The sequence below is a fragment of the Pseudomonas sp. PKS genome, from assembly GCF_051913525.1.
Classification (GTDB): Bacteria; Pseudomonadota; Gammaproteobacteria; order Pseudomonadales; family Pseudomonadaceae; genus Aquipseudomonas; species Aquipseudomonas guariconensis_D.
Genome location: NZ_JBEGDO010000014.1, coordinates 1 through 112,801, shown reverse-complemented (window position 1 = coordinate 112,801; position 112,801 = coordinate 1). Strand labels below are relative to the sequence as shown.

Below are 112,801 nucleotides of genomic sequence, written 5' to 3'. Positions count from 1 at the left end.
AGATCAGCTCAGGTTTGGGCAGGCGGCCCATGAGTTTGCTGGCCAGTGGGAATTTCTCCGACACCGGGGTGTACTGGAGTTTGCGCAGGTGCTTGATCAAGTTGAGGGTATGGGCATCGACCGTATAGATGTGGAACAGGTCGTGCTGCATCTGCCCGACGATCAGGCCGAACTCCGGCAGGTAGCGGCCAAGAATGCCGTAGCGGTTCATGCGGCGCAGGTTGCGATGGATGCCGATTTCGCACTTGAACAGCTCGATGAACAGGCTGGTGTTGCGGATATCGTTGCGGAACTTGTCATTGATCAGGTGACGGTGTTCGCGCAACTGGCGCACGGTGTCGGCGCGCACGCCCTTGATCTCCGGGTGCTGGGCCATCAGCACGAAGATCTCCAGCATGGCGAACGGCGTGCGTTTGAACACGTTCGGGTTGACCGCTTCGATGTAGCCATCGTGCAGGCGGAAGCGTGCATTGAGCGGCTGGGTGGTGCCGCTGTCCTCGTCAGCGAGGATGACTTCCTCGAAGTGCTGGATGATGAGGTCGCACAGCTGGCTGATGCTCATCACCACCCGGTAATACTGCTGCATGAACTGCTCGATGGCCCGCTTGGGGTTCTCGTCGCTGTAACCGAGCAGTGCGGCGATGCTGCGCTGATGGTCGAACAGCAGGCGGTCCTCGGCACGCCCTGCAAGCATGTGCAGGGCATAGCGCACGCGCCACAGGAACGCCTGGGAAGACGCCAGCAGTTCGTTCTCGCTTTCCAGCAGGAAGTCTTCGCCGGCCAGGGCATGGAGGTTCAGGGTGCCGTACTGGCGGCGGGCCACCCAGAGGACGGTCTGGATGTCGCGCAGGCCGCCCGGAGAGCCTTTGACGTTGGGCTCGAGGTTGTATTCAGTGTCGTTGTACTTGTGGTGGCGGGCCTTGAGTTCGGCGCGCTTGGCCAGGAAGAACTCCTTGCTCGGCCACATGTGCTCGGTGCTGGTCACATCCAGCATGCGCTGGCGCAGGGCTTCGGGGCCGGCGATGGTGCGGCTTTCCATCAGGTTGGTGATGACCGTCAGGTCGGCGCGGGCCTGTTCGGCGCATTCATCGACCGTGCGCACGCTCTGGCCGACTTCCAGGCCGATGTCCCAGAGCAGTGTCAGGAAGCGCTCGATGGCGTCGCGGTACTGCTCATGCTCGGCGCTGTCGAGCAGGATCAGCAGGTCGATGTCCGACCAGGGGTGCAGCTCGCCACGGCCGTAGCCGCCGACGGCCACCAGGGCGATGCCTGCCTGGTCGCGCCAGTCGAACTGGTTCCAGGCCTGTTGCAGGATGTTGTCGACGAACCAGGCGCGTGCCTCGATGAGAGGGCGGATCTCGCAGCCTTCCCGAAAGCGCCGGTCGAGCACCGTGCTCGCCTGTCGGATGGCCTTCTTGAAGGCAGCGATGGGGCTAGCCTTGAGGGCCAGTTCCGCCTGGAACTGGCCGCGGTCGAACAGCTCGGGATCCAGCTGGGGCATCGAGTCGCGTTCCTGTGTGATTGGCCCCGGGTCAGGCCGAGGTGCGCGGGAGGGTATCGTCCTTGCGCAGGGTGAAGATTTCGTAGCCGGTAGCGGTCACCAGGATGGTGTGTTCCCACTGTGCCGAAAGCTTGCGGTCCTTGGTGATGGCGGTCCAGCCGTCGCCCAGCACCTTGGTGTCGGCCTTGCCCTGGTTGATCATCGGCTCGATGGTGAAGGTCATGCCTTCCTTGAGTTCCATGCCGGTGCCAGCGCGGCCGTAGTGCAGCACCTGCGGCTCTTCATGGAACACCTTGCCGATGCCATGACCGCAGAACTCGCGGACCACGGAAAAGCCATTCTTCTCGGCGTGTTTCTGGATGACCTCGCCGATATCGCCCAGGCGGCAACCCGGCTTGACCAGTTCGATGGCCTTGTACATGCACTCCTGGGTCACCTTGGACAGGCGCTCGGCCCACGGGGCGACGGTGCCGACATGGAACATGCGGCTGGTATCGCCGTGGTAGCCATCCTTGATCACGGTGATGTCGATGTTGATGGTGTCACCTTCCTTGAGCGGCTTCTCGTTAGGGATGCCGTGGCAAACCACATGGTTGATCGAGGTGCAGATCGACTTGGGGAAGCCTTTGTAGTTGAGCGGCGCCGGAATGGCCTGCTGGACGTTGACGATGTAGTCGTGGCAGATGCGGTCCAATTCTTCGGTGGTGACACCGGGCTTGACGTGTTCCTCGATCATCTCGAGGACTTCGGCGGCCAGGCGGCCGGCGATGCGCATCTTCTCGATGTCTTCTGCGGTCTTGATGGTGACGGTCATTACAGGCTCTCTACGGCGCCACGAGGGCGCGAACAAACGGGAAAGGCCATATTCTATCAGAGGGTGGCTTCAAACCCAGCATTGAGCGGCAAGCAGTCTGCAGGCGATCCGCTTTTGCTTGCAGCTTGTCGCTTCGAACTGTTCTGACTGGGTTCCGTTCGCTCGCGGTCTGTGGTATAAAATGCGCCGCTTTCGGGGGAGGTCCTCCGGAAGCTCAAACCCACACACGTGTCGACACGATGACCTGGGTGCTCCGAGTCCGATGGGCTCGTGGGTTGGTCATTGGGATACGTGGAGGCCCAACCCGACTTATCAAGGAACTATCATGTCCCAAGTCAACATGCGCGATATGCTGAAGGCCGGTGTGCACTTCGGCCACCAGACCCGTTACTGGAACCCGAAAATGGGCAAGTTCATTTTCGGCGCGCGTAACAAGATCCACATCATCAACCTGGAAAAAACCCTGCCGATGTTCAACGACGCTCTGTCGTTCGTAGAGCGCCTGGCCCAGGGCAAGAACAAGATCCTGTTCGTCGGTACCAAGCGTTCCGCTGGCAAGATCGTCGCCGAGCAAGCTGCTCGTTGCGGTTCGCCATACGTTGACCACCGCTGGTTGGGCGGCATGCTGACCAACTACAAGACCATCCGTGCTTCGATCAAGCGTCTGCGCGACCTGGAAACCCAGGCCGAAGATGGCACTTTCGCCAAGCTGACCAAGAAAGAAGCCCTGATGCGCTCCCGCGACCTGGAAAAACTGGATCGCAGCCTGGGCGGCATCAAGGACATGGGCGGTCTGCCTGACGCACTGTTCGTCATCGACGTTGATCACGAGCGCATCGCGATCACCGAAGCCAACAAGCTGGGCATCCCGGTTATCGGCGTTGTCGATACCAACAGCAGCCCTGAAGGTGTTGATTACATCATCCCAGGTAACGATGACGCCATCCGCGCCATCGAGCTGTACATGACTTCGATGGCTGACGCCGTCATCCGCGGCCGCAACAACGTTGCTGGCGGCACCGAAGTCTACGCTGAAGAAGCGGCGGCACCAGCTGCCGAGTAATTGACGCCTGCGTCTACTTGGCACGCAAAAAGGGGGCTTGGCCCCCTTTTTGCCACCTGAAATCCTCCTGTCAGCATCACGTCGCATCCTGTAGTGCGCTGACATCAAGACAGTGGATTTCCAGAATTGAACGCCCGTGATGAGCGGGTGGAATGGTTGAAAAACTTTCCAAGAGGATTTTGAAATGGCAGCAATTACTGCAGCGCTGGTAAAAGAACTGCGTGAGCGTACTGGCGAAGGCATGATGGATTGCAAGAAGGCCCTGGAAAAGGCTGGCGGCGACATCGAGAAAGCCATTGATGACATGCGCGCATCGGGCGCCATCAAGGCTGCCAAGAAGGCTGGTAACGTTGCCGCTGAAGGCGCTATCGCCGTCAAGACCGACGGTAAATCCGCCGTCCTGCTGGAAGTGAACTCGCAGACCGACTTCCTGGCCCTGCAAGACGACTTCAAGGCCTTCGTTGCCGAAAGCATCGAAGAAGCCTTCGCCCAGAAACTGACCGACGCCGCTCCGCTGATCGCCTCGCGCGAAGCCGCTCGTGAAGCCCTGGTCGCCAAGTGCGGCGAGAACGTCAACATCCGTCGCCTGGCGCGCGTTGAAGGTGACGTTGTCGGTGCCTACCTGCACGGCAACAAGATCGGTGCCGCTGTCGTCCTGAAAGGCGGCGACGTTGAGCTGGCCAAGAACATCGCCATGCACGTTGCAGCTTCGAACCCAGAGTTCCTGCTGCCGTCGGAAGTCTCGGCCGAAGCCATCGAGCGCGAGAAGGGCGTCTTCCTGCAGCTGAACGCTGACAAGATTGCTGGCAAGCCAGAAAACATCGTCGAGAACATGATCAAAGGTCGTATCTCGAAGTTCCTGGCCGAAGCCTCCCTGGTCGAGCAGGCGTTCGTCATGAACCCGGAAGTCAAAGTCGGTGACCTGGCCAAGAAAGCCGGTGCTGAAATCGTTTCCTTCACCTACTTCAAGGTCGGCGAAGGCATCGAGAAGCCTGTCGACAACTTCGCTGAAGAAGTTGCCGCCCAGGTAGCTGCCGCCAAGCAGTAAGACGGACTCGTCTGTCGCCCCAAAGAGGCTGCCCGCTCACGCGCGCAGCCTCTTTGTCAAACCGGAGCCGGGTTTATCCGGCCAGGCTCCGCTGGCGCTGAAGCAGTGCCACGCTACAGTTAGCAGGCTGTTACCCAGCCCGCGCAGAATTTACTTAAGACGCCGCAGGAGAGACTCGCAATGGCCCAGCAGGTGAGTGGTCGCCAACCTCGCTATAAACGCATTTTGCTCAAACTTAGCGGCGAGGCCCTGATGGGCTCGGAAGAGTTCGGGATCGACCCGAAAGTACTTGATCGCATGGCCTTGGAAGTCGGTCAGCTGGTCGGCATCGGTGTCCAGGTCGGTCTGGTGATCGGTGGGGGCAACCTGTTCCGCGGCGCAGCGCTCAGCGCAGCCGGCATGGACCGCGTCACCGGCGACCACATGGGGATGCTGGCGACCGTGATGAACGCCCTGGCCATGCGCGACGCGCTGGAGCGCTCGAACATCCCGGCCTTGGTCATGTCCGCCATTTCCATGGTTGGCGTCACCGATCATTACGACCGTCGCAAAGCTATTCGTCACCTCAACTCCGGGGATGTGGTAATTTTCTCCGCCGGTACCGGCAACCCGTTCTTCACCACCGACTCCGCAGCCTGCCTGCGCGCCATCGAAATCGATGCTGACGTGGTGCTGAAGGCGACCAAGGTCGACGGTGTCTACACTGCCGATCCATTCAAGGACCCGCACGCCGAGAAGTTCGATCACCTGACCTACGATGAGGTCCTGGATCGCAAGCTCGGTGTCATGGATCTGACCGCAATCTGCCTGTGCCGCGACCACAAGATGCCATTGCGGGTATTCAACATGAACAAGCCTGGCGCCCTGCTGAACATCGTGGTGGGTGGCGCTGAAGGTACTCTGATCGAGGAAGGCGAAGCATGATCAACGACATCAAGAAAGACGCTCAGGAGCGCATGGGCAAGTCCATCGAGGCCCTGGGCCGCAACCTGGCGGCGATCCGCACCGGTCGCGCCCACCCGAGCATCCTGGACAGCGTCAAGGTGCCGGCCTGGGGTAGCGAGATGCCGCTGAACCAGGTAGCTGCTATCACCGTCGAGGACGCCCGTACCCTGAAGATCGTGGCCCACGACAAGAACCTCAGCGCCGCCATCGAGAAGGCCATCCTGACCTCCGACCTGGGCCTGAACCCGTCGAGCGCCGGCACCACCATTCGTGTGCCGATGCCAGCCCTGACCGAGGAAACCCGTAAGGGTTACACCAAACAGGCCCGTGGCGTTGCCGAAGATGCCAAGGTTTCGGTGCGCAACGTGCGTCGCGATGCCCTGGCCGACCTCAAGAAGCTGGCCAAGGACAAGGAAATCAGCGAAGACGAAGAGCGTCGCGCCGCCGACGAGCTGCAGAAGCTGACCGACAAGTTCATCGCTGAAGTCGACAAGGCTCTGGAGATCAAGGAGAAGGACCTGATGGCCGTTTGAGGCCAGGGGTTTCTCTCATGGAAAAGACCAAGTCAGCGGCATCGCCTTCGGTGCCGCGTCACGTCGCGATCATCATGGATGGCAACAATCGCTGGGCGAAGCGACGCCTGCTGCCCGGCGTCGCCGGGCACAAGGCTGGCGTGGATGCCGTGCGTGCGGTGATCGAAGTCTGTGCTGAGGCCGGGGTCGAGGTGCTGACCTTGTTCGCTTTCTCCAGTGAGAACTGGCAGCGTCCGGCCGATGAAGTCGGTGCGCTGATGGAGCTGTTCTTCACGGCGCTGCGCCGTGAAGCCAAGCGCCTTAACGAGAACAAGATCAGTTTGCGGATCATTGGCGATCGTTCGCGCTTCCATCCTGAGTTGCAGGCTGCGATGCGCGAAGCCGAGGCCCTGACCGCCGGCAATGACCGCTTCATCCTGCAGGTTGCCGCCAACTACGGCGGGCAGTGGGATATCGCCCAGGCTGCACAGCGCCTGGCGCGTGAAGTCCAGGCAGGCCACCTGCGCCCCGAGGACATCACGCCCGATCTGCTGCAGACGTGCCTGGCCACCGGTGACCTGCCGCTACCCGACCTGTGCATCCGCACCGGGGGCGAGCATCGCATCAGCAACTTCCTGCTGTGGCAGCTGGCTTATGCCGAGCTGTACTTCTCCGACCTGTACTGGCCGGACTTCAAACACGAGGCCATGCGCAACGCCCTGGCCGATTTCGCTTCGCGCCAGCGCCGCTTCGGTAAGACCAGCGAGCAGGTCGAGGCTGGAGCTCGTGCTTAATGCTTAAACAACGCATCATTACCGCGCTGATCCTGTTGCCGATCGCGCTGGGTGGTTTCTTCCTGCTCAACGGTGGGGAGTTCGCCTTGTTCATCGGCCTGGTGGTGACCATTGGTGCCTGGGAGTGGGCGCGGCTGGCAGGGCTGGTGGCCCAACCGCTGCGCCTGGCTTATGCCGCTGTGGTGGCTGGGGCGTTGATGCTGCTCTATCTGATGCCGGATCTCGCACCCTGGGTCTTGGGTGCGTCGGTGATCTGGTGGGCGCTGGCCACCTGGTTGGTCCTTACTTATCCGCGTACCAGCGACCTGTGGGCCAGTGCCGCCTGCCGCCTGCTGATCGGGCTGCTTGTGTTACTGCCAGCCTGGCAGGGGTTGGTGCTGCTCAAGCACTGGCAGCTGGGCAACTGGCTGATCCTGGCAGTGATGGTTCTGGTCTGGGCGGCCGATATCGGTGCCTATTTCGCCGGGCGTGCCTTCGGCAAGCGTAAGCTGGCGCCGCAGGTCAGTCCGGGCAAGAGCTGGGAAGGTGTCTATGGCGGCATGGCCGTCAGCCTGCTGATCGCTCTCGGCGTGGGCCTGGCCCGTGACTGGAGCTTCGGGCAGGTGCTGCTGGGTCTGCTGGGTGCTGTGGTCGTGGTGATGTCTTCGGTGATCGGTGACTTGACCGAGAGCATGTTCAAGCGCCGCGAAGGCATCAAGGACAGCAGCAACCTGCTGCCGGGGCATGGGGGCGTGCTTGATCGCATCGATAGCCTGACCGCGGCGATCCCCATGTTCGCCGTGCTGCTGTGGGCGGCCGAATGGGGTGTCATGTGAGCCGTCCGCAACGTATCACTGTGCTGGGAGCCACCGGATCCATCGGTCTCAGCACTCTGGACGTCATCGCGCGCCATCCGCAGCGCTACGAGGTATTCGCCCTGAGCGGGTACTCCCGTCTCGATGAGTTGCTTGCCCTGTGTGTGCGGCATCGCTCGGCCTATGCAGTGGTGCCGAGCGCCGATGCCGCTGCGCGTCTGCGTGAAGGCCTGACGGCTGCTGGTTGTCCCACCGAGGTGTTGGAAGGGGAGGCGGGTCTTTGCCAGGTCGCCTGTGCATCCGAAGTGGATGCCGTGATGGCGGCCATCGTCGGTGCTGCGGGCCTGCGCCCCACCCTGGCTGCCGTCGAGGCGGGCAAGAAGGTGTTGCTGGCCAACAAGGAAGCGCTGGTGATGTCCGGTGCGCTGTTCATGGATGCGGTGCGGCGCAGCGGCGCCGTGCTGTTGCCAATCGACAGCGAGCACAATGCGATCTTTCAGTGCCTGCCGACCGACCATGCCCGGGGCCTGGCCCAGGTGGGCGTGCGTCGTATCCTACTGACCGCCTCGGGTGGGCCGTTCCGCGAGACGCCCGTCGCCGCGCTGGAGGATGTCACCCCCGAGCAGGCTTGCGCCCATCCCAACTGGTCCATGGGGCGCAAGATTTCGGTCGACTCGGCGAGCATGATGAACAAAGGGCTGGAACTCATCGAGGCCTGCTGGTTGTTCGATGCGGCGCCGGCCAAAGTGGAAGTAGTGGTGCATCCACAAAGCGTCATCCACTCCTTGGTGGATTACGTCGACGGCTCGGTGCTTGCCCAGTTGGGCAATCCGGACATGCGTACGCCGATCGCCAATGCCCTGGCTTGGCCTGAGCGTATCGATTCCGGTGTCGCGCCGCTGGATCTGTTCTCGATCGCCCGTCTGGATTTCCAGGCCCCTGACGAACAACGCTTCCCCTGCCTGCGCCTGGCACGTCAGGCTGCCGAGGCTGGCAACAGTGCGCCTGCCGTGCTCAATGCCGCCAATGAAGTGGCTGTGGAGGCATTTCTCCAGCGGCGTATCCGCTTCCCCGAGATCGCGGGTATGATCGAACAGGTGCTTGACCAGGAACCGGTGGTGGCGCTGCCGACGCTGGATGCGGTGTTTGCCGCCGACCAGCGGGCCCGGGAGCTTTCCCGGGAGTGGTTGAGGCGTCGCGGTTACTGATGCTGGTGGCCTGCATGCTCAAGTCTTGCAGGCCGCGAGTTCCAGGGATGGGCTGAACGTCATTCGGAGATGGTTATGACAGCGCTCTACATGATAATCGGCACCCTGGTCGCCCTGGGTGTATTGGTCACGTTCCATGAGTTCGGCCATTTCTGGGTTGCCCGGCGCTGCGGCGTCAAGGTGCTGCGGTTCTCCGTAGGCTTCGGTACGCCGCTGGTGCGCTGGCACGACCGCCATGGTACCGAATTCGTGGTGGCGGCAATTCCCCTGGGTGGTTACGTCAAGATGCTCGACGAGCGTGAGGGCGAAGTGCCCCCTGCGCTGCTCGGTCAATCCTTCAACCGCAAGCCGGTTGGCCAGCGCATCGCTATCGTCGCGGCGGGCCCCATTGCCAACTTCCTCCTGGCGATTCTGTTCTTCTGGGTCGTGGCCCTGCTCGGAACCCAGCAGGTTCGCCCGGTCATCGGTTCGGTGGAGTCGGGCAGCCTGGCGGCTTCCGCCGGGCTGATCGCGGGCCAGGAAGTGGTCTCGATCGACGGCAAACCGACCAACGGCTGGTCCGCCGTCAATCTGCAACTGGTGCGCCGCCTTGGCGAGAGCGGCACCTTGCGGGTCGGTGTGCGCGATGAGGGCGCAACCCTCGAGCGTCAGCATGAAGTCAATCTCGATCACTGGCTCAAGGGTGTCGACGAGCCTGATCCGATCCAGTCTCTTGGCCTGCGCCCCTGGCGTCCAGCCATCCCTCCCGTGCTCGCCGAGATCGATCCCAAGGGGCCGGCGGCTGCGGCCGGGCTCAAGACCGGCGACACATTGCTTGCGTTGGACGGCGTTGTCCTTAAGGACTGGCAGCAAGTTGTGGACAGCGTTCGCGCACGTCCCGAGGCCAAGGTGCGCTTGCGCGTAGAGCGTGACGGCGCACAGCTGGAGGTCCCGGTAATCCTTGCACGCCGCGGTGAAGGGCAGGCCTCTGGGGGGTACCTTGGCGCGGGGGTCAAGGGGGTCGAATGGCCTGCCGAAATGCTTCGTGAAATCAGCTACGGGCCGCTGGAGGCGGTGGGCGAGAGCCTTTCCCGAACCTGGAGCATGAGCGTCCTGACCCTTGAATCGCTGAAGAAAATGCTGTTCGGGGAGCTCTCGGTAAAAAACTTGAGCGGACCGATAACCATTGCTAAAGTGGCGGGCGCTTCAGCCCAGTCGGGCATGGGGGATTTCCTGAATTTCCTGGCCTACCTGAGCATAAGCCTGGGGGTTCTTAACCTGCTGCCCATTCCAGTACTGGATGGGGGGCATTTGCTGTTTTACCTGATCGAGCTGGCGCGCGGTCGTCCGCTCTCGGATCGGGTGCAAGGTTGGGGGGTCCAGATCGGTATCAGTTTGGTCATTGGGGTGATGTTGCTCGCCCTGATCAACGATCTGGGTCGACTATAAAAAGCTTCGCTCAATTGCGAACGAACCTGCCGCCTTATCGCGGCGGGTTGTTTATTGCCAGTTGGAATAAAAGGACTTCATGAAACGTCTGCTGCTAACTGCGGTCCTCTCCGCACTGATGATCGCTGAAGTTCACGCCGAGTCCTTCACCATCTCCGATATTCGCGTCAATGGTCTGCAGCGGGTCTCCGCGGGCAGCGTGTTCGGTGCCTTGCCCTTGAACGTGGGTGATCAGGCCGATGATCGCCGTCTGGTCGAGTCTACGCGCTCCCTATTCAAGACCGGCTTCTTCCAGGACATCCAGCTGAGCCGCGACGGCAATGTCCTGATCATCAATGTGGTCGAGCGCCCATCGGTTTCGAGCATCGAGATCGAAGGCAACAAGGCGATCAGCACCGAAGACCTGATGAAGGGCCTGAAGCAGTCCGGCCTGGCCGAAGGCGAAATCTTCCAGCGCGCCACCCTCGAAGGCGTGCGTAACGAACTGCAGCGCCAGTATGTGGCCCAGGGCCGCTACTCGGCCGAAGTCGACGCTGAAGTGGTACCGCAACCACGCAACCGTGTCGGCCTGAAGATCAAGATCAACGAAGGCACCGTCGCTGCCATCCAGCACATCAACATCGTTGGCAACAACGTCTTCGATGACGAGGAACTGAGCCAGCTGTTCGAGCTCAAGACCACCAACTGGCTGTCCTTCTTCAAGAACGACGACAAGTATGCCCGCGAGAAACTCTCCGGTGACCTGGAGCGTCTGCGCTCCTACTACCTGGACCGCGGCTACATCAACATGGACATCGCCTCCACCCAGGTGTCCATCACGCCGGACAAGAAGCACGTCTACATCACCGTCAACATCAACGAAGGCGAGAAGTACACCGTCCGCGACGTGAAGCTCTCCGGTGACCTCAAAGTGCCGGAAGACCAGGTCAAGTCGCTGCTACTGGTGCAGCCAGGCCAGGTGTTCTCGCGCAAGGTGATGACCACGACCTCCGACCTGATTACTCGTCGCCTGGGTAACGAAGGCTACACCTTCGCCAACGTCAACGGCGTGCCACAGCCGCACGACGAAGACCATACCGTCGACATCATGTTCGTGGTCGATCCGGGCAAGCGTGCCTACGTCAACCGTATCAACTACCGCGGCAACACCAAGACCGAAGACGAAGTGCTGCGCCGCGAAATGCGCCAGATGGAAGGCGGCTGGGCGTCGACCTATCTGATCGACCAGTCCAAGACCCGCCTGGAGCGCCTGGGCTTCTTCAAGGAAGTCAACGTCGAAACGCCTCCGGTGCCGGGCACCGATGACCAGGTCGACGTGAACTACAGCGTTGAAGAGCAGGCTTCCGGCTCGATCACTGCAAGCGTCGGTTTTGCTCAGAGTGCAGGCCTGATCCTGGGTGGTTCGATCAGCCAGAGCAACTTCCTGGGTACGGGTAACAAGGTTTCTGTCGGTCTGACCCGTTCGGAATACCAGACTCGCTACAACTTCGGCTTCGTTGACCCCTACTGGACTGCTGACGGTGTCAGCCTGGGGTACAACGCCTTCTACCGCAGCACCAACTACGACGACCTTGATGTCGACGTGGCCAGCTATGCGGTAGACAGCCTGGGTGCTGGCGTCAACGTTGGCTATCCGATCAGCGAAACCTCGCGCCTGACCTTCGGCCTGAACGTACAGCAGGACAAGATCAAGACCGGCAAGTACACCGTCGACGAGATTTTCGACTTCCTGGAGAAGGAAGGTGATGACAGCTTCCTGAACTTCAAGGCTTCGGCGGGCTGGTCGGAGTCGACCCTTAACAAAGGTGTTCTGGCGACCCGTGGCCACTCCCAAAGCCTGAGCGCTGAAGTGACCACGCCTGGCAGCGACCTGTCGTTCTTCAAGATCGACTACCGTGGGCAGTTGTTCAAGCCAATCACTAACGAGTACACCCTGCGCCTGCACACCGAATTGGGCTATGGTGATGGTTTCGGTTCCACTGACGGGCTGCCGTTCTACGAGAACTACTTCGCGGGTGGTTTCAACTCGGTGCGTGGTTTCAAGGACAGCAGCCTGGGTCCACGTAGTACGCCGAGCAAGGGTACCAAGCCAGGTACTATCGCAGACCCGGACCAGGATCCGCTGCCGTTCGGTGGTAACGTCCTTGTCCAGGGCGGGGCCGAGTTGCTGTTCCCGCTACCGTTTGTCAAAGACCAGCGCTCCCTGCGCACCTCCGTGTTCTGGGACGTGGGTAACGTGTTCGACACCAATTGCGGCAACAAACCTGATTGCGAAAAGGTCGGTTTCTCGGGCATGGCAAGTTCTGTTGGCCTGGGTGTCACCTGGATCACTGCGCTGGGTCCGCTGAGCTTCAGCCTGGCGATGCCGGTGAAGAAGCCGGACGACGCCGATACCCAGGTGTTCCAATTCTCTCTGGGCCAGACCTTCTAAGGTCGGCCCTTGCTTAACGACAACGGTTTATCCAGGAGTGCATCGTGCGTAAGTTGACCCAACTGGCCGTGATGGCCGCGGCGCTGGTCGCCACCCCGGCTTTCGCCGAAATGAAGGTCGCCGTGCTGAACTATCAGATGGCGCTGCTCGAATCCGACGCGGCCAAGAAGTACGCCGTCGATGCCGAGAAGAAGTTCGGTCCGCAACTGACCAAGCTCAAGAACCTGGAAAGCAGTGCCAAAGGCATCCAGGACCGCCTGATCAAGGGCGGCGACAAGATGCAGCAGCAGGAGCGCGAGCGTCTGGAACTCGAGTTCAAGCAAAAGGCCCGCGACTTCCAGTTCCAGTCCAAGGAGCTGAACGAAGCCAAGGCCGTTGCAGACCGTGACATGCTCAAGCAGCTCAAGCCCAAGCTGGATGGCGCTGTTGAGGAAGTGATCAAGAAAGGCGGCTACGACCTGGTGCTCGAGCGCGGCGCGGTGATCGATGTCAAGCCGCAGTACGACATCACCCGCCAAGTCATCGAGCGCATGAACCAAGCCCGTTGATATGACCGTGACCATGACGCTCGGCCAATTGGCCGAGGCCCTCGGGGCGCAGCTCAAAGGCCCCGAGACGCTGCAGATCACCGGGCTGGCCACCTTGCAGGAGGCCACCGCCGGGCAACTGAGCTTTCTTGCCAACAAGCAGTACCGCAAGTACCTGGACGATTCTCAGGCAGGTGCGGTGTTGCTCAAGGCCGAGGACGCCGAAGGCTTCGCCGGTAACGCACTGATCGTGGCGGACCCATACCTTGCATATGCCCGCATTTCGCACCTGTTCGATCCAAAGCCCAAGGCTGTGGTGGGAATTCATCCCAGCGCCGTGGTGCATGAGGACGCACAGGTCGATGCCAGCGCCAGCATCGGCCCGTTCGCGGTGATCGAAAGCGGCGCGCGGATCGGCGCCAACGTGACGGTCGGCGCCCATTGCTTCATTGGTGCACGTTGCGTGATCGGTGAAGGTGGTTGGCTCGCTCCGCGTGTCACGCTGTATCACGACGTGACCATCGGCAAGCGGGTGGTGATCCAGTCCGGCGCCGTGATCGGTGGGGAAGGCTTTGGCTTTGCCAACGAGAAAGGCGTCTGGCAGAAAATCGCCCAGATCGGCGGTGTGACGCTGGGTGACGACGTCGAGATCGGCGTGAACACCGCCGTAGACCGTGGCGCACTGTCGGACACTCGTATCGGCAATGGCGTCAAGCTCGACAACCAGATCCAGATCGCCCACAACGTGCAGGTCGGTGACCACACGGCAATGGCGGCCTGTGTCGGGATCTCCGGCAGCACGCGCATCGGCAAGCATTGCATGATCGCCGGTGGCGTCGGCATGGTGGGTCACATCGATGTCTGCGACAACGTATTCGTTTCCGGTATGACCATGGTCACTCGTTCGATCACCGAGCCGGGCGGCTATTCTTCCGGCACGGCCATGCAACCTCTGGCCGAATGGCGCAAGAGCGCCGCGCGGATCCGCCAGTTGGATGAAATGTCCAAGCGTCTCCAGCAGTTGGAAAAACGTGTCGATACCGTGACCTCAGGTGGCCAGCCGGCATCAGAAGGCTGATACCATTCCCTGAGCAAGAGTGAACAGACGCTAGCTGGCTCCTCTTTGGATTGCAAAAGGAGCGTGTGGTCAGCACCTGCGCTCCCTATTCTTATTACAGGCTTCCCCCCGAAATGATGGACATCAACGAGATTCGCGAATACCTGCCTCACCGTTACCCGTTCCTGCTGGTGGACCGGGTGACGGATCTGGATTTCGAGGCCCAGAGCATTCGTGCCTACAAGAATGTCAGCATCAACGAGCCGTTCTTCAATGGCCATTTCCCGGCGCATCCGATCATGCCGGGCGTGCTGATCATCGAGGCGATGGCCCAGGCGGCCGGGATTCTCGGATTCAAGATGCTCGATGCCAAACCGGCGGATGGCACTCTTTACTACTTCGTCGGCTCCGACAAGCTGCGCTTCCGCCAGCCGGTGCTGCCAGGCGACCAGCTGGTGCTGGAAGCCAAGTTCCTCAGCCGCAAGAGCATGATCTGGAAGTTCGAGTGCCGCGCCCTGGTTGACGGCAAGCCGGTCTGCTCGGCAGAGATCACTTGCGCGGAACGCTCCCTATGAGTTCGATTGATCCTCGGGCGATCATCGATCCGTCGGCCAAGATTGCCGACGGTGTCGAGGTAGGCCCCTGGTCGATCGTAGGCCCAGGCGTGGAGATTGGCGAGGGCACCGTCATCGGTCCTCACGTGGTGCTCAAAGGGCCGACCCGCATCGGCAAGCACAACCGAATCTTCCAGTTCTCTTCCATCGGCGAGGACACGCCTGACCTCAAGTACAAGGGCGAACCCACGCGTCTGGTGATCGGGGACCACAATGTGATCCGCGAAGGCGTGACCATTCACCGGGGCACCATCCAGGACCGCTCGGAAACCACGCTGGGCGACCACAACCTGATCATGGCCTATGCCCATATCGGGCATGACAGCGTCATCGGCAACCACTGCATCCTGGTCAACAACACTGCGTTGGCCGGCCATGTGCACGTGGGGGACTGGGCGATCCTGTCCGGCTATACCCTGGTCCACCAGTACTGCCATATCGGTGCCCACGCCTTCTCTGGCATGGGGACGGCCATCGGCAAGGACGTGCCAGCCTTCGTCACGGTGTTCGGCAGCCCTGCCGAGGCCCGCAGTATGAACTTCGAAGGCATGCGCCGTCGGGGGTTCAGTGACGAGGTCATCCACGCCCTGCGTCGCGCCTACAAGATCGTCTATCGCCACGGCCTGACTGTGGAAGATGCGATCAACGAGCTGGGCGAGCTTGCTTCCCAGTTCCCCGAGGTCGAACTGTTCCGTCAGTCGATTCTCAGTTCCGCCCGCGGCATCACCCGCTGACATGGCCCAGCTTTGCGTGGCGCTGGTCGCGGGTGAGGCCAGCGGCGATATTCTTGGCTCCGGTCTGATGCGCGCGCTCAAGGCGCGCCATCCCGATGTGCGTTTCATTGGCGTCGGCGGCCCCTTGATGGAGGCCGAGGGCCTGGTGTCCTACTTCCCCATGGAACGCCTGGCGGTCATGGGCTTGGTCGAAGTGCTCGGGCGCCTGCGGGAGCTGCTCAAGCGACGCAAGGAACTGATCAGCACCCTCATCGCCGAAAAGCCCGACGTGTTCATCGGTATCGATGCGCCGGATTTCACCCTCAATATCGAACTGAAGCTGCGTCAGGCCGGGATCAAGACCGTGCATTACGTCAGCCCCTCGGTCTGGGCCTGGCGGCAGAAGCGTGTGCTCAAGATCCGCGAAGGCTGCGACTTGATGCTCACCTTGTTCCCCTTCGAAGCGAAATTCTACGAAGAGAAGGGGGTCCCGGTGCGCTTCGTCGGCCATCCGCTGGCAGACACGATCCCTCTCGAAGCCGACCGTCAGGCTGCCCGTGAAGCCATAGGCGCGGGCGAGGGGCCATTGGTGGCCTTGATGCCGGGCAGTCGAGGTGGTGAAGTCGGCCGGCTGGGCGAATTGTTCCTCGATACAGCCCAGCGCCTGTGTGAGCTGGTGCCAGGCGTGCGTTTCGTCTCGCCCTGCGCCAACCCGGCCCGACGCGCTCAGCTCGAACAGATGCTGCAAGGTCGCGACCTGCCGGTGACCCTGCTCGACGGTCGCTCGCACCAGGCTCTGGCAGCCTGCGACGCAGTGCTCATCGCCTCAGGCACCGCGACCCTAGAGGCGCTGCTGTACAAGCGGCCCATGGTGGTCGCCTATCGTCTTGCGCCGCTGACCTACTGGATTCTCAAGCGGATGGTGAAGAGCCCCTACGTGTCGCTGCCCAACTTGCTGGCCCAGCGCCTGCTGGTGCCGGAGCTGCTGCAGGACGCCGCTACCAGCGAAGCCTTGGCCCAGACCGTGGCGCCGCTGATCAGCAACGGCGCGCAGCAGACCGAAAGTTTCGACCAGATCCACCGCACCCTGCGCCGCGACGCCTCCAACCAGGCGGCCGAGGCGGTGCTGGCCTTGCTGGGAGACCGATAGGATGCAAATGGGGTTGGATTTCAACCTGGTCGAGGAACTCGTCGCCGGTGTCGATGAAGTTGGCCGCGGCCCGCTGTGCGGGGCTGTGGTCACCGCCGCAGTGATTCTCGACCCGCAGCGGCCGATTCTTGGCCTCAATGACTCGAAGAAGCTCACCGAGGCCAAGCGTGAAGCGCTGTTCGACGAGATCTGCGAAAAAGCCTTGAGCTTCTGCATTGCCCGGGCGGAGGTCGAGGAAATCGACCGGCTGAATATTCTTCAGGCCACTATGTTGGCCATGCAGCGTGCGGTCGAGGGGCTGAGCATCACGCCCAAGCTCGCCCTGATCGACGGCAACCGCTGCCCCAAGCTTGCGGTGCCAGCGGCGCCAGTTGTTCAAGGGGACGCCAAGGTGCCGGCCATCGCGGCCGCCTCGATCCTGGCCAAGGTCACCCGTGATCGGGAGATGAGCGCGTTCGAGCTGATCTATCCGGGCTACGGGATCGGCGGGCACAAGGGGTATCCGACGCCTGTACACCTTGAGGCGTTGGCGCGTCTGGGGCCGACGCCGATACATCGGCGCTCTTTCGCGCCGGTGCGCGCGGCGTGGGAGGCCCGTGAGGGCATCACCGACTCTTTGATCTGAACCATTGGGGCCGCTTTGCGGCCCTTCGCGGATAAACCCGCTCCCACAGGTGTCGCGCCGCGTTCGAGGGCTGTGACGTTGTGAGGGGGGATTTGTCCGTGAAGGGGCGTATAGCGGCCCCAAAACTTTCATGGCTTTTACGCTACAATCCCGCTCTTGTTGTCTGGCACTGCTATAGGATTTTCCATGTCGGTTTCCTTCGTTCACCTTCGCGTGCACTCCGAATTTTCGCTGGTCGACGGCCTGGTGCGGATCAAGCCGCTGGCCAAGGCGCTGGCCGGAATGAACATGCCGGCGGTGGCGATTACCGACCAGAGCAACATGTGCTCCTTGGTGAAGTTCTACAAGACCGCCATGGGCGCCGGCATCAAGCCGATCTGCGGTGCCGACCTGTGGCTGGCTGGCAGCGACCCGGAAGCGCCGCTCTCGCGTATCTGCTTCCTGGCCATGAACCCCAAGGGCTATCGCAACCTCACGGAATTGATCTCCCGCGGCTGGACCGAAGGCCAGCGCAACGGCCTGGTGGTCATCCAGCGCGAGTGGATCGCCCCGGCCAGCGAGGGGTTGATCGCCTTGTCCGCTGGCAAGGAAGGCGACATCGGCATGGCACTGATGGCGGGACGCCAGGACGAGGCCCAGGCGCTGCTTGGCGATTGGATAGGCATGTTCCCCGACCGTTTCTACGTCGAGGTGCAGCGAACCAATCGCAGCGGTGACGAAGAGTACGTGCATGCCGCCGTGGCGCTGGCCGACCAGTTCGGGGTGCCCTTGGTGGCGACCAACGATGTGCGTTTCATCAAGCAGTCCGATTTCGACGCCCACGAGACCCGCGTCTGCATCGGCGAGGGCTGGACCCTCGACGATCCGCGCCGGCCCCGCGCCTACAGCGACCAGCAGTATCTCAAGTCCGCGGAGGAAATGGCCGAGCTGTTCAGTGACCTGCCGGACGCCATCGCCAATACCGTGGAAATCGCCAAGCGCTGCAACATCACCGTGCAGTTGGGCAAGTACTTCCTCCCCGATTTCCCGACGCCCAACGGCATGGGTATCGACGACTACCTGCGTCACGTCTCCCACGAAGGCCTGGAAGAGCGCCTGGCGGTGCTCTGGCCCAAGGAGACCACGCCCAATTACGAAGAGAAACGCCAGGTCTACCTGGACCGCCTGAAGTTCGAGCTGGATATCATCATCCAGATGGGCTTCCCCGGTTACTTCCTGATCGTTATGGACTTCATCAAGTGGGCCAAGAACAACGGCGTACCGGTGGGGCCTGGCCGGGGGTCGGGTGCGGGCTCGCTGGTGGCCTATGTGCTGAAGATCACCGACCTCGACCCGCTGGCCTATGACCTGCTGTTCGAGCGCTTCCTCAACCCGGAACGTATTTCCATGCCCGACTTTGACGTCGACTTCTGCATGGATGGTCGCGACCGGGTGATCGACTACGTGGCCGAAGCCTATGGGCGTAATGCGGTCAGTCAGATCATCACCTTCGGCACCATGGCCGCCAAGGCGGTGGTGCGCGACGTGGCGCGGGTCCAGGGCAAGTCCTATGGTCTGGCCGACCGTCTGTCGAAGATGATCCCGTTCGAAGTGGGCATGACCCTGGAGAAGGCCTACGAGCAGGAAGAGATCCTGCGTGACTTCCTCAAGAGCGACGAGGATGCTCGCGAGATCTGGGACATGGCCCTGAAGCTCGAAGGCGTTACCCGAGGCACCGGCAAGCACGCCGGGGGCGTGGTGATCGCGCCGACCAAGCTCACTGACTTCTCACCGATCGCCTGTGATGAAGAGGGTGGCGGCCTGGTGACCCAGTTCGACAAGGATGACGTCGAGGCTGCGGGCCTGGTGAAGTTCGACTTCCTCGGCCTGCGTACCCTGACCATCATCAAGTGGGCGATGGAGACGATCAACCGCGAGCAGGCCAAGAAGAACCTGCCCGACGTCAACATCGACTTCATCCCGCTGGACGACAAGAAAACCTACGAGCTTTTGCAAAAGGCCGAGACCACGGCCGTGTTCCAGCTCGAATCGCGCGGCATGAAGGAGCTGATCAAGAAGCTCAAGCCCGACTGCCTGGAAGACCTCATCGCACTCGTGGCGCTGTTCCGCCCTGGTCCGCTGCAATCGGGCATGGTGGATGACTTCATCAACCGTAAGCACGGCCGCGCCGAGCTGGCCTACCCGCACCCGGACTACCAGTACGAAGGCCTGAAGCCAGTACTGGCGCCGACCTACGGCATCATCCTGTACCAGGAACAGGTGATGCAGATCGCCCAGGTCATGGCCGGCTATACCCTTGGCGGCGCCGACATGCTGCGTCGCGCCATGGGTAAGAAAAAACCCGAGGAAATGGCCAAGCAGCGCGGCGGCTTCATCGAAGGTTGCGCCAACAACGGCATCGATGCAGACCTGGCGGGCAACATTTTCGACCTGGTGGAAAAGTTCGCAGGTTACGGTTTCAACAAGTCCCACTCTGCTGCCTATGGCCTGGTGTCCTATCAGACAGCCTGGCTCAAGACCCACTACCCGGCGCCGTTCATGGCCGCGGTCCTGTCGGCGGATATGCACAACACCGACAAGGTCGTGGTGCTGATCGAAGAAGTGCGCAGCATGAAGCTGCGCCTGGACGCGCCGGATGTGAACAACTCCGACTTCAAGTTCACGGTCAACGACGATGGCCGCATCGTCTATGGGCTGGGGGCGATCAAGGGCGTCGGCGAGGGCCCGGTCGAGGCCATCGTCGAGGCGCGTGCCGAGGGCGGGCCGTTCAAGGACCTGTTCGACTTCTGCGAGCGCGTCGATCTCAAGCGTATCAACAAGCGAACGCTCGATGCGCTGATCCGCAGTGGCGCGCTTGATCGCCTGGGCCCGTACTTCCATGACGAGATCAAAGCCTACCAAGCCAACATCGATCGCAACCGCGCGGTGCTGCTGTCGGCCCTGGAGGAAGCGATCAAGGCTGCCGAGCAGATCGCCCGTACTGCCGACAGCGGTCACGTGGATCTGTTCGGCGGCCTGTTCGTCGAAGAAGACTCCGACGTCTACGCCAACCACCGCAAGGTGCGCGAGCTGACCCTCAAGGAGCGCCTGCGGGGCGAGAAGGACACCCTGGGCCTGTACCTGACCGGCCACCCTATCGACGAGTACGAGACCGAGATCCGCCGCTTCGCACGCCAGCGCATCATCGATCTCAAACCGTCCCGCGACACCCAGACCGTGGCTGGAATGATCATTGCGCTGCGGGTAATGAAGAACAAGAAGGGCGACAAGATGGGCTTCGTCACCCTCGACGACCGCTCCGGGCGTATCGAGGCTTCTTTGTTTGCCGATGCGTTCATGGCGGCTCAGGCTCTTCTGCAGACTGATGCGATGGTGGTGGTGGAAGGAGAGGTCAGCCATGACGACTTTTCCGGTGGCCTGCGCCTGCGGGTCAAGCAGGTGATGACCATGGAGGATGCCCGCACCAAGTTGGCCGAAAGTCTGCGCCTCAAGGTGGCCCACGAGGCCCTCAAGGGCGACCGACTGGCCTGGCTGGGCGAGTTGATTACCCGTCACCGCGGCGGCTGCCCGATCACCCTGGAGTACACCGGCAGCGATGCGCGGGCGATGCTGCAGTTTGGCGACGAGTGGTCGATCGACCCTGCCGACGGCCTGATTCAAGCGCTGCGTGACCAGTTCGGACGTGAGAACGTCTTCCTGCAATACCGCTGAACCGACGAATTTTAATCTCGACCTGAATGCGCCTGATCCCTTAAGGTAGGGCGCCAAACGGATCAACCGGCCGGCCGCCTGGCCGTAGACCCAAGACGGATGCCTATGAACCCGAATTTCCTCGATTTCGAACAGCCGATTGCCGACCTGCAAGCCAAGATCGAAGGGCTGCGCCTGGTGGGCAACGACAATTCGCTGAACATCAGCGATGAAATTGCCCGTCTGCAAGACAAGAGCAATACCCTGACCGAAAGCATCTTCGGCAACCTGACCAGCTGGCAGATCGCCCGTCTGGCCCGTCATCCTCGTCGCCCCTATACCCTGGACTACATCGACCACATCTTTACCGAGTTCGAAGAGCTGCACGGCGACCGCCACTTCGCTGACGATGCTGCGATCGTCGGCGGTACCGCGCGCCTGGACGGCAAGCCGGTGATGGTCATCGGTCACCAGAAGGGCCGTGAAGTGCGTGAGAAGGTGCGCCGCAACTTCGGCATGCCGCGTCCGGAAGGCTACCGCAAGGCCTGCCGCCTGATGGAAATGGCCGAGCGCTTCAAGATGCCGATCCTGACCTTCATCGATACCCCGGGTGCCTACCCTGGAATCGACGCCGAAGAGCGCAACCAGAGCGAGGCCATCGCCTGGAACCTGCGGGTGATGGCACGCCTGAAGACCCCGATCATCGCCACCGTCATCGGTGAGGGCGGTTCCGGTGGTGCACTGGCCATCGGCGTCTGCGACCAGCTGAACATGCTGCAGTACTCCACCTACTCGGTGATCTCGCCGGAAGGCTGCGCCTCGATCCTGTGGAAGACCGCCGACAAGGCTGCCGATGCTGCCGAGGCAATGGGCATCACCGCCGAGCGCCTGAAGAGCCTGAACATCGTCGACAAGGTCATCAGCGAGCCTCTGGGCGGCGCCCACCGTGACCCTGCGAAGATGTCCGAAAGCATCCGTGCCGATCTGGTCGAGCAGTTGGAGATGCTGGGCAAGTTCGACCACGATGCGCTGCTGGCCCGTCGTTACGACCGCCTGATGAGCTACGGCGTCTGACCCATTCGGGGCTGCGTCGTGCTCATTCGCGGGTAAACCCGCTCTTACAACGACGGCATTGCTCTCAATGGCAGTGCTGTACCTGTGGGAGCGGGTTTACCCGCGAAAGGGGCGCGACGCACCTGCGATGATCCTCTGCAATGTGAGGTCCTGATGATCAACCTCACCGTTCAACTTTCCCCCTGGCTCAACGCCCCCGCCTGGTACGTCGCCTTCTCCGGCGGCCTTGACTCCACCGTCCTCCTGCATCTGCTGGCCGATTACGCCCGTCGTCATCACGCCCCGCCACTGCGCGTCGTCCATATCCATCATGGCCTGCAAGCCGCTGCTGATGATTGGCCGCAACATTGCCAGTCGATCTGTGATGGGCTGGGTCTCGAGCTCCAGGTAATCCATGTTCAGGTCGCGCCTGGCGCCAGCCTGGAACAGGCGGCCCGGGACGCCCGCTACGCGGCATTTGCCCAGGTGCTCGGGGTCGGGGAGGTGCTGTTCACAGGCCAGCACCGCGAGGACCAGGCCGAGACATTGCTCTTTCGTCTGTTGCGCGGTGCCGGACTGCGCGGGCTGGCGGCCATGCCGTCGGTACGCCCCCTTGGGCAGGGCTGGCTGGCCCGGCCCCTGCTGGCGGTCGGGCGGGCGCAGTTGCTCGCACAGGCCAATGCACAGGGGCTTTGCTGGATCGAGGATCCATCCAACACCAATACCACCTATGCCCGAAACTACCTGCGCGGCGAGGTATTCCCTGTGTTGAATCAGCGTTGGCCTCAGGTTGCGAGCAATCTTGCGCGCAGTGCTGGGCACTTGGGCGAGGCGCTGGGCTTGCTGGACGAGTTGGCGGCAGATGATCTGGCGGGTGCCGCACCAGGGGCGCCGTTTGCCTGGCTTGGGCTGGACTCTCTCGACCTGGCCACGCTTGAGGCGTTATCGCCGGCGCGTCAGCGAAATGCCCTGCAGTATTGGTTGAGCCGTCGGACCCGGTTACCCGACGCCCGCCATTGGGCCGGCTGGGACAGCCTGCGTGACGCAGTCGTCGATGCCCAGCCGGTATGGCGACTGGGCGATGGTGAGCTGCAGCGCAGTCATGGGCGCATCTGGTGGTTGAGTGGTCAATGGCTGGTACCGGTCGAAGGTGTGCTGAACTGGGCGGACCCAGGCGAACCTTTGACGCTGCCCGGTAATGGTTGCGTATTCGTGCAGGGTGATTGTCCGCCAGGTGGGGTGCAGGTGCGCTATCGTCAGGGCGGCGAAATGCTTGATGTGCCAGGACGGGGCCGTCGTGACCTCAAGCGCCTGCTGAACGAGCTGCAAGTCCCGCATTTCGTGCGTTCGCGTTTGCCACTGCTGTGGCAGGGTGAGCGCCTGCTGGCGGTGGCCAACCTGCCGCTGGCAGGGCAGGGTGGTATTCAGTTGCACTGGCGTCCGCCGACGAGCGTGCAAGGTTTGAGCTGAAGGGTACATTCGGGTAGACTACCCTCCCTTCTTGATACAGCTTCTGTGGGTTTCTCGAAAACACAGCAGTTGCCGATTACCAAGCAGTTTTTTGCTGGGCTGATTCTTAAAATGACGAGCGAGCTCCATGCCGGGGATATCCCTGGTTTGTACAGACGCGGCAGTTGTTCGAGATGCACTGTGATTGACGCAGGTGATCGGGGGCTTCGGCCTTCCTTCGCTTTCTCCGGCGGCGCTGACCGCTTTAACGCAGACTTCTAGGGTTTTTCATGACGCGCTACATATTCGTCACGGGCGGTGTTGTTTCTTCATTGGGGAAAGGCATTGCCTCGGCTTCCTTGGCGGCCATCCTGGAGGCGCGGGGGCTCAAGGTCACCATGCTCAAGCTGGATCCGTACATCAACGTCGACCCCGGCACCATGAGCCCGTTCCAGCATGGTGAAGTGTTCGTCACCCACGATGGCGCCGAGACCGACCTCGACCTGGGCCACTACGAGCGGTTCATCCGCACCACCATGACCCAGAACAACAACTTCACCACCGGCCGTATCTACGAGCATGTGCTGCGCAAGGAGCGCCGTGGTGACTACCTGGGCGCGACCATTCAGGTCATCCCGCACATCACCGACGAGATCAAGCGTCGCATCATCAAGGGCGCCGGCGATGCCGACGTGGCCCTGGTCGAGATCGGCGGCACCGTCGGCGACATCGAGTCGCAGCCGTTCCTCGAGGCGATCCGCCAACTGCGCGTCGAAGTGGGCTCCAAGCGCGCCATGCTGATGCACCTGACCCTGGTCCCGTACATCGCCACTGCCGGCGAGACCAAGACCAAGCCGACCCAGCATTCGGTCAAGGAGCTGCGCTCCATTGGCCTGCAGCCGGACGTGCTCATCTGCCGTTCCGACCACCCGGTCGACGCTTCGTCGCGCCGCAAGATCGCCCTGTTCACCAACGTCGAAGAGCGAGCGGTGATCTCCCTGCAGGACGTCGATACCATCTACAAGATCCCAGGTGTATTGCATGCCCAGGGCCTGGACGACTTCGTCGTCGAGCGCTTCGGCCTGCAGTGCAACAGCGCCGATCTGTCCGAGTGGGACCAGGTAGTCGACGCCAAGCTCAACCCTGAGCATGAAGTCACCATCGCCATGGTCGGCAAGTACATGGAGCTGCTGGATGCGTACAAGTCGCTGATCGAGGCCATGAGCCACGCGGGCATCAAGAACCGCACCAAGGTCAACCTGCGCTACATCGACTCCGAGGACATCGAGAACCAGGGCACCAGCCTGCTCGAAGGCGCCGATGCCATTCTCGTCCCGGGCGGTTTCGGCCTGCGTGGCGTGGAAGGCAAGATCACCGCTGTCCAGTACGCGCGCGAAAACAAGGTGCCGTACCTGGGCATCTGCCTGGGCATGCAGGTCGCGGTCATCGAGTTCGCACGTAACGTGATGGGCTGGAAAGACGCCAACTCCACCGAGTTCGACCGCAACAGCGGCCACCCGGTCGTCGGCCTGATCACCGAATGGGCCGATGCCACCGGCGCGGTCGAGACCCGTTCCGAAGCTTCCGACCTGGGCGGCACCATGCGCCTGGGTGCTCAGGACTGCCAACTGGCGGCCGGCTCCAAGGTCCATGACTGCTATGGCAAGGATGTGATCACCGAGCGTCACCGTCATCGCTACGAAGTGAACAACAACCTGCTGCCACAGCTGGTCGAGGCAGGCCTGGTGGTTTCCGGTCGTTCCGAAGACGGTGCGCTGGTTGAAGTGGTCGAGTCCAAGGACCACCCATGGTTCGTCGCCTGCCAGTTCCACCCCGAGTTCACCTCGACCCCGCGTGATGGCCACCCGCTGTTCAGTGGTTTCGTCAAGGCGGCCCTGGCCCAGAAGAACAAGGCCTGATCCATGACCCAGAAGATCATTCGCGTCGGTAGCATCGAGATCGCCAACGACAAGCCGTTCGTCCTGTTCGGCGGCATGAACGTCCTGGAGTCCCGTGACCTGGCCCTGAAGGTCTGCGAAGCGTACGTGCGGGTCACCGAAAAGCTCGGTATCCCGTACGTGTTCAAGGCCAGCTTCGACAAGGCCAACCGTTCGTCGATCAACTCCTACCGTGGTCCTGGCATGGAGGAAGGGCTGAAGATCTTCGAAGAGATCAAGCAGACCTTCAAGGTGCCAGTGATCACCGACGTGCACGAGCCTTACCAGGCCGAGCCCGTCGCCAAGGTGTGCGACATCATCCAACTGCCAGCCTTCCTGTCGCGCCAGACCGACCTGGTCGTGGCGATGGCCAAGACCGGCGCTGTGATCAATATCAAGAAGGCCCAGTTCCTCGCGCCCCAGGAAATGAAGCACATCCTGACCAAGTGCGAAGAAGCCGGTAACGACCAGTTGATCCTCTGCGAGCGTGGTTCGAGCTTCGGCTACAACAACCTCGTCGTGGACATGCTCGGCTTCGGCATCATGAAGCAGTTCGAGTACCCGGTGTTCTTCGATGTGACCCATGCCCTGCAGATGCCTGGCGGTCGCTCCGATTCCGCCGGTGGTCGTCGCGCCCAGGTCACCGACCTGGCCAAGGCCGGCATGAGCCAAGGCCTGGCCGGGCTGTTCCTGGAAGCCCACCCGGACCCGGACAACGCCAAGTGCGATGGTCCTTGCGCCCTGCGCCTGGACAAGCTGGAGCCGTTCCTGGCCCAGCTCAAGCAACTGGACGACCTGGTGAAAAGTTTTCCGACGGTAGAGACCGCGTAAAGCTCATTTCTCCGGTAAAGTACCGCCCTCACCCCTGACCGAACGGTCAGGGGTCGCCTTCGCCAGGCCTGCCCGTTCTCGAACTGCCTGGCGAACGCCCAGATTTCCTTAGCTGCGTTGTTTTCGTCAATTCTGGAGTGCTTACAACAATGGCAAAAATCGTCGACATCAAAGGTCGTGAAGTTCTCGATTCGCGTGGCAACCCCACCGTGGAAGCCGATGTTCTGCTCGACAACGGCATCATCGGCAGCGCCTGCGCGCCGTCCGGTGCTTCCACCGGCTCGCGTGAAGCGCTGGAGCTGCGTGATGGCGACAAGAGCCGTTACCTGGGCAAGGGCGTGCTGAAGGCTGTTGCCAACATCAACGGCCCGATCCGCGACCTGCTGCTGGGCAAGGACCCGGCCGACCAGAAGGCCCTGGACCGCGCCATGATCGAACTGGACGGTACCGAGAACAAGGCCAAGCTGGGCGCCAACGCCATCCTGGCCGTCTCCCTGGCTGCCGCCAAGGCTGCTGCCCAGGATCAGGACCTGCCGCTGTACGCACACATCGCCAACCTCAATGGCACCCCAGGCCAGTACTCCATGCCGGTTCCGATGATGAATATCATCAACGGCGGCGAACACGCCGACAACAACGTCGACATCCAGGAGTTCATGGTTCAGCCGGTTGGCGCCAAGACCTTCTCCGATGCCCTGCGCATGGGTACCGAAATCTTCCATCACCTCAAAGCCGTGCTCAAGGCTCGTGGCCTGAACACCGCTGTGGGTGATGAAGGTGGCTTCGCACCAAACCTGACCTCCAACGAAGACGCCCTGGGCGCCATCGCCGAGGCCGTCGAGAAGGCCGGCTACAAGCTGGGCACCGACGTGACCCTGGCCCTGGACTGCGCGGCTTCCGAGTTCTATGAAGACGGCAAGTACAACCTGTCTGGCGAAGGCAAGTCGTTCGATGCCGAAGGCTTTGCCGACTACCTCAAGGGCTTGACCGAGCGCTTCCCGATCATCTCGATCGAAGACGGCCTGGATGAGTCCGACTGGGCTGGCTGGAAGATCCTCACCGACAAGATCGGTGCCAAGGTACAACTGGTCGGCGACGACCTGTTCGTGACCAACACCAAGATCCTCAAGGAAGGCATCGAGAAGGGCATTGGTAACTCGATCCTGATCAAGTTCAACCAGATCGGCTCGTTGACCGAAACTCTGGAAGCCATCCAGATGGCCAAGGCTGCCGGCTACACCGCCGTCATCTCGCACCGTTCGGGTGAAACCGAAGACTCCACCATCGCCGATCTGGCCGTCGGTACCGCTGCTGGCCAGATCAAGACCGGTTCGCTGTGCCGTTCCGACCGCGTTTCGAAGTACAACCAGCTGCTGCGTATCGAAGAGCAACTGGGCGCCAAGGCCGTGTACCGCGGTCGCGCCGAGTTTCGCGGCTGAGCAAGAGATGGTAAAAAGGCAGCAGCCGAGGCCGTCTGAACGTTCGTACTGAGCTGTCAGACGCCTCTTACGGGTTTCTGTCGACGAAGCCTGGCCTCGGCCAGGCTTCGTGCTATTGGAAGCTCGCTGCGGCGGCCTTTTACCTCTGGATATCTTGATGCGCAGTCCCTATTGGTTGTTTCTCGTCCTGCTCCTGCTGCTCGGCGGCCTGCAGTACCGCCTTTGGGTGGGTAACGGCAGCCTGGCGCAAGTGGCCGAGCTCAAGCAGCAGATCGCCGAACAGCATGCCGAGAACGAGCGGCTACTCGAGCGCAATCGCGTGCTGGATGCTGAAGTTCTGGAGTTGAAAAAAGGTATGGAGACCGTGGAAGAGCGGGCTCGTCACGAATTGGGGATGGTCAAGGAGGGTGAAACCCTCTACCAGTTGCCGCAGAAATGACGCAGACGCTACCGGCTTTCTGGGCCGTGATTCCCGCTGCGGGCATCGGTGCCCGCATGGCTGCCGATCGTCCCAAGCAGTATCTGCAATTGGGCGGGCAGACCCTTCTCGAGCATAGCCTCGACTGTTTTCTCGACCACCCCTCGCTCAAGGGCGTGGTGGTCAGCATTGCCGCCGATGATCCCTACTGGCCTGGCCTACGCTGTGCCAACGACCCACGCATACAGCGTGCGGCCGGGGGGCGTGAGCGGGCCGACTCGGTGCTCAATGCTCTATTGCTTTTGCATGCTCAAGGGGCGGCGGACAGCGACTGGGTGTTGGTGCATGACGCGGCGCGACCGAACCTGGCACGCAGTGATCTGGATCGGTTGCTGTCGGAGTTGGTCGACGATCCTGTCGGAGGTTTACTTGCGGTGCCTGCTCGCGACACGCTCAAGCGTGCCGATGCCAATGGGCGGGTCAGTGCCACGGTGGATCGCAGCACCATCTGGCAGGCCTACACGCCGCAGATGTTCCGCCTGGGGGCCTTGCACCGGGCCCTGGCCGAGTGCTTGGTCTCCGATGTAGTGGTCACGGACGAGGCCTCGGCCATCGAGTGGTCCGGTCAGGCGCCGCGCTTGATTGAAGGGCGCAGTGACAACATAAAGGTCACCCGTCCGGAAGACCTGGAATGGTTGCGCCAGCGCTGGGCCGCCCGCCGCTGAAACCAAACGCCTGCGTCGATTTCTTCGCGGGTAAACCCGCTCCCACAGATCGGGGAGGGCCGAGGTGCAGCGCTGAGCTCCTCATGGGTAAACCCGCTCCACTGATTAGGTGCAAGGCCCAGGCGCTGCGCTGTCCCGGTGGGGGCGGGTTTACCCGCGAGGGCCGCCAGAACCCTTCAGCCTTGCCGGTACTCGGGTAACCCCGCCAACCCTTCCTTCAGATAGTCCACCAGCCGTCGCACTTTCGGCGACAAGTGCCTTTGCTGCGGGTATAGCGCCCATACAGCCGTGTTCGGCGGCTGGTGCGCTTCGAGTAGCGATACCAACGCGCCGCTGTTGAGGTGCTCAAGCACGTAATAGTCCGGCAACTGGCACAACCCCATGCCCAGCAAGGCTGCATCCAGTACCGCCTGCCCGCTGTTGCAGCGCCAGTTGCCCTGCACCCGCTGACTCAATTCACGCCCATCTTGCTGCAACACCCAGAGGTCGGAACTGCCGATCAGGCAGTTGTGCCGGGTCAGTTCCGACAGACTGTGGGGGCGACCATAGTGCTCAAGGTAGGCGGGGGAGGCGCACAGGTACATGCGCCGGGGGGCGAGGCGGGTGGCAACCAGGCGTGAGTCCTGCAAGCGCCCGAGGCGTATCGCCAGGTCCATTCCCTCATGCACCAAGTCCAACGTGCGGTTGCTCAGTTCCACCTCGACGCGCAATTGCGGATACAGGGCCATGAAGCGCGTCACCAGGGGGACGATGAAGCGTTCGCCATAAGCCACCGCGCAGGTCATGCGCAACAGCCCTTTGGGTTCGCTGGCCAGGTCGCCCATGGCGCGCAGGGCTTCTTCGCGCCCGTCCTGCAAACGCTGGCAATGTTGCAGGAAAGTCTGGCCTGCCTCGCTCAGGGTCACCCGCCGGGTACTGCGGTACAGAAGCCGCGTCTGCAGGCGCTCTTCCAGGCGGGCGATCTGTCGGCTGATGTGCGAGGACGAAACACCCAGGCGTTCGGCGGCGGCGGTGAACTGACCTGACTCGGCCACCGCGACGAATTCGTCGATGCCTTCCCAGCGACTGCTCATTGATTATCCCTGCATGGCAATAATGTTTTTACTTGTGCCGGATTATTCATCAAAAGTGCTTGAATTACACTGAGCCGAAGCAATCATCCCTTGTCTGGAGTTCCGTTGATGATCAAGTCCCGCGCCGCCGTTGCCTTCGAGGCCAAGAAACCCCTGGAAATCGTCGAAGTCGACGTGGCCATGCCCAAGGCGGGTGAGGTGCTCCTGCGTGTGGTGGCCAGCGGTGTCTGCCATACCGATGCCTACACCCTGTCGGGCGCCGACCCAGAAGGTATCTTCCCGTCGATCCTGGGCCACGAGGGCGGTGCGATCGTCGAAGCCGTGGGCGAGGGTGTCACCTCGGTCGCTGTCGGTGACCACGTGATCCCGCTGTACACCCCCGAGTGCGGCCAGTGCAAATTCTGCCGCTCCGGCAAGACCAACCTGTGCCAGGCCATCCGCGCCACCCAGGGCAAGGGCCTGATGCCGGATGGCACCACCCGTTTCTCCTACAAAGGCCAGCAACTGTTCCACTACATGGGCACCTCGACCTTCTCCGAGTACACCGTGTTGCCGGAAATCTCCGTGGCCAAGATTGCCAAGGATGCGCCGCTGGAGAAGGTCTGCCTGCTCGGCTGCGGCGTCACCACCGGTATCGGTGCCGTGCTCAACACCGCCAAGGTCAAGGCTGGCGACACCGTGGCCATCTTTGGCCTGGGCGGTATCGGTCTGTCGGCGATCATTGGTGCGGTGAAGGCCAAGGCTTCGCGCATCATCGCCGTGGACATCAACCCGGCCAAATTCGAGATCGCTCGTCAGCTCGGCGCCACCGACTGTGTGAACCCGAAGGACTATGACCGTCCGATCCAGGAAGTCATCGTCGACCTCACCGACGGTGGTGTGGATTATTCCTTCGAATGCGTAGGCAACGTCCAACTGATGCGTGCGGCGCTGGAGTGCTGCCACAAAGGTTGGGGTGAGTCGGTGATCATTGGTGTCGCCGGTGCCGGGCAGGAAATCTCCACCCGTCCGTTCCAGCTGGTGACCGGCCGAGTCTGGCGTGGTTCGGCATTCGGCGGTGTGCGGGGTCGCAGCGAGCTGCCAAGCTACGTGGAAATGTCGCAGAAAGGCGAGATCCCGCTGGATACCTTCATCACCCACACCATGGGCCTGGAGGACATCAACAAAGCCTTCGACCTGATGCATGAAGGCAAGAGCATCCGCAGCGTGATCCACTTCTGAGGTCTGCCATGAGCCTGGAAAACATCTCCTGCCAGAAAAGCTTCGGCGGTTGGCACAAGCGTTACCGGCACGCCTCCAAAGTCCTGGGTTGCGACATGGTGTTCGCCGTCTACCTGCCGCCGCAGGCCGAGCAGGGCGAGAAGCTGCCGGTGTTGTACTGGCTCAGCGGCCTGACCTGCACGGACGAGAACTTCATGCAAAAGGCCGGCGCCCAGCGCCTGGCCGCAGAGCTTGGCCTGATCATCGTCGCCCCCGACACCAGCCCGCGGGGCGAGCAGGTGCCGGGTGACCCGGATGGCGCCTGGGACTTTGGTCTGGGCGCAGGCTTCTACCTCAACGCCACCCAGCAGCCCTGGGCCCAGCACTATCGCATGCACGACTACGTGGTGCAGGAGCTGCCCGCCTTGGTCGAGGCGCATTTCCCGGCCTCCGATCTGCGCAGTATCAGCGGGCACTCCATGGGCGGGCACGGTGCCCTGGTTTGCGCCCTGCGCAACCCTGGACGCTACCGCTCGGTGTCGGCATTTTCGCCGATCAGCAATCCGATGGATTGTCCGTGGGGCGAGAAGGCCTTCTCCCGTTACCTGGGGGACGACCGGGCGCGCTGGCGCGAGTGGGATGCCAGCGTACTGCTGGCCGAGACCGCCACCGGGCAATGCCCGCCGCTGCTGGTCGACCAGGGGGACCGGGATGACTTTCTCGAGAAGCAGCTCAAGCCGCAGGCACTGGAGCAGGCGGCGCGCAAGGGGGGGCATGAGCTGACCCTGCGCCTGCAGCCTGGCTATGACCACAGCTACTACTTCATTGCCAGCTTCATCGATGAACACCTGCGCCATCACGCGGTGGCGTTAGGCAGGGTCTGATACATGAGGGGCCGCTTTGCGGCCCCAATACCTAGCAAAGCAGGTAGAATCCAGCCCTGACTCATTCAGGGCTTTTTCTTATGCGTATTGGCCACGGCTACGATGTGCACCGTTTCTGCGACGGTGATTTCATTACCCTGGGTGGGGTGCGTATCCCCCACAAATACGGCCTGCTGGCCCATTCCGACGGCGATGTGCTGCTGCACGCGCTCAGCGATGCCTTGCTTGGCGCTGCGGCGTTGGGCGACATCGGCAAGCATTTCCCCGATACCGACCCTCAGTTCAAAGGGGCCGACAGCCGTGCGCTGCTGCGCCATGTGGTCGGCATCGTCCAGGCCAAGGGCTGGAAGGTCGGCAACGTCGACACCACCATCGTCGCCCAGGCACCCAAGATGGCACCGCATATCCAGACCATGCGCCAGTTGATCGCCGAAGACCTGCAGGTCGAACTCGAGCAGGTCAACGTCAAGGCCACCACCACCGAGAAGCTGGGGTTCACCGGCCGTGAGGAGGGCATCGCCGTGCATGCGGTGGCCCTGTTGCTGCCAGCATGACTGAACTGGATCTGCTGGGCCCACGGGCCTCGGGGGCCTCTTTGGGCCAGGCGGTGCTCAAAGCGGTGGCTGAGGACTTCCAAGTCGACGAAGTGCTGGATATTCCCCTCTCTGGCCAGGGCGAGCACCTCTGGCTGTGGGTCGAAAAACGTGACCTGAACACCGAAGAAGCGGCCCGTCGCCTGGCGCGCGCCGCTGGCGTGCCGGTGCGCTCGATCAGCTATGCCGGCCTCAAGGACCGACAGGCCCTGACCCGACAGTGGTTCAGTCTGCATCTACCGGGCAAGGCCGACCCTGACCTGTCCCGTGCCGAAGATGCCAGCCTGCGCGTACTCAAGCAGGTGCGTCACCTGCGCAAGCTCCAGCGCGGCGCCCATTCGGCCAATGGCTTCACCTTGCGTCTCACGGCCCTTGCGGCCGATCACCAGGCCCTCGATGCACGCCTGGAACAACTCAAGCAGCACGGGGTGCCCAATTACTTCGGCAGCCAGCGATTCGGCCACGAGGGCGGCAACGTGCATGACGCCCGTCAGTGGGCCGAACGCAAGGCCCTCCCGGAGCAGCGCAATGTCCGCTCGCGGTTGTTGTCTGCTGCGCGTAGCTACGTGTTCAACCAGGTGCTGGCCGCGCGTGTCGCCAATGGTAGCTGGAACACAGCGCAGGTCGGCGACTTGCTGGCCTTCACCGACAGCCGCAGTTTCTTCGCGGCGGGCGAGCAGGAATGTGCCGATCCGCGGCTGGCGATCCTCGACCTGCACCCCACCGGGCCGCTCTGGGGCGAAGGCGCCTCACCGACCAGCGGCAATACGTCTATGCTGGAAACAGCCATCGGCGATCGGCATCTGGCGCTGTGCCAGTGGTTGGCACAAGCAGGCATGAGTCACGAACGACGCATCCTGCGGCTCCCTATTGGCGGGCTGACGTGGCATTATCCCGAGCCTGATATCCTGCAACTGGAATTCGTCCTTCCGGCCGGATGCTTCGCCACCGTGGTGGTGCGCGAGCTCGTCGATCTGGTGCCGGCAGGGCAGACGGACAGCCCATGCGTATTCTGATTTCGAATGACGACGGTGTTACCGCACCCGGCCTTGCCGCGCTGCATGCTGCGCTGGTGGACTACGCCGAGTGCGTGGTGATTGCCCCGGATCAAGACAAGAGCGGTGCGAGCAGTTCACTGACACTGGACCGGCCGCTGCATCCGCAGACCCTGGCCAATGGCTTCATCAGCCTGAACGGCACGCCAACCGACTGCGTGCACCTGGGGCTCAACGGGTTGTTGCCCGAGACGCCCGAGATGGTCGTGTCCGGTATCAACCTGGGGGCCAACCTTGGGGATGACGTGCTCTATTCCGGCACGGTCGCCGCGGCATTGGAGGGGCGCTTCCTGGGCGGCACATCGCTGGCGTTCTCGCTGTTGTCGCGCCTGCCGGACAACCTGCCGACCGCGGCCTACATCGCCCGCCGCCTGGTTGAAGCCCAGTCGCACCTGGAGCTGCCGCCGCGCACCGTGCTCAACGTGAACATCCCCAACCTGCCTCTGGAACACATTCGTGGCATCCAGCTCACCCGGCTCGGCCATCGGGCGCGGGCGGCGGCGCCGACCAAGGTGGTCAACCCGCGGGGCAAGGAAGGCTACTGGATCGCCGTGGCCGGTGACGCCGAGGACGGCGGGCCGGGGACCGACTTCCACGCGGTGATGCAGGGGTACGTGTCGATCACCCCGTTGCAACTGGACCGCACCTTCAACGAAGCCTTCGAGCGTCTCGATGGCTGGGTGGAGGATCTGCTCTGATGCGTGAACAGGACGATCTGCTGCGCCGAGGCATCGGCATGACCTCCCAGCGTACCCGGGAGCGGTTGATCCAGCGTCTGTACGAGGAGGGCGTCTCGAACACCCAGGTGCTCGACGTCATTCGTCGTACCCCGCGCCATCTGTTCGTCGACGAGGCCCTTGCGCACCGGGCCTACGAGGACACCGCGCTGCCGATCGGGCACAACCAGACCATCTCCCAGCCGTTCATGGTGGCGCACATGAGCGAGCTGTTGCTGGAGGCCGGGCCGTTGGACAAGGTCCTGGAGATCGGCACGGGGTCGGGTTACCAGACCGCCATCCTCGCGCAACTGGTGGAGCGGGTGTTCTCGGTGGAGCGGATCAAGGTCCTGCAGGACCGGGCCAAGGAGCGCCTGGTCGAACTCAACCTGCGCAACGTGGTGTTTCGTTGGGGCGACGGCTGCGAAGGATGGCCGGCGCTGGCGCCCTACAACGGCATCATCGTGACAGCCGTGGCGCCGGAGGTTCCCCAAGCCTTGCTTGACCAGCTGGCGCCGGGTGGGCGCATGGTGATTCCAGTGGGTGCTGCCGGCGAGTCCCAGCAGCTGATGTTGATCGTGCGCGAGGAACATGGGTTCTCCCGTCGCGTACTGGGCGCCGTGCGTTTCGTGCCGCTGCTCAATGGTCCGGTGGCGTGAGGGCGCGCTGAATATTTGCGTCGTCGACGAATTCTTGAGCCGCGAACCTGTCTATCGTGCGGGGTTTTGTCGCGCTTGTCGTGGCACCTGAGCCAGCCACCCAAGCCGGTCTGTCTCGTTTATAATTGCAACAATATTGCATTTCGTATCGTCATATCGTTTTTCGGCACCATGAGGGGAGCGCGGGTGGGTCACACAATCATGCGGCAACGCAAGGATCGGTCGGTTTTCAAGCTTCTGGTGATTGCGCTGGCCATGGCGACATCGCTGGCGGGCTGCTCCAGCACCGGTTCGAGTGGCGCACGCGTGGTAGATCGCAACAACACGGTGCCCAAGCGTCCGACCGTCACCTCTGGCCAATATGTGGTCAAGCCCGGTGACACCCTGTACTCCATCGCCTTTCGCTATGGCTGGGACTACAAAGAGCTGGCCGCGCGCAACGGCATTCCGGCGCCCTATACCATTCGCCCCGGCCAGCCAATCCGCTTCAGCAGCGGCAGCGGTGGCAGCACCACGGTGGTGTCCAGCCCGTCTTCCTCGAGCAAGACCACGGTCATCCGCCGCCCGGTGGGCAGCACCTCCACGCCGCCTGCCAGCAACAGCAGCAAGCCGGTCACGCCACCTGCGACGACCACCGCCCCAGTGGTCACCCAGGTGCCTGCCGCCGAGCGTTCGGTAGGGGGCTGGACCTGGCCCGCCAACGGTGTGCTGATTGGAAAATTTGCTTCAAACGGTAGTTTGAATAAAGGCATTGATATCGCCGGTGATTTGGGACAGCCTGTTTTTGCTGCGTCTGGTGGTTCAGTGGTGTACGCCGGGAGTGGCTTGAGGGGCTACGGCGAGCTGATCATCATCAAGCACAACGATACCTACGTCAGTGCCTACGGCCATAACCGCAGGCTTTTGGTTCGGGAGGGGCAGCAGGTCAAGGCAGGGCAGACGATCGCTGAAATGGGGTCCACGGGCACTGATCGGGTGAAGCTGCATTTCGAGATTCGCCGCCAGGGTAAACCCGTCGATCCGCTCCAGTTCTTGCCACGTCGTTGATCTTTGCACCCAGCCTGTTCCTGCTGACGTAGAGGGGACAGGCTCCAGCGCTGCCAGGGAAACAGGTGCCGCTCGAGTCTGAGTTCGAACTCAGCAAAGGACTATAACAATGGCTCTCAGCAAAGAAGTGCCGGAGTTTGACATCGACGATGACCTCCTGTTGATGGAGACGGGCATCGTTTTGGAAACGGATGTGGTGTCAGACGAACCTGCTGTACCTTCGGTTCGGACCAAGGCCAAACAAGGCTCATCGCTCAAACAGCACAAGTACATCGATTACAGCCGGGCGCTCGATGCCACCCAGCTGTATCTCAACGAAATCGGCTTTTCTCCGCTGCTCTCCCCCGAAGAGGAAGTGCATTACGCGCGCCTGTCGCAAAAAGGCGACCCGGCTGGCCGTAAGCGCATGATCGAGAGCAACCTGCGCCTGGTGGTAAAAATCGCGCGCCGCTATGTCAATCGTGGCCTGTCGCTGCTCGACCTGATCGAAGAGGGCAACCTCGGTCTGATCCGCGCGGTGGAAAAGTTCGACCCGGAGCGCGGTTTCCGTTTCTCGACCTATGCGACCTGGTGGATTCGCCAGACCATCGAACGGGCGATCATGAACCAGACCCGCACCATCCGCCTGCCGATCCACGTGGTCAAGGAACTCAACGTCTACCTGCGCGCTGCGCGGGAGCTGACCCAGAAGCTCGACCACGAGCCTTCCCCGGAGGAAATCGCCGGGCTGCTGGAAAAACCCGTGGCCGAGGTCAAGCGCATGCTTGGGCTCAACGAGCGTGTCTCTTCGGTGGATGTTTCGCTCGGCCCGGACTCCGACAAGACCCTGCTTGACACCCTGACGGACGATCGCCCGACCGACCCGTGCGAGCTGCTGCAAGACGACGACCTCTCCCAGAGCATCGACCAGTGGTTGGGCGAGTTGACCGACAAGCAGCGTGAAGTGGTGGTGCGTCGGTTTGGCCTGCGTGGTCACGAGAGCAGCACCCTTGAGGATGTAGGGCTGGAAATCGGCCTGACCCGGGAACGAGTGCGGCAGATCCAGGTCGAGGGGCTCAAGCGCCTGCGTGAAATCCTTGAAAAGAACGGCCTCTCAAGTGAGTCGTTGTTCCAGTAAGCGCAAACGCAACACCTGAACGCCCCGATAATCTCGGGGCGTTTTTGTATCTGAGAGGATTGTTTATTTCGCTACCAACGTTGCTTTGCGTGTAAGAGATCGCTTACTCATGGTGTAAGACTTCCCCGTAAGGATCAGTAAAGTATTGTCGCTTCTAAGCTATCTATTTACATAACTCATTGAAAAGTAATGGTTTTTAAGGCATTAAAAGATGTGTCGGTTGTAGCGTTTTGAGAGGTTTAGCCCTTGCTCGCCAGGCTGGAATGGCTAGTATTCGAACTGTGTCGACGGACCGGCACAGCCTTCACGGATGAAGGTCATGGACATCGCACGACGCGATTCATCAGGATGATGTCTAGGACAAGCAGGGACTACGGAAAAAATGTGGGCGGGTCAAACCGCCCCTTTTTTTTTGCCTTGAATTTAGTGGCAGAGGTTGCGCTTCATGTGGCGTGCAGGGGCTATCCGCTTGGCCTCGAATGACTCGAAGTGGTCTTGGCCCTTCTGCATTGCAGCCCATCGCAGGCTTCGCCAGCTCCTACGGCGCATTTTTTAGTCAATTCCAGAAATGAAAAAGGCCCCGTTTGGGGCCTTTTCGTATCCGGACGCTATCAGCGTTCCAGATCTGCAATCTTGCCAGGCTTGCCGTCCCACTCTTCAGCGTCAGGCAGGGCATCCTTACGCTCGGTGATGTTTGGCCAGATCTCCGCCAGTTCGGCATTGAGCTCGATGAAGTTCTCCATGCCGGCAGGCACTTCGTCTTCCGAGAAAATGGCTTGAGCTGGGCATTCCGGTTCGCACAGGGCGCAGTCGATGCACTCGTCCGGGTGGATGACCAGGAAGTTCGGGCCTTCGTAGAAGCAGTCCACCGGACAGACTTCCACGCAGTCGGTGTACTTGCATTTGATGCAGTTGTCGGTGACGACGAAGGTCATTTCTAATTCTCTCCTCAGGCGACGGCGGCGGCCCTTCCTCATCAGGGCCGCGCGGTTTACAGGCATTGGCTGCAGGCCAGGCTAATAACCTGCAGCACCAGCAAACCGCGGCGGATTCTACCAGTTTGTAGTGGGCGCCGTTATAACAGGTTTTTCAGTTGATATAGCGTTTCGATAGCTTGGCGCGGCGTCATGTTGTCCAGGTCCAGCTTGCCCAGCTTCTCGATGGCCGGATGTGGCAGGCTGGCGAACAGGTCGCTTTGATGCGGCACTTGCGGCTCACCCTTGGCGGCCTGGATCGGTTGCTCATGGGGCAGGCTGGTGGTTTCCAGGCGACCCAGGTGTTCGCGGGCACGCTGGATCACTGGGGAGGGCACGCCGGCCAACTGCGCCACGGCCAGGCCGTAGCTCTGGCTGGCAGGGCCCGGCAGGACGTGGTGCAGGAAGACGATCCGCTCGTTGTGCTCGGTGGCGTTCAGGTGCACGTTGGCCACCAGCGGCTCGCTCTCCGGCAGCACGGTCAATTCGAAGTAATGCGTGGCGAACAGGGTATAGGCACGCAGTTGGGCCAGACGTTCGGCCGCAGCCCAGGCCAGGGAAAGACCGTCGAAGGTGCTGGTGCCACGGCCCACTTCGTCCATCAGCACCAGGCTGCGGTCGGTGGCGTTGTGCAGGATATTCGCGGTTTCGCTCATCTCGACCATGAAGGTCGAGCGGCCGCCGGCCAGGTCGTCGCTGGATCCGATGCGGGTGAAGATGCGGTCGACCAGCGACAGCTCGCAGCGCGCCGCCGGCACGAAGCTGCCAATGTGCGCCATCAGCACGATCAACGCGGTCTGGCGCATGTAGGTGGATTTACCACCCATGTTCGGGCCGGTGATGATCAGCATGCGTGTGCTGTTGTCCAGCGCCAAGTCGTTGGCCACGAACGGCGTGGTCAGTACCTGTTCGACGACCGGGTGGCGACCTTGTTCGATGCGCAGGCACGGCTCGTCGACGAAGCTTGGGCAGTTCATGTCCAGGTTCAGGGCGCGTTCGGCCAGATTGCTCAGCACGTCCAGCTCGGCCAGGGCGGCGGCGCTGTCCTGCAGCGGTGCCAGATGGCCGATCAAGGTCTCGAGCAAGGCGTCATAGAGCATCTTTTCCCGGGCCAGGGCGCGGCTCTTGGCCGACAGCGCTTTGTCCTCGAAGGCCTTGAGTTCGGGCGTGATGAAACGCTCGGCGCCTTTCAAGGTCTGGCGCCGAATGTAATCGGCTGGCGCCTGCTCGGCTTGCTTGGTCGGCAGCTCGATGAAGTAGCCGTGCACGCGGTTGTAGCCGACCTTGAGGTTGGCCAGGCCTGTGCGGGCCTTCTCACGGGCTTCCAGATCGATCAGGAACTGGCCGGCGTTCTCGCTCATGGCCAGCAGCTCGTCCAGCTCGGTGTCGTAGCCGGTCTTGAGCACGCCGCCGTCGCGGATCACCGCCGGCGGGTTGTCGAGAATTGCCCGTTCCAGCAGGCTGGCGAGCTCCGGGTAGGTGCCGGCGATGGCGGCCAGGCGCGCCAAGTGCGGCGCTTCGAGCTCGGCCATGGCGTTCTGCAGTTCGGGCAGGGCGCCGAGGGCATCGCGCAGGCGCGCGAGATCTCGCGGGCGGGCGTTACGCAGGCCGATGCGGGCGAGGATCCGCTCGATATCGCCGATTTCCTTGAGCTGCGGCTGCAGCTTCTCGAAGCGGTAGCCGTCGAGCAGGCAGCGGATCGAGTCCTGGCGAGCCTTGAGCACCTTGAGGTCGCGCAGCGGGCGGTTCAGCCAACGGGTCAGCAGGCGGCTGGCCATGGCGGTCTGGCAACGGTCGATCACCGATTGCAGGGTGTTGTCGCGCCCCCCGGCCAGGTTAATGTCCAGCTCCAGGTTGCGCCGGCTGGCGCCATCCAGGATCACGGTGTCATCCATGCGCTCATGACGCAGGCTACGCAGGTGAGGCAGGGTGGTGCGTTGGGTTTCCTTCGCGTAGGTCAGCAGGCAGCCGGCGGCGCCGATGGCCAGGGTCAGCTTGTCGCAGCCAAAGCCTTTGAGATCCTGGGTCGCGAATTGCTGGCACAGGCTCTTGCGCGCCGAGTCACGGTCGAAATCCCAGGGGGCGCGGCGACGGCAGCCCGGGCGTTTCTCGGCCGGCAGGCCCTGGGGCCAGTCGTCGGGGATCAACAGTTCCACCGGGTTGATGCGCTCGAGTTCGGCCAGGAGGTTTTCCCAGCCTTTAATCTCCTGCACGGTGAAGTTGCCGCTGGTGATGTCGAGCACGGCCAGGCCGAACAGACGCTCGTCACCGAGCAGCGCGGCGATCAGGTTGTCGCGGCGCTCGTCGAGCAGCGCTTCGTCGCTGACCGTGCCGGGGGTGATGATCCGCACCACCTGGCGTTCCACCGGGCCCTTGCTGGTGGCCGGGTCGCCGATCTGCTCGCAGATCACCACCGACTCGCCCAGCTTGACCAGCTTGGCCAGGTAGCCTTCCAGCGAGTGGAAGGGGATCCCGCACATGGGGATCGACTGGCCGGCGGACTGGCCACGGGCGGTCAGGGTGATATCCAGCAGTTTGGCGGCTTTCTTCGCATCTTCGTAGAAGATCTCGTAGAAATCGCCCATGCGGTAGAACATCAGCTGGTCTGGGTGCTGGTTTTTCAGCTTCCAGTACTGCTGCATCATTGGTGTGTGTGCGGAAAGGTCAGACATTCAAGGCCTTGAAGCTGTCTCAGACAAAATGCGAAACGCCCAAGTCTACAGGTTCTTGTCAGCCGGGCACAGGCCGCTTTGGCCACTTCGGCCTCGTTGAAAGCGCTCAAGCCCCGCGTAGCAAGGCGCGGGGCTTGAGCGTGTCAGGTAGGGTTCAGCGGCGCTGCCAGACCACCGGGAACCAGTCCTCGCGCATGCGTTCGCCGTCGCTCAAATTGATCCCAGGGAAGGGCGGCGAGGTGCGCCCCGGGCGCTGCACGTAGCGTACGTCATCGCCCAAGAAACGCGTGGAAAAGGTGCGGCGTCGGTTCGTGCCTGTGTTGCCGGCGGCGCCATGCACGGTGCGAAAATCGAAGACGATGGCATCGCCAGGTTCCATTTCCGGGGAGAGGATCTGGTACTCGCCGTTCTCCACGTCCGGCATGTCCATGAACAGGTTCTGCCCGTCGGCGTCGGTGGCACCATAGAAGTCCTGGTTGCTGGCCCAACGCTTGGGGCGCACAGGCTTGGGCCAAAGGTGCGAGCCGAGCACCACGCTCAAGGTGTTGTGGCGGGTAACCGGGTCCAGCGGGATCCAGTAACTGGCGGTCTGCAGGCCCTGGACACAGTAGTAGGGCAGGTCCTGGTGCCAAGGGGTGGGCTTGGCGGTTCCGGGCTCCTTCACCAGGATGTGGTCGTGGAACACCTGTACCTGCTGCGAGCCCATCAACTCGCCGGCAAGCCCAGCGGCCGGCGAGTTCAGTACGAAGTCGGTGAACGCCGGGATGCGCTGCCAGTTGCAATAGTCCTCGAAGAATCGGCCGCTCTCGCCGGAGCCGACGTTCTCGATAGCGAATGCGCTGGGTTCGGCCAGGTTCTGCTCGAAGCCTTCGCGCAGACGTTCGATCCAGTCCTTGAACACGCCGCGCAGGATCACCGCGCCGTCTCGTTGGAAATCTTCGATATGGGGATTCATGGGGCAGCCCTCTCGTTGTTGTTGTCGTGGCACCAGCATCGGGTGCCGCCGAGGGCCGGGTAAATCACAGAATTCCTATTCGCCACTATAGCTATTCTGTATGCCCCACCTTGTTGTCTTGCCCTCTGATTGGCTGGTTAATAGCCCTGCGCCCTGCGGTTTCCGGGCCTTGCGAGAACCCTTCAACGGCAGCGTGACTGCCGGCCAAGAACAAGAACAATGAGGAGTCCCTGGGATGAACGACCACAACAATTTGCGACGGGGCTTGAGTACCCGGCATATCCGCTTCATGGCGCTGGGATCGGCGATCGGCACCGGGCTGTTCTACGGCTCGGCGTCGGCGATCAAGCTGGCCGGGCCGTCGGTGCTGCTGGCCTACCTGATCGGCGGCGCGGCTATCTACATGATGATGCGTGCCCTCGGTGAAATGGCGGTGCGCAACCCGGTGTCCGGTTCCTTCGGGCAGTACACCAGCCAATACCTGGGGCGCTACCTGGGCTTTCTGACAGGCTGGAGCTATGCCTTCTCCATGCTGGTGGTGTGCCTTGCGGACGTCACGGCATTCGGGGTGTACATGGGCTTGTGGTTCCCCGACACACCGCGCTGGATCTGGGTATTGGGGATCGTCTGTTTCATTGGCGCGCTAAACCTGTGCAGCGTAAAGGTGTTCGGCGAGATGGAGTTCTGGCTCTCATTGCTCAAGGTCACCGCGATCATCGCGATGATCGCGGCCGGGGGCGCGGTGCTGCTGTTCGGCATCCAGCTGGGTAACGGCGCCGAGACGGTCACGGGGCTGTCCAACCTGTGGAGCCATGGCGGGTTCTTCCCCAATGGGGTCGGCGGCATGATCGCTTCCTTCACGGTGGTGATGTTCGCCTTCGGCGGCGTCGAAATGATCGGTATCACCGCCGGCGAAGCCAAGGACCCCAAGCGCGTGCTGCCCAAGGCGATCAACTCGGTGCCGCTGCGTATCCTGCTGTTCTATGTGCTCACGCTGGTGGTGCTGATGGCCATTTACCCTTGGACCAACATCGGCAGCCAGGGCAGCCCGTTCGTGCAGATTTTCAGTGGCCTGGGCATCGATTCGGCGGCAACCTTGCTCAACATCGTGGTGATTTCAGCGGCGGTTTCTGCGATCAACAGCGATATCTTCAGTGCCGGGCGCATGATGTACGGCATGGCCCAGAACGGCCAGGCGCCGGTCGGCTTCTCCCGCTTGTCGCGCTTCGGGGTGCCTTGGATGACCGTGCTGGTGATGGGCGTCGCACTGTTGCTGGGCGTGGTGCTGAACTACCTGGCGCCGGAGAACCTCTTCCTGATCCTCGCCGCCGTGGTGACCTTTTCGATCGTCTGGGTGTGGTTGATGATCCTGCTGTCCCAAGTGGCCATGCGCCGCGGCATGAGCCGCGAGGAAATCGCCGCGCTGGACTTCCCGGTGCCGCTGTGGCCCGTCGGGCCGGCCCTGGCGATCGTATTCATGTTGTTCATCTTCGGCGTGCTGGGCTGGTTCCCGGATACCCGCACCGCAATGTACGTCGGCCTTGGCTGGTTGGCCCTGCTGTCGGTCGGCTACTGGTTGTGGGTGGCGCGCCAGCCACGCCCGGCGCCGGTCAACGCCTGAGCTAGACGGAAAACAGCTCGCTGGCCCAGCGCAGGAATGCCTGGGCCGCAGGGGAGGGGCGCATGGCGCTCGATTGTGCCAGCACCACCGACTGCGGGCTGACCGCTTCACGCAGAGGCCGGCACGCCAGTGGCCGGCCATCGTAGCTCTGGTCGCCCGCAGGCCGTGTGCACGAGAGCGCCACGCCATAGCCATGGGCGACCAGCCCGCGTTGCATCTCGAAGGTCTGGGTCAGTTGCTGGGCGCGTGGCTGCAGGTCGTGGGCCCAGAACAGCGAGAGGAAATACTCGCGGGTCCGCGCGATGTCTTCGAGGATCAGGCACTCCTCGGCCAGGTCGGCCAACGACACCTGCTCCTGGCGGGCCAAGGGATGGTCCGCCGGCAACAGGGCATAGGGCGCCACCTGCGCCAGAACCCGGCGCTCGATCTGTGGGTCCAGGCCCACGTCATAAGTCAGCGCCAATTCTGCCTTGCCCTCATTCAGACGACGGTTGACCCCGGCAAGGTCGGTTTCGAACAAGGTGATGGCGACTTCCGGGTGGCGCTGGCGAAAGCCACTGAGCAGGCGCGGCGCGTACCACGGGCCCAGGTCCTGGAAGCAGATCAGGCTGAGGTTGCCGCGCAGCACTTCCGGCTCATCCCCCGCACTGCGTATGCCGGCCGCCATGGCCAGGATCTCGCGTGCCTGCTCCAGTAGTTGCCGCCCCGCCGGGCTCAGCTCCAGGCCCCGGCTGGCCTGACGCAGGAACAGTTTTTCGCCCAGGATGGCCTCGAGCTGCGAGATCGCCAGCGACATCGAGGGCTGGGAGATGTGCTTGGCTCGCGCCGCGGCGCTGACGCTGCCCTGTTCGGCGGTGGCGACGAAGTACTCGAGCTGGCGAAAGGTAAAGCCGATCATTGTTGTCTTGAACTCGCTATCGCGGGGAGTCTTCCCGCGGTGTAGGGCTCATGAGAGTACAAGGAAATCCCCACGGTCGGGCGATGGTATAAGAGAAAGCACGTGCACGGATTGCATTTGCGCTGCGGCACATCCATTATGCACGGTATGCAAAAACGCAACGTAGCCACCGTACTCAAAGCACTGCTCGACCGCCACGGCCTGTCACCGACGGAGCTGCACCGGCGCACGGGCGTTCCCCAATCCACGTTGTCGCGCATCCTCAGCGAGAAGATCGTCGACCCGTCCGACAAGCATGTGTCGAAGATCGCCGAGTACTTCGGCGTCAGTACCGACCAACTGCGTGGCCGCGTCGAGCTGGGCGAGTCCCGCGAGGCGGCGCAGCCGGCCCATGGCCATGCGGACCTGAGCGACATCAGCCTGTGGGACGACGAAACCCCCGTCGAGGATGACGAGGTGTCCGTTCCTTTTCTTCGAGAGGTCGAGTTGGCAGCAGGATCAGGAAGATTCGTCATCGAGGAAAGCGAGAAGGCCCGCCTGCGCTTCGGCAAGCGCAGCCTGCGCCACAACGGCGTGCAGTTCGACCAGGCCAAGTGTGTGACCGTGCGCGGCAACAGCATGTTGCCGGTATTGCGTGATGGCGCGACGGTTGGGGTCAACACGGGCAAGTGCTCCATCGGCGACATCATCGATGGCGACCTCTACGCCATCAACCACAACGGCCAGTTGCGCGTGAAGCAGGTCTACCGCCTGCCCACCGGTATTCGCCTGCGCAGCTTCAATCGCGATGAACACCCTGACGAGGACTACAGCTTCCAGCAGATGCAGGAAGAGCAGATCAGCCTGTTGGGCCATGTGTTCTGGTGGGGCATGTACGCCCGCTGAGGCGACTCCCCCTGCAAAAACCCGCTCCGGCGGGTTTTTTTTCGTCTGCAGAAAATCCCTACAAGCCTCGTCGCGCATAGCTCTCATGCATTTCAGCAAATTTTATTCGGCAGAAATATGAATTAATGCATTGACTGGATATGCATCAGTGCATAATCTGTATCTCAAGCCGGTCGACACCGGTTGTTACACAGGCAGCGATGAACAGGCCTCGACTGTTCAGAGGGTTGGCAACTGGCCCGGGTGTGCAGCGTAAAGCACCACGATCAGTTATCCGGCGGGCAGGTGGCCGCGGTCGGAGACACCAATTTGAAGCGGAACCGCCAGGCGTCACCAGACGTGGCCGGTGGTTCGACAACGCATTACTGAAAAGCCTGGCAGCCCGGGCTTTTTGGAATGCCGAGTTCATACACAACCGATCCGCCGGTAGCACCGGCGGGCATTCAAACAGGAGACAGGACAGTGACGAACGAGCAACAGACGTTGCTGGAGATACCGCTCTGGCTGGTGATCGTCCTGGCATTGCTGGGCGGCCTGAGCGGTGAGATGTGGCGTGCCGACAAGGCTGGGGCGCGGGGGTGGTCGCTGGTGCGCCGGCTGGCGTTGCGATCCGGGGCTTGCATGGTCTGCGGGGTCTCGACGGTGATGCTGCTGTATGCCAGCGGCATGTCGATCTGGAGCGCCAGCGCTTTTGGCTGCCTGACTGCCATGGCAGGCGCCGATGTGGCCATCGGGCTCTACGAGCGCTGGGCGGCCAAACGCCTGGGGTTGCGTGATGTGTCCCAGGCCGATGAGCGATAGGAGGCGTTGAAATGAGCGAACTGGCCACTTTGCATGCGGCCCTGACCGCAACGATTCGTGAGGCGATTCCTGAACTTGCGTCAGTCGATATCGCTTCTGATGTCGACAGCAGCACCGTCCTGCCGTCGCTGCGCCATGGGATCGTGCGCATGACTGCGGACGCCGCGCCCCGGGATGGGCGCTCGGTGCTGGTCACCACCTTCGAGGCGGATATCACCCCTGACCTCGGCAACCCCGATGCGCGCCTGCAAGGGAGCCTGCTGGCCGCACAACTGATGGACCTGCTGCGCCAGCAACATTGGGGCCTGGATTTTGTCGAGGCCAGCCGCGACGCGCTGGCGCAGTTCGAGGGCGGGCACTGGATTGTCCGTTGGGAGCAGCCGGTGCTGTTGGGCGAGCCCCAGTGGCACTGGCCGGACCAACCGCCAGGGACGCTGATGGTTGGTATCGACCCCGATACCGGGCCTGGCAACGAAGCGGGATACATCGCCCCGGAGGACCTTGCATGAGCTACGCCAGTGCAATGCACGACCGCATGCTGGCCGCTTTGGTGATCCCGTGCCGCGTGGTGGCGGTGGATCTTGCCGCCGCCCGCGTGCGGGTGTCCGATGGCACCTGGACCAGCGCCTGGCTGCGCTGGCATGCCCTGGCCGCGGGCAAGGCGCGTCACTGGCGGGCACCGAGCCTGGGCGAGCAGGGCGTACTGGTCAATCCCAGTGGCGAACCGGCCCAGGGCACCTTCGTGCCAGGGCTGTACGGCAATGCCGGCAGCGCGCCGGACAACCGCGACCATGTGGAGGTGTGGCGGTTCGAGGATGGCGGTTCGCTGGCCTACGACTGGCAGGCCAAGCGCTACGACATCCACCTGCCCGCCGGCAACGCCAGCATCAAGGTTGGCGCCAGCACCCTGCGCGTCAGCGAGGGTGCCATCGAACTCGACGCCACGGCCATCACCCTGACCGGCCAGGTCGCCATCAACGGGCCGCTGACCGTCAGCGGCGACATCAACGGCGGCGGCCGGATCATCGACACCGCTGGCAACACCGCCAATCACAAGCACTGACCGAGGCCCGCGGTAATGCTGGCGCTGGAAAGCGGATTTTCTGCTTCGTGGCGTCTGCTTCGCGGGTAAACCCACTCCGACAGATTCCGCTGGGCCATCAGGAATACCGCACGGCCTGTGGGAGCGGGTTAGCCCACGAACAGGCGCTCCGCGCAGGTATTGCCGTTTCGGGCTCTTTGCTACCAGGAGACTCTTAATGCGATTCCACCAACGGACCTCGCACCTAGCAATAGGAGGCGCACCATGATCGGCATGGACCGCCGCACCGGCCAACCTTTGGCCGGCATCGCCCACCTTCGCCAGTCCATCGAGGACATCCTTTCCACCCCACTCGGCAGCCGACGCATGCGCCCCGAATACGGCAGCCAGTTGCGTCGCTACGTCGATCTGCCCGTCAACGACGGCTGGAAGAGCGCCGTGCAGGCCGAAGTCGCTCGCGCCCTCGGGCGGTGGGAGCCGCGCCTGAAGCTTGAGCGGGTACGTGTGCTGTCGGTGCTCGACGGCCAGGTCAACCTCGCCCTCAGCGGCCGTTACCTGGGTGATGACGCTCTGGTGGAGGTGAGTGTATGAGCCAGGTGGACCTGTCGAAACTCCCTGCGCCTCAGTTGCTCGAAGACCTCGACTACGAGGCGCTGTACCAGGCCGACCTGGAGGCTTTCCGCGCCCAGATGGGCGACGGCTGGACCGCCCAGCTGGAAAGCGACCCGGTGACCAAGCTGCTGGAGGTCGGGACCTACCGCAAGCTACTCAACCGCGCCCGTATCAACGACGCGGCCAAGGCGCTGTTGCTGGCCTACGCCCAAGGGAGCGACCTCGACCAACTGGCGGCCAACGTCAACCTCCAGCGCCTGGTGGTCCAGGCCGAGGACCTGCAGGCGGTGCCGCCGCTGGCGCAGGTGCTGGAAGCCGACGACGCCCTGCGCGAGCGGGTGCAACTGGTCTATGAAGGCCTGACCACGGCCGGCCCGCGCAACAGCTACATCCTGCATGCCCGCAACGCTTCGGGGCTGGTCGCTGACGCGACCGCCGAAAGCCCGGCGCCGGCAGAGGTGGTGGTGACGGTGCTGGCATTGGATGGCAATGGCGCAGCCCCGCCAGCATTGCTGGACGTGGTGCGCCAGTACCTCAACGATGACGACATACGTCCCGTGGCGGACCGGTTGACGGTGCAGTCCGCGCAGATCCTGCCGTACCGCATCGACGCGGTGGTGCACATGGCCGGCACCGGACCTGAGAACGAGGCGTTGTTGGTCGAGTGCGAGCGACGCCTGGCCGCCTGGATCAACCCACGGCGCAGGCTTGGGATGGAGGTTTCCCGTTCTGGCGTCGACGCCCAGTTGCACATCAACGGGGTGAGCCGCGTGGAACTGGCGGACTGGGTCGACATTCGCCCGAGCAAAGCCCAGGCCGCCTGGTGCGAAGGGTTCACCGTGGTGCGGGGGGACTGACATGACAGGCCTTCTGCCGATCAACAGCACGGCGTTGGAGCGCGCGCTCGATGGCACCAGCGCCGAGGACCTCAAGCCTGCCCTGCGCACGCTCTACAACCCCGACACCTGCCCGCCGCACCTGTTGTACCAGCTGGCCTGGGCCTGGTCGGTCGACCGCTGGGACGACAGCTGGAGCGAGGCGATCAAGCGCTCGGTGATCCGCGCGGCGTTTTCCGTCCATGCCCACAAAGGCACCGTCGGTGCGCTACGTCGGGTGGTCGAGCCGTTTGGCTATCTGATCGAAATCAACGAATGGTTCGAGCTGGAGCCGCCCGGTACGCCGGGCACCTTCGCGCTCAAGGTCGGGGTCGCTGACGAAGGTATCAGCGAGCAGACGTATCAGGAGCTGACGCATCTGATCGACGACGCCAAACCCGTCAGCCGGCACCTGCTGGCCCTGGATATCAGTCTTGAAACCCTCATTCCGGCCTATCAGGCCGTTTCCGTGATCGATGGCGAGGTGATGGAGGTGTACCCGTGGGAGGCGTCGGATATCGACGTGTACCTGGGCAGCTTCCACCTTGTGAACGAGCACATTACAGACACACTGGATGTTTATCTCAATGGCTAACTCAACCACGCAATTTGGTGGGTTCCTGACCAACATCGGGATTGCCCAGCAGGCCAACAGCGCTGCGCTGGGCGTACCGTGGAACATTACCCACATGCTCATCGGGGACGCAGGTGGCGACCCCTCCGAATCACCAGAGCCCACGCCGAAGCCGACACAGACAGCCCTGGTGCGCCAGGTGCTACGGGCGCAACTCAATGCCTTGTACCCCTCGCCAGCCGACCCGGCCGTGCTGGTCGCCGAACTGGTACTGCCACCGGAAGTCGGCGGTTGGTGGATTCGAGAGCTGGCCCTGGAGGACGCCAACGGCAACTTCGTCGCCGTGGCCAAACCCGCGCCCAGCTACAAGCCGCTGCTGGCCCAGGGCTCGGGGCGCACGCAGACGATCCGCATGCATGTGGTGTTCGGCAACGTCGCGAACATCAACCTGAAGATCGACCCCAGCATCGTGCTGGCCACCCGCGAGTACGTGGATAAGGCCCGGGAGGCGGCCGAGCTGTACACCCGCAACCAGCTCAAGGCCCACACCGACGCGGCGAACCCGCACCCGCAGTACTTGCTGCGCTCTGCGGTCGCCAAGGACTCCGGCCCCTTGGCCTGGCTGGGCGATGCGACCGGCACGGCCAACGCCCTGACTCTGGCGCTCAAGAGCGCAGAGTCCACGCTGACGGCCTACGCGGCGGGGCAGCGTTTCCAGTTCAAGGCGACAGCCAACAACACCGGCCCGGTCACGGCCAAGATTGGCGGCCTGGCTGCCGTGGCGGTGAAGAAGTCCGAGGGCGCTGGTCTGGTGGATTTGGTGGGCGGCGACATTCGGGCGGGCGCGCTGTACGACCTGAACTTTGACGGCACCTATTTCCAGCTGGGGGGCGGTGTCGGCGGTGGCAAGGCGTTCGAGCGCTTCTCGTTCGAGGCCTCGGTGGCACAGGCCGTGTTCCCGGCTCGCCACACAGTCGGCAGCATCATCGTGCTGCGCAATGGGCGTGAAGTCACTGACTACGTGTCCGACGGCGAAACAGTGACGCTCACCACGCCATGTGAAATGGGCGACTCGGTGCAGATCCTGGCCTTCAGCTCGTTCAAGACTACCGACACCTATACCAAGGCCGAGCTGCAAGCCCTGTTGCTCACGGCCAGCGCCTTGCCGGTAGGCGGCATTCTACCTTTCCCGCGTGGGGTGGTGCCGGCTGGCTACCTCGAGCTTGATGGCAGCGTGCAGAAGATCGCGACGTTCCCCGACCTGGCTGCCTACCTGGCGGGGGCTTTCAACAAGGGCGACGAACCTGCCGGCTACTTCCGTCTGCCTGATGGTCGCGGCGAGTTCCTGCGTGGGTGGGACCATGGGCGAGGGGTGGATGCTGGGCGGGCGATTGGTTCGTTCCAGAAGGGTAGCCTCCAATCCTTCGACCCCAATCGGGCGAGTTACAGCGTCACCGGCCTGACCCATACAGGTGACGACATTGGGATTCTTGCAAAGCACGGCTTAGATCCTGCTGCGCTTGCTGACTATCCCCAATCTCAAGTTGTTAACTATGACAATACAAGCATTACTCCAATCAACGTCGCGGGAGGTGTAACTCGCCCGCGCAACTTGGCCGTCATGTGGTGCATCAAAGCCTGGAACGCTCCCGTAAACCAAGGCCAGATCGATATTGGCGCGCTGGTCGAGGAGCTGACGGCCCTGCGTTCGTCCACGCCTGTGGGCGCCATCCTGCCGTTCCCGAAAGCCCAAGTGCCAGCGGGTTACTTGGAGCTGGACGGGAGCGTGCAGAGCGCAGCTGCGTACCCTGATCTGGCGGCCTACCTGGGCACCACCTTTAACAAGGGCGACGAGCCTGCCGGTTACTTCCGCCTGCCTGACTCGCGTGGCGAGTTCCTGCGTGGCTGGGACCATGGGCGTGGCATTGATGTCGGGCGGGTGCTGGGCAGTTGGCAGGCAGGTCAAATAGAGAGTCACGACCACCTGACGTATTCGGTTGACAAGTACTCATCTCCGGCGACGCTTGGGTCTTCGGGCGCGGTTTCACCCCACAGCACAGGGACTGCCTCCGGCATACGAACGGGTATGGCCGGCGGCAGTGAAACCCGTCCGCGCAACCTGGCGGTGATGTGGTGCATCAAGGCCTGGAACGCGCCCGTGAATCAGGGAAACATCGACATTGCCGCTCTTGCAGCGCAAGTCGCTGTGGCGGTGCCGAAAAACTACCGGTCCGGCTTCGATATGGCGGTAAATGCGGGGTCGCCGACCACAACTATCGACGTGGCCCCAGGCATCACTCGCGGCTCGGGCAGTCCGGTTGAGCTGGTCGCGACCACGAGCGGCGTTTTGCAGGCGAGCGGAGCCTGGTCGGCAGGTTCTGGGGGGAACAAGCTCGATGCCGGCGTTCGCCAGGCGAACAGTTGGTATCACCTCTTTGTCCTTCGGCGGATCTTGGGTGGCGAGGCTGACCTGCTTTTCTCGCTGAGTCGGAATGCCCCGGTGGTGCCGGCCGGCTATGAGCTGGTGCGTCGCCTCGGGTCGATTCGCACCGATGCCAGCGGCAACATCCTGCCGTTCATCAATAAGGGCCGGCACTTCATCTGGCACACACCGCCACTTGATGTCGCGATTACGTCAAGTGCTGTGAATGGGGTGTACACAATCAGCGTGCCACCTGGCGCACCGGTGATGGCGCGGCTTGGCATCTTCACGTCAGGTGGGGATTCCTACTCGTCCTACATGTCGCCTGATACCGCACCCATTCTTCCAGGGTTCACCAGCTACGTGGGCGGGAACGTGGTGAGCACCGGGACGGCGGGTGACTACGGGGCAAGTGAATCTCAGGTGATGACGAACGACGCGGCTGCCGCTCGCTTCTCGACGGGTGCAATAACAGCGTCTTCGTTCCGCGTTGTGACCTACGGCTGGGAAGAATTGTAAGGAGGAGACATGCCATTCATTCAACGCAATGCCGCCGGTGCAATCATCGGGCGGTTCGCTAACCGTCAACCAGGTTTCGCGGAAGAGTTTCTGAGCGATGACAGCCAAGAGCTTGTGACTGTCGAGCTCGCTCAGCGGGTAGCAGATGAGCGCGCCTGGCGCGATGGCCAGCTTGACGGTCTGGTCTGGTTGCGTGATCGCCATCGCGATCAGCTGGAAATCGGCGTGACTACCACGCTGACGCCCGAGCAGTTCAGCGAGCTGCTGGTGTTCATGCAGGCGCTGCGCGACTGGCCTCAGTCCGAAGCTTTCCCCGACACGTCGGCGCGCCCTGTGGCGCCGGCATTCCTTGAGCAAGTGAGGGTGGAACAATGAGCCGTGCAGATAACTTTGCGGTCAACGACAAGGCCGTGCAGGACTTCGTGCTGGGCGGCGAAATCACTGACGCGGAAATCACTGCCGGTGCTGCGCAGGGACGCAAGTGGTTCAGCTTGCGCCGCTTGCGCTTGGGGTTTGCCTGTAGCCTGACAACTAACGGTTATATCGCCCTCCCGGTCTGGCTGGGTGGTTTCATTTTGCAGTGGGGTTTCAGCTCTAATAGTGCGGCGGAAAGGGGGGTAACGTTCCCGCTTGAGTTCCCCAATGCCTGTTTGTCGGGTTTCGCTTCGTTGGGGCGTGACCCTGGAGCGCCCAATGCTGAATCGGCTGCCGCTTACTCACTCACAAAAACGGGCATGACGCTGTTCATTCGCGATGATGGTGTTACGCCCGTTGGTTACTGGCTCGCCATCGGCAATTGAAGGGGGGCGAAATGGCACGTTTTTATAGTCAATCTACAGGCTGCACGTACTTACCGCAGATCCATGGCAAGAACATGCCGCCAGACGTTGTGGAGATCAGCGAGGCGGTGTTTCTGGCGGTGATCGCCAATCCAGCGCCCGGAAAAATCCGCTCCCATGATGCTGCCGGCCTGCCCGTGCTGATCGATCCGCCGCCGGCAACGGCTGACCAGTTGGCCGAACTGGAGCGTCAATGGCGTGACGGCGAGCTGGCGGCTGTCACCTGGCTGCGCGACCGGCACCGCGACCAACTGGACGTGGGGGCCGTAACCACGCTCTCGCCGGAGCAGTTCAACGAGCTGTTGCAGTACCTGCAGGCGCTGCGCGATTGGCCCCAGTCGCAGGCATTCCCCGACATTGAGCAGCGCCCCGTGGCGCCGCCCTGGATCGCCGAACAAACCCTATGACGCCCCGCACCGACGGGGCGTTTTCTTTTCTGCTGTAACCCTCTTGGCCCCGCACCGCGGGGCCTTTGCATATCTGGAGAACTAAATGACTGGATTCTTCCACGGCGTCACCGTGACCAACGTCGACACCGGCGCACGTAGCATCGCGCTGCCGTCGTCTTCGATCATCGGCTTGGTCGACACTTTCACTGAGGGCCCGGGCGTCACCGCCAAGGCCAACGACCTGGTACTGATCACCAGCGAGCGCGAAGCGGTCGCAGCGTTCGGCAAGGACGCGGCGATCACCAAGGCCTGCCGCGCCATCTATACCCGCGCCAAGGCGGTCATCGTCGCCTGCGGCGTAGCCAAGGTGGCTGCGCCAGCCGAGCAGACGGCGGCCATCATCGGCTCGGTCGAGGCCGATGGCACGCGCACTGGCCTGCAGGCGCTGCTCGACGGCAAGAGCCGTTTCAACGCCCAACCACGCCTGCTGGTGGCGCCCAAGCACAGTGCCACCGATGCAGTCGGCACGGCCCTGGTGGCACTGGCCGACAAGCTGCGCGCCATTGCCATCATCGACGGCCCCAATACCACTGACGAGGCGGCCATCGCCTACGCCGGCAACTTCGGCGCCAAGCGCGCCTTCATGGTCGACCCGGGCGTGCGCTACTGGGACAACGACAGCGAAGCCACCGTCGACGCGCCGGGCTCGGCCTGGGTCGCCGGCCTGTTCGCCTGGACCGACAACGAATACGGCTTCTGGGCCTCGCCTTCGAACAAGGAATTCGTCGGCATCACCGGCACCGGCCGCCCGGTGGAGTTCCTCGATGGCGACGACAGCTGCCGCGCCAACCTGCTGAACAACGCCAACGTCGCCACCATCATCCGCGACGACGGCTTCCGTCTGTGGGGCAACCGTACGCTGTCGAGTGACCCGAAATGGGCCTTCGTCACCCGCGTGCGGACCATGGACATCGTCATGGACGCGATTCTCTACGGCCACAAATGGGCCGTCGATCGCGCTATCACCGCCACCTACGTCAAGGATGTCACCGAGGGCCTGCAGGCCTTCATGCGCGACCTGAAGAACCAGGGCGCAATCATCAATTTCGAGGTCTACGCCGACCCCGAGCTGAACACCGCCAGCCAGCTGGAGCAGGGCAAGGTGTACTGGAACATCCGCTTCACCGACGTCCCGCCCGCCGAAAACCCCAACTTCCGCGTCGAAGTCACCAACCAGTGGCTGACCGAAGTCCTCGATTCCGCTGCTTAAGGAGCGCATTACATGGCAATGATTCCCGAAACCCTGGCCAACCTGAACCTGTTCGTCGATGGCGTTAGCTTCCAGGGCGATGTTCCCAGCCTGACCCTGCCCAAGCTCACCCTGAAAATGGAGGAGCACCGCCCAGGCGGCATGGACATGCCGGTCGAGATGGACCTGGGCATGGAGAAACTCGAAGCGGCCTTCAGCACCACTGGCGTGCGCCGCGAGTCGCTGAAGTTCTTCGGCCTGGCCGATGCCAGCGCCTTCAACGGCACTTTCCGCGGGGCCTTCAAGGGCCTGAAGGGCAAAATCACTCCGGTGGTCGTCACCCTGCGTGGCGCGCTCAAGGAGGTCGAGATGGGCGATTGGAGGTCCGCTGATAAAGCCGAGATCAAGCACAGCGTCGCTGTGACCTTCTACAAGCTCGAAGTCGATGGCCGCCAGGTCTACGAGATCGACGCCCTGGGCATGAAGCGTGTGATCGACGGTGTCGATCAATTGGCCGCCCAGCGCGCGGCCCTTGGCTTGTAAGGAGGCCTGACGATGGCTCAAGCGAAAAAGCTTCCGCAATGGCTGACCCTCAGTGCCGACCGCGTGACCGTTCGGCTTTCGCGCCCCAGCGAGGCCAACGGCGTGCAGGTCGACAGCCTGTCGCTGCGCGCCCCGACGGTGCGCGACATCCGCAACGCCCAGGCCGGCGGCGCCAATGACGACGAGCAGCGCGAACTGAACCTGTTCGCCTCCCTCGCCGAAGTCGGCGTCAAGGATCTGGAAGGCCTGGCCCTGAAGGACTACAGCCGCCTGCAGAATGGCTACTTTCGCCTGGTGCAGGACGACGAGCTTTGACCCTGCCCGGCAGAAGGCCGCCGCCCGGCGGCTGGCCAAGGAGCTGAACTTTTCCGCGAGCGAAATCATGACCATGTCGTACAGCGACATGGTCTGGTGGCTGGCGGATTGATCAGGAGGAACCTATGGAGAACACATCGGTGCTCACCGTTGGCGTCACCAGCGATCGGGCACTGGGCAATACCTTCAATACGTTACGTGCTCAATTCGAACGCTTGCGCATGCCGTTCGAAGGCGTGCAAGTCGAGCGGTATATCAGCGAGATCAACCGTCTGGCCTCGGCGGTCGACACGGCAGCCCAGGCCCAGCGACGGCTGGCCAGTGATCAGACGTGGGCCTTCAAGGCGCAGATCGAGCGGGTGCGGCGTTTGACCGATGAGATCGAGCGCCAGCCTGCCCTCTCGCTGGAGCAGCGTAAGACAGTCGTGCCCGTGGGTGTGAGTCTTGCGCAGCGGCCTACGCAGAACGATCCGCTCGCGGCGCGCAGCGCGGAACAAGGCTTCGTCCCGCTGGAGTCGGCGAACGGGGGGCTGGCTGTACTGAAGGCCGGAGTGATCGGCACTGCCGCCATCGGCGGTAGTGTTGCCGCTGCCGCGCTTGGGCGTGCTGCTCACCGGATGTATCAGCGCCAATCACCTAAAAGGCGCCGCGAGATCACCCGTGGTGTTCGGCAGAGTGCTGGCAAGGCTGGCGCCAAGCTGGCCAGCAAACTTGGACTGGCGACATTGGAGGACAGTGACCGGGACCAGGCCGAAGCGGTGGGGGCGGCCCTCGGTGGCGCGCTCGGAAACATGGGCGCGGAACTTTTGGGCGGCCTGACCAAGAACAAGCAGATCCAGAAGCATGGCGGCGAGATTGGTGAACTGATAGGCGAGGGAGTTGGCGGCTTTATCGGCAAGGCCTTCCATGGCTGGTTTTCCGACACGGCGGGCGCCAACGATGTACCTGACGACAGCGCAGTGCAGGCGGCGCCGGCCCTATCACAGGAACCCCCGGTGGAAGGTATCAACGGGGGATTGGTCGCAGGTGGTGCCCTCGTCGGTGCCGCAGCGGTCGCGATGGTCGGACGCAAGGCCCATAAAGCGTACTCGCGCCTGCCGCGTAAGCGGCGCAATAGACTCACTGGCGGTCTGCGGGAGAGTGCTGGCAAAGCTGGCGCCAAGCTGATCGGCAATTTGGGCTTGGCCCTGCTTGAGGACAGCGGCGAAGACCAGGCCGCAGCAGTCGGGGCTGCGCTTGGCGGTGCGATGGGGAACCTCGGCGCGGAGCTGTTGGGAGGCCTGACCAAGAACAAGCGGATCCAGCAGTACGGTGGCGAGATCGGCGAATTGATCGGTGAAGGCGTCGGCGGCTTCATCGGCAAGACGGTCCATGGGGCGTTCTCCGGCACGCCTGCTGCCAACGATCCGTCCGCCACAACAACCCCCGGTAGTGCCATAGGCCGTTCAGCCTCGGGCAATGCACACCAAGTCGTTGATGAATGGGCGTCGGATGAAAACGGGGAGCAAGTGGAGGAGGAAGAAGAGGAAGAAGAGGAAGAAGAGGAGGAAGAGGAGGAAGAGGAGGAGGTTGATGAAGCAGCGCACGAGCCTGCTTCCGCCGCCGCCATGCAAAGGGCTTCGCAGAATCCCGCCTTGGCCCTTGGCAGCACCGCTTTCACCAGTCTTGCAGGCAAGGCTGGGCGTGGCACTGCCGGCGCTTCCTTGGCCCGACGGGCGTTCAGACGGATACCGGGCGTTGCATTGCTCGACACCGGCCTGCAGCTTGCCGAAACCTTCAACAGCGATGCCACCCAAGAGCAGAAGCTCGAAGGCTATGGCTCCGCTGTTGGTGGTCTGGGCGGTGGCCTTGCCGGTGCAGCCGCCGGTGCGGCTATCGGTTCGGTAGTGCCGGTGATCGGGACCGCGATCGGCGGCTTGATCGGTGGCGTGCTGGGCAGCATGGGTGGAGAGGGCATCGGTGGCTGGCTGGGCAGGACGCTGGCCTCGAACAAGGACGAAGCGGCTGGCAAACCTGCTGTGAGCGAAGCGGCGCGGGTGCTGGATGCTTCCTCCGCGCTCCCAACGTTGGCCGCATCACCCGCTGAGTTGCCAACGCAATCGACTCCTCCTACCCCCATCAACCAACAATTCACCTTCACGTCCAACATACCGGTCACCTTCAACAACAGCCTGGACGATCCCTCGGTCCGCCAGCAACTGGAGATGATCGCCCGGCGTCAGCTGGAAGAGCTGATGCGCCAAGCTCGCCCGGCGCAATTGACGGACCCCCCACATATCGTACTTTGAGGACTATCCATGACCTATCTGGAGCAGCTGCAAGCCACGCTGCACGCCCTGGTCAAGGCGGGAGAGGCAGGGCGTCGGCGTGCCGATGCCATGCTCGATCCGATGGACGAGGCGATCGACCATATCAAGGCCGCCGTTACTGATCTGGAGGGGTTGCCGATGGTCGGCCCGGTCATCGGTGCCAAACTCCAGCGCACCCTGGGCGCGATCAACCGGGCCCAGGACCGTGTGGCCAAAGTGGTGGCCAAGTATGACCAGACAGTGGCGGTGGTGCGGCAGGTGCGTGATCGCATCGACAGCTTTGCCGGCCATGCGGCCAAGGTCGGCGCGGCAATCCGTCGGGTTGTCGGTGCGGTAAGCACGACGGTGGAGGGGGGCCTGTCGACCCTAGGCTTCGCGCCCGAGTCGACACCCGCCGCCGAAGCAGTCAAGCCATTCCCCCACCTGCTGGTGTTGCAGCCTTTGAAGCCAGGCGCTGCGCCTTACTACTTCAACCTCGACACTGCCGCCTTCGATCAATTGCGTCGTCAGACGCGCTATCGCTGGGTCGGGCAAGAGCGCTTGAGCCGCGACAACGCGCAGCAAGCCGTCAGCCTGGGCGAGGAGAACATCTACATCCGCGGGGCCATCTACCCCGGCTTCAAGGGCGGTATCGGCCAGTTGCAGGCGCTGCGCAGCATTGGCCGTCAGATGTTGCCCCTGTCTTTGACCACCGGCTACGGCGAGGTGCTCGGCACCTGGTGCCTGACCCGTATAGAAGAGGAGCAGAGTCAACTGCTGGCAGGCGGCATTCCGCGCAAACAAGGTTTTTCACTGGAGTTCGTGAGCTATGGCCAAGACCTGCGCAACCTCTGAGGGCGATCTGCTCGACACCCTCTGCCAGCACTACTACGGGCAACTCGTGGGCACCGTCGAGGCGGTGCTGGATGCCAATCAAGGGCTGGCGGATGAGCCTCAGCCATTTCGCGCAGGCGTGAGGATTCGTTTGCCGGAGCTGCCCGTGGTGGGGAGCGACACCCTGCAACTGTGGGACTGATGCGCGGTCGGTTCCGACCGGACCGTGCAGCGGTTCTTTTCAAAGGAGCCTGAGATCATGCAACCGCAATTTCGCATTACTGCCGACGGGCGCGACATTACCCTCCTGATCAACGACCGCTTGCTATCACTGCGCACCACGGACAAGCCTGGCCTGGAATCGGATGAGTTCGAACTGCGCATCGATGCCCGTGACGGCGCGGTCGCACTGCCGCCCCGGGGCGCCGTGCTCGAGGTGCACCTGGGCTATGCCGGACAGGCACTGAACCTGCTGGGGCGCTACACCGTCGATGAGGTCGAACTGGCCGGCCCGCCGGACACCCTGGTGATCCGGGGCAAGGCTAGCGACCTGCGTGGCAGCGGCAAGACCATACGCAGCGGCAGTTGGGAGCAGGTCACCCTGCAGCGCATCGTTGCCGACATCGGCGCGCGCAATGGCTGGCAGGCCGTGTGCCCGGTGACGGTCCAGGTGCCGCGGGTCGACCAGTACAGCGAGTCCGATTTCAATTTCATCACCCGCCTGGCACGGCTGCACGACTGCACCGCCAAGCTTGCCAATGGCCAACTGCTGGTGCTGCCGCGCCAGGGAGGGCAGAGCGCCAGCGGCAAGACCCTCGGGGTGGTGAGCATTGCCCGTGTCGATGTCAGCCAGTGGCAGTTTCGCCTGGGTGATAAAACCACGCACAAAGCGGTACGCGCCCGGCACCAGGATTCCGCGAGCGGTGAACTCAAGATGGTCGAGCTCGCCAATGCCGACGCGCCGGACGGGCTGCAGCCGGTGTACACCGACCGCCATCTCTACCCCAACCGTGCCGCTGCCGAACAAGCGGCCAAGGCCCGCCTGGCCAGCTTCAATCGCGACACCGCCAGCGTGCGCCTGGACATGCCGGGGCGTACCGACCTCTTCGCCGAGCGACGTATCAATCTGCAAGGGTTTCTTCCTGGCCTGGACGGGGACTATCTGGTCGAATCGGTCGAGCAGGTGTTCACCACGTCGGGCTGGCGTACCACCGTGCAATGCAATGGCGGTAATGGGGGAAAGGCAAAAGCAAAAGGGAATGTCCCCAAGCGTAGCGGCCTGATGAAGCAGTAATGGAGAGGGCAGCTGTGCAGATTTCCGGGTGCCTGTGGCGTTCAGCGCTCCCTAAAGTCGTCCTTCAACCCTGAGGACGACAGAGGAGTGCCGAGCGATGTCTGGAGCAATCACCTGCCGAGATATATGTGTCATAGACAATGGAATCACCGCCCAAGAGCACTCGAAACTGCTGGAGTTATTGAGTGGCGCTGTATGGCGATATGGCTGGCCCTATCCGTACTCACCATTGGAGCGTCCTTGTTGGCACAGCTTTATTGCAGGGACGCGTAGAGGCGAACTAGAGGACTGTGAACAAGCACTGCGTGATCGGCCGGAATGGGCATTTCTCGCGGACTGCTGGGCGCGCATAAAGGCCGTTCATATGCCTGAAGCGATCTTGCTCGGCGTTTACGCAAATGGACAAACCAGCGCTCAGGACGGCCCCATACACCGGGACAATACACCTGACGAACCGGGACGCACCGTGATGTTGTTCTGCAGTGAACACTGGGCGACGTGCTGGGGCGGTGAGTTGATGTTCTATGCAGACGACAAGGAAACGATCCTCACAGCTGTTCAGGCTGCGCTCTACTACTCGCAGCTGCGAGTGTATGCACCGGTCGATATAAGTAGGCTTGTGACCTAAGAGGGGCGTGTTAACGGCCATGCCTCATCTTGGGAGCATGATCCGGCTATCGTAAAACTGGGGATCACTTTCAGGTTGAACGGGGCACGACACGTCAAGGCAGTGTATGTCAACCAGGCGATCTACCAGCAGGCAGGCTTACGGATTGGTTCTAAGGTACTTCTGACCGTGGAAGCCGGCGAGCCAGATACTGTAATGCGTGAACTGGCGACTCAAGAAGGGCTGGTTGTTTTCGATGATGATTTCAATCGACAAATAATCGAGTGGAACAATGAGTCGATCTGGCGAAATGTCGTGCTTTTAGCGCTTGTATCTTTTGCGCCATTTTTCGTGGCACTTCGAATCGCCTGGAAACACCGTCGGGCACTTTTTAAATAATGTCGATCGGCTCGATAAAGCCCGGATTCGCACCGGGCTTTTTTGTGTCCGAATCCTGCGTGATCAAGGAGATATTCATGCTTACGGAAGACCAACTACTCGCGATCTTCCCCAATGCCCGCCCTGTCGCGGAGGTGTTTTTGCCAGCCCTGAACACCACCCTGCCGCGCTGGGAAATCGACAATCCCAAACGCGTCGCAGCGTTCCTCGCCCAGGTTGGCCATGAGTCCGGTCAACTGCGCTACCTCAAGGAACTGGGCAATGATCGTTACCTCTCGCGTTATGACACAGGGAGCCTGGCTTTGCGGTTGGGTAACACCCCCGAGGCCGACGGTGATGGCCAACGCTATCGTGGCCGTGGCCTGATCCAGGTGACCGGTCGCAACAACTATCAAGCCTGCAGTCGGGCGCTGTTTGGTGATGAACGCCTGCTGGCGCAGCCGCAGATGCTCGAGCAGCCCCGCTGGGCCTGTGAATCGGCGGCGTGGTTCTGGCATTCACGCGGGCTCAATGCGCTGGCGGATCGGGGGGAGTTCAATCGCATCACCCGTCACATCAATGGGGGGCTCAATGGGTTGGAAGATCGTCTGGCCTTGTGGGCACGGGCGCGGGAGGTGCTGTGTTGAGCCGCCTGTGGCTGGGGCTGTGTCTGGTGCTCATGCTGTTGTCTTCGGCATTGACCTGGCAAGTCCAGGCCTGGCGCTACGGCCGGCTGCTCGCGCAGCAGGCAGAGGCTCAAGCCCATGAGGCCCAGGCGCGTGCAGAGGAGGCGGCGCGAGCGCTGCTCGCCGAGCGCGAGGGACGCCAGCAACTCGAACAACGCCTGCAAGGCAGTGAAACACGACATTTCCAGGAGCTCGCCCATGCCCAACAGACTCAAGCTCGCCTGCGTGACCGCCTCGCTACTGCTGACCTGCGGTTGTCAGTCCTGGTCGAACAGGGCGCCAACTGCCCCGCAGTGCCTGCCCCCTCCGGCGCCAGCGGCGTGGATCATGGCCCCGTACGCGCCCGACTTGACCCAGCGGATGCTCGACGCATTATCGCCATCACCGACACCGGAGACCGGGGACTGATCGCCCTGCGCGCCTGCCAGGATTACATTCGGGCATTGGCGCGCTGAACGCTTGCCTGGCCAAGCAAGGGTGGTAGGGTAGAGCGCAGTTTTCAAGGAGCCCAGCCATGGACCCGATCACCGTTCTTTCTACCCGTCTTGGAGAGCACCTGCGGCGGCTCAATGCACAGGTGAGCACCGCCGAGTCCTGCACCGGCGGTGGCATCGCCGAAGCCATCACCCGCATTCCCGGCAGCTCGGCCTGGTTCGAGGCGGGTTACGTGACTTATTCCAACACTCAGAAGACCCGCCAGCTGGGTGTCCCCGAAATGTTGTTCGACCAGGTGGGCGCGGTGAGCCAGGAAGTGGTCGAGGCCATGGTCCGTGGCGCCCAGGCTGCCAGCGGGGCGCGTTTTGCCGTGGCGGTCAGTGGTGTGGCCGGGCCCGATGGCGGTTCGCCGGCCAAACCGGTGGGTACCGTGTGGCTGGCATGGGCCGATGGTAACCATGTGATCAGCGAGCGACAGCACTTCGACGGTGACCGTGAAGCGGTGCGCCGACAGACGGTGATCGCCGCGTTAGACGGCTTGTTACAGCTTGGTGCGGAGTAAATCACCCGGCGGGGGTTTGCCAAAGCGAATCCCTGTGGAATAATACTGGCTACTTATACAGTTATTCCCGGCCGCAGGGCCGCCCGTCGAACACGTGAGGATTTCAATGGACGACAACAAAAAGCGCGCCTTGGCTGCGGCCCTGGGTCAGATCGAACGCCAATTCGGCAAAGGCGCGGTCATGCGCATGGGCGACCACGAGCGTCAGGCCATCCCGGCCATCTCCACCGGCTCCCTGGGCCTGGACATCGCCCTTGGCATCGGCGGCTTGCCTAAAGGCCGTATCGTTGAAATCTACGGTCCGGAATCCTCGGGTAAGACCACGCTGACCCTGTCGGTTATCGCCGAAGCCCAGAAAAACGGCGCCACCTGCGCCTTCGTCGATGCCGAGCACGCCCTCGATCCCGAGTACGCCGGCAAGCTGGGCGTCAACGTCGACGACCTGCTGGTTTCCCAGCCAGACACCGGCGAGCAAGCCCTGGAAATCACCGACATGCTGGTGCGTTCCAACGCCGTTGACGTGATCATCGTCGACTCTGTGGCCGCGCTGGTACCGAAGGCCGAAATCGAAGGCGAAATGGGCGATATGCACGTGGGCCTGCAGGCTCGCCTGATGTCCCAAGCGCTGCGCAAGATCACCGGTAACATCAAGAACGCCAACTGCCTGGTCATCTTCATCAACCAGATCCGTATGAAGATCGGCGTGATGTTCGGTAGCCCGGAAACCACCACCGGTGGTAACGCACTGAAGTTCTACGCCTCCGTGCGCCTGGACATCCGTCGTACCGGCGCAGTCAAGGAAGGCGACGAGGTGGTGGGTAGCGAGACCCGCGTCAAGATCGTCAAGAACAAGGTCTCGCCGCCATTCCGTCAGGCCGAGTTCCAGATCCTCTATGGCAAGGGTATCTACCGCAACGGTGAGATCATTGACCTGGGTGTATCCCAAGGCCTGGTGGAAAAATCCGGTGCCTGGTACAGCTACCAAGGCAACAAGATCGGTCAGGGTAAGGCCAACGCTGCCAAGTTCCTGCAAGACAACCCAGCTGTAGGCGCTGAGATCGAGAAACAGATCCGCGAAAAACTGCTCAACGCAGGTGCCGTTGCCGCTGCTGGCAAGGCCGCCGCTGCTGAGGCTGATGCCGACGACATGGCTGACGCCGACGCCGGTTATTGATTGGCCCATGTCTGTCGTACTCGACAACCCCGTCGCCGTTCGGCGGACAGCCATGGACCTGCTCGCACGTCGCGAGCATGGTCGTGTCGAGCTGACACGCAAGCTGCGTCAGCGCGGCGCACCGGATGAGCTGATCGAGCCTGCGCTCGATCGGCTTGCCGAAGAGGGGCTCCTCAGTGAGGCACGCTACCTCGAAAGCTTCATTTCCTATCGTTCCAATGCCGGCTACGGCCCAGCGCGTATTCGCGAAGAGCTGGGGCAGCGCGGCCTGAACCGTGGTGACATCGACCAAGCTCTGCGTGAAAGCGGAGTGGACTGGGCGGCCCGGCTGCAGGAAGTCTGGCAACGCAAGTTCGCCGGGCAACGTCCCCATGATCCCCGAAGCCGTGCCCAGCAGACCCGATTTCTTGCCTACCGTGGATTCCCCATGGAGCTGATCGGCCGCCTGCTCAGCGGCCGCAATCTCGACGACTGAATCTTCAGTTTCCCGCTGTCCCTGTATTCAATCGACCTTCAAGGCTTCCCTTGCTCGCTGTGTGGTGTGCATAGGCTGGGGCTTGGCCCAGTTTTCCGGCAGATTGATGAAGTCCACCAGCTCGCGCAGGCGCCCCTGATCACGGCCGTTGAAGGCAAAGGTCAATCGGGTCAGGTGGTTGAAATTGCCTATCTCATGCTCAAGGCCGCTATCTGGCTGTTGATGGTACTTGCCGCTCAGGCGCAGATCGGCGAACCCTTCCTGAATGTCGTAGAGCGCTGCATCGCTCAAGGGATGATGCATGCGGATCACGAATTGATTCTTCAGCCAGCGACTGGAGTGGTAGTTGCTGTAGAACTGGTTGATCTCCTCCACCGCTTCGTCGGCGCTGTGGACTAGGCGCACCAGCTTCATGTCGCTGGGCAGAATGTAGCGGTTCTCCTCCAGTTGCTTGCTGATAAACGCCAGCGCGTCGCGCCAGAAGGTCCCGCCTGGTGAATCCAGCAGTACCACGGGCACCAGCGGGCTTTTGCCTGTCTGGATCAAGGTGAGTACCTCAAGAGCTTCATCCAGAGTGCCGAACCCACCTGGGCAGAGCACCAGGGCATCGGCTTCCTTGACGAAGAACAGTTTGCGAATGAAGAAGAAATGGAAGGGGAGTAACTGGTCAGTGCCATCCACTGTGGCATTGGCATGTTGCTCGAAAGGCAGGGTGATGTTGAATCCCAGGCTGTGTCCGGTACCAGCGCCTTCATGGGCTGCGGCCATGATGCCTCCGCCGGCACCGGTGATGACCATCAGGTCGGAGCGCGCCAGGGTGGCGCCCAGTTCTCGGGCAAGTGCATACATTGGGTGTTCCAGTGGTGTACGCGCCGAGCCGAATACGGTGACTTTGCGCCGTCCCTTGTAGCGTTCCAGGGTGCGGAAGGAATGGTCGAGTTCGCGCAGGGCTTGCAGTGTGATCTTGGCGTTCCAGCGGTTGGTGTCGTCATGGGCCATGCGCAGGATGGTCAGCATCATGTCGCGGTACAGCGGCAGATTGGGGCTGTTGGGCGCGACCAGTTGCAGTTGTTCATCAATCTTGTTCAGGTCGATGCCGTTGTCCCTGAAATGATTGAACAAGAGTTCGTTCGGTTGGTAAGGCATTCAACGTCTCCTTCTGCAGCAGAACCTCTGACCGAGTCGATGGGGTATCCCGGCCGCGACACTGCGTGTGTCGCTGGCTGCCGTTGCTCGAGTATGCAACCCGAGCATTGCAGTGGGCCTTCAAGGCCATGATGCAGTGACAAATGTCCATCACATTGTTGTTATCGCAGAGCAAGAGCGCCGTGCCTGGGCAGTTTCCTTGGGTTGCCGGAAAGGCGCGGGGTATTTGCTATCAATCTAGACCCAAGCGTTAGATCGTGCCGATTGAGGTCAGTGCGATATCCGACAACAGCGCAGTTTTTTCCCGCTCGTCGGGTGGGGACCAGCTGTAACGCGGCTCTGGTTAACTGGAAACGCAACGTCTCGATGCCGGAGGTCGCGGTATGCATCGGTTGATCATCGAGGTGGACAGGCAGCTGTATCTGCTGCTGGAGCGTGCTGCCCAGGCCCACCACGTGAGCCTGGAAGCCGAATGCCTGCGCAGGTTGGAAGTCGGAGAGCGGCACTCGCGCTATCTCCAGGCCCTGCTGGCGGAGTTGCGCGCCGATGAAGAACAGCGGCGCGCCAGTGACAACGACAGGGTTGCCTGAGTTACTTCTTCTTGTTACCCGCCACACAGCTGGAGGCGTCGAAGGCTTGGTCCATGATCGGCTGGTTGGTCTTGTAGACCGAGAACCGATAGACCAGGACCGCGCCCTTGGACATCAGCTGACGATAGCCGTTGTTGCGGCACACGCTGTCGCCCAGCTGGCTGCGAACCTGTTCCGGGTTGGCGCGCATCCGCTCGGCGTGGCTCTCGCGTACGCTCAGGTGGTTGACCAACGCACGGCCCTTCTCGACGGTGTAACCTTGGTCGAGGATATCTTCGTTGATGGCACGCGGGGTGCCGACGCTGCTTTCCTTGGCGACCTTCTGCAGCATCTGGTTCAGCTCGTATTCCTGCTTGGAGGCCGCCTGGGCCGCCAGTGGCAGGGCGAGCAGCAGGCTCAAGGTCGGGATGGTAAGACGCAGCATGAATCTCTCCTGGTTCGATGACTGGCACTTTGACCTGCGCCAGCGAGCGGCGTTCCATGAAACCACCCGCCTGTGGGATATCCCAGGTCGCCAAAAGCGCGATTATAAAGGAGGCGTCCGCCCACCTGCACGGCAAATGACAAAGCCTCTGGTAGACTGGCGGCTTGTTTCCCGCCGAGTTGCAACCGTGCCTGTTTCCTTCCTTCTGCTAGGCGTGCAGCCATGAGCCACGCCGTAGCACGCCTGCGCGCCGAGCGCCTGGCCCGCAGCAACAAGCCCTTTATCGCCCGTGGTTCGCGCGCAGTGCGTTGTCCGGATTGCCGCGTGATCGCCAGCCACTGCCTGTGTGCCTTGAAGCCCAAGGTCAGCGCCAATGCCGGCGTGTGCCTGGTGATGCATGACACCGAGCCACTCAAGCCGACCAATACTGGCTGGCTGATCGCTGATCTGATAGAGGACACCTCGGCTTTTGGCTGGCTTCGTACCGACGTCGACCCACGCCTGCTCGCCTTGCTCGACGACCCCGAATGGCAGCCCTACATTGTCTTCCCCGGCGAGTTCGTCGCGCCAGAGCGGGTTGTCAGCGAGGTGGTGCGCGAGCCGGGCAAGCGCCCGCTGTTCATCCTGCTCGACGCCACTTGGACCGAAGCCCGCAAGATGTTCCGCAAGAGTCCCTACCTGGATCGCTTCCCGGTCCTGAGCCTGCAGGCCGAGCAGATGTCGCGCTACAAGTTGCGCCGTTCGAAGCGTGATGACCACTTCTGTACCGCCGAGGTCGCGGCCATGTGCCTGGAACTGGCCGGTGACCAACGTGCCAGCGAGGCGCTGGACGCCTACCTGGATGTGTTCAGCCTGCATTACTTGAGTGCCAAGCGGCACTTGCCGCTGGATCTGGAAGACGACGCGCATCGGCGTTTGCATACCTTCCTATAGTCCAAGGGGCAGGCGCGACGGATTGGTTCATAATGACCAGGCTGGCAGCCAGGGAGGCGGGGACGACCGGGCAATTGGCTTGACCACCCGGACCGTGCTCGGCATTCTTGGCGCCGATTCGGGCACGACGAAGATGCTGTTATCCCGGACTTCGCCGTGCCATTGCGGCCGGCGGCCTTGCCGTTTGCGCCTTGAGTTGCTCGCCAGGCGTTCCTCCACCCTTCGCGCCTGGCACAGAACAGGATCCATAGATCGATGGCCACATACGAAATCCTGATTGCCGATGACCACCCACTGTTTCGCAGCGCCCTGCGTCAGGCCGTTACCCTCGGCCTGGGGCCGGATGTACGTCTGGTCGAGGTGGCGAGCATCGCCGAGCTGGAAACCCGCCTGTCCGAGAAGGCCGACTGGGATCTGGTCCTGTTGGACCTGAACATGCCCGGCGCCTATGGTTTCTCCGGCCTGGTCCTGCTGCGTGGGCAGTACCCGCAGATTCCGGTGGTCATGGTCTCGGCGCAGGAAGAGGCGGCCGTGGTGGTCAAGTCCCGCGAGTTCGGTGCCAGCGGTTTCATCCCCAAGTCGAGCAACCTGGACGTCATCCAGGATGCAGTGCAGAAAGTGCTCGATGGCGACGTCTGGTGGCCGCCACAGGCGTTCGAGAAGGTCGATGTCTCGGCCGAGGCCAAGGCCGCGAGCGAAGGTCTGGCCAGCCTGACGCCGCAGCAGTTCCGGGTGCTGACCATGGTCTGCGAAGGTTTGCTGAACAAGCAGATCGCTTATGAGTTGAGCGTGTCGGAGGCGACCATCAAGGCCCACGTGACCGCAATCTTCCGCAAACTGGGGGTGCGTACCCGCACTCAGGCAGCGTTGCTGCTGCAACAACTCGAATCGGTTTCGGCTAACTAAGTTCCCGTATATTCACGCTTTTTTGACCCGGGTTGGACTAATCTGCTGGCCCTTTAATCGGTGAAGTAACCGTCCATGTCGCCATTCAAGGGCCAGACCGGCCTCAAACGTATCTTCAACGCCGCCGGCTACTCGCTCGACGGCCTGCGTACTGCTTTCAAGGGTGAGGCGGCGTTCCGTCAGTTGGTGCTGGCCAACGTCGTACTGATTCCGTTGGCCTTCTGGCTGCCGGTCACCCGGGTGGAGCGCGCAATCCTTATCGCCGTGTGCCTGCTGGGGTTGATCGTCGAGTTGCTCAATTCTGCAGTGGAGGCGGCCATCGACCGTATCTCCCTGGAGCGCCACCCCTTGTCCAAGAATGCCAAGGACATGGGGAGCGCTGCGCAACTGGTAGCGATGACCATGGTGGCGCTGGTGTGGGGGGTCATCCTGCTCTGATCAGGCAATCGGCGGCAGGACGATCTCGTCACTGCGGCTGACGCCGGCGGTGAAGTTACGGCACAGTTCGAGGAATTCGCGCATGGCCGACGTCTGGTATTTCTGCTTGTGCCAGATGAAATAGAACTGCCGCGACAGATCCAGCTCGGGCGTTTCCACCGCCACCAGGCTGCCGCGACGGAACGCGTCGCGCAGGGCCAGGCGCGAGATGCAGCCGATGCCCAAGCCGGATTCAACGGCGCGTTTGATCGCCTCGGTGTGCTCCAGCTCCAGGCGGATATTGAGGTTGGCGCGGTGATGACGCATGGCCTGGTCGAACGTCAGCCGCGTTCCCGAGCCTTGCTCGCGAAGAATCCACGCCTCGTGGGACAAGGTCTCCACATCTGCCCGGCCCACCTTGGCCAAGGGGTGCTGGGGCGCGCAGAACACCACCAGTTCATCTTCCACCCAGGGCTGCACTTCCAGATCCGGGTGATTGCAGTCGCCTTCGATTAGACCCAGGTCAATTTCATAGTGCGCGACCTGCTGCACGATATGTACGGTGTTCTGCACATGGAGTTTGACCTGGCTCTCCGGGTGACCCTGCATGAAACTGCCGATCAGCAGGGTGGCCAGGTAGTTGCCGATGGTCAGGGTGGCACCGACCGAGAGCGATCCGAAGCCGGACTTGCCATTGAGCAGATCCTCGATCTCCTTGGCCTGGTCGAGCAGGGCGACGGCCTGGGGCAGCAATTGATGGCCCAAGGCGTTGAGGCTCAGCCGTTTACCCGCGCGGTCGAACAGCTGGCAGCTCGATTGACGCTCCAGTTCAGTGATTGAGGTGCTGGCGGCCGATTGCGACAACGCCAACAGGCTTGCGGCCCGGGACACACTTTGGTGCTGGGCGACGGCGACAAAGACTTGCAGCTGACGAAGCGTGAATCGCATATCTATATAACCGATAAGACATATCTTGATAATCCATTTAACAGATATTGTCGCTGCCCCTAAAATATCGCGCAATAGTGCGCTAGGTCCGCGCCGCGTCTTTCTTCAGGAGCCCCATCGATGAGCAACATGAACCACGAACGTGTCCTCAGTGTGCACCACTGGAACGACACTCTGTTCAGCTTCAAGTGCACCCGTGATCCGGGCCTGCGCTTCGAGAACGGTCAGTTCGTGATGATCGGCCTGCAACAGGACAACGGCCGTCCGCTCATGCGCGCCTATTCCATCGCTTCGCCTAACTGGGAAGAGCATCTCGAGTTCTTCAGCATCAAGGTGCCGGATGGCCCGCTGACCTCTCAGCTGCAGCACCTGAAGGAAGGTGACGAGATCATCATCAGCAAGAAGCCCACCGGTACCCTGGTCCTCGACGACCTGAACCCGGGCAAGCACCTGTACCTGCTGAGCACCGGCACTGGCCTGGCGCCGTTCATGAGCGTCATCCAGGATCCGGAAACCTACGAGCGCTTCGAAAAAGTGATCTTGGTTCACGGCGTGCGCTACGTCAACGAAGTGGCCTACCGTGAGTTCATCACCGAGCACCTGCCGCAGAACGAGTTCTTCGGCGAGGCGGTTCGCGACAAGCTGATCTACTACCCGACCGTGACCCGCGAGCCGTTCGAGAATCAGGGGCGTCTGACCGACCTGATGCGTAGCGGCAAGCTGTTCAGCGACATCGGCCTGCCACCTATCAATCCGCAGGACGATCGCGCCATGATCTGCGGTAGCCCGAGCATGCTCGACGAAACCGCCGAGGTCCTCGACAGCTTTGGTCTGAAGATCTCCCCACGCATGCGTGAGCCGGGTGACTACCTGATCGAGCGTGCTTTCGTCGAAAAGTAAGGCGAATCGCACAACGCAAAAACGCAGGCCAAGGCCTGCGTTTTTTTATGTCCGAAAAACGGTACCGCACATTGTAAAAGTTGGCAAAGCCTGCGACGGGCGCGTAATGGTGCCAAGCGCCGGACAATGCGGCGGCGACTGCACCGCCTTGAATTTTCCGGAAGACTCAAACCTCCGGTACGACTTCCAGAACACGGATCTGGTCTGGCTGCGGGTAGTGCCAGCGCACCTGGACATCCCAGAACTTCACCCCATACACCCGATCAGCTGGCGGTACCTGGTAAGCCGGGCGTGGGTCCTGCGCCAGGCACTGCTCGATCAGCTCGACCAATGGCTCTCGAAGACGCAAGGCATGTGTATGGGCCTGGGGCAGGGCGGCCTCGCTCCAGGTCACGGCAATAGGTTCAGGCGCATCGCTGGCCATCTGGTTGGTTGCATCACCGATGCTGTCGGCGTACGGCACATAGGGCTTGATGTCCAGCACCGGCGTCCCGTCGAGCAGGTCGATCCCCGACAGCAGCAGACGACCTGCCTCGACACCCTCCAGGCGCACCACTGACTGGCCGATACCATTGGGTCGGTGAGTGGCGCGGGTGGCGAACACGCCCATACTCTTGTTGCCCCCCAGGCGCGGCGGGCGCACCTTCAGGCGGGGCTTGTCCTCCAGAGCCTGGTGGAATAGGAACAACAGCCAGACATGACTGACCTGTTCGAGCCCGGCGACGGCATCACCCTGGTCGAACGGGGGCAGCAGCTCCAGCACGCCACGTGCGGCGGGCGCCAGCTGCGGCTGGCGAGGTATGGCGAACTTCTCCTTGAAGCATGAGCGGACGATGCCGACCGGTGAGACCGTATGTCGCATCGTGCTCAGCCACGCACACGCAGGGTCAGGCCCTTGAGGAAGTTGCGCAGCAGTTGGTCGCCACAAGGTCGGTAGTTGTCATGGCCGACTTTGCGGAACAGCGCGCTGAGTTCGGGTTTGGACACCGGGAAGTTGACCGACTTCAGAATCACATGCAGGTCTTCTTCCTTGAGCTCGAAGGCCACACGCAACTTCTTGAGGATGGTGTTGTTGCTCACCGGTACTTCGATCGGTTGCGCCGGGCGGCTGTCATCGCGGCCTCGACGGTGAATCACCAAACCGTCGAGAAAATGCGCCATGACCCGCTCCGGGCAACGCACGTAGCCGGCTTCATCTTCTTTCTTCAGATAGGTGGCGACCGCTTCGGCGGAAACTTCGAGGCCGGTCAGCCCAATGATCTCGGCCATTTGGGCGTCGCTGACCTTGAGCATGTAGCGCAGGCTGCGCAGGACATCGTTGTGGTTCATGGTGACAAATCCTGTTCAGGCGCCACGCCAGCAGTGGCGTGGCGATAATGCTAGGGGCAGTGTGGCCGGGTGCCGATACATGGCATACAGGGCCTAGAAGCGTTCGTTGGACGCCAGGTAGCGCCACTGCCCGGCGGGCAGCTTGCCCATGGACACTCCGCCCAGGCGGATACGGCGCATACCCAGCACCTTGAGCCCAAGGGCGGCGCACAAGGCGCCGATCTGCCCGGGCCGTGGATTCTTCAGGGCCAGGCGTAGATGGCTTTCGTTCTGCCAACTGGCCTTGGCCTTGGGCAGCTCCTGGCCACTGCGGGTAATGCCACGGGCAAGGCGCTGCAAGGCCTCTGCCGACGCCTGGCCTTCGACCTGGACGATGTACTCCTGCTCCATCCGATGCAGATCGGCCTCGAGCTTGCGGGTGACTCGCCAGTCCTGGGTGTAGAGCTGCATACCGGTTGCGCCGGGTTCCAGGGGGGCGACACAGGACAACCTGGCGAAGTGACCATGCAGCGGGCGCACCGAGGGTGGATGGGCTTCGCTGAGGGTAGCCATGGTCATGCTGCTGCGACCTGTCTCGGCATTCTGACCGGCCGTTTGGTTGAGCAGGAGCGTGACCGGTGGCAGTTGCTCGGCGCGTGCTCCCGGTAGCAGTGCAACCGGCTCGGCCCCGACCTTGTAGTGGGGTTGCTCGACCACGACGCCATCCACCGTGACCCAGCCGCCCTCGATGTACAGCTCGGCCTCACGGCGGGAGCAACCGAGTTGCTCGATAAGGCGTTTGGAGAGGCGCACGGGTTCTGACATGAAGGCAATTCGCAAAATGAGGCAGGGAAGGCCGTCATTGTACCTGTCTGGACGATCTTGGGGCTGGGAATCTATGTCATTTACGCCATTTCAGGAGGGGCGTACGGCATCCTGCATCCAAAGCTCAAGAGCCTGTGCGAATCAGTGTCATGTGCAGTAAGGGATAAGGTTGACCTAGCCCATCGGTTTCCGAACGCCCGGTGACTTCGAACCCTTCATGCAGGTAGAACCCCAGGGCCTGGGGGTTTTGCTCGTTGACATCCAGGCGCTCGGCATTGAGTTCGTCGATCGCATAGCGCAACAGCCGTTTGCCGATGCCCTGGCCACGGTACTCGGGGGCGACGAAGAGCATGTCAACCCGGCCATTGGCGACGCCGGCGAAGCCACGGATGCGTCGGGTGCTGTCTCTGCAGCAGACCAGCATCACGGCATCCAGATAGCGGCGCAGCACATGTTCGCGCAGTAGCACGATATAGGCATCGGGCATGAAGTCGTGGGTGGCGCGCACGGAGGCCTCCCAGATCCGTACCAGTTCCGGGTAGTCGCTCACATTTGGCGTTTGAAGCGTCAGTGCCGGTTGCATCGCGTTGCTCCTGCTGGGTCCTGAGGAAAACATAGATGCAAAAAAAAGCCCCGCCAGTGGCGGGGCTTGATTGGGGGGCGTCCGGGAGTGCTCAGATGGGCTCTGCCCACATGTCGTACTCATCGGCATCGACGATGCGGCAGCGCACTTTGTCGCCTGGCTTGAAGCCGTGATCGCCATCGATGAACACGCTGCCGTCGATTTCGGGGGCATCGAAGAAGCTGCGGCCAACCGAACCTTGCTCCTCGACTTCGTCGATCAGCACGTCGATTTCCTTGCCGATACGCAGTTGCAGGCGTGCGGCGCTGATGGCCTGCTGATGTGCCATGAAGCGGTCCCAGCGCTCCTGCTTGACTTCGTCCGGGACTTCTTCCAAGCCCAGGTCGTTGGCCGGGGCGCCTTCGACCGGCGAGTACTGGAAGCAACCGACGCGATCGAGCTGGGCTTCGGTCAGCCAGTCGAGCAGGTACTGGAAGTCTTCTTCGGTTTCGCCGGGGAAGCCGACGATGAAGGTCGAGCGGATCACCAGCTCAGGGCACTGCTCGCGCCAGCTCTTGATGCGGGCCAGGGTGCGGTCCTCGAAGGCCGGACGCTTCATGGCCTTGAGCACCTTGGGGCTGGCGTGTTGGAAGGGGATATCCAGGTACGGCAGGATCTTGCCGGCGGCCATCAGAGGAATCACGTCGTCGACGTTCGGGTATGGGTAGACATAGTGCAGGCGCACCCAGGCGCCGAGGCTGCTCAGGGCCTCGCACAACTCGAGCATGCGGGTCTTGACCGGGCGACCGTTCCAGAAATCGGTCTTGTACTTGACGTCCACACCGTAGGCGCTGGTGTCCTGGGAGATCACCAGGATCTCCTTGACGCCGGCCTTGACCAGGCGCTCGGCCTCGCTCAGCACTTCGCCGACCGGGCGGCTGACCAGCTTGCCGCGCATCGACGGGATGATGCAGAAGCTGCAGCTGTGGTTGCAGCCTTCGGAAATCTTCAGGTAGGCGTAGTGACGCGGGGTCAGCTTGACGCCCTGGGGCGGGACCAGATCGATCAGCGGGTTGTGGTCCTGACGCGGTGGAACCACTTCGTGTACGGCATTGACCACCTGCTCGTACTGCTGCGGGCCGCTGACCGACAGCACGCTCGGGTGCACGTCGCGGATGTTGCCTTCCTCGACACCCATGCAACCGGTGACGATGACCTTGCCGTTTTCCTTGATCGCCTCGCCGATCACTTCCAGGGATTCGGCCTTGGCGCTGTCGATGAAGCCGCAGGTGTTGACCACCACCACGTCGGCGTCCTCGTAGGTAGGCACGACTTCATAGCCTTCCATGCGCAGCTGGGTCAGGATGCGCTCGGAGTCAACGAGCGCCTTGGGGCAACCCAGGCTGACGAAACCGACCTTCGGGGTGGCGGGAGTGGTGGACATGGCTAACCTCGGTATTGAAGACAGATCGCCCGGCCGCTGACGGGGGCGATACTGATGGGCGCTTTTGGCGCCTCTGATCAAAAAGTGCGCAATTCTAGCGAGCGCAAGGTCGCTTTACCAGCAGAAATACGACGAACGCTGCGCTATGCTTCGCGCCGTTGCGCGGGGGCATCCGGGATGGCTCGGCGCGGGTGCAATTCAAATGGGTCTAGAAGGCCTTCTGCGGGAGTGGTCGATGGTTCAGGCAAGCAGTCACGCCGAAGGTGGGCAGGGGGCGACACGCTCGCTGGGCCTGCTCGTAGCAGCTGTTGGGGTGGTGTATGGCGATATCGGTACCAGCCCGCTGTATACCCTCAAAGAAGTCTTCACTGGGGGGTATGGGGTACAGGTCAACCATGATGGCGTATTGGGCATCCTGTCGCTGATTCTGTGGTCGCTGTTGTGGGTGGTTTCGTTCAAATACGTGATGTTCATCCTGCGTGCCGACAACCAGGGGGAGGGCGGCACCATGGCGTTGACCGCGCTGGCGCGCCGGGCCACAGCCAATTACCCGAAGCTCAGGGCGCTGATGGTCGGTTGCGGTCTGGTCGGTGCCTCGTTGTTCTACGGTGACAGCATGATCACCCCGGCGGTGTCGGTGCTTTCGGCGGTTGAGGGCATGGGGCTTGCCTTCGACGGAATCGATCATTGGGTGGTGCCGGTCTCGCTGGTGGTGCTGGTGGCATTGTTCCTGGTACAGAAGCATGGCACCGAGAAAATCGGCAAGCTGTTCGGGCCGATCATGGTCACCTGGTTCGTGGTGCTGGGGGCGCTCGGGGTGCATGGCATCGCGCAGAGCCCGGAAGTGCTCAAGGCGTTCAATCCGGGTTGGGCGCTGAACTTCTTCATTGTTCACCCGGGCATGGGCGTGGCGATCCTCGGGGCGGTGGTACTGGCGCTGACCGGTGCCGAGGCGCTGTACGCCGACATGGGGCACTTTGGCCGCAAACCGATCGCCCGAGCCTGGTTCGCACTCGTGCTGCCCGCCTTGGTGCTCAACTATTTCGGGCAGGGCGCGATGCTGCTGCAAAACCCTGAAGCGGCGCGCAACCCCTTCTACCTGCTGGCGCCGAGCTGGGCACTGTTGCCGCTGGTGGGACTGGCCACGCTGGCGACTGTGATCGCTTCCCAGGCGGTGATTTCCGGGGCCTTTTCCCTGACCCGCCAGGCCATCCAGCTCGGTTACATCCCGCGGATGCAGATCCAGCACACCTCCAGCGACGAGCAAGGGCAGATCTACATCAGTGCGGTGAACTGGACCTTGATGGTCGGCGTCGTGCTGCTGGTGATCGGCTTCGAGTCGTCCGGCGCGTTGGCCGCAGCCTATGGCGTTGCGGTGACCGGCACCATGCTGATGACCACCATCCTGGTGTCGGCAGTGATGCTGCTGCTGTGGAAGTGGCCACCGGTGCTGGCCGTGCCGATTCTGTTGGGCTTCTTGTTTGTCGATGGATTGTTCTTCGCCGCCAACGTGCCGAAGATCGTGCAGGGCGGCGCGTTCCCTGTGCTGGCGGGGATCGTGCTGTTCGTCCTGATGAGTACCTGGAAGCGCGGTAAGCAGATTCTGGTGGACCGTATCGACGAGGGAGCCCTGCCGCTGCCCGTGTTCATCAGCAGTATCCGCGTACAGCCGCCGCATCGCGTCGAGGGCACGGCGGTGTTTCTTACCGCGCGGGCGGACGCTGTGCCCCATGCGCTGTTGCACAACATGTTGCATAACCAGGTGCTGCACAGTCAGGTGGTGCTGTTGACGGTAGTCAGTGAGGACCGGCCTCGGGTGCCGGAACACGAGCGCTTTGAAGTGGAGGCCTATGGCGATGGGTTCTTCCGCGTGTTGCTGCACTTTGGCTTCATGGATGAACCGGACGTGCCGGCGGCGCTGAAGTTGTGCCACCTGGACGGGCTCGATTTCAGTCCGATGCGCACCACCTACTTCCTCAGCCGCGAGACAGTGATTGCCTCGCGCCTGGAGGGCATGGCGCGGTGGCGTGGCAACCTGTTCGCGTTTCTGCTCAAGAATGCCAACGGTAACCTGCGGTTCTTCAACCTGCCGCTGAACCGGGTGATCGAATTGGGAACGCAGGTCGAGATCTGATTCCCCATGGGCATTGGTACAGCTGATCGCAGGGCAAGCCCGTGATCAGCTGTCCGAAGCGGCCCGCAGGTTTATTTCAGTTCTGTTCCGCCACGCTGGACTTCCCCTGGCGCGTCTCGATCTCGCTGATCAGGCGCTTGGCCAGGGCCGGATAGTTCTCGTCGAAGTGATGCCCGCCAGGCAGCTTCAGGCGTTCACCGACTGCGGTCTTGTCGGTACATCCACTTTCGTCGGTCTCCTCGACGCCATAGACACACACCACCTTGGGCGCCGGCAGCTTGGCCATTTCCGGGCCGGTCGGGGCTTCCTGACCTTCCTTGCCCAGCCAGCCCTCGACCTCGATCTCGAAGCTGCCGCTGCGGGCAAACGCCAGCAAGATCACGGCATCGATCCGCTGTTTGTCTTCATCCGGCAGGCGGTTGTAGATCGCCGGCAGCACGTCGGCGCCGAATGAGTAGCCGGTGAGCACGAAGCGCTTGGTACCCCATTTCTGGCGATAGTGCTGCATCAGCTCAGAAAGATCGGCGGCGCTCTGCTCCGGCGTCTTGTGCTGCCAGTAGTAGCGCAGCGTATCGATCCCTACGACCGGGTAGCCGAGCTTGGCCATTTCGCCGGCGACGTCGCGATCCAGGTCACGCCAGCCGCCGTCCCCGGAGAGGAACAGGGTGACGGTGTCGGTGGTCTGCCCGGCAGGGACCTCTACCACCGGAATGCTCAGGGCATTGCCGTCCTTGCCGACCAGGGCCTGGGTCAGTTGAGCTTTTAGCACCTGGGGCAGGTGAATGTCGTAGTCGGCGATGCTGGTCTCGGCATTCGACTGGTCGCGTACAAATGCGGCACTGGCATCGTCGGGGTTGTCATTCCACGCCACGTTCCAATGGCCATGGGCGGCGGACTTGGGCAGGGGCTGGCAACCGGGTTGTTCGAGGGTGAAGTCCACGGAGATAGCGCGGGCCTTGTCATCGCTCTGGGTGGCCAGCCAGCGCCAGGCCTGGGCGGCGCCGGGGCCAATACCGGCCACCAGGTTCGGCGGCGCGGCCAGCTCGCCCATGGCTTGGTCCAATGCGCGCTGCTGCTTGACGCAGTCGCCAGGCGGCAGGAGCACCTGGACCAGCTGGGCCTCGCCGGCCTGGCTCAGGTCCAGCAATTGTTTGTCGCTGAGCGCCTGATCCTGGGGTACAGCGATGGCCACGTGGGCCTTGGCGTGTACGCCCGGGATGGCGCGGACCAGGCTGCTGCCATCGGCCAGGGTCAGATGTTCCAGGCGGGCCTCGGGCGCTGGGCGGGTCCACAGCCAGAAGGCTGCGGCACCGGCCAGCAAGGCCAGAAGCAGGGCGCCGGTCAGGTAAAGCCAATAGCGTCGGATCATCAACGTTTCACCAATCCAGTCAGGCCGCCTGCGATCAGGGCGGCGGTATCGGCCAGTGCCACCAACGGGTCGAGCCCGGCCGGCACAGCCATGTAGCGGGGTTCCCAATCCGGTTGGAACTTGTCCTTGAAGCGACGTAGTCCCTGGAAGTTGTACAACTGCTCGCCGCGCTGGAACACCATCGAACCCAGGCGCTGGGTCAGGGGGGCGCCGCGTCGGGGCTGAAGGCCGGAGAGCGGCACCATCCCGAGGCTGAAGCGGGCGTAATCGTGGTTTTTGTAGTGCAGGATCAAGCCGATCATCATGAACTCCATGGTCAGCTTGGGCGCTTGCGGGTGGGCGCGCATCAGGTCCAGGCTCGCAAGCTCTTTGCCCTGGGTTTCCAGCAGGTTGGCAAAGGCCACCGGCAGGCCCTGGAAGCGGATCAACGCGACACGGAAATGCTGCAGGTACTCGGGGCTGAAGCGACCGAGGGAGAAGCCTTTTTCACGTACGTTCTTGCCACCGAGCCAGGCGTCGGAAATTTCCTTGAGTGCCTCCAGCGGGGCATCGCCTGGCTCATGGATCTCCAGGGTCAGCCCGTCACGGCCGCCGCGGTTCCAGGTATAGCGCAGGTCTTTCATCTCCTTGCCCTTGGCTTCGAGGTCGAAACGGCGCAAGTCCACCCGCGCTTCTTCGCCGAGCTTGAGTGCGGTCAGGCCGATATCCATGTAGAACGGCAGATTCTCCGCGCGGACTTGATAGAACACCGGGCGGGCGTGGTGCAGATCGCAAAGATCACGGAATTGCCAGATCATCTCGGCGCGTTCCTGAGCGGGGCCGATCGGGTCGTACAGGGCGACCAGGCTGCGGCCGCGACGGGCATACATAAGGAAGGCCTTGTGATTGGGATGGAACAGCAAGGCTTTGTCGCCGGTGAGCGCCAGGCCACCGTCGGGTTGGTCGGAAGCCATCAGGATGCGCTTGGCCTGTTGCAGTTCCTCATCGTTGGGCAGGTGGATCACGGGCCGTGCGGTGCGCAGCAGCCAGGTCAGCGCGACGACCACCAGCAGCACTGCACTGCCCATGGCGGCGCGCAGGCCGCGTGGAGCGTCGGCATCGAGGGTGAACTGCCACCACAGTTCGTGGCTGTACGGCACATCCTGGTAGGCGAACAACAGCAGCCAGACCGAGGCGCCGACCACACAAACGCTTGCCACCAGGTACACCGGCGAGAAGGGCAGCTCCAGCAACCGGCTTGGGCGATAGAACGAGCGACGGAACAAGGCCAGCAGCGCCACTGTGAAGATCAGCACGCTGGCCTCTTCCCAATCGAAACCCTTCAGCAACGACAGCAGCGCGCCTACCAGCAGCAGGACGGTGGTCAGCAGCCAGGCGGCCGATAGTCGCCGGCGTAGCCCTTGAGCCAGCAGCAGACACAGCACCCCGATTAGGCTGGCGCCAAAATGCGAAGCATCGATCAGGCGATGGGGCACCAGAAAGCCCATGTGCTCAAGGCGCGTGTCGATCTCGGGCGTGGCCCCGGAGAACAACAGCACGACGCCGGATAGAAACACCAGGATTGCCAGCACCGGTGCAGCAAGCCCAGCGGCTGCGTTGATCGCCTGGCGGGCGAACAGCAGGCGGCGGGCTTCGCTTGCCAGCAGCAGCACACAGGCCACCAGCAAGGGCAGGACCACATAGATCAGGCGATACAACAGCAAGGCGGCTGCCAGTGGCGCGGCGCCCAGTTGATTGGCGAAGGCGGCCAGGAGAATGGCTTCGAACACCCCCACGCCACCTGGTACATGGCTGAGCACACCGGCAGCCAGGGCGAGCAGGTAGACCAGAACGAAGGCGCCGAAAGGTGGGGCTTCGGGCAGCAGTAGATAAAGCACGGTAGCGGCGGCGGCGACGTCCAGGGCGGTGATCAGCAACTGCAGGGCGGCCAAGCGGGCGCCTGGTAATCGCAGGGTGCGCCGTCCAAATTGCACCAGCAGGCTGTCAGCCAGAGGTTGCTCGTCGAGGCGGCGTCGATAGAGGCCGATCACCAGCACGGCCGTCAGTGCCAGCACTGCCACGGCGATGCTGGCCAGCAAGGGGGTAGGCAGGCGCAGGGCGGTAGTGGCTCCGGGCAGGTTGCTCAATGTTGCTAGCGCTGCCAGAGGGGGGAGGGCGCAGCCCAGGGACAGGCTGGCGAACACGGTCATGCGCGCGATTTCAGCGGCGCCTAGACCGTGGCGCGCATACAGTCGATAGCGTACCGAGCCACCGGACAGGATCGACAGCCCGACCGCGTTGCCAATGGCAAAGGCGCTGAAACCGCCCAATGCCAGTGTGCGGGCCGGTAGCTGAACCGCAGCGTAACGGCTGGCGGACCATTCATAGCCCAGCAAGGTCACAAAGCCCACGACCGTCGCCAGCAAGGCGCCCGCCAGAGACTGTGTTGGCACGCTGAGCATGGCGTCGTGCAGGGCATAGATGTCCAGTTCACTCAGCAAGTGCCGGCAGGCGATCAAAGCCATGCTGAACAGCAGCAGCGTCAAGGCCAGCCCCAAGGGTTGGCGATACCGACTCAGCCGCTCCAGCCAGGGCAGACGGCGGGCAGCGGTGGGAAGCGCGGTGGCGAGGGACACCTGAGGTTCGGAGTCGTGTGAGGTCATGGGTAACCTCGGGCCAGGAGCGCGAGGTTGGGCAGAGGTGCGGCCAAGTGAAAGTCCCTTCGGAAAACGTATCCAGATATTACTCCTGCCCGGCCCGCTTTCAGCGGATTGGCAGGGTTAAAGATAGTTCATCCGGAGAGGCTCACCTGAGCAGGCGAAGCGGAGGAGTATTCACGAGGTCAAAAGCAACAAACCCCGCACTGCGTTAGCAGGCGGGGTTTGTTCTGACGAATATGGTTGCGGGAGCCGGATTTGAACCGACGACCTTCGGGTTATGAGCCCGACGAGCTACCAGGCTGCTCCATCCCGCGTCAGTGGATGCGCATTCTACGGAATTCCGAGTGGCTGTCAAGCATTACTCTTTGATTTTTCGTAGATTTTTTCAAAGGCAAGAAAAAAGGCCACTGTATCGACAGTGGCCTTTTTCTGAATCTGGTTGCGGGAGCCGGATTTGAACCGACGACCTTCGGGTTATGAGCCCGACGAGCTACCAGGCTGCTCCATCCCGCGCCTGTGAGATCGAATTCTACGGAAATCCCCAGCCATGTCAAGCGCTATTTCGGAAAAACCCTTTTTTGTTCAATCTCTTAGCGTTTGAACAAAGGCTGCAGCTCAGCAACGGCGGGGCTTGCATCGGATTGGACGGCTTTCCGACAGGGCGGCTCTGGAACACATGGCGACTCGCCGGTAGTATCTGTATGAATTTACAGTGCTGACGGTCATCCATGTCCTTGCGCAAGATCATCCACATCGACTGCGATTGCTTCTACGCCGCAATCGAAATGCGCGACGACCCGCGTTTGGCGGGGCGCCCGATGGCCGTGGGCGGGGCGCCTGAGCAGCGCGGGGTGATCGCGACCTGCAATTATGAGGCGCGTGCCTATGGCGTGCGATCGGCCATGTCGTCGCGTCATGCGCTCAAGCTCTGCCCAGATCTGTTGATCGTGAAGCCGCGTTTCGAGGCTTATCGCGAGGCCTCTCGGGAAATCCACGCTATTTTTCGCGACTACACCGACCTGATCGAGCCGCTGTCGCTGGACGAGGCCTACCTGGATGTCAGCGACAGCCAATGGTTCGCCGGCAGCGCCACGCGTATTGCCGAAGACATTCGCAGGCGAGTCGCTAGGACTCTGCACATCACTGTTTCGGCTGGCGTGGCGCCTAACAAGTTTTTGGCCAAGATCGCCAGCGACTGGCGCAAGCCCAATGGTTTGTTCGTGATCACTCCCGATCAGGTGGAAGCGTTCGTCGCAGCCTTGCCGGTCGCAAGGCTGCATGGCGTAGGCAAGGTCACCGCGGACAAACTGGCACGCCTGGGTATCGAAACGTGCCTAGAGCTGCGCGAATGGTCGCGTTTGGCCCTGGTGCGAGAGTTCGGCAGTTTTGGTGAGCGGTTATGGGGGCTGGCGCGGGGGATAGATGAACGAGTCGTACAAAATGACAGCCGGCGTCAGTCTGTAAGTGTTGAAAATACCTACGATACCGACTTGCCGGACTTGGCGAGCTGCCTGCAGAAACTGCCCGAACTGCTCGATAGCCTGAACGCGCGCATTGCTCGCATGGACAGCAGCTACCGGCCAGACAAACCGTTCGTGAAGGTGAAGTTTCATGACTTCAGCCAGACGACCCTGGAACAGGCAGGGGCTGGTCGTGATCTGGAGAGCTATCGTGAGTTGCTAAGCCAGGCATTTGCCAGGGGCGGCAAACCAGTGCGGCTTTTGGGCGTGGGGGTGCGACTGCGAGATCTGCGTGGGGCGCATGAGCAGTTGGAGCTCTTCCCGCCGCAGTGAGTGAAGGGGAGGGGCCGCGAGGCAGCCCCGCCGGGTTTACTGTACCCCAGGGTCGGCAACCAGTCGCCCGGTGTCCTTGGTCAGTGCTTGCAGGAAGTCCCGTTGCAGCTCCGGATCGTTGCGGGTCAGCTCGATCAGGCTTTGCTCCAGCTCGCTGGCTTCTTCTTCCAAGCCCAGCTCCGACAAGCGCTTGACCCGATGCACCCATTGGCCGACATCGTCGCCTTCGAGGTCATCGAAGATCAACTCGTGGGCTTCGAGCAGCTTGCTGCGCAGGTTGCTGCTGACCAGCAGGCTGGCATCGCCGCGTACACCATTGTCCTCGTCGGCTACATGCAGGTGCAGGGTGCCGATGTGGTTGAGGTTCTGCTCGGAGAAGGGGCTGTCGAGCAGGTTCAGGCGCAACACGCCGTTATGGTCGGTGGTCAGTTCGTGGGTCAGCTTGCCAGCCTTGACCTCGACCAGGCGTTCGCTCCAAGGCAGGCTGGTGTACTCCTCGCGCTTGTCCTTCTGCACTTCGCTGATCCCCGCCAGGTTCTGCTGTGCACGACCATTGGACGGCGCGTTCATGAACGGGTTGATCCCGGCCAGCCCGTAACTGAGCCAATCATGGGTAACGCTGTCCGGTAGATTGCCCAGGGCGAACACGTTGATCACGTTGGCGCCGACACCGGCCACCACGGCCACCGCACCCAGGGGAATCTCATAGATCTCTCGCCAGGGTTGGTAAGGGGTGTAGCGGTCGTAACGGCGGGTGACTTCGAACTCGGTGACTTCGAAGCGCTTCTGTTCGTGAATGCGTACGCGCCGCTGGGGAAGCTCCATCACCTTGGGCTCGCCCACGTCGATTTGCAGAGTATGTTCGAGCAGCTTGCGCTCGGCGCGCTCCTCATGCTCGCTGCGCTGGGACATCTGGTTGGCGCAGCCGCTGACGAGCAGGGCGCCGCACAGTGCGGCGCCCCCCAGGGTAAAGGTGCTTCTGGACATGATCACTCGTGCATTGGGCTATCAGCGACGGATGCGGGCTTGCAGGAAGGTCAGCACTTCGTTGAGTGCCAGAGGCTGGGCCTCTTGCTCGGTACGGTGCTTGTACTCCAGGTTACCCTCGGCCAGGCCGCGGTCGCTGACCACGATGCGGTGAGGGATACCGATCAGTTCCATATCAGCGAACTTGATGCCAGGGCTGGTCTTCTTGTCGCGGTCGTCCAGCAGGACTTCGTAACCGGCGGCGGTCAATTCGGCATACAGCTTGTCAGTGGCCTCGCGGACAGCATCGGTTTCGTAGCGCAGCGGTACCAGGGCGATCTGGAAGGGCGCCAGGGCATCGTTCCAGATGATGCCCTTGTCGTCATAGCTCTGCTCGATGGCGGCGGCGACCACGCGGGATACGCCGATGCCATAGCAGCCCATGGACAGGGTCACTGGCTTGCCGTTTTCGCCCAGCACCTGGCACTTGAGCGCCTCGCTGTACTTGGTGCCGAGCTGGAAGATGTGACCGACTTCGATGCCGCGCTTGATGACCAGGGTTCCCTGGCCGTCCGGGCTCGGGTCGCCCTCGACTACGTTACGCAGGTCGGCGACCTGAGGAACCGGCAAGTCACGTTCCCAGTTGACGCCGAAGTAGTGCTTGTCGTCGATGTTGGCGCCGATGCCGAAGTCGCTCATCAGGGCGACCGAGCGGTCGATGATGCATTCGAGTGGCAGGTTCAGCGGGCCCAGGGAGCCTGCGCCGGCACCGATGGCGGCGCGCAGCTCGGCGTCGGTGGCCATGACCAGTGGGTCGGCGACCTGTTCGAGCTTGGCGGCTTTGATTTCGTTCAGCTCATGGTCGCCACGGACCACGAGGGCGACCAGCTTGCCTTCCTCTGCGCCACGCACGATCAGGGTCTTGACGGTCTTTTCGATCGGCAGGCCGTAGTTCTCGACCAGTTGAGCGATGGTCTTGGCATCCGGGGTGTCGACCAGGCGCAGCTCCTCGGTAGGGGCTGGGCGCACGGTTTCGCGCGGGATGGCTTCGGCCTTCTCGATGTTGGCGGCGTAGTCGGAGCTGTCGCTGAAGATCACATCGTCTTCGCCGGACTCGGCCAAGACGTGGAATTCATGGGAATAGCTACCGCCGATGGAGCCGGTGTCTGCCTGCACAGGACGGAAGTCCAGGCCCAGGCGGGTGAAGATGTTTGTGTACGCCTGGTGCATGCGGTCGTAGGTTTCCTGCAGGGAAGCCTGGTCGGCATGGAAGGAGTAGGCGTCCTTCATGATGAACTCGCGGCCGCGCATCAGGCCGAAGCGCGGGCGGATTTCGTCACGGAACTTGGTCTGGATCTGGTACATGTTCAGCGGCAGCTGTTTATAGCTGGACAGCTCGTTGCGTGCCAGGTCAGTGATGACTTCTTCGTGAGTTGGGCCAACGCAGAAGTCGCGGTCATGGCGGTCTTTCAGGCGCAGCAGCTCAGGGCCGTATTGTTCCCAGCGGCCGGACTCCTGCCACAGCTCGGCGGGCTGGATGCTGGGCATTAGCACTTCCAGGGCGCCAGCGGCGTTCATTTCCTCGCGGACCACGGCTTCGACCTTGCGCATCACCCGCAGGCCCATCGGCAGCCAGGTGTACAGGCCGGAGGCCAGCTTGCGGATCATGCCGGCGCGCAGCATGAGCTGGTGGCTGATGACCACTGCATCGGCAGGGGTTTCTTTCTGGGTGGCGAGCAAATATTGACTGGTACGCATGGTGGGCCGTGTCGATTGCCTAAGACGTTGAAATGACCCCGCATTGTACGGGGGCGGAGCGAAGGCGTACAGGATGCCCCAGGGCGGGGCGCTTGTCAGCCAAGAAAAAGCCCGGCGTGATCGCCGGGCTTTTTCGGTGCGGGGCAAATGCAAGCCGGGGGCTTACAGGATGCTCAGCGGGTACTCGACGATCAGACGCAGTTCGTCCAGCGAGCCGGAGGAGATCTTGTCGGAGGAGCGGTAGGTCGCCTGGCGGACGCGGAAGCTCAGGTCCTTGGCAGGGCCTTCCTGCAGCACGTACTTGACGGAAACGTCGCGTTCCCATTCTTTGGCGTTGCTGGTATCGCCAACGTTCGCGTCGGTGCCGCGGACGTAGTTGACCATGAAGGTCAGGCCTGGGACGCCGTACTCGGCGAAGTTCAGGTCGTAGCGAGCCTGCCAGGACTTCTCGTCTTCGGCGTTGAAGTCGGAACGGGCAACGGAGTTGGCCAGGAAGATAGAGCCGCCGCCGTCGATGCCGTAGGCGTATTCGCCGTCGCCGCTGATCTTCTGGTAGGCCAGGGTGAAGGTATGCGCGCCAATATTGTAGGCACCGGAGAGGCTGTAGGCACGGTTGTCGAGCTTGTCGCCATCACGGGTGAAGCCGGAGCGATAAATCGCATCGCCAATACTCTTGGTGTCATAGATGTTGAAGTCGAACACCAGGCCTTGCGAGTCGGAGATCGGCAGCGCCCAGTTCAGGTTGCCGTAGTATTTGCGCCAGTAGTCCTCGACTCGAGAATAGTAGAGGCTGCTGCTCAGGTTGTCGGTGAAGGCATAAGTGCCGCCAACGACATCGGCCTTGGTCAGGCCAAAGCCCTGGCCGTCACCAACGCCATCGTTGATGCTGTCGTGGTAGGTGGCTGCCTGGGCGGTGATGCTGGTGAAGTGACCGGCTTGCAGGGTCAGGCCTTTGATTTCGTTGCTGGTGATCAAGGCGCCTTGGGCGACTTCGGGCAGCAGGCGGCTGTCGTCGGTCGCGAAGACCGGCATGGCGGTGAACTGGTCACCGACTTTCAGTACGGTGTCGGAAACGCGGAACTTAACCGCGCCGCCACCTTTGGAGTATTCGTCCTGGGAGCGATCATCGGAACCGGTTGGGAACAGGCCCGAGCCCGAATAGCCGCGGCCGCTGTCGAGCTTGATGCCCAGCATGCCGATGGCATCGACGCCCACGCCGACGGTTCCTTGGGTGAAGCCCGACTCGAAGGTGCCGACGAAGCCTTGGCCCCATTCGCGCACGTCATGGCGCAGACCCGCAGCCTTGTTCGCTGCCGACTCGCTGTCGCGGCGGTCACGGCTGAAGTACAGGTTACGCATCTTGACGGTCAGTTTGCTGTCGTCGACAAAGCCCTTGGCTTCGTCCTGCGAAGAGGCCACTGCCAACTGCGAGGTCCCTGCCGCAACGGCCAGGGCGATCATGCTCCACTTCATCACGCGCATCGTGATTTGCTCCTTTGGTTTTTAGGAAGTACCGCTACACCCTGGTCTTTTAGTTATAGGGCGAGCTCTTTCTTGTTATGTCGGCGAAAATGTATATCACGCTGACTCTTCTTGGCGACACTGAAAAAACAACCTTTAGGGAACTTTTTCAACATGTCGCGTTTGGCTATTTCCATGTCGCAAATTACGCCCAGTTTCGGGGCGTATAACGCCAGCGCTGTAACAATTCTGTAAACACACCTGGCTGGTGGAACAACCTGGGTATCCCTGCCGCTTTTTTATTTGTCCCGTGCACCGAGGTGCCTCGAGACTTGGTCGGATGGGAATGCAACAAGCGTGCTCAAAATCACGATTTGTTCATGAATTTTTCACAGTTCCTCTGGCAGGGGCGGAAAAGGTCCGTAAATACGGGGCGAAAAGCGTCTGATGGTGTGCCAAAACGTAGCGGCGCTTGCGGGGGAAAAGCTACCTTAAAAGTCAAGGTGTTACCGGAAACTGTTAATCCGCGCACAAAGCAGTGGGTGTGTTGCGCTGGCGGGCTCTTTTTTGGTGCGAAAAGTAGCGCAGTGTTACCGGGTTGTGCATACAAGTGCGCTTCTGGCCGAAAAACGCAGTACTGCCCGGTGGCATTTCATGCTGGCGGTGTTGAAGCAAGGTATCCTTCGCCCATCTCGCCCGCGCTTTGGCCGGGTCGTTTCGTCTTGAGGAGGTATGCCGTGTTCGTTCTGGATTCGCGTTTGCAGCAGGATTCCCTGGTGTTGGGAGATTTTCCGTTGTGTCGCTTGCTGTTGAGTAAGGATGCCAACTACCCCTGGTTCATCCTGGTGCCGCGGCGCGCCGATATCAGCGAACTGTTCCAGTTGAGCGAAGCCGACCAGCAGCAGCTCTGGAAGGAAACCACCTACCTGGCCGAGACACTCAAGGACAGTTTCGCTGCCGACAAGCTCAACGTCGCGACGTTGGGCAACGTGGTCAGTCAACTGCACATGCATGTAATCGTGCGTCGACGTGACGACGCGGCCTGGCCCGCGCCAGTGTGGGGGCGGGTGCCTGCCATCGAATACACAGCCGATCAGATCGACTCGATCCGTCAGCGTTTGCGGGTGCTGTTGAATGATGACTTCCGGGAGGTTTGAGGCTATGTCGTTGGAATCGCGAGTCATCGAGCTGGAAAGCCGTCAGGCGTTTCAGGACGACACCATTCAAGCGCTGAACGATGTGTTGGTCGAGCAGGGGCGGGTGATCGAGCGCCTGCAGCTGCAGATGGCTGAGCTGATCAAGCGTTACGAGGAAGTGGTGGGGCAGTACGGTGGCGAGGGGGAGCAGGCGCCGCCGCCTCATTATTAAGGAAGGCGACCCTGGCGCGGTGGAATCCGCTGCGCCAGGGTCCGTCGGGTCAGCGGCGGGAAACCGCGACCACATCTTCAGCCTGCAGGCCTTTGTCGCGGTGCATCACTGAAAACTCAACGCGCTGGCCTTCGACCAGAACGCGGTGGCCCTCGCCACGGATCGCGCGGAAATGCACGAAAATGTCGTCGCCCGAATCGCGAGAGATAAAGCCGAAGCCCTTGGAGGTGTTGAACCACTTCACTGTGCCGGTATCACGTTTGCCCGCATCTTGTGGGGTGCCTTGGCTGGCGCGGGGCTTTTTGAAGCTGCGGGCGAAGCCTGTGCCAAGGTGCAGTGCTACGGCCAAGGTGGCGCAGAGCAAGGCTGGCAGGTCGCCCAGCTCTGGGCGTGCCAGCAGGGTGATGGTCTGCAGGATCACCGCCAGCACCAGCAAGGCGCACGCCAGCGATTGCAGCTGTTGGCGGGCGCCTTTGTAGTAGAGCGGCAGCGCAGGTGCCAGCAGCAGGTTGAGCAGGCCGAGCAACGCCAGGTAGACGGCTTCAGGTTGCTCCAGGAACGGGGTTGCATCGGTTTTCAGGCTGGGTATGAGCGACAGCAGCAAAGCTGCTACGCCCGTCACCAGATGGACGATCTTGAACATTTGAGTGGGCTCACATTGATAAGGCCGATCACAGGAAGAGCTGGACGTGCGGTGCGCAGATACAAGGCGCGATCACGCAACTGGCCAGCCTATGCACCCGGCAATGACTGTCCGCACGGGTGGCACGGTGCCTATTTAACAGCAAAGGCAGGGGGTTCTCAAACCGTGGGGCGACGGCTTGTCCTGTGTCACGGGCAGGAGCGGGTGGGTCTGATACAGTTTGGGGTGCCCGCTTGATGACCAAGCCTTATGGAAAGGGGAGCTTCATGGCAATCGATATCGGTATCAATGAAGAAGATCGCAAGTCCATCGTCGATGGGCTTTCCCGCCTGTTATCGGATACCTATGTGCTGTATCTGAAAACCCATAACTTTCACTGGAACGTCACCGGCCCTGCGTTCCGCACCCTGCACCTGATGTTCGAAGAGCAGTACAACGAGCTGGCCCTGGCGGTCGACTCGATCGCCGAGCGCATTCGTGCGCTGGGCTTCCCGGCACCAGGGTCCTATGCCTTCTATGCGCGTCACTCGTCAATCAAGGAAGAAGAAGGCGTGCCGCCCGCCGAAGAGATGATCCGTCAGTTGGTTCAGGGGCAGGAGGCAGTGGTACGCACGGCGCGTAGCATTTTCCCGGTCGTCGACAAGGTCAGCGATGAGCCGACCGCCGACCTGCTGACCCAGCGCATGCAGATCCATGAAAAAACCGCCTGGATGCTGCGGGTATTGCTGGAGGAAAAGTGATCTTTAGTTTGTAGGCTCTATCGGCCCGACCCTGTCCAGGTGCGGGCCTTTTGTTTCGCCCGGAAGGTTTTGCCACTGCTTTGAAGGCCCTCACAGCGCTTTATTGATCTGCCCGGTCGTGCATGGGTGCGAGGGGATTTTTCCAGACAATGGAGTGGTGTGGTGGAAATGACGCAACAAGGCAGGCGAGGCGCTTGCCAGGGAAAATGGCCGGGCAAGCAGTGCATTGACCCGTTTCGGGCAGATTTTGACATGATGCAGGTTCGACCGGTCTCCCGCTCGGTCCGGCTCAATGGCTTTGCCACCTGCCTGCGGCTGGAGGTGGTCTACTGGCGTATTCTCGAGCGCATCGCCCAGGCCAACCAGTGCACGGTAAGCGCCGTGCTGTCCTACGTGGATCGGGAGGTCCACTTGCGTCACGGTGGGGTTCGCAACTTCAGTGGGCTGATTCGGGTGATCTGCGTGGCCTGGCTGCTCGATCCACCCTGAGTACGCTGATCGCCGGGCGGGCTGCGCAGCTCTTCTTAACCATATATAATCCCGCCTTTTACTGCCCCGGCAGCGTTGTGGTTGACGAGAGACACCCCCATGCCCCTTTATGACTATCAATGTGCGTCCTGCGATCACAGGATGGAGGTATTGCAGAAGATCAGCGCCGCACCACTGACCGACTGCCCGGCGTGCCAGGCTCCAGCCCTGAAGAAGCTGTTGTCGGTGCCCGGTTTCCGCCTGAGCGGCAACGGCTGGTACGAGACCGATTTCAAGACCGGGGCGAAGAAGAACCTGGCAGGCGGCGACAAGGCCGACTGAGTTGAATTGCAGTGACCGGGTCTTGCAGTATTAGCCCCTTGGGCGGCCAAGACCTCCACCGAATACACGAATCACGAGAAGCGAAACCACCATCATGATGCGCAGCCATTATTGCGGCCAACTGAACGAGAGCCTGGACGGCCAGGAAGTCACCCTTTGCGGCTGGGTCCATCGTCGCCGCGACCACGGCGGGGTGATCTTCCTCGATATCCGTGACCGCGAAGGCATGGCCCAGGTCGTATTCGACCCGGATCGCGCCGAGACTTTCGCCGCTGCCGACCGTGTGCGCAGCGAGTATGTCGTGCAGATCACCGGCAAGGTGCGCCTGCGCCCGGCTGGCGCGGTCAACCCGAACATGGCGTCCGGCGGTATCGAAGTGCTGGGCTATGAGCTCAAGGTGCTCAACGAGGCGGAAACCCCACCCTTCCCGCTGAACGAATATTCCGATGTGGGCGAGGAAACCCGCCTGCGCTACCGTTTCATCGACCTGCGCCGCCCGGAAATGGCCGACAAGCTGCGTCTGCGCTCGCGCATCACCAGCAGCATCCGTCGCTACCTGGACGAGAACGGCTTCCTCGACGTCGAGACGCCGATCCTGACCCGCGCCACGCCGGAAGGCGCGCGCGACTATCTGGTCCCGAGCCGTACCCACGCTGGCAGCTTCTTCGCCCTGCCGCAGTCGCCGCAGCTGTTCAAGCAGTTGCTGATGGTCGCCGGCTTCGATCGCTACTACCAGATCGCCAAGTGCTTCCGTGACGAGGACCTGCGTGCCGACCGTCAGCCGGAATTCACCCAGATCGACATCGAGACCAGCTTCCTCGACGAAGCCGAGATCATGGGCCTGACCGAAGGCATGATCCGCAAGCTGTTCAAGGAAGTCCTGGACCTGGAGTTCGGCGAATTCCCGCACATGACCTACGAAGAGGCCATGCGTCGCTACGGTTCCGACAAGCCTGACCTGCGTATTCCGCTGGAACTGGTCGATGTTGCCGACCAACTCAAGGACGTGGATTTCAAGGTCTTTGCAGGCCCGGCCAACGATCCGAAGTGCCGCGTCACCGCTCTGCGTCTGCCGGGCGGAGCCAGCATGCCGCGCAGCCGCATCGACGAATACACCAAGTTCGTCGGCATCTACGGCGCCAAGGGCCTGGCCTACATCAAGGTCAACGAGCGCGCCAAGGGCGTCGAGGGTCTGCAGTCGCCGATCGTCAAGAACATCCCTGAAGCCAACCTGAACGTGATCCTTGATCGCGTTGGCGCCGTCGATGGTGACATCGTCTTCTTCGGCGCCGACAAGGCCAAGATCGTCAGCGAAGCCTTGGGCGCGCTGCGTATCCGCCTGGGCCACGACTTCGAGCTGCTGACCTGCGAGTGGGCACCGATGTGGGTTGTCGACTTCCCGATGTTCGAAGAAAACGACGATGGCAGCTTCAGCGCGCTGCACCACCCGTTCACCGCGCCCAAGTGCTCGCCTGAAGAGCTCGAGGCCAACCCGGGTGTCGCGCTGTCGCGTGCCTATGACATGGTCCTCAACGGCACTGAGCTCGGTGGCGGCTCGATCCGTATCCACCGCAAGGAAATGCAACAGGCGGTCTTCCGTCTGCTGGGCATCGGTGCCGAAGAGCAGCAGGAGAAGTTCGGCTTCCTGCTCGACGCCCTGAAGTTCGGTGCACCACCTCACGGTGGCCTGGCCTTCGGCTTGGACCGCCTGGTCATGCTGATGACCGGCGCCCAGTCGATCCGTGAAGTGATCGCGTTCCCGAAAACCCAGAGTGCCGCGTGCGTCATGACCCAGGCTCCAGGTCTGGTGGATGCCAAGGCCCTGCGCGAGCTGCACATCCGTCTGCGTGAGCAGACCAAGGTCGAGTAATCGACCTGGGTGCTTCCCTGGCGGAAGCGCCCACGCGCTTCGGCGCAGTTTTCTCGCGTTCCGCCCTTCGGGGCGGAACCTGTTTCTGTTTCAAGGATTCGGAGTCGTTATGGCTGGTCATTCCAAGTGGGCAAACATCAAGCACCGCAAAGAGCGCCAGGATGCCAAGAGAGGCAAGATCTTCACCAAGTGGATCCGCGAACTGACTGTCGCAGCCAAGCAGGGTGGGCCTGACCCGGCTTCCAACCCGCGTTTGCGCCTGGCCCTGGACAAGGCCCTGGGTGCCAACATGAGCCGCGACATTATCGACCGCGCCGTGGCGCGTGGTGCGGGCACCAACGAAAGCGACAATGTCGAGGAGCTGAGCTACGAAGGCTACGGTCCTGGTGGCGTGGCGATCATGGTCGAGGCCATGACCGACAACCGCAACCGCACCGCAGCGGCTGTACGCCATGCATTCACCAAGTGTGGCGGCAACCTCGGTACCGACGGTTCCGTTGCCTATCTGTTCGAGCGCAAGGGACAGATCAGCTTTGCTCCGGGCCTGGACGAAGACACCCTCATGGAAGCCGCCATGGAGGCTGATGCCGACGATGTGGTCGCCAATGACGATGGCTCCTTCGATGTCTTCACTTCGTTCAATAGCTTCTATGCCGTGCGTAACGCCCTGGAAGAAGCCGGCTTCAAGGCCGCCGACGCGGAGATCGTGATGCAGCCGACCACCAGTGCCGAGCTGGATCAGGAGGGGGCGGAGAAAGTGCTCAAGCTGATCGACATGCTCGAAGATCTGGACGATGTGCAAAACGTCTACTCCAACGCCGAAATTTCCGACGAGATCATGGAGAAGCTCGCCTAAGGTGTTCGGGCGACCCCTACCAGCTCTGTAAGCTTGTCAGCGCCTGTACGGGCTTTGTGGATAAACCCGCTCCCACCGGCATGGCTCCGCAATCAAGACCGGTGCCATGCCGGTGGGAGCGGGTTTACCCGCGAAAGGGCCGATGCAGTTCGCAAACATGCCACCTTTCAATGACAGGCCCTATGACTCTGATTCTTGGTATCGACCCCGGTTCGCGCATCACAGGTTTCGGTGTGGTGCGTCAGACGGCCCGCGGCTGCGAGTATGTGGCGTCTGGCTGTATCCGCACAGGCAGTGGCGAATTGCACGAGCGGCTGCAGATCGTGTTCCGTGGGGTGAGTGAGATCATCCGCCAGCACGGGCCGGTGACCATGGGCATCGAGCGGGTATTCATGGCGCGCAACGCCGATTCGGCTCTCAAGCTCGGGCAGGCTCGAGGCGCGGCGATCGTCGCGGCCGCCGAGGCGGGTCTTGAAATTGCCGAATACAGTGCCAGTCAGGTCAAGCAGGCCGTTGCCGGGACTGGTGGCGCCAACAAGGAGCAGGTGATGCTGATGGTCATGCACCTGTTGAAGCTGACGCAAAAGCCGCAGGTGGATGCCTCCGACGCCCTGGCCATTGCGCTGTGTCATGCCCATACCCGCTCCAGCCTCATCCCTCATGGATTGACCACAGCCCGGCGACGCGGTGGACGCTTGCGTCTGTAGCCGCTTCATGCGCTGATACATATTTTGTGTGGGGGGAACAGTCTCCCACTGCATTTGCTGATAGGGTGGACCGGTTTCTGGCCGGCACCCGAAGGAAAGGATCGGAACGTGATTGGACGTTTGCGCGGCACCCTGGCGGAAAAACAGCCGCCGCACCTGATAGTCGATGTCAATGGCCTGGGCTATGAGCTGGAGGTGCCAATGACTACCTTGTACCGGTTGCCGAAAGTCGGTGAGCCGGTCACCCTGCACACCCATCTGGTGGTGCGTGAGGATGCCCATCTACTCTATGGCTTTGCCGAAAAGCGCGAGCGTGAACTGTTTCGCGAGCTCATCCGCCTCAATGGGGTAGGGCCGAAGCTCGCCCTGGCGCTGATGTCGGGCCTAGAGGTCGATGAGTTGGTGCGCTGTGTACAGGCCCAGGACGCCTCGGCGTTGGTGCGTGTACCAGGGGTTGGCAAGAAGACCGCCGAACGCCTGCTGGTGGAGCTCAAGGATCGCTTCAAGGCGTGGGAAACCTCCCCCGCAATGTTCACCCTTGTCTCTGATGGTCCAATGCCCGTAAGCAGCGCCTCCAATGCGGAGGCCGATGCGGTCAGCGCCTTGATTTCCCTGGGCTACAAGCCCCAGGAGGCCAGCAAGGCGGTGGCGGCCATCGAGGGCAAGAGCGGTCTGAGCAGCGAGGAGCTGATTCGCCGCAGCCTTAAAGGAATGATCGCCAAGTGATCGAAACCGACCGACTGATCGCCGCCAGTGGCCGCGACCGCGAAGAAATCCAGGATCGTGCGATCCGCCCTCTGAGCCTGGACGAGTACATCGGCCAGCCGGTGGTGCGCGAGCAGATGGCATTGTTCATCCAGGCGGCCCGCGGTCGCAACGAATCCCTCGATCATACCTTGATCTTCGGCCCGCCGGGCTTGGGCAAGACCACCCTAGCCAACATCATCGCCCAGGAAATGGGCGTGTCGGTCAAGAGTACTTCGGGGCCCATCCTGGAACGTCCGGGCGACCTGGCCGCGATGTTGACCAACCTGGAGCCCCATGACGTGCTGTTCATCGACGAGATTCATCGGCTGTCGCCGGTCGTCGAGGAGGTGCTCTATCCAGCGATGGAGGACTTCCAGCTGGACATCATGATCGGCGAGGGCCCGGCGGCGCGTTCAATCAAGCTCGACCTGCCACCGTTCACCCTGGTCGGTGCCACTACCCGTGCTGGCATGCTGACCAACCCGCTGCGCGACCGCTTCGGCATCGTCCAGCGCCTGGAGTTCTACAGCAACAAGGATCTGGCGACCATCGTCAGCCGCTCGGCCAACATCCTCGGGTTGTCCATCGAGGACCAGGGGGCCTACGAGATCGCCCGTCGTGCCCGCGGCACGCCGCGTATCGCCAACCGCTTGCTGCGACGCGTGCGCGATTATGCCGAGGTGCGTGGCAAGGGGCAGATCACCAAGGCCGTGGCAGACATGGCACTGAACCTGCTGGATGTCGATGAACGTGGCTTCGACCACTCCGATCGCCGTTTGCTGCTGACCATGATCGAGAAGTTCGACGGTGGCCCTGTGGGGGTCGACAACCTGGCCGCGGCCATCAGCGAGGAGCGACACACCATCGAGGACGTGCTCGAGCCATACCTGATCCAGCAGGGCTACATCATGCGCACGCCACGCGGGCGCGTGGTCACTCGTCATGCCTACCTGCATTTTGGCCTGAACATTCCAGGGCGCTTCGCCGAAGGCGGAGAATTCTCCGATCCCGATGAATGACAGATCGAATCATGGTTTTCGTGGTCCTACCGCTGGCACGCTCTCGGCGCGCTGGCAATAAGACATTATCGATGCAAAAACAGTTGCCAGGGCGGATTGGCAAGCTGAGGAGTAAGCACTAGAGTATGCGCGCGCAAAATGGCCTGGAACCGTTCGCTCACCGCTGTCGCGTCTATTACGAGGACACCGACGCCGGTGGCGTGGTGTATTACGTCAACTATCTGAAATTCATGGAGCGGGCGCGTACCGAGCGGCTGCGGCACCTGGGGTTTTCCCAGTCCGAGCTTGCCGGCCAGAACCTGTTGTTCGTGGTCCATTCCAGCGAAGCGCGTTATCACGCGCCGGCGCGGTTGGACGACCAATTGCGGGTGACCGCGCAAGTGCTTGAATTGAACCGCGCCAGCCTGCGCTTCGTGCAGCAGGTCTGGCGGGAAAAGGATGAAACACTGCTCTGCGAAGGGCAGTTCCTGGTGGCCGCCGTGCGCGCCGACACTTTCAAACCCCGGGCCATTCCCCCAGAACTGCGCGACGCCTTCCTGGCGGACGGCACGGGTACTCAATCGAACGCAGGAGAATAAGCGTGGAAGCTAACGTCGTCGACCATACCTCCATGTGGAGTCTGGTCAGCAATGCCAGTGTAGTGGTACAGCTGGTCATGCTGACCTTGGTGGCCGCTTCGGTCACTTCATGGATCATGATCTTCCAGCGCAGCACCATGCTGCGCGCCGGTCGTCGTGCGCTCGATGCCTTCGAGGAGCGCTTCTGGTCGGGCATCGACCTGTCCAAGCTGTATCGTCAGGCAGGCAGCAATCCAGATCCGGACTCGGGCGTGGAGCAGGTGTTCCGTGCCGGCTTCAAGGAGTTCTCGCGCTTGCGCCAGCAGCCGGGCGTCGATCCAGATGCGGTCATGGAAGGCGTCGGGCGTGCCATGCGCGTGGCCATCTCCCGTGAGGAAGAAAAGCTCGAGCAGAGCCTGCCGTTCCTTGCCACTGTCGGCTCCACCAGTCCGTACATCGGCCTGTTCGGGACCGTCTGGGGCATCATGAACTCCTTCCGCGGTTTGGCTTCGGCCCAGCAGGCGACCCTGGCCACCGTGGCCCCGGGCATCGCCGAGGCACTGATCGCCACTGCGATCGGCCTGTTCGCCGCGATCCCGGCGGTCATTGCCTACAACCGTTTCTCCGCCCGCAGCGAAGTGCTGATCGGTCGTTACTACACGTTCGCCGACGAGTTCCAGGCAATCCTGCACCGCAAAGTGCACACCAGCGAAGAGTAATCAGGTAGAAGCCCATGGCCCGAGTTCGCCAAAAACGCAAGCCGGTCGCCGAGATGAACGTGGTGCCCTACATCGACGTGATGCTGGTGCTGCTGGTCATCTTCATGGTGACTGCCCCCATGCTCAACCAGGGCGTGAAGGTCGACCTGCCCAAGGTTTCCAGCGAAGCCTTGCCCCAGGACAACAACGTTCAGATCCTGACCATCTCGATCAAGGCCGACAAGACCTACTACTGGAACCTCGGCAGCGAAGTCGATACCGACAAGCAGATGGACAAGGCCATGACCTTGCCGGAAATGACCAGCGCGGTGACCAAGATCATTGCCGCCGGTCGCGACCAGGGCAAGCAGACCCAGGTCTTCATTCGTGGCGACAAGGCCGTCGACTATGGCGCGGTCATGGGTGCCATGGGCGGGTTGCAGAAGGCCGGTGTCGGTAACGTTGGCCTGATTACCGAGGCGCCCTGATGCAACAGCGAGAGCCATCCGCCTCGGAAAGCTACTTCTGGCCCACTGTCTGGGCCATCGGACTGCACGTTCTGGTGTTCGCGATGCTGTTCGTCAGCTTCGCCATGACGCCTGAGCTGCCGCCGTCCAAGCCGATCGTCCAGGCTACGCTCTATCAGCTCAAATCCAAGAGTCAGGCGACCACCCAGACCAATCAGAAGATTGCCGGGGAAGCGAAGAAAACCGCTTCGCGCCAGACCGAGGTCGAGCAACTGGAGCAGAAGAAGGTCGAGCAGGAAGCGGTGAAGGCCGCGGAACAAAAGAAAGCCGACGCCGCTCAAAAGGCCGAGGAGGCTCGCGAAGCCGCCGAGGCGAAGAAGGCCGAGGAGGCCGCCAAAGCTGCTGAAGCCAAGAAGGCTGCCGAGGCCAAGAAAGCCGAGGAGGCGAAAAAGGCCGCTGAGAAGCAGCAGGCTGATATCGCCAAGAAGAAAGCCGAGGAAGAGGCCAAGAAGAAAGCAGAGGAAGAAGCCAAGAAACAGGCTGCCGAGGAGGCTAAGAAGAAAGCCGCCGAAGAGGCCAAGAAGAAAGCAGCCGAGGACGCCAAGAAGAAAGCGGCGGCCGAGGAAGCGAAGAAGAAGGCAGCCGAAGACGCCAAGAAGAAGGCGGCTGCGGATGCCCAGAAGAAAAAGGCGCAGGAAGCGGCCCGCAAGGCGGCAGAAGACAAGAAAGCCCAGGCCCTGGCCGAGCTGTTGTCCGATACCACTGAGCGGCAGCAGGCCCTGGCCGATGAGCGTGGCGATGAAGTGGCCGGCGATTTCGACGACCTGATTCGCTTGCGAGCAGCCGAAGGGTGGGCGCGTCCGCCGTCCGCACGCAGGGGCATGACGGTAGTCCTGCAGATCAACATGCTGCCCGATGGCACCATCACCAACGTCAGCGTGGCGCGCTCCAGTGGCGACGGTCCGTTCGACAGCTCGGCGGTGGCAGCGGTGAAGAACATTGGTCGTCTGACCGAGATGCAGGGCTTGAAGCCGAACGAGTTCAATCCGTACCGTTCATTCAAGATGACATTTACACCTGAGGATCTAGCGTTGTGATTAAACGTCTGAAAGGACTGCTGGTCATGCTCTGCTGCGTGGCAGGTATGGCCGTGGCAGAGGAAAAGAACATCCTGGTCACCAGCGGCAGCGATCGGGCGACTCCGATCGCAGTAGTGCCGTTCGGTTTGCAGGGTGGCAGCGTGTTGCCGGAGGACATGGCCGAGATCATTGGCAATGACCTGCGCAACTCCGGCTACTATTCGCCCATCCCACGGCAGAACATGATCAGCCAGCCGACCCAGGCCAGCGAAGTCATCTTCCGTGACTGGAAAGCCCTGGGTGCCCAGTACGTGATGGTTGGTAGCATCGTGCCTTCCGGCGGTCGCCTGCAGGTGCAGTACGCCCTGTTCAACGTGGCCACCGAACAGCAGGTGCTGACCGGCAGCGTTGCCGGCGGCGTCGACCAACTGCGCGACATGTCGCACTACATCGCCGACCAGTCGTTCGAGAAGCTCACCGGCATCAAGGGTGCATTCTCCACCCGCATGTTGTACGTGACTGCCGAGCGCTTCTCCGCCAACAACACCCGTTACACCTTGCAGCGTTCGGACTATGACGGTGCTCGCGCCGTTACCCTGCTGCAATCGCGTGAGCCGATCCTGTCGCCGCGTTTCGCACCGGACGGCAAGCGTATTGCCTACGTCTCGTTCGAGCAGAAGCGCCCGCGCATCTTCGTTCAGCACATCGATACCGGTCGCCGTGAGCAGATCACCAACTTCGAAGGCCTCAACGGCGCTCCAGCCTGGTCGCCGGATGGTTCGCGTCTTGCCTTCGTGCTGTCCAAGGACGGCAACCCGGACATCTACGTGATGAACATGGGGTCGCGCCAGATCAGCCGTGTAACCGCAGGCCCAGGCATCAACACCGAGCCGTTCTGGGGCAAGGATGGTAATACCCTGTACTTCACCTCCGACCGGGGCGGCAAGCCGCAGGTCTACAAGACATCGGTCAGTGGCGGTGGCGCCGAGCGTGTAACGTTCGTGGGTAACTACAATGCCAACCCGAAACTGTCGGCGGACGAAAAGACCCTGGTGATGATCCATCGCCAACAGGGCTTCACCAACTTCAAAGTGGCTGCCCAGGATTTGCAGCGCGGAAGTGTAAAGATTCTGTCGGACACCAGTCTTGATGAGTCTCCCACTGTCGCGCCAAACGGCACCATGCTAATCTACGCCACCCGCCAGCAGGGCCGGGGAGTCTTGATGCTCGTCTCTCTCAATGGACGCGTGAGGCTCCCGCTTCCTACCGCTCAAGGCGAAGTCAGAGAACCGTCCTGGTCCCCTTACCTGAACTGATGCGGCGTAATACTTTTGCTTAACACACTGGGGTTTCATTAGGAGTTTCACGATGGAAATGCTGAAGTTTGGTAAATTCGCTGCGCTGGCTCTGGCCATGGCCGTAGCTGTAGGTTGCTCCTCCAAGGGCGGTGACAACGCTGGCGAAGGCGCCGCTGTTGATCCTAACGCTGGCTACGGTGCCAACACTGGTGCTGTCGACGGCAGCCTGAGCGAAGAAGCCGCCCTGCGCGCAATCACCACCTTCTACTTCGAATACGACAGCTCGGACCTGAAGCCAGAAGCCATGCGCGCTCTGGACGTTCACGCCAAGGACCTGAAAGCCAACGGCAACCGTGTTGTTCTGGAAGGCCACACCGACGAGCGCGGTACTCGCGAGTACAACATGGCTCTGGGCGAGCGTCGTGCCAAGGCCGTTCAACGCTACCTGGTTCTGCAGGGCGTTTCCCCTGCTCAGCTGGAACTGGTTTCCTACGGCGAAGAGCGTCCAGTTGCCACCGGCAACGACGAGCAGTCCTGGGCTCAGAACCGTCGCGTAGAACTGCGTAAGTAAGTTCTTATGCGTATGTGCCGTCGTGCTGTAACCGTCCTCGCGCTCAGCCTGCCGCTCGCGGCTTGGGCTGAGGTTCCTGTAGTAGATGACAACGCAAGTGGCTATCCGCCTGCGGGTTATGGCACGAACGGCGCCTATGCCGGGGCAGGGGCTTCGGCCCCTGCTTCTGCACAGGGCCAGCTGTTCATGCAGCTGCAACAGATGCAGGATCAGATTTCCCGCCAGCAAGGCATCATCGAAGAGCTGCAGAACGATGTCGCCCGCATGAAGCAGGAGAACCTGGAGCGTTACCAGGATCTGGACCGTCGCATCAACAGCGGTGTCGCACCTGCCGCGACCCCCGAGAATTCTTCCACCGGTGGCGCCTCCAATGCCGCCACCGGTGCCGCTGCTGGCGCCGCGGCCCAACAACCGGCCGCCAGCAGCGAACCAGGTGATCCGGCGAAAGAGAAGCTCTATTACGATGCAGCTTTCGACCTGATCAAGCAGAAGGATTTCGACAAGGCCAGCCAGGCCTTCGGTGCCTTCTTGCGCAAGTACCCAAATAGCCAGTACGCCGGCAATGCCCAATATTGGCTGGGTGAAGTGAACCTGGCCAAGGGCGACCTGCAAGGTGCCAGCCAGGCTTTCGCCAAAGTCGGCCAGCTGTATCCCAAGCACAGCAAAGTGCCTGACTCGCTGTACAAGCTGGCGGATGTCGAACGCCGCATGGGTCACACCGACAAGGTCAAGGGCATCCTTCAGCAGGTCATTACCCAGTATCCCGGCACTTCCGCCGCGCAACTGGCTCAGCGTGACCTGCAAAAGCTCTGAGTATCGCCATTCGAAAGAAACCCGCGCTTGTCGCGGGTTTTTTCGTTAGAATCTTGGCCCTTTTTTCGTAAACACGCTGGTGCGGATAACGCTATGTCGAGTCCGCGACAGTGCCTGACGGAGGCGGACAGCCTGTTTAGCTGTCACGCCCGTGGCGATCATGCAAGACACATTACGCATCACCGAAGTCTTTTACTCCTTGCAGGGTGAAACACGAACGGCTGGGCTGCCCACCGTATTCGTGCGCCTTACAGGCTGCCCCCTGCGCTGTCAGTATTGCGACAGTGCCTACGCGTTCAGCGGCGGCACCGTTCGTACCCTCGACGACATTCTTGAGCAAGTGGCGGGGTTCCGGCCGCGCTATGTCTGCGTGACCGGTGGCGAGCCCTTGGCCCAGCCCAATGCGTTGCCGTTGCTCCAGCGCCTGTGCGATGCCGGCTACGAAGTCTCTCTGGAGACCAGTGGCGCCCTGGACATCGCCCAGGTCGATCCACGGGTCAGCCGCGTGGTCGATCTGAAGACCCCGGGCTCGGAGGAGTCGCACCGCAACCTCTACGAGAACATCGAGCACCTGACCCCTAACGATCAGGTCAAGTTCGTCATTTGCTCGCGCGAGGACTATGACTGGGCGGTCTCCAAGCTGATTCAGTACAACCTGGCGCAGCGCGCGGGCGAAGTGCTGTTTTCACCCAGCCACCACCAAGTGAACGCCACCGATCTGGCCGACTGGATCGTCGCCGACAACCTGCCCGTACGCTTCCAGTTGCAGTTGCACAAACTGCTGTGGAACGACGAACCGGGACGCTGACACGATGAGTACGAACATGACAGATAAACGCGCGGTAATCCTGCTTTCCGGTGGTCTGGACTCGGCCACCGTGGTCGCCATGGCCAAGGCTGAAGGCTATAGCTGCTACACCATGAGTTTCGACTACGGTCAGCGTCACCGTGCCGAGCTCAACGCGGCGGCACGTGTTGCCCGTGACCTGGGCGTGGTCGAGCACAAAGTGATCGGCCTTAACCTCAATGGCATTGGTGGCTCGGCCTTGACCGACACCAGTATCGATGTGCCAGAGACACCTGGCGAAGGTATCCCGGTCACGTATGTGCCTGCGCGTAATACCGTGTTCCTGTCCCTGGCGCTGGGATGGGCCGAGGTGCTGGGCGCCCGTGACATCTTCATTGGTGTCAACGCCGTGGATTACTCGGGGTATCCGGACTGCCGTCCCGAGTTCGTGGAGGCCTTCGAACGCATGGCCAACCTGGCCACCAAGGCGGGTGTGGAGGGGCAGGGCTTTCGTATCCAGGCGCCTTTGCAGAACCTGAGCAAGGCCCAGATCGTCCAGGCCGGTATTGCCCGTGGCGTGGATTACAGCTTGACCGTCTCGTGCTACCAAGCGGACGACGAGGGCCGCGCCTGCGGCAAGTGCGACAGTTGCCGTTTGCGGGCCGATGGCTTCGCGGCAGCCGGAGTGGCGGACCCTACCCGTTACTTTTAAAAAAAGTGCTGATGGGGTGTTGATTTCCCGTTAGAAATCAGTATTATACGCGCCATCCAACGGGTCGTTAGCTCAGTTGGTAGAGCAGTTGGCTTTTAACCAATTGGTCGTAGGTTCGAATCCTACACGACCCACCATATTCACAGCGGTAATGCAGGTACTAGGAAGGGAAGGCCCGTCACAGCCAATCTAGTCGTGCTGCCGTCTGGAGCGAACCTTAGGCCCGCTTCGATGTGATGTCAATATGGAATAGCCCGCCGCTTATGGCGGGTTTTTCCGTTTCTGGATCAAAAAACTCAATGACTTAGCAGCTTTCAGGGCTGTTTCAGTGCGTTTTCGTTTTGGATGCGCAGAGGCTTTTAAAGCGCGCAGCCAAAGGCATGGCGCCGGATTTCCAGCACCATTCATTGAGGCAGCACTTTCCTACCCCGGCAGCTTTAGCGTTGCTCGTAATGGCTGATTGCCATTCGTCGGCAAAGCGCTATGGAGAGGCTCTGGCGGTGTACATCGAGCGTGTGTCAGAAGATGAAGCGCAGATGAAAGGTGTTGCTCCAGCATTCCTCGATATCAGGTTGAACAGCAGGTTAGGACTGAACATCTCTTCTGGGGGATGCAGTGTGCTGGGGCAGATCTCGTTGTTGGGCAGCAGACACAAGCCTGGTTCAGGTCCTCCACCACCATGATGATTCTGCGCCTCAGTTCGACGTCGTCCCGACTCTACACGTGCCTGCGCTTGACCGGCCCTTGCGGACGGCGCCCCACTTTCATCAGCGCGCCTGACCAAATGCAAAGCACCCTGTTGGACACTGCGCTGATGCAGCACGTCTCTCATGTGGTCGTAATCGGCCTCGATGTAACTCATCGTTGTGGCGATGTTCGAGTGGTTCAGCAGGTTTTTGGTGACGTGGATGTTCCTTTCCGGCTGTTTCATCAGGTCGGTGGCCAGCGTGTGCCTGAACCGGTGCGGTGTCATACGCACGCCGAGCTTCTCGATCAGCTTCTTGTACATCGCCTCGACTTGATCGGAGGTCATGACAAACCCCCTGTAGTGCCTCGAGAATCGGTTGACGTTGAACAACTGATCCCCAGGCTGGAATCCAAAACGATCAGCTTCGTCCAGCAGCCGCCAGATATGCGGCGCAAGCCCGTCAACAATCGGGATGCGGAACTCTCGGTGGGTCTTCTCAGTTTCCCCACGGACCAGGATTAGCTGGTTGTCCCAGTCGATATCTTGGCGACGTATGCACAGCAGAGCATTCAAGCGCACGCCGGTGTAGTAGAACATTTCAAACGTTGCCAGCCAGAACCAGGCCGGTGTGATCCGAGCTCTCTCACCTGTGGCCAGCTCTTGATCGACCAGGCTGCGAAGCCAGCGCCTTGCATCGAGAATAGCGTTGCTGGCGATAATCTTGCTCGGTCGCTTCGGAGCGATCACGGTAGTTTTCTTAAACGGATTCACAATGGACTTGGGCAAGATTCCGTACTCAATGCCATAGCCCCAGATAGTCCGGAGATGATTCGAGTAGGTATTCCAGCTTCGTTTCGACAAGCCTTCGTCAAGAAGACTGGTTCGCCATGCCAGGATCTGCCGTCGCTCAAGCAGCGTGACATCGGCATCCTTACCGAAATACTTCACCAAACGCTTCATCGCAGCACCATAAATCTTCGTGCTTGCTACACGAAGGTCATGATCGAGGATGTAGTTCTGCAGCAGTTCTTCAGGCCTCATTCTGAGGCCCTCCTTCTGCGATCCGCGACAGGCTTGGGTTATTGAGCGGGAGTTCGTTGAACAGAGTCTTTGGATCGAGGAGAAGGTATCCCTTCAATTGCTTGGTATTGCGGGGACCCACTACGTTGAAGGTCCAAATGTTGAGTTTTTTCGGTGTCTTCTGGTGGAGCTTCTCTTTTTCAAATGCACGCTGAACTAACTGCCAGGCCTTGTTTGGTTGGTTCTGTACTTGACGTTCCAGCTCAGGATGTTCAAGCACATAGCGCTTGAAGATCCCTGGTGTTACGAGCATCGCTGTATCGTCAACAGTGTGAACCAGGGCCTTGGCGTCGTTGATGATAATTTTGTGGGAGTTGATGCCGGTCTGTAGCCAGGCAACGAAGCTACCCCCCAGAGTGGTACTCATAGGCATTGTATTCTTGTCTTTCGGTGCAGCAGACCCATCCAGGGTCTCTGAAGAGTCTTCAGCCTGCTCCAGCTCCTCCGTAAGTGGGGTCGGAGCGGCTGCCGGGCCAGGGCTAGTGTTTAGCTCTTCTGATGGCGATGTGATATTACCAAAAAGTGACATTAATTCGTCGCGCTCCGACGACTGGATCCCATCACTCGGACCTGGCTGGACCAATTTCCTTGGTGTCGGTGGTTGAGTAGAGGGGGGCTCAGGCGCCTCCACAGGCTCATCGGGGACTGTGCAGACAGTTTCTGGGCTTTGAGCGGTGGAGGCGGGTTCTGGATCAGCCTCTATCGAGATACTCCCGACGTAGGCGTCGGGCCGATCAGCTGCGTTTGGCCAAATGAGTGCCGGCGCAATCTTTAAGAATGTGAATGTGTTCTTCCATCCTCGGCCGTTATCAACCGTGGCTTTCCAGATCGCCTTGTCCTGGTTGTTTGTCTGGATAACAGCTTGGTCCTGGAGCATGTTGAAGAATGGCGCGTTCGAGCTGGGGATCGCCTCAATGCCCTGGCTAAGCAGGTATGCGCGAAGTTGATCCGCTGTAGGTTTGCTTACCAGCCACAGAGCGTCCTGTGTCAGCCATCCATCTGCAGGACCATCAGGCTGGTTCAGTTTGAACTTGTCTAGGACCAGCAGGCGAAGGCCATCGGCCAGCTGGCGTTGCAGAGACTGCTTGGGTGCCGAAAGAGCGCGTTCTGGGTTGCCGCCCAGTTGCTGGGCTACCGATGCCTTGTCGGCCTGGATCACGATCTCGCCCAGGATCCCGGCATTCTCATAGCGGCCGGCTAGCAGGTAGATCAACTGCTTCCACAACTCGGGGAAGCCACTGAGCCAGTCGAGGATGCCGGCGTCCAGAATCTGCGTGTAAATGAGCGCGGATGCTGCACCATGCAATTGATACTCCCGACCTTTCACATACTTGAAGCGGTATGGCCTAGCGATCGGGCCGTGCCACGGATGCCAGAGCTGGCCACCCTGGGGCTCCACTCGGATGTCGACTGCTATCTTTCCGAGGTCGTGGAGGAGGGCTCCATAAGCTGCTGCCGCAGTCCACGCTTCTGCTTGTGCCGATTGCGACTCAGGCGGAGCTCCGATCGGGAGCAGGTGGGTCTGTCGTATCTTGAGCGCGTAAGCCACGATCTCCAGTCCATGATCCAGCAGGCCGCCCAAGTGGGCGTGGTGGTGATTCTCAGAAGCCGGGAGCAACTGCACCAGTTCGGCATAGCGCTCGAGCGGCTTGAGGTAGAGGGTATTGAACTGGGGGCGTGACAACGAAGCGCGGCGCCAGATGTTCTCCAGCAACTCCTGACGGAGGGGGCTCTGAAGTAGAGCTGCTGCCTTCGTCGGCAAGTGGAAGCCTTGCGGAGATGCTTCTGACGTTGGTTTGGCCGACTTGCGGCCCAACCAGGAGAGGAGGTGCATAGAGTGCTCCATGGGGTGTGCATGGAGCGGGCTTTTCCTTGAAATAGCAGGATGCTATCAATGTGAAATTATTTTCGTAATACCTGTTGATTTGAATCAAAATGCCATCATTGAGTCCAATCCGATTCGTTAAATGTGCTCTCTATTGATATTGGCGTCGGGGTGTGATTCCTTAATTCACTTTCAAGATTTTTAATAAGTCTTTCTATGGTGTCTAGCGCTTGATCAATATATTCTGGCTGGATGTCAAGTGTTCCATATGGTCCTAAAAGTATTGATTTAGTGTTATTCAGTATTTTTTCAATGTCATCATTATTTTGGTTTAGATACTCGCCATTCGCATGAGCTATTATGTTGCGTACGATGCGAAGGGTGTCGATTTTTATAAGGTCGTCAGAATTTAGCGTTATGTCAATTTCTGCAATTATATCTAGGGCGTCCTTAAGGTAAATTTTCTTTTTTGGATTGGCCCTAACTTTTGGGGTTATATGTCGGGCGAGAGTTGTGACTAAGTGTTCGAAAGAGCTATACGCAGTGATTAGTATTGCGTGAGATAAAAGTCTCTCATGTCGACCGTGGTGTTGTTCTTGTAATTGGCGATTCAGCTCTAGCAGGCAGTACTTGTCTCGCTCATCAACTTCTGCTGGATTGTACTGTAGGGCTTTCCTTTCCGCTTCTAATTTTAAATTGATTAAAATGGTCGTAATGATCTGTTTTGTTTTTTTTGTGTTTTCGAAATATGTCGATGAGAGATGGTTCGTGATGAATAGTAGTTCTTGGTATAGCTTCGATCTTGAATTATCCATTTTTGTCCTTTTTAGATAGGGCTTTTACCATTCTGCCCCATTCCATTACCCCTTTCAGCCCATTTCCATTTGAGCTATTCCCCTTTAGGTCTGGTGTAGGTGCTGCAAGTGCAACGACACCTCCATCGCATCATGCAAAATTCGGATAATCTCGAACACCTGGTCATCCGCTTGGCGGTAGAACACTATGTGCCGGGGACGGATCACGCGGTCAGTTGCCACTTCGAGCCTACAGAAGTAGAGATGTAGGCTCCTAAGCCCTGGGGCAAGCTCCTCTCGCGAAGCACTGCCCACCCGACCAGGTTCCTCTGCGATCGACAGGAATGTGGTCTGCAGCAGCCCTTGGTAGCGTCGACGAGCGCCTTCGCCAAACTTCACCTCGGTGAAGCGAAGAATGTCCACGATGTCAGTGCGTGCTTGATGTGAGATCCTGAACGCCATCTTCCTCATTCTTTCTTACTCGCCACCTGACCCAGCTCATCGAGATAGGTGCCAAGCTGGTCTGCATCAACCTCATCAAACTCAGCCGCTTCGAGCTGCATCAGACCAACCGAGGTGGCGTTCCGCAGAGCTTCGAGGCGCGCTGTCTCTTCAGCCTCGTGCTCGAGCACCATTCGTAGGCCTGCGCGCACGACCTCACTGAAATTCTGGTACCGGCCCGATTTCACGAGCGCTTCAATGGACTGCTCCATCGGGTTTGGGACGACGATATTGTGGGTGGCCATGGGCTGCTCCAACGGACATTTAGGTATGGCGTTTTATGCCATATGCCTTGATAAATTGCCAAAGGTATCGTATACATGATGGCAAGGTGCTCTCAGAGCAAGGAGATAGAAACATGACCTCAGCCGCTTCGATGACATTCGCTCACCGCCTTGGTCGGACCGTGGGGCGCGCTGTGCGTTTCTGTCTCCATGACCGCAATCCAAAGGTTCGTTGGGTGAAGCGCGTAGTTTGTGTTGTCCCTCTTCTCTTTCTGGTGGTCAGCAATATCGGTTGGATCCTCTCGTCGGTCCTAACAGCGATTTCGGTAGTTGCTGGTATCTATGCATTCTCCAAAATTGACTCCAATAAAGTAGATTTTTTTTCAGAGGATGTGCAAGCTCCCTACGGTCGAGATGTTTTCGCAAGGCCGCTTGATAGTTGGGGTAAAGTGGAAAAGTAGATACTGACTCGTTTTGCATAACTACGAGCCAGTATCTCACCTTCACGGCTAGGGTTTTATTATTTCCCCGTTGTTTACTTCAAAGCATTTTGAGCCATGCTTCCTACCGATTGACCAGCTTTTTGGGCGCCGCTAGTTCCTTCTGATAATCCACTAAGTACAGTTCCCGTTTGTACTCCGGCCCAGCTTAGGGCCAACACCCAGAATGTTGGCAGAATAATAAACATTGCACCCATAACAAAATTCAGGATTGCATCTTGAGTTGTGGCGTTCAATCCCATGACCGGGTCGAAAGACAAATGCGGAGAGCCGGAGCCATAAAAGGCATCAAGGATAGTGCTATCAATCCATCGGGCTAGTTGAAACCAGAAATCAACGAAGACAAGTGCAAAGAAAATCACAGACATTGTCATCGCGACTTTGAGTTGGTAGGCACCAATGATCAACACAATCGGGATGCAGATGATGAAAGCCATCTTCAGGAACGCCATGACCATGGGCAATGCCTGGCGAACAATGTCCATAGCAGGGAAGTAGGCAAGGGAGCCGACCGCGACACCAACCGTTCCACCGGCGCGCGCCATCATATTCCACATAGTGCCATCGATCTGGCCGCCATAATCCGTGTAGATGTCGCCATTGACCTGGCTGGATGGCGACACGATCTGCCGTATCATCGAGTCGGTGACCTCTTCTGGCGACAGCCACTTCGCCCAACCCAAGAATTTGTTCATCAAGGTTGGGTCGACCTGCGCCTGCAGGCGATCGCGTAGGCCGATCGTACCGTCCGACCACCACTGCCGGCAGGTGGGATACCCACCACCACCCGTGACCTGAGGCAAGCCGTCATCACGCTTCACGTCGTATGGCCAGGCCGCTCGCGGGGTTCTCGAATAGTCGGTGTCGTAGTAACCGGAGGTGTTCAGTAGATAGCGTGAGCCGATCCAGTTCAGGTCCTGGAGCGCCTTTGGATCCTTGGTGATGGATCCGATGTCGGGCTGACGCATGAACAGACGCGCCCTCGAGGGGCCGAAGCAGTCATGGCTGAAGTCAGCGACTTCCTGGGCGAGTAGGGGGTTGTTGATCCGGGTAGCATCGACATCCATCCGCATCTGCCGAAGATCGGTACCACACGGGATCGCTGCTACCGCGCCGCTGTTGAACCCCTTGGACAGCGCGTGCATGAACGCCCACCAGACAGGGATCTTAGCGCTCTTGCCCGCCAGGGAGCTGAAGGTGGTGCTCCAGCCTGTCTCTGATGGGGCCGGGGTCATCACCTGGCACTGTTTAGCGCGCTGCTGATCGAACGCGAGGGTATCGAAGCCGACCGATACCAGTGGAATCGCGCACATCATCACGACGACGTAACCGACGTAGAGCTTCGTCTCGATACGGGCGAGCGACAGCACGCCCTTGTTGCCCTCGTCAGCGCCTTCACCGCGGACCTTGATCCATTCTTGTGCCACGATGATGATGAAGGGCAGGGCGAAGAGGCCCGTATCCGAGATCATGTCCCAGATCCCGTTGTTGATCAGCCAGCCCACGATGGTCAGGTAATACTCTAGGTAGTCATTGGTGTAGAGCGTCATACGACCTCCAACCAGGCGATCGGGGCCTTGGCGATTTCAATGATCACGAAGAGCAAGATGACCAGGCCTTCTACTCGCCGGCGGCGATTCGAGGTCACATCGGACTGGTCCAGCGGAAGGCGATCGCGCACTTTCAACCAGCCCACGATCACTACGGCATAGAGAAAGACCCTCCAAGCCAACAGCATTAGATAGTTGTCACCACGCCACCTGAGCCAGTTCTCGAATACTCCAAGATGATTCAGGGCAATCACTCCAAGCGCTACGCTGGCCACGAGCATGATCAAGCTGATCAGAAGACCGATCCCTACCTGCTTGAGGAGGGTAAATTTCGCATTGTGTTGTTCCATGAATCACTCCTTGCCAGCTGGGCTCTGCAGCTGCTGCAGGCGGTTCGTTTCAGGGGCGGCCTGATAGATCGAGCGGGAGTTTTCGGCGCGTGACTTGCCGCGCTCGATGATCGCCATCGGGCTGTTGCTGGACAGCTCACGGCGGAGATCCAGTTCCATCTTGAGGTTCTCGATTTCCTTCTGCAGGACCTCGGACTGAGTTCCCACAGCCGTGGTGGCAAGCTGGTTCGAGGCCACGTTCGACTCTTTGGAACCAGAAATGAGCATGCGGTTGAGCATCAACGATTTGCCCAAGATCTCCGAGAGCGCAACTTCCGATGCGAGCCGTTGGGCGAGTACGGCTTGGTCACGTTCATCGCGTAATGCAGTGATTACACCGCGGGTGATCGGCAATGGGTCGCTGCCCGCTTCTCGAAGTTTCTCGGAGGTGATTTGTGCACCAGGTTTGAGCAAATCCTGCAGGGCTGTGAGTTTCTGCTCGTAGGTTTCTTGGATCAGCGGAGTAAGGCCTACACCGGGAGTGGAGGTGCCGCGACAGCCTTGGCAGGTCTGAATCTCTTGTTCACCCAGCACACGGTTCGCAAATTGCGCGGCTTCTGCAGGTGATTGCCAATAGCCGCAGACCAGGCCATTCGAACAGCTGGACTGTTCAATGCTTGAGGTCTCGGTTGCCGGACGATTATTGAGCAGGTTGTAGCCTGCCTTGACGATGTCACCCACCACCTGGATGGGCTTCTGCCCCTCGCCACCGGCCTGTGTACCACCGACCCAGGTGACGCCGGCATTGCCAGATCCCGCTTCGACGCTGTTTACGACAGCCACAGCGTCAGCGTTGCCGCTGGCCAGCGCTTGGCCCATCTTCTGTCCTTCTGCGACTTTGCCCCAACCCTGGCCACCCGCAATATCGGCCATGCGTTCAGCCATTGCGCGGCAGGTGCCTTTGGAGCGGTCGTAGTCCAAACGGGCCTGCAGAATGCCGTTGGTGAGCAGGTTGTAGAGCTGCGGATTGGCGCGTTGCAGAAGCATTGCCGGCAACGACATCACAGCACCTGTGGCGTTCTGGATCACGCTTCCCATGATCTGTTGAAAGCCCTGAGTCGCACCATTCAACTGGTTCTCCAGGGTGTTGCTCATATTCATGTTTCCGCAGATCAGGTTGTTCTGCCATCCGGCACCGACCGTGACGCTCTCCATTTGGCCCGCGCTACCCATGGTGACGGCGCTACCGCCGCCAATGCTGTAGAGCACGTCATCGCCAATCACAGAGCCCTGGCTTTCCACCTTGATGGGGTCTCCTGTCGCAGCAAATGCGGCCGAGCAACACAAACTGAGGGCAAGCCCAAAGGCCTGGGTCAATGTCTTCATGAAGGTCTCCCGTCTAAAGTTCGTCATTGGAAGTCGGTGCTGCCGAGGAAGGTTTGGCCGCGGCGTTTGCAGCAGGATTAGGGGCGCCACAAGGCCCACGCGTAGGCCTCGTCCACAGCCTGGAGATTCGGCTCGTTGTTCGGGAATACGGCGCAGGTTTGGCTCAGGGTGGGCGTGAGCTGCTGCCATTTGCCTGTTCTGGCATCACCTTCGAGAAGGTCGCCTGCTGGCCAGTAACCGGGCTTGGGAAGTGCCCGCATGGGCCTGTAGATATGAGGTTGGCCAACGCGGGTGGTGATATCGCCCGCTCGCTGCGCGATCACGGCCGCAGCCTTGAAATCGTCGGCCTGCAGCACGGTTCCGCTGCGCGGATACACGTTCCCCCAGAGATCCCCCGACAGGGTTCCCCCTACTTCCCGCCTACCTGGTATCAGGGATTCCGGATATACAACCTCGGGAACACCGTGACGCCAGGCGAGGAAATCGAGGGTGCTCACCATGTAGGGCATCAACGGACTGGTCGCTCCTTGGCATGAGTAGCCGTAGGAGCTGGCGAACTTGTTGAACATCATTGCCCCTGGATGGCCAATGACATCGGCCTCCTTGAACTTCGTGATATTGTTTTCGGCGTTGTGATTGGTGGTGCCGTCATTACCGCCCTGGGCGGCGACGGTTGGAGTGCCGAGAGGGCTCATCTCAGTCCACGGGTTATCGCCGGTATTCGCGTAGGCCGAGACCACTGCATCAGGGATGTAATGACGGACCTTGGTCGACGTCTTCACCGAACAGCCGAACGGGGTACACAGCAGCCAGTAGCAGATCCCGACTACCTTGTATTCCAGGCATGTCGGTGACAACGCGGAGGCGCTGATGGCCGCAGAATTGATAGCGGCCGTGGCGGTGAATGAAGCGGTGGCCACCGCGATGGCCAGCAGGCCGCGAGGGTTTTTTTTCATGGGCGCCCCCGGGCTGCTTCGATTTCCTTGATGGCGGCTGCCACGTCAGGCTGGCCATAAACCACGTACTGCCGATCGACAACCACTGCCGGCACCTTCGTGATCCCAATGCTCCAGGCATCAGCTGCACCTTGCTGAGCGCGGGCGAGCTCAGCCAGTAGTCGTGCGCCTTCTGGACTATGCAGCAGCTGCTGCGCGGCCTTAGTGGCTTGTTGTGGGTTGGAGGGCAGTGACCGAGACAACAGCGCCTCGAGGCGCTGCTGGTCATCCAGACGGATGAGGCGTACACCTGTTGGTACGTTCAGTGGATGCGCTGAGTCGGTGATTGCCCAGGTTTCAGCCTGGACGCTGCTGACGGAGGCCAGGACGCCGAGTAGAGCAGCGGCAGGCCAATAGTGCTGGAAAGGGGGCATGGTGCTGCACCTGGTGGTTGAACAGGTACAGCACACCGCATCTGGTCAGTCTGCGCAGTAGGAAATCGATACCCGCTGTGCTGTGAATTTCTGCTTGGGAACTGGCCGGTGAGAAATTGAACTCCACTTGACCCGCTTCAACTTCACTGACCAGTCAGTTGCATTCGACTTGACCTGCGCACCTGTATGCCCTTGACCGGCAGGTGCCGACCTAGGCTGTGTGAAAACGCAGTAAACACATCGAAAACTGAGAGTCGCGCAG

General features: G+C 61.4%; 114 protein-coding genes and 3 tRNA genes (1 of these 117 cut by a window edge). 84 read left to right on the top strand and 33 right to left on the bottom strand.

The features are described from left to right. A protein-coding gene (locus ABOA88_RS15810; protein WP_367851432.1) for a [protein-PII] uridylyltransferase crosses the window boundary here: on the bottom strand, positions 1-1,501 show its 5' portion. The gene continues 1,202 nt to the left of window position 1, outside the view; only the first 1,501 of its 2,703 coding nucleotides appear in the window; the start codon lies at positions 1,499-1,501; its stop codon lies beyond the left edge, outside the window. A 31-nt stretch (positions 1,502-1,532) separates the two neighbouring features. Continuing rightward, the gene (gene map / locus ABOA88_RS15805; protein WP_196167598.1) at positions 1,533-2,315 is read right to left on the bottom strand and encodes a type I methionyl aminopeptidase; all 783 of its coding nucleotides are present in this window, start codon (positions 2,313-2,315) and stop codon (positions 1,533-1,535) included. 325 nt (positions 2,316-2,640) lie between these two features. On the opposite strand from map, the gene rpsB reads away from it, so the two are divergent. From rpsB to ispD, 23 genes are all read left to right on the top strand, one after another. Next, positions 2,641-3,378, top strand: a complete 738-nt coding sequence (gene rpsB, locus ABOA88_RS15800; RefSeq protein ID WP_043208878.1) for a 30S ribosomal protein S2 — start codon at positions 2,641-2,643, stop codon at positions 3,376-3,378. Positions 3,379-3,562: 184 nt separating this feature from the next. Continuing rightward, entirely contained in the window at positions 3,563-4,426 is an 864-nt protein-coding gene (tsf, locus tag ABOA88_RS15795) for a translation elongation factor Ts (RefSeq protein WP_196167597.1), read from the top strand. Positions 4,427-4,606: 180 nt separating this feature from the next. Further along, entirely contained in the window at positions 4,607-5,350 is a 744-nt protein-coding gene (pyrH, locus tag ABOA88_RS15790; protein WP_043208871.1) for a UMP kinase, read from the top strand. Next, on the top strand, positions 5,347-5,904 hold the full coding sequence (gene frr / locus ABOA88_RS15785; RefSeq protein ID WP_043208868.1) for a ribosome recycling factor: 558 nt from the start codon (positions 5,347-5,349) through the stop codon (positions 5,902-5,904). The genes pyrH and frr overlap by 4 nt, the downstream gene beginning before the upstream one ends. 17 nt (positions 5,905-5,921) lie before the next feature. Continuing rightward, positions 5,922-6,677 (top strand): polyprenyl diphosphate synthase, encoded by a 756-nt coding sequence (uppS, locus tag ABOA88_RS15780; protein ID WP_043208866.1) that lies wholly within the window; start codon positions 5,922-5,924, stop codon positions 6,675-6,677. After that, a complete protein-coding gene (locus tag ABOA88_RS15775) occupies positions 6,677-7,492 on the top strand; it encodes a phosphatidate cytidylyltransferase (protein ID WP_196167596.1) in 816 nt (271 codons plus the stop codon). The genes uppS and ABOA88_RS15775 overlap by 1 nt, the downstream gene beginning before the upstream one ends. Then, positions 7,489-8,679 (top strand): 1-deoxy-D-xylulose-5-phosphate reductoisomerase, encoded by a 1,191-nt coding sequence (gene ispC, locus ABOA88_RS15770; protein WP_367851431.1) that lies wholly within the window; start codon positions 7,489-7,491, stop codon positions 8,677-8,679. Before ABOA88_RS15775 ends, ispC begins: the two co-directional genes overlap by 4 nt. A 75-nt stretch (positions 8,680-8,754) precedes the next feature. Continuing rightward, the gene (gene rseP, locus ABOA88_RS15765) at positions 8,755-10,107 is read left to right on the top strand and encodes an RIP metalloprotease RseP (RefSeq protein WP_196167594.1); all 1,353 of its coding nucleotides are present in this window, start codon (positions 8,755-8,757) and stop codon (positions 10,105-10,107) included. A gap of 79 nt (positions 10,108-10,186) precedes the next feature. Then, a complete protein-coding gene (gene bamA, locus ABOA88_RS15760) occupies positions 10,187-12,538 on the top strand; it encodes an outer membrane protein assembly factor BamA (RefSeq protein ID WP_196167593.1) in 2,352 nt (783 codons plus the stop codon). A 44-nt stretch (positions 12,539-12,582) separates the two neighbouring features. Then, positions 12,583-13,086 (top strand): OmpH family outer membrane protein, encoded by a 504-nt coding sequence (locus tag ABOA88_RS15755; RefSeq protein WP_043208855.1) that lies wholly within the window; start codon positions 12,583-12,585, stop codon positions 13,084-13,086. Between the two features lies 1 nt (position 13,087). Continuing rightward, positions 13,088-14,143, top strand: coding sequence for a UDP-3-O-(3-hydroxymyristoyl)glucosamine N-acyltransferase (gene lpxD / locus ABOA88_RS15750; RefSeq protein WP_196167592.1), 1,056 nt, complete (start codon positions 13,088-13,090; stop codon positions 14,141-14,143). Between the two features lie 113 nt (positions 14,144-14,256). Then, complete coding sequence (gene fabZ / locus ABOA88_RS15745; RefSeq protein WP_003252314.1) at positions 14,257-14,697, top strand: 3-hydroxyacyl-ACP dehydratase FabZ; 441 nt, start codon at positions 14,257-14,259, stop codon at positions 14,695-14,697. Then, positions 14,694-15,470, top strand: a complete 777-nt coding sequence (gene lpxA, locus ABOA88_RS15740; RefSeq protein ID WP_196167591.1) for an acyl-ACP--UDP-N-acetylglucosamine O-acyltransferase — start codon at positions 14,694-14,696, stop codon at positions 15,468-15,470. The genes fabZ and lpxA overlap by 4 nt, the downstream gene beginning before the upstream one ends. A gap of 1 nt (position 15,471) precedes the next feature. Further along, positions 15,472-16,599 carry a lipid-A-disaccharide synthase gene (gene lpxB, locus ABOA88_RS15735; RefSeq protein ID WP_196167590.1) on the top strand — a complete coding sequence of 376 codons (1,128 nt, stop codon included), beginning with the start codon at positions 15,472-15,474 and terminating at the stop codon, positions 16,597-16,599. 1 nt (position 16,600) lies between these two features. After that, a complete protein-coding gene (gene rnhB / locus ABOA88_RS15730) occupies positions 16,601-17,224 on the top strand; it encodes a ribonuclease HII (protein WP_070094119.1) in 624 nt (207 codons plus the stop codon). A 186-nt stretch (positions 17,225-17,410) separates the two neighbouring features. After that, the gene (dnaE, locus tag ABOA88_RS15725; RefSeq protein WP_196167589.1) at positions 17,411-20,935 is read left to right on the top strand and encodes a DNA polymerase III subunit alpha; all 3,525 of its coding nucleotides are present in this window, start codon (positions 17,411-17,413) and stop codon (positions 20,933-20,935) included. A 105-nt stretch (positions 20,936-21,040) separates the two neighbouring features. Beyond that, complete coding sequence (locus ABOA88_RS15720; RefSeq protein WP_043208841.1) at positions 21,041-21,988, top strand: acetyl-CoA carboxylase carboxyltransferase subunit alpha; 948 nt, start codon at positions 21,041-21,043, stop codon at positions 21,986-21,988. A gap of 153 nt (positions 21,989-22,141) precedes the next feature. Continuing rightward, positions 22,142-23,437, top strand: a complete 1,296-nt coding sequence (gene tilS / locus ABOA88_RS15715; RefSeq protein WP_196167588.1) for a tRNA lysidine(34) synthetase TilS — start codon at positions 22,142-22,144, stop codon at positions 23,435-23,437. 269 nt (positions 23,438-23,706) lie between these two features. Further along, positions 23,707-25,335: a CTP synthase gene (locus ABOA88_RS15710; protein ID WP_196167587.1), complete on the top strand. Its 1,629-nt coding sequence runs from the start codon at positions 23,707-23,709 to the stop codon at positions 25,333-25,335. Between the two features lie 3 nt (positions 25,336-25,338). Next, a complete protein-coding gene (gene kdsA, locus ABOA88_RS15705; RefSeq protein WP_043208834.1) occupies positions 25,339-26,184 on the top strand; it encodes a 3-deoxy-8-phosphooctulonate synthase in 846 nt (281 codons plus the stop codon). Positions 26,185-26,333: 149 nt separating this feature from the next. Next, positions 26,334-27,623 (top strand): phosphopyruvate hydratase, encoded by a 1,290-nt coding sequence (gene eno, locus ABOA88_RS15700; RefSeq protein WP_043208831.1) that lies wholly within the window; start codon positions 26,334-26,336, stop codon positions 27,621-27,623. Positions 27,624-27,780: 157 nt separating this feature from the next. Continuing rightward, positions 27,781-28,062, top strand: coding sequence for a cell division protein FtsB (gene ftsB, locus ABOA88_RS15695; protein WP_043208829.1), 282 nt, complete (start codon positions 27,781-27,783; stop codon positions 28,060-28,062). Beyond that, entirely contained in the window at positions 28,059-28,766 is a 708-nt protein-coding gene (ispD, locus tag ABOA88_RS15690) for a 2-C-methyl-D-erythritol 4-phosphate cytidylyltransferase (protein WP_196167586.1), read from the top strand. The genes ftsB and ispD overlap by 4 nt, the downstream gene beginning before the upstream one ends. Positions 28,767-28,942: 176 nt before the next feature. Here the strand turns inward: ispD and ABOA88_RS15685 are convergent, their stop codons facing one another. Continuing rightward, positions 28,943-29,839 carry a LysR substrate-binding domain-containing protein gene (locus ABOA88_RS15685; protein WP_367851430.1) on the bottom strand — a complete coding sequence of 299 codons (897 nt, stop codon included), beginning with the start codon at positions 29,837-29,839 and terminating at the stop codon, positions 28,943-28,945. Between the two features lie 108 nt (positions 29,840-29,947). Between ABOA88_RS15685 and ABOA88_RS15680 the strand changes: the two genes are divergently transcribed. From ABOA88_RS15680 to rpoS, 8 genes are all read left to right on the top strand, one after another. Then, positions 29,948-31,060: an S-(hydroxymethyl)glutathione dehydrogenase/class III alcohol dehydrogenase gene (locus tag ABOA88_RS15680; RefSeq protein ID WP_043208823.1), complete on the top strand. Its 1,113-nt coding sequence runs from the start codon at positions 29,948-29,950 to the stop codon at positions 31,058-31,060. Positions 31,061-31,068: 8 nt separating this feature from the next. After that, positions 31,069-31,923 carry an S-formylglutathione hydrolase gene (gene fghA, locus ABOA88_RS15675; protein WP_196167584.1) on the top strand — a complete coding sequence of 285 codons (855 nt, stop codon included), beginning with the start codon at positions 31,069-31,071 and terminating at the stop codon, positions 31,921-31,923. 80 nt (positions 31,924-32,003) lie between these two features. After that, a complete protein-coding gene (ispF, locus tag ABOA88_RS15670; RefSeq protein ID WP_196167583.1) occupies positions 32,004-32,477 on the top strand; it encodes a 2-C-methyl-D-erythritol 2,4-cyclodiphosphate synthase in 474 nt (157 codons plus the stop codon). Continuing rightward, a complete protein-coding gene (truD, locus tag ABOA88_RS15665) occupies positions 32,474-33,532 on the top strand; it encodes a tRNA pseudouridine(13) synthase TruD (protein WP_196167582.1) in 1,059 nt (352 codons plus the stop codon). Before ispF ends, truD begins: the two co-directional genes overlap by 4 nt. Continuing rightward, the gene (gene surE / locus ABOA88_RS15660) at positions 33,520-34,269 is read left to right on the top strand and encodes a 5'/3'-nucleotidase SurE (protein WP_367851429.1); all 750 of its coding nucleotides are present in this window, start codon (positions 33,520-33,522) and stop codon (positions 34,267-34,269) included. Before truD ends, surE begins: the two co-directional genes overlap by 13 nt. A 38-nt stretch (positions 34,270-34,307) precedes the next feature. Beyond that, complete coding sequence (locus tag ABOA88_RS15655) at positions 34,308-34,946, top strand: protein-L-isoaspartate(D-aspartate) O-methyltransferase (protein ID WP_196162926.1); 639 nt, start codon at positions 34,308-34,310, stop codon at positions 34,944-34,946. A 186-nt stretch (positions 34,947-35,132) separates the two neighbouring features. Beyond that, a complete protein-coding gene (locus ABOA88_RS15650; protein ID WP_196167580.1) occupies positions 35,133-35,993 on the top strand; it encodes a peptidoglycan DD-metalloendopeptidase family protein in 861 nt (286 codons plus the stop codon). 109 nt (positions 35,994-36,102) lie between these two features. Continuing rightward, the gene (gene rpoS, locus ABOA88_RS15645) at positions 36,103-37,110 is read left to right on the top strand and encodes an RNA polymerase sigma factor RpoS (protein ID WP_043208809.1); all 1,008 of its coding nucleotides are present in this window, start codon (positions 36,103-36,105) and stop codon (positions 37,108-37,110) included. Between the two features lie 611 nt (positions 37,111-37,721). Here the strand turns inward: rpoS and fdxA are convergent. The 3 genes from fdxA to ABOA88_RS15630 all read right to left on the bottom strand — a co-directional run bounded on the left by fdxA (position 37,722) and on the right by ABOA88_RS15630 (position 41,711). Beyond that, positions 37,722-38,045 carry a ferredoxin FdxA gene (fdxA, locus tag ABOA88_RS15640; RefSeq protein WP_016392282.1) on the bottom strand — a complete coding sequence of 108 codons (324 nt, stop codon included), beginning with the start codon at positions 38,043-38,045 and terminating at the stop codon, positions 37,722-37,724. A 140-nt stretch (positions 38,046-38,185) separates the two neighbouring features. Beyond that, a complete protein-coding gene (gene mutS / locus ABOA88_RS15635) occupies positions 38,186-40,756 on the bottom strand; it encodes a DNA mismatch repair protein MutS (RefSeq protein WP_367851428.1) in 2,571 nt (856 codons plus the stop codon). A 154-nt stretch (positions 40,757-40,910) separates the two neighbouring features. Further along, on the bottom strand, positions 40,911-41,711 hold the full coding sequence (locus tag ABOA88_RS15630; RefSeq protein ID WP_367851427.1) for a phytanoyl-CoA dioxygenase family protein: 801 nt from the start codon (positions 41,709-41,711) through the stop codon (positions 40,911-40,913). Between the two features lie 235 nt (positions 41,712-41,946). Between ABOA88_RS15630 and ABOA88_RS15625 the strand changes: the two genes are divergently transcribed. Further along, positions 41,947-43,332: an amino acid permease gene (locus ABOA88_RS15625; RefSeq protein ID WP_274092728.1), complete on the top strand. Its 1,386-nt coding sequence runs from the start codon at positions 41,947-41,949 to the stop codon at positions 43,330-43,332. A 1-nt stretch (position 43,333) separates the two neighbouring features. Here the strand turns inward: ABOA88_RS15625 and ABOA88_RS15620 are convergent, their stop codons facing one another. Beyond that, a complete protein-coding gene (locus tag ABOA88_RS15620; RefSeq protein WP_367851426.1) occupies positions 43,334-44,230 on the bottom strand; it encodes a LysR substrate-binding domain-containing protein in 897 nt (298 codons plus the stop codon). 138 nt (positions 44,231-44,368) lie between these two features. Between ABOA88_RS15620 and ABOA88_RS15615 the strand changes: the two genes are divergently transcribed. From ABOA88_RS15615 to recX, 24 genes are all read left to right on the top strand, one after another. Then, positions 44,369-45,115: a LexA family transcriptional regulator gene (locus ABOA88_RS15615; protein ID WP_196167576.1), complete on the top strand. Its 747-nt coding sequence runs from the start codon at positions 44,369-44,371 to the stop codon at positions 45,113-45,115. 462 nt (positions 45,116-45,577) lie between these two features. Next, entirely contained in the window at positions 45,578-45,916 is a 339-nt protein-coding gene (locus tag ABOA88_RS15610; protein WP_196167575.1) for a phage holin family protein, read from the top strand. Between the two features lie 11 nt (positions 45,917-45,927). Beyond that, positions 45,928-46,425, top strand: coding sequence for a hypothetical protein (locus ABOA88_RS15605; protein WP_196167574.1), 498 nt, complete (start codon positions 45,928-45,930; stop codon positions 46,423-46,425). After that, a complete protein-coding gene (locus tag ABOA88_RS15600) occupies positions 46,422-46,979 on the top strand; it encodes a phage baseplate assembly protein V (RefSeq protein WP_196167573.1) in 558 nt (185 codons plus the stop codon). Before ABOA88_RS15605 ends, ABOA88_RS15600 begins: the two co-directional genes overlap by 4 nt. Positions 46,980-47,222: 243 nt before the next feature. Continuing rightward, the gene (locus ABOA88_RS15595; RefSeq protein ID WP_196167572.1) at positions 47,223-47,549 is read left to right on the top strand and encodes a GPW/gp25 family protein; all 327 of its coding nucleotides are present in this window, start codon (positions 47,223-47,225) and stop codon (positions 47,547-47,549) included. After that, positions 47,546-48,427: a baseplate J/gp47 family protein gene (locus ABOA88_RS15590; protein ID WP_367851425.1), complete on the top strand. Its 882-nt coding sequence runs from the start codon at positions 47,546-47,548 to the stop codon at positions 48,425-48,427. Before ABOA88_RS15595 ends, ABOA88_RS15590 begins: the two co-directional genes overlap by 4 nt. 1 nt (position 48,428) lies before the next feature. Next, entirely contained in the window at positions 48,429-49,040 is a 612-nt protein-coding gene (locus ABOA88_RS15585) for a phage tail protein I (RefSeq protein WP_196167570.1), read from the top strand. Beyond that, positions 49,033-51,960, top strand: coding sequence for a phage tail-collar fiber domain-containing protein (locus ABOA88_RS15580; RefSeq protein ID WP_367851424.1), 2,928 nt, complete (start codon positions 49,033-49,035; stop codon positions 51,958-51,960). Before ABOA88_RS15585 ends, ABOA88_RS15580 begins: the two co-directional genes overlap by 8 nt. A 9-nt stretch (positions 51,961-51,969) precedes the next feature. Further along, on the top strand, positions 51,970-52,335 hold the full coding sequence (locus tag ABOA88_RS15575; protein WP_367851423.1) for a phage tail assembly chaperone: 366 nt from the start codon (positions 51,970-51,972) through the stop codon (positions 52,333-52,335). After that, positions 52,332-52,760, top strand: a complete 429-nt coding sequence (locus tag ABOA88_RS15570; protein WP_367851422.1) for a gp53-like domain-containing protein — start codon at positions 52,332-52,334, stop codon at positions 52,758-52,760. The genes ABOA88_RS15575 and ABOA88_RS15570 overlap by 4 nt, the downstream gene beginning before the upstream one ends. Before the next feature lie 74 nt (positions 52,761-52,834). Next, on the top strand, positions 52,835-53,206 hold the full coding sequence (locus ABOA88_RS15565) for a phage tail assembly chaperone (protein WP_367851421.1): 372 nt from the start codon (positions 52,835-52,837) through the stop codon (positions 53,204-53,206). A gap of 85 nt (positions 53,207-53,291) precedes the next feature. Beyond that, complete coding sequence (locus ABOA88_RS15560; protein ID WP_196167566.1) at positions 53,292-54,458, top strand: phage tail sheath subtilisin-like domain-containing protein; 1,167 nt, start codon at positions 53,292-53,294, stop codon at positions 54,456-54,458. A gap of 12 nt (positions 54,459-54,470) precedes the next feature. Next, complete coding sequence (locus tag ABOA88_RS15555; RefSeq protein WP_196167565.1) at positions 54,471-54,980, top strand: phage major tail tube protein; 510 nt, start codon at positions 54,471-54,473, stop codon at positions 54,978-54,980. Positions 54,981-54,992: 12 nt separating this feature from the next. Further along, positions 54,993-55,295, top strand: a complete 303-nt coding sequence (locus ABOA88_RS15550) for a phage tail assembly protein (RefSeq protein WP_196167564.1) — start codon at positions 54,993-54,995, stop codon at positions 55,293-55,295. Positions 55,296-55,420: 125 nt separating this feature from the next. After that, positions 55,421-57,583 (top strand): hypothetical protein, encoded by a 2,163-nt coding sequence (locus ABOA88_RS15545; protein WP_367851420.1) that lies wholly within the window; start codon positions 55,421-55,423, stop codon positions 57,581-57,583. Between the two features lie 9 nt (positions 57,584-57,592). Continuing rightward, the gene (locus tag ABOA88_RS15540) at positions 57,593-58,438 is read left to right on the top strand and encodes a phage tail protein (protein WP_367851419.1); all 846 of its coding nucleotides are present in this window, start codon (positions 57,593-57,595) and stop codon (positions 58,436-58,438) included. Beyond that, on the top strand, positions 58,413-58,619 hold the full coding sequence (locus ABOA88_RS15535; protein WP_196167562.1) for a tail protein X: 207 nt from the start codon (positions 58,413-58,415) through the stop codon (positions 58,617-58,619). Before ABOA88_RS15540 ends, ABOA88_RS15535 begins: the two co-directional genes overlap by 26 nt. Before the next feature lie 57 nt (positions 58,620-58,676). Beyond that, on the top strand, positions 58,677-59,711 hold the full coding sequence (locus tag ABOA88_RS15530) for a phage late control D family protein (RefSeq protein ID WP_367851418.1): 1,035 nt from the start codon (positions 58,677-58,679) through the stop codon (positions 59,709-59,711). Positions 59,712-60,441: 730 nt separating this feature from the next. Further along, a complete protein-coding gene (locus ABOA88_RS15525; protein WP_196167559.1) occupies positions 60,442-60,717 on the top strand; it encodes a hypothetical protein in 276 nt (91 codons plus the stop codon). Positions 60,718-60,794: 77 nt separating this feature from the next. After that, positions 60,795-61,343 (top strand): glycoside hydrolase family 19 protein, encoded by a 549-nt coding sequence (locus tag ABOA88_RS15520; protein ID WP_196167558.1) that lies wholly within the window; start codon positions 60,795-60,797, stop codon positions 61,341-61,343. Beyond that, positions 61,340-61,837 carry a lysis system i-spanin subunit Rz gene (locus ABOA88_RS15515; RefSeq protein ID WP_230387457.1) on the top strand — a complete coding sequence of 166 codons (498 nt, stop codon included), beginning with the start codon at positions 61,340-61,342 and terminating at the stop codon, positions 61,835-61,837. The genes ABOA88_RS15520 and ABOA88_RS15515 overlap by 4 nt, the downstream gene beginning before the upstream one ends. Positions 61,838-61,896: 59 nt before the next feature. After that, positions 61,897-62,379 carry a CinA family protein gene (locus ABOA88_RS15510; protein WP_196167557.1) on the top strand — a complete coding sequence of 161 codons (483 nt, stop codon included), beginning with the start codon at positions 61,897-61,899 and terminating at the stop codon, positions 62,377-62,379. Positions 62,380-62,485: 106 nt separating this feature from the next. Next, positions 62,486-63,553, top strand: coding sequence for a recombinase RecA (recA, locus tag ABOA88_RS15505; protein WP_043208760.1), 1,068 nt, complete (start codon positions 62,486-62,488; stop codon positions 63,551-63,553). 7 nt (positions 63,554-63,560) lie between these two features. Beyond that, positions 63,561-64,028 (top strand): recombination regulator RecX, encoded by a 468-nt coding sequence (gene recX, locus ABOA88_RS15500; protein WP_043208758.1) that lies wholly within the window; start codon positions 63,561-63,563, stop codon positions 64,026-64,028. Positions 64,029-64,055: 27 nt separating this feature from the next. Here the strand turns inward: recX and ABOA88_RS15495 are convergent, their stop codons facing one another. Next, positions 64,056-65,174, bottom strand: coding sequence for an LOG family protein (locus ABOA88_RS15495; protein WP_196167556.1), 1,119 nt, complete (start codon positions 65,172-65,174; stop codon positions 64,056-64,058). 383 nt (positions 65,175-65,557) lie between these two features. On the opposite strand from ABOA88_RS15495, the gene ABOA88_RS15490 reads away from it, so the two are divergent. Continuing rightward, positions 65,558-65,764: a hypothetical protein gene (locus ABOA88_RS15490; protein WP_196167555.1), complete on the top strand. Its 207-nt coding sequence runs from the start codon at positions 65,558-65,560 to the stop codon at positions 65,762-65,764. 1 nt (position 65,765) lies between these two features. On the opposite strand, the gene ABOA88_RS15485 is transcribed toward ABOA88_RS15490, so the two are convergent. Beyond that, positions 65,766-66,188 (bottom strand): quorum-sensing-regulated virulence factor family protein, encoded by a 423-nt coding sequence (locus ABOA88_RS15485; protein WP_043208752.1) that lies wholly within the window; start codon positions 66,186-66,188, stop codon positions 65,766-65,768. Positions 66,189-66,410: 222 nt separating this feature from the next. Here ABOA88_RS15485 and ABOA88_RS15480 point away from each other — a divergent pair, with 222 nt between their 5' ends. The 3 genes from ABOA88_RS15480 to ABOA88_RS15470 all read left to right on the top strand — a co-directional run bounded on the left by ABOA88_RS15480 (position 66,411) and on the right by ABOA88_RS15470 (position 68,465). Continuing rightward, positions 66,411-67,121 carry a tRNA-uridine aminocarboxypropyltransferase gene (locus ABOA88_RS15480; RefSeq protein WP_196167554.1) on the top strand — a complete coding sequence of 237 codons (711 nt, stop codon included), beginning with the start codon at positions 66,411-66,413 and terminating at the stop codon, positions 67,119-67,121. 255 nt (positions 67,122-67,376) lie between these two features. Next, a complete protein-coding gene (erdR, locus tag ABOA88_RS15475) occupies positions 67,377-68,027 on the top strand; it encodes a response regulator transcription factor ErdR (protein WP_043208748.1) in 651 nt (216 codons plus the stop codon). 75 nt (positions 68,028-68,102) lie between these two features. Beyond that, positions 68,103-68,465 carry a diacylglycerol kinase gene (locus ABOA88_RS15470; protein ID WP_043208747.1) on the top strand — a complete coding sequence of 121 codons (363 nt, stop codon included), beginning with the start codon at positions 68,103-68,105 and terminating at the stop codon, positions 68,463-68,465. Here the strand turns inward: ABOA88_RS15470 and finR are convergent, their stop codons facing one another. Continuing rightward, complete coding sequence (gene finR / locus ABOA88_RS15465) at positions 68,466-69,392, bottom strand: LysR family transcriptional regulator FinR (RefSeq protein ID WP_043208745.1); 927 nt, start codon at positions 69,390-69,392, stop codon at positions 68,466-68,468. 120 nt (positions 69,393-69,512) lie between these two features. Between finR and fpr the strand changes: the two genes are divergently transcribed. Beyond that, positions 69,513-70,292, top strand: a complete 780-nt coding sequence (gene fpr / locus ABOA88_RS15460; protein ID WP_043208743.1) for a ferredoxin-NADP reductase — start codon at positions 69,513-69,515, stop codon at positions 70,290-70,292. A gap of 166 nt (positions 70,293-70,458) precedes the next feature. On the opposite strand, the gene tsaA is transcribed toward fpr, so the two are convergent. The 5 genes from tsaA to rimO form a co-directional block, all read right to left on the bottom strand. Continuing rightward, the gene (tsaA, locus tag ABOA88_RS15455; protein ID WP_196167553.1) at positions 70,459-71,154 is read right to left on the bottom strand and encodes a tRNA (N6-threonylcarbamoyladenosine(37)-N6)-methyltransferase TrmO; all 696 of its coding nucleotides are present in this window, start codon (positions 71,152-71,154) and stop codon (positions 70,459-70,461) included. A 5-nt stretch (positions 71,155-71,159) separates the two neighbouring features. Continuing rightward, on the bottom strand, positions 71,160-71,621 hold the full coding sequence (locus ABOA88_RS15450; protein WP_070572307.1) for a DUF1456 family protein: 462 nt from the start codon (positions 71,619-71,621) through the stop codon (positions 71,160-71,162). A gap of 93 nt (positions 71,622-71,714) precedes the next feature. Continuing rightward, positions 71,715-72,425, bottom strand: coding sequence for an rRNA pseudouridine synthase (locus ABOA88_RS15445; protein ID WP_196167552.1), 711 nt, complete (start codon positions 72,423-72,425; stop codon positions 71,715-71,717). A 124-nt stretch (positions 72,426-72,549) separates the two neighbouring features. Further along, on the bottom strand, positions 72,550-73,008 hold the full coding sequence (locus ABOA88_RS15440; RefSeq protein ID WP_196167551.1) for a GNAT family N-acetyltransferase: 459 nt from the start codon (positions 73,006-73,008) through the stop codon (positions 72,550-72,552). A gap of 91 nt (positions 73,009-73,099) precedes the next feature. Beyond that, the gene (rimO, locus tag ABOA88_RS15435; RefSeq protein WP_196167550.1) at positions 73,100-74,431 is read right to left on the bottom strand and encodes a 30S ribosomal protein S12 methylthiotransferase RimO; all 1,332 of its coding nucleotides are present in this window, start codon (positions 74,429-74,431) and stop codon (positions 73,100-73,102) included. 235 nt (positions 74,432-74,666) lie between these two features. Here rimO and ABOA88_RS15430 point away from each other — a divergent pair, with 235 nt between their 5' ends. Then, entirely contained in the window at positions 74,667-76,565 is a 1,899-nt protein-coding gene (locus ABOA88_RS15430; protein ID WP_196167549.1) for a potassium transporter Kup, read from the top strand. 76 nt (positions 76,566-76,641) lie between these two features. On the opposite strand, the gene ABOA88_RS15425 is transcribed toward ABOA88_RS15430, so the two are convergent. From ABOA88_RS15425 to ABOA88_RS15410, 4 genes are all read right to left on the bottom strand, one after another. Further along, entirely contained in the window at positions 76,642-77,934 is a 1,293-nt protein-coding gene (locus ABOA88_RS15425; RefSeq protein WP_196167548.1) for a virulence factor family protein, read from the bottom strand. Continuing rightward, the gene (mprF, locus tag ABOA88_RS15420) at positions 77,934-80,576 is read right to left on the bottom strand and encodes a bifunctional lysylphosphatidylglycerol flippase/synthetase MprF (RefSeq protein WP_367851417.1); all 2,643 of its coding nucleotides are present in this window, start codon (positions 80,574-80,576) and stop codon (positions 77,934-77,936) included. The genes ABOA88_RS15425 and mprF overlap by 1 nt, the downstream gene beginning before the upstream one ends. A 234-nt stretch (positions 80,577-80,810) precedes the next feature. Next, positions 80,811-80,887 (bottom strand) — tRNA-Met (locus ABOA88_RS15415). A 122-nt stretch (positions 80,888-81,009) separates the two neighbouring features. Next, positions 81,010-81,086, bottom strand: a tRNA-Met gene (locus ABOA88_RS15410). A gap of 221 nt (positions 81,087-81,307) precedes the next feature. Between ABOA88_RS15410 and dinB the strand changes: the two genes are divergently transcribed. Further along, positions 81,308-82,366, top strand: coding sequence for a DNA polymerase IV (gene dinB / locus ABOA88_RS15405; RefSeq protein ID WP_367851478.1), 1,059 nt, complete (start codon positions 81,308-81,310; stop codon positions 82,364-82,366). A gap of 36 nt (positions 82,367-82,402) precedes the next feature. Here the strand turns inward: dinB and ABOA88_RS15400 are convergent, their stop codons facing one another. From ABOA88_RS15400 to ABOA88_RS15390, 3 genes are all read right to left on the bottom strand, one after another. Continuing rightward, on the bottom strand, positions 82,403-83,356 hold the full coding sequence (locus tag ABOA88_RS15400; RefSeq protein WP_367851477.1) for a hypothetical protein: 954 nt from the start codon (positions 83,354-83,356) through the stop codon (positions 82,403-82,405). An 18-nt stretch (positions 83,357-83,374) separates the two neighbouring features. Then, a complete protein-coding gene (locus tag ABOA88_RS15395; protein ID WP_196167545.1) occupies positions 83,375-85,090 on the bottom strand; it encodes a proline--tRNA ligase in 1,716 nt (571 codons plus the stop codon). Positions 85,091-85,252: 162 nt separating this feature from the next. After that, the gene (locus tag ABOA88_RS15390) at positions 85,253-86,572 is read right to left on the bottom strand and encodes an OprD family porin (RefSeq protein WP_196162718.1); all 1,320 of its coding nucleotides are present in this window, start codon (positions 86,570-86,572) and stop codon (positions 85,253-85,255) included. Positions 86,573-87,288: 716 nt separating this feature from the next. Between ABOA88_RS15390 and ABOA88_RS15385 the strand changes: the two genes are divergently transcribed. Both ABOA88_RS15385 and ABOA88_RS15380 read left to right on the top strand, forming a co-directional pair. Beyond that, the gene (locus tag ABOA88_RS15385) at positions 87,289-87,708 is read left to right on the top strand and encodes an HIT family protein (RefSeq protein ID WP_367851416.1); all 420 of its coding nucleotides are present in this window, start codon (positions 87,289-87,291) and stop codon (positions 87,706-87,708) included. Positions 87,709-87,712: 4 nt separating this feature from the next. Further along, positions 87,713-87,919: a SlyX family protein gene (locus ABOA88_RS15380; RefSeq protein WP_043209527.1), complete on the top strand. Its 207-nt coding sequence runs from the start codon at positions 87,713-87,715 to the stop codon at positions 87,917-87,919. A 49-nt stretch (positions 87,920-87,968) separates the two neighbouring features. On the opposite strand, the gene ABOA88_RS15375 is transcribed toward ABOA88_RS15380, so the two are convergent. Beyond that, the gene (locus ABOA88_RS15375) at positions 87,969-88,562 is read right to left on the bottom strand and encodes a cold-shock protein (RefSeq protein ID WP_196167542.1); all 594 of its coding nucleotides are present in this window, start codon (positions 88,560-88,562) and stop codon (positions 87,969-87,971) included. A 266-nt stretch (positions 88,563-88,828) separates the two neighbouring features. On the opposite strand from ABOA88_RS15375, the gene ABOA88_RS15370 reads away from it, so the two are divergent. The 18 genes from ABOA88_RS15370 (at position 88,829) to ABOA88_RS15285 (ending at position 102,430) form a co-directional block, all read left to right on the top strand. After that, on the top strand, positions 88,829-89,302 hold the full coding sequence (locus ABOA88_RS15370) for a Dps family protein (RefSeq protein ID WP_043209523.1): 474 nt from the start codon (positions 88,829-88,831) through the stop codon (positions 89,300-89,302). 168 nt (positions 89,303-89,470) lie between these two features. Continuing rightward, positions 89,471-89,791, top strand: coding sequence for a ribbon-helix-helix domain-containing protein (locus ABOA88_RS15365; protein ID WP_196167791.1), 321 nt, complete (start codon positions 89,471-89,473; stop codon positions 89,789-89,791). Positions 89,792-89,890: 99 nt separating this feature from the next. Continuing rightward, the gene (locus ABOA88_RS15360; RefSeq protein WP_043209521.1) at positions 89,891-90,112 is read left to right on the top strand and encodes an FmdB family zinc ribbon protein; all 222 of its coding nucleotides are present in this window, start codon (positions 89,891-89,893) and stop codon (positions 90,110-90,112) included. A gap of 94 nt (positions 90,113-90,206) precedes the next feature. Then, positions 90,207-91,982 carry an aspartate--tRNA ligase gene (gene aspS / locus ABOA88_RS15355; protein WP_196167541.1) on the top strand — a complete coding sequence of 592 codons (1,776 nt, stop codon included), beginning with the start codon at positions 90,207-90,209 and terminating at the stop codon, positions 91,980-91,982. Positions 91,983-92,091: 109 nt separating this feature from the next. Next, complete coding sequence (locus tag ABOA88_RS15350) at positions 92,092-92,838, top strand: YebC/PmpR family DNA-binding transcriptional regulator (RefSeq protein ID WP_196167540.1); 747 nt, start codon at positions 92,092-92,094, stop codon at positions 92,836-92,838. Between the two features lie 182 nt (positions 92,839-93,020). Continuing rightward, on the top strand, positions 93,021-93,545 hold the full coding sequence (gene ruvC / locus ABOA88_RS15345; RefSeq protein ID WP_196167539.1) for a crossover junction endodeoxyribonuclease RuvC: 525 nt from the start codon (positions 93,021-93,023) through the stop codon (positions 93,543-93,545). A 108-nt stretch (positions 93,546-93,653) separates the two neighbouring features. Then, positions 93,654-94,271: a Holliday junction branch migration protein RuvA gene (gene ruvA, locus ABOA88_RS15340; protein WP_070094202.1), complete on the top strand. Its 618-nt coding sequence runs from the start codon at positions 93,654-93,656 to the stop codon at positions 94,269-94,271. After that, complete coding sequence (gene ruvB / locus ABOA88_RS15335; RefSeq protein WP_070094201.1) at positions 94,268-95,311, top strand: Holliday junction branch migration DNA helicase RuvB; 1,044 nt, start codon at positions 94,268-94,270, stop codon at positions 95,309-95,311. Before ruvA ends, ruvB begins: the two co-directional genes overlap by 4 nt. 125 nt (positions 95,312-95,436) lie before the next feature. Then, a complete protein-coding gene (ybgC, locus tag ABOA88_RS15330; RefSeq protein WP_196162713.1) occupies positions 95,437-95,889 on the top strand; it encodes a tol-pal system-associated acyl-CoA thioesterase in 453 nt (150 codons plus the stop codon). A gap of 2 nt (positions 95,890-95,891) precedes the next feature. After that, on the top strand, positions 95,892-96,587 hold the full coding sequence (tolQ, locus tag ABOA88_RS15325) for a protein TolQ (RefSeq protein WP_043209509.1): 696 nt from the start codon (positions 95,892-95,894) through the stop codon (positions 96,585-96,587). A gap of 14 nt (positions 96,588-96,601) precedes the next feature. Next, positions 96,602-97,054: a protein TolR gene (gene tolR, locus ABOA88_RS15320; RefSeq protein WP_133327890.1), complete on the top strand. Its 453-nt coding sequence runs from the start codon at positions 96,602-96,604 to the stop codon at positions 97,052-97,054. Further along, entirely contained in the window at positions 97,054-98,130 is a 1,077-nt protein-coding gene (gene tolA, locus ABOA88_RS15315) for a cell envelope integrity protein TolA (protein WP_043209507.1), read from the top strand. Before tolR ends, tolA begins: the two co-directional genes overlap by 1 nt. Positions 98,131-98,156: 26 nt before the next feature. After that, a complete protein-coding gene (gene tolB, locus ABOA88_RS15310; RefSeq protein WP_043209564.1) occupies positions 98,157-99,428 on the top strand; it encodes a Tol-Pal system beta propeller repeat protein TolB in 1,272 nt (423 codons plus the stop codon). A 52-nt stretch (positions 99,429-99,480) separates the two neighbouring features. Next, complete coding sequence (gene pal, locus ABOA88_RS15305; RefSeq protein ID WP_043209505.1) at positions 99,481-99,981, top strand: peptidoglycan-associated lipoprotein Pal; 501 nt, start codon at positions 99,481-99,483, stop codon at positions 99,979-99,981. Between the two features lie 6 nt (positions 99,982-99,987). Next, entirely contained in the window at positions 99,988-100,794 is an 807-nt protein-coding gene (gene ybgF / locus ABOA88_RS15300) for a tol-pal system protein YbgF (protein ID WP_196167537.1), read from the top strand. Positions 100,795-100,954: 160 nt separating this feature from the next. Next, the gene (gene queE, locus ABOA88_RS15295; protein ID WP_196167536.1) at positions 100,955-101,602 is read left to right on the top strand and encodes a 7-carboxy-7-deazaguanine synthase QueE; all 648 of its coding nucleotides are present in this window, start codon (positions 100,955-100,957) and stop codon (positions 101,600-101,602) included. Positions 101,603-101,618: 16 nt separating this feature from the next. Next, positions 101,619-102,293 (top strand): 7-cyano-7-deazaguanine synthase QueC, encoded by a 675-nt coding sequence (gene queC / locus ABOA88_RS15290; RefSeq protein WP_043209502.1) that lies wholly within the window; start codon positions 101,619-101,621, stop codon positions 102,291-102,293. A gap of 61 nt (positions 102,294-102,354) precedes the next feature. Beyond that, positions 102,355-102,430, top strand: a tRNA-Lys gene (locus ABOA88_RS15285). A 344-nt stretch (positions 102,431-102,774) separates the two neighbouring features. Here the strand turns inward: ABOA88_RS15285 and ABOA88_RS15280 are convergent. From ABOA88_RS15280 to ABOA88_RS15260, 5 genes are all read right to left on the bottom strand, one after another. Then, the gene (locus tag ABOA88_RS15280; RefSeq protein WP_367851415.1) at positions 102,775-104,022 is read right to left on the bottom strand and encodes a site-specific integrase; all 1,248 of its coding nucleotides are present in this window, start codon (positions 104,020-104,022) and stop codon (positions 102,775-102,777) included. Continuing rightward, a complete protein-coding gene (gene mobH / locus ABOA88_RS15275; protein WP_367851414.1) occupies positions 104,012-105,895 on the bottom strand; it encodes a MobH family relaxase in 1,884 nt (627 codons plus the stop codon). Before mobH ends, ABOA88_RS15280 begins: the two co-directional genes overlap by 11 nt. Before the next feature lie 107 nt (positions 105,896-106,002). Continuing rightward, on the bottom strand, positions 106,003-106,701 hold the full coding sequence (locus ABOA88_RS15270; RefSeq protein WP_367851413.1) for a hypothetical protein: 699 nt from the start codon (positions 106,699-106,701) through the stop codon (positions 106,003-106,005). Positions 106,702-106,785: 84 nt separating this feature from the next. Beyond that, positions 106,786-107,142 (bottom strand): type II toxin-antitoxin system RelE/ParE family toxin, encoded by a 357-nt coding sequence (locus ABOA88_RS15265; protein ID WP_367851412.1) that lies wholly within the window; start codon positions 107,140-107,142, stop codon positions 106,786-106,788. 5 nt (positions 107,143-107,147) lie between these two features. Further along, positions 107,148-107,426 (bottom strand): type II toxin-antitoxin system ParD family antitoxin, encoded by a 279-nt coding sequence (locus tag ABOA88_RS15260; protein WP_367851411.1) that lies wholly within the window; start codon positions 107,424-107,426, stop codon positions 107,148-107,150. 113 nt (positions 107,427-107,539) lie between these two features. Here ABOA88_RS15260 and ABOA88_RS15255 point away from each other — a divergent pair, with 113 nt between their 5' ends. Further along, positions 107,540-107,866, top strand: a complete 327-nt coding sequence (locus tag ABOA88_RS15255; RefSeq protein WP_367851410.1) for a hypothetical protein — start codon at positions 107,540-107,542, stop codon at positions 107,864-107,866. A 74-nt stretch (positions 107,867-107,940) separates the two neighbouring features. On the opposite strand, the gene ABOA88_RS15250 is transcribed toward ABOA88_RS15255, so the two are convergent. The 5 genes from ABOA88_RS15250 to ABOA88_RS15230 all read right to left on the bottom strand — a co-directional run bounded on the left by ABOA88_RS15250 (position 107,941) and on the right by ABOA88_RS15230 (position 112,539). After that, positions 107,941-109,455 (bottom strand): conjugal transfer protein TraG N-terminal domain-containing protein, encoded by a 1,515-nt coding sequence (locus ABOA88_RS15250; RefSeq protein WP_367851409.1) that lies wholly within the window; start codon positions 109,453-109,455, stop codon positions 107,941-107,943. Continuing rightward, positions 109,452-109,805, bottom strand: a complete 354-nt coding sequence (locus ABOA88_RS15245) for a hypothetical protein (protein WP_367851408.1) — start codon at positions 109,803-109,805, stop codon at positions 109,452-109,454. Before ABOA88_RS15245 ends, ABOA88_RS15250 begins: the two co-directional genes overlap by 4 nt. Before the next feature lie 3 nt (positions 109,806-109,808). Then, positions 109,809-111,170: an integrating conjugative element protein gene (locus ABOA88_RS15240; RefSeq protein ID WP_367851407.1), complete on the bottom strand. Its 1,362-nt coding sequence runs from the start codon at positions 111,168-111,170 to the stop codon at positions 109,809-109,811. A 77-nt stretch (positions 111,171-111,247) separates the two neighbouring features. Then, positions 111,248-112,126 (bottom strand): TIGR03756 family integrating conjugative element protein, encoded by an 879-nt coding sequence (locus ABOA88_RS15235; protein WP_367851406.1) that lies wholly within the window; start codon positions 112,124-112,126, stop codon positions 111,248-111,250. Continuing rightward, entirely contained in the window at positions 112,123-112,539 is a 417-nt protein-coding gene (locus ABOA88_RS15230; protein WP_367851405.1) for a TIGR03757 family integrating conjugative element protein, read from the bottom strand. Before ABOA88_RS15230 ends, ABOA88_RS15235 begins: the two co-directional genes overlap by 4 nt. Between the last annotated feature and the right edge of the window lie 262 nt (positions 112,540-112,801).

Coding starts and splice junctions, on each gene's coding strand:
- ABOA88_RS15450 (WP_070572307.1), bottom strand. CDS start 71,621: ATGAACCACAACGATGTCCTGCGCAGCCTGCGCTACATGCTCAAGGTC.
- ABOA88_RS15550 (WP_196167564.1), top strand. CDS start 54,993: ATGGCTCAAGCGAAAAAGCTTCCGCAATGGCTGACCCTCAGTGCCGAC.
- ABOA88_RS15565 (WP_367851421.1), top strand. CDS start 52,835: ATGCCGCCAGACGTTGTGGAGATCAGCGAGGCGGTGTTTCTGGCGGTG.
- fdxA (WP_016392282.1), bottom strand. CDS start 38,045: ATGACCTTCGTCGTCACCGACAACTGCATCAAATGCAAGTACACCGAC.
- ABOA88_RS15395 (WP_196167545.1), bottom strand. CDS start 85,090: ATGCGTACCAGTCAATATTTGCTCGCCACCCAGAAAGAAACCCCTGCC.
- aspS (WP_196167541.1), top strand. CDS start 90,207: ATGATGCGCAGCCATTATTGCGGCCAACTGAACGAGAGCCTGGACGGC.
- tolR (WP_133327890.1), top strand. CDS start 96,602: ATGGCCCGAGTTCGCCAAAAACGCAAGCCGGTCGCCGAGATGAACGTG.
- ABOA88_RS15570 (WP_367851422.1), top strand. CDS start 52,332: ATGAGCCGTGCAGATAACTTTGCGGTCAACGACAAGGCCGTGCAGGAC.
- mutS (WP_367851428.1), bottom strand. CDS start 40,756: ATGTCTGACCTTTCCGCACACACACCAATGATGCAGCAGTACTGGAAG.
- ispD (WP_196167586.1), top strand. CDS start 28,059: ATGACGCAGACGCTACCGGCTTTCTGGGCCGTGATTCCCGCTGCGGGC.
- ABOA88_RS15555 (WP_196167565.1), top strand. CDS start 54,471: ATGGCAATGATTCCCGAAACCCTGGCCAACCTGAACCTGTTCGTCGAT.
- ABOA88_RS15440 (WP_196167551.1), bottom strand. CDS start 73,008: ATGCAACCGGCACTGACGCTTCAAACGCCAAATGTGAGCGACTACCCG.
- mobH (WP_367851414.1), bottom strand. CDS start 105,895: ATGCACCTCCTCTCCTGGTTGGGCCGCAAGTCGGCCAAACCAACGTCA.
- rpoS (WP_043208809.1), top strand. CDS start 36,103: ATGGCTCTCAGCAAAGAAGTGCCGGAGTTTGACATCGACGATGACCTC.
- tolB (WP_043209564.1), top strand. CDS start 98,157: ATGCTCTGCTGCGTGGCAGGTATGGCCGTGGCAGAGGAAAAGAACATC.
- ABOA88_RS15430 (WP_196167549.1), top strand. CDS start 74,667: ATGGTTCAGGCAAGCAGTCACGCCGAAGGTGGGCAGGGGGCGACACGC.
- fabZ (WP_003252314.1), top strand. CDS start 14,257: ATGATGGACATCAACGAGATTCGCGAATACCTGCCTCACCGTTACCCG.
- surE (WP_367851429.1), top strand. CDS start 33,520: ATGCGTATTCTGATTTCGAATGACGACGGTGTTACCGCACCCGGCCTT.
- map (WP_196167598.1), bottom strand. CDS start 2,315: ATGACCGTCACCATCAAGACCGCAGAAGACATCGAGAAGATGCGCATC.
- ABOA88_RS15390 (WP_196162718.1), bottom strand. CDS start 86,572: ATGCGCGTGATGAAGTGGAGCATGATCGCCCTGGCCGTTGCGGCAGGG.
- lpxA (WP_196167591.1), top strand. CDS start 14,694: ATGAGTTCGATTGATCCTCGGGCGATCATCGATCCGTCGGCCAAGATT.
- ABOA88_RS15535 (WP_196167562.1), top strand. CDS start 58,413: ATGGCCAAGACCTGCGCAACCTCTGAGGGCGATCTGCTCGACACCCTC.
- ABOA88_RS15490 (WP_196167555.1), top strand. CDS start 65,558: ATGCATCGGTTGATCATCGAGGTGGACAGGCAGCTGTATCTGCTGCTG.
- kdsA (WP_043208834.1), top strand. CDS start 25,339: ATGACCCAGAAGATCATTCGCGTCGGTAGCATCGAGATCGCCAACGAC.
- ABOA88_RS15485 (WP_043208752.1), bottom strand. CDS start 66,188: ATGCTGCGTCTTACCATCCCGACCTTGAGCCTGCTGCTCGCCCTGCCA.
- tsf (WP_196167597.1), top strand. CDS start 3,563: ATGGCAGCAATTACTGCAGCGCTGGTAAAAGAACTGCGTGAGCGTACT.
- queE (WP_196167536.1), top strand. CDS start 100,955: ATGCAAGACACATTACGCATCACCGAAGTCTTTTACTCCTTGCAGGGT.
- tilS (WP_196167588.1), top strand. CDS start 22,142: ATGATCAACCTCACCGTTCAACTTTCCCCCTGGCTCAACGCCCCCGCC.
- ABOA88_RS15495 (WP_196167556.1), bottom strand. CDS start 65,174: ATGCCTTACCAACCGAACGAACTCTTGTTCAATCATTTCAGGGACAAC.
- fpr (WP_043208743.1), top strand. CDS start 69,513: ATGAGCAACATGAACCACGAACGTGTCCTCAGTGTGCACCACTGGAAC.
- ABOA88_RS15370 (WP_043209523.1), top strand. CDS start 88,829: ATGGCAATCGATATCGGTATCAATGAAGAAGATCGCAAGTCCATCGTC.
- ybgF (WP_196167537.1), top strand. CDS start 99,988: ATGCGTATGTGCCGTCGTGCTGTAACCGTCCTCGCGCTCAGCCTGCCG.
- ABOA88_RS15360 (WP_043209521.1), top strand. CDS start 89,891: ATGCCCCTTTATGACTATCAATGTGCGTCCTGCGATCACAGGATGGAG.
- ABOA88_RS15595 (WP_196167572.1), top strand. CDS start 47,223: ATGATCGGCATGGACCGCCGCACCGGCCAACCTTTGGCCGGCATCGCC.
- fghA (WP_196167584.1), top strand. CDS start 31,069: ATGAGCCTGGAAAACATCTCCTGCCAGAAAAGCTTCGGCGGTTGGCAC.
- ABOA88_RS15350 (WP_196167540.1), top strand. CDS start 92,092: ATGGCTGGTCATTCCAAGTGGGCAAACATCAAGCACCGCAAAGAGCGC.
- ABOA88_RS15260 (WP_367851411.1), bottom strand. CDS start 107,426: ATGGCCACCCACAATATCGTCGTCCCAAACCCGATGGAGCAGTCCATT.
- ABOA88_RS15250 (WP_367851409.1), bottom strand. CDS start 109,455: ATGACGCTCTACACCAATGACTACCTAGAGTATTACCTGACCATCGTG.
- erdR (WP_043208748.1), top strand. CDS start 67,377: ATGGCCACATACGAAATCCTGATTGCCGATGACCACCCACTGTTTCGC.
- ABOA88_RS15520 (WP_196167558.1), top strand. CDS start 60,795: ATGCTTACGGAAGACCAACTACTCGCGATCTTCCCCAATGCCCGCCCT.
- ybgC (WP_196162713.1), top strand. CDS start 95,437: ATGCGCGCGCAAAATGGCCTGGAACCGTTCGCTCACCGCTGTCGCGTC.
- ruvC (WP_196167539.1), top strand. CDS start 93,021: ATGACTCTGATTCTTGGTATCGACCCCGGTTCGCGCATCACAGGTTTC.
- ABOA88_RS15445 (WP_196167552.1), bottom strand. CDS start 72,425: ATGTCAGAACCCGTGCGCCTCTCCAAACGCCTTATCGAGCAACTCGGT.
- lpxD (WP_196167592.1), top strand. CDS start 13,088: ATGACCGTGACCATGACGCTCGGCCAATTGGCCGAGGCCCTCGGGGCG.
- ABOA88_RS15600 (WP_196167573.1), top strand. CDS start 46,422: ATGAGCTACGCCAGTGCAATGCACGACCGCATGCTGGCCGCTTTGGTG.
- frr (WP_043208868.1), top strand. CDS start 5,347: ATGATCAACGACATCAAGAAAGACGCTCAGGAGCGCATGGGCAAGTCC.
- ABOA88_RS15545 (WP_367851420.1), top strand. CDS start 55,421: ATGGAGAACACATCGGTGCTCACCGTTGGCGTCACCAGCGATCGGGCA.
- rnhB (WP_070094119.1), top strand. CDS start 16,601: ATGCAAATGGGGTTGGATTTCAACCTGGTCGAGGAACTCGTCGCCGGT.
- eno (WP_043208831.1), top strand. CDS start 26,334: ATGGCAAAAATCGTCGACATCAAAGGTCGTGAAGTTCTCGATTCGCGT.
- truD (WP_196167582.1), top strand. CDS start 32,474: ATGACTGAACTGGATCTGCTGGGCCCACGGGCCTCGGGGGCCTCTTTG.
- bamA (WP_196167593.1), top strand. CDS start 10,187: ATGAAACGTCTGCTGCTAACTGCGGTCCTCTCCGCACTGATGATCGCT.
- ABOA88_RS15375 (WP_196167542.1), bottom strand. CDS start 88,562: ATGTTCAAGATCGTCCATCTGGTGACGGGCGTAGCAGCTTTGCTGCTG.
- ABOA88_RS15235 (WP_367851406.1), bottom strand. CDS start 112,126: ATGAAAAAAAACCCTCGCGGCCTGCTGGCCATCGCGGTGGCCACCGCT.
- ABOA88_RS15630 (WP_367851427.1), bottom strand. CDS start 41,711: ATGAATCCCCATATCGAAGATTTCCAACGAGACGGCGCGGTGATCCTG.
- ABOA88_RS15270 (WP_367851413.1), bottom strand. CDS start 106,701: ATGGATAATTCAAGATCGAAGCTATACCAAGAACTACTATTCATCACG.
- ABOA88_RS15280 (WP_367851415.1), bottom strand. CDS start 104,022: ATGAGGCCTGAAGAACTGCTGCAGAACTACATCCTCGATCATGACCTT.
- ABOA88_RS15620 (WP_367851426.1), bottom strand. CDS start 44,230: ATGATCGGCTTTACCTTTCGCCAGCTCGAGTACTTCGTCGCCACCGCC.
- ABOA88_RS15365 (WP_196167791.1), top strand. CDS start 89,471: ATGACGCAACAAGGCAGGCGAGGCGCTTGCCAGGGAAAATGGCCGGGC.
- ABOA88_RS15560 (WP_196167566.1), top strand. CDS start 53,292: ATGACTGGATTCTTCCACGGCGTCACCGTGACCAACGTCGACACCGGC.
- ABOA88_RS15530 (WP_367851418.1), top strand. CDS start 58,677: ATGCAACCGCAATTTCGCATTACTGCCGACGGGCGCGACATTACCCTC.
- recX (WP_043208758.1), top strand. CDS start 63,561: ATGTCTGTCGTACTCGACAACCCCGTCGCCGTTCGGCGGACAGCCATG.
- lpxB (WP_196167590.1), top strand. CDS start 15,472: ATGGCCCAGCTTTGCGTGGCGCTGGTCGCGGGTGAGGCCAGCGGCGAT.
- tsaA (WP_196167553.1), bottom strand. CDS start 71,154: ATGCGACATACGGTCTCACCGGTCGGCATCGTCCGCTCATGCTTCAAG.
- dnaE (WP_196167589.1), top strand. CDS start 17,411: ATGTCGGTTTCCTTCGTTCACCTTCGCGTGCACTCCGAATTTTCGCTG.
- ABOA88_RS15585 (WP_196167570.1), top strand. CDS start 48,429: ATGACAGGCCTTCTGCCGATCAACAGCACGGCGTTGGAGCGCGCGCTC.
- rpsB (WP_043208878.1), top strand. CDS start 2,641: ATGTCCCAAGTCAACATGCGCGATATGCTGAAGGCCGGTGTGCACTTC.
- recA (WP_043208760.1), top strand. CDS start 62,486: ATGGACGACAACAAAAAGCGCGCCTTGGCTGCGGCCCTGGGTCAGATC.
- ispF (WP_196167583.1), top strand. CDS start 32,004: ATGCGTATTGGCCACGGCTACGATGTGCACCGTTTCTGCGACGGTGAT.
- ABOA88_RS15380 (WP_043209527.1), top strand. CDS start 87,713: ATGTCGTTGGAATCGCGAGTCATCGAGCTGGAAAGCCGTCAGGCGTTT.
- ftsB (WP_043208829.1), top strand. CDS start 27,781: ATGCGCAGTCCCTATTGGTTGTTTCTCGTCCTGCTCCTGCTGCTCGGC.
- ABOA88_RS15255 (WP_367851410.1), top strand. CDS start 107,540: ATGACCTCAGCCGCTTCGATGACATTCGCTCACCGCCTTGGTCGGACC.
- pyrH (WP_043208871.1), top strand. CDS start 4,607: ATGGCCCAGCAGGTGAGTGGTCGCCAACCTCGCTATAAACGCATTTTG.
- ABOA88_RS15615 (WP_196167576.1), top strand. CDS start 44,369: ATGCACGGTATGCAAAAACGCAACGTAGCCACCGTACTCAAAGCACTG.
- ABOA88_RS15655 (WP_196162926.1), top strand. CDS start 34,308: ATGACCTCCCAGCGTACCCGGGAGCGGTTGATCCAGCGTCTGTACGAG.
- ABOA88_RS15230 (WP_367851405.1), bottom strand. CDS start 112,539: ATGCCCCCTTTCCAGCACTATTGGCCTGCCGCTGCTCTACTCGGCGTC.
- ABOA88_RS15245 (WP_367851408.1), bottom strand. CDS start 109,805: ATGGAACAACACAATGCGAAATTTACCCTCCTCAAGCAGGTAGGGATC.
- rseP (WP_196167594.1), top strand. CDS start 8,755: ATGACAGCGCTCTACATGATAATCGGCACCCTGGTCGCCCTGGGTGTA.
- ABOA88_RS15720 (WP_043208841.1), top strand. CDS start 21,041: ATGAACCCGAATTTCCTCGATTTCGAACAGCCGATTGCCGACCTGCAA.
- ABOA88_RS15590 (WP_367851425.1), top strand. CDS start 47,546: ATGAGCCAGGTGGACCTGTCGAAACTCCCTGCGCCTCAGTTGCTCGAA.
- pal (WP_043209505.1), top strand. CDS start 99,481: ATGGAAATGCTGAAGTTTGGTAAATTCGCTGCGCTGGCTCTGGCCATG.
- ABOA88_RS15680 (WP_043208823.1), top strand. CDS start 29,948: ATGATCAAGTCCCGCGCCGCCGTTGCCTTCGAGGCCAAGAAACCCCTG.
- ABOA88_RS15540 (WP_367851419.1), top strand. CDS start 57,593: ATGACCTATCTGGAGCAGCTGCAAGCCACGCTGCACGCCCTGGTCAAG.
- tolA (WP_043209507.1), top strand. CDS start 97,054: ATGCAACAGCGAGAGCCATCCGCCTCGGAAAGCTACTTCTGGCCCACT.
- finR (WP_043208745.1), bottom strand. CDS start 69,392: ATGCGATTCACGCTTCGTCAGCTGCAAGTCTTTGTCGCCGTCGCCCAG.
- ABOA88_RS15425 (WP_196167548.1), bottom strand. CDS start 77,934: ATGATCCGACGCTATTGGCTTTACCTGACCGGCGCCCTGCTTCTGGCC.
- ABOA88_RS15240 (WP_367851407.1), bottom strand. CDS start 111,170: ATGAAGACATTGACCCAGGCCTTTGGGCTTGCCCTCAGTTTGTGTTGC.
- ABOA88_RS15775 (WP_196167596.1), top strand. CDS start 6,677: ATGCTTAAACAACGCATCATTACCGCGCTGATCCTGTTGCCGATCGCG.
- uppS (WP_043208866.1), top strand. CDS start 5,922: ATGGAAAAGACCAAGTCAGCGGCATCGCCTTCGGTGCCGCGTCACGTC.
- queC (WP_043209502.1), top strand. CDS start 101,619: ATGACAGATAAACGCGCGGTAATCCTGCTTTCCGGTGGTCTGGACTCG.
- ABOA88_RS15575 (WP_367851423.1), top strand. CDS start 51,970: ATGCCATTCATTCAACGCAATGCCGCCGGTGCAATCATCGGGCGGTTC.
- ABOA88_RS15470 (WP_043208747.1), top strand. CDS start 68,103: ATGTCGCCATTCAAGGGCCAGACCGGCCTCAAACGTATCTTCAACGCC.
- mprF (WP_367851417.1), bottom strand. CDS start 80,576: ATGACCTCACACGACTCCGAACCTCAGGTGTCCCTCGCCACCGCGCTT.
- ABOA88_RS15265 (WP_367851412.1), bottom strand. CDS start 107,142: ATGGCGTTCAGGATCTCACATCAAGCACGCACTGACATCGTGGACATT.
- ABOA88_RS15605 (WP_196167574.1), top strand. CDS start 45,928: ATGAGCGAACTGGCCACTTTGCATGCGGCCCTGACCGCAACGATTCGT.
- ABOA88_RS15480 (WP_196167554.1), top strand. CDS start 66,411: ATGAGCCACGCCGTAGCACGCCTGCGCGCCGAGCGCCTGGCCCGCAGC.
- ABOA88_RS15710 (WP_196167587.1), top strand. CDS start 23,707: ATGACGCGCTACATATTCGTCACGGGCGGTGTTGTTTCTTCATTGGGG.
- rimO (WP_196167550.1), bottom strand. CDS start 74,431: ATGTCCACCACTCCCGCCACCCCGAAGGTCGGTTTCGTCAGCCTGGGT.
- ABOA88_RS15510 (WP_196167557.1), top strand. CDS start 61,897: ATGGACCCGATCACCGTTCTTTCTACCCGTCTTGGAGAGCACCTGCGG.
- ABOA88_RS15580 (WP_367851424.1), top strand. CDS start 49,033: ATGGCTAACTCAACCACGCAATTTGGTGGGTTCCTGACCAACATCGGG.
- ABOA88_RS15685 (WP_367851430.1), bottom strand. CDS start 29,839: ATGAGCAGTCGCTGGGAAGGCATCGACGAATTCGTCGCGGTGGCCGAG.
- ABOA88_RS15625 (WP_274092728.1), top strand. CDS start 41,947: ATGAACGACCACAACAATTTGCGACGGGGCTTGAGTACCCGGCATATC.